The sequence below is a fragment of the Micromonospora sp. NPDC023956 genome (genome assembly GCF_040639195.1).
In the GTDB taxonomy this organism is placed as follows: Bacteria; Actinomycetota; Actinomycetes; order Mycobacteriales; family Micromonosporaceae; genus Micromonospora.
On the sequence record NZ_JBEZZN010000019.1, the window covers coordinates 1 to 115,343 of the forward strand.

The window sequence follows — 115,343 nt, forward strand, 5'->3', positions numbered from 1 at the left end:
GGCCGGAACGTGAATGAGGTACGAGCAGGTCAGATGCTCTGACGGGTGCCTGACCTGGAAGGCGAACCGGGTTCGAATCCCACACCCTCCGCCTCCCGGGCAGCGCCGACGTCCCCTGAACGGCGCGTGACAGCGCGACGTTCCCGGTTTCGTGAGTCGGCCCCGTTCCCGTTCCGCTGGTGACGCGGATCGCACTGGTCGGGTCGGGTCCGGGTCGGCGTGCCGGACGCTCCCTCGATCCTCGGCCGTCCGGATCTCCGCCGCCACCCGGGTGTGCCGGGGCGCGGCGGACCACCCGGGACGCTGGCGTGCCGAAGGCGCTGCATACCGGCGGTTCGGCCGTCCCATATAACGTTTCAATGAGCAACTTGCGCGCGTCGCATTGAAGTTAGAAATATGTTACGGCCGCCCCGTCGACGCGTGAAGCGCGCAGTTGATCCTTTCTGGATGATCTGTTCAGTGCAATATCAATAGCTCTGAGTCATTGACAAGCTTGACGATGCTGATGCAGTCTTGCTGCGGAAGAAATCGAAGCAGCGAGTTACGCGTTGTAGCGCCACGGGGGACGTCACAGCATGCGCGAAAGATCCGCGAACTGGTGGAGAGCTGGCCCGCCGGCTGCCGTTCCTCGGTGGCGACCGCCCTGCTCTCCTGTTGCTGCGGCTCGGTGTGCGCCGACTCGGCGCCACCTGTGGGCGAGGTAGCAGAACCCCGGCCGGAGCGGTCAAGGAATCGTCGTGAGCCCGTGCCCGGCGCGTCGCCGTGACGCCTGCCCCCGAGTATTTCCCTTTCCGTGCAACTCTGCTCGCAACAGGGAGAAGTGAATTGACCATCCTCTACAGGCAGAGGCGGAAATTCGTCCCGGAAACATCACTGGTCAGCTCCGCTGCTCTCGGGCGGGTGGGCGTCGGCGAGGCGCCCGGACACCATGGCGAGTTGCTCCAGGGAATGTTCCGGTCCGAGCGGGGCCGGCGATGTCGCGCGTTGGTCACCCTGGCCCATCCCGAGTACGGCACCCGGGCCTATTTCCGCCCCCGGAGCGGCGGCGGTGTCGCCACGACCGATCCGTTGCTGATCAAGGCGCGGCGCGCTGCGGAGCTGACCCTGCGGGAGTTGGCCGGCGATCACCCGGCACCGGCCGGCGGCGTGGTCGAGATCGTGAGCAACATCCCGCGCGGACTCGGCATGGGCTCCTCGACGAGTGACGTGACGGCCACGATCAGAGCGGTGGCCGACTGCCACGACGTCGTCCTGCCGCAGAGTACGGTCGCCCGGCTGGCGGTGCTGGCCGAGAAGGCCTCCGACTCCGTCATGTTCGACGACGCGGTGGTGCTGTTCGGGCACCGGGAGGGCACCGTCCTCGAGACGCTCGGCTCCGCCCTGCCGCCGCTGGTGGTGGTCGGCTGCGACACGGATCCGCGCAGCGGCGGGGTGGACACCCTCCAGCACGCGGTGGCCGAGTACCGCGATCAGGAGATCGACACCTTCGGCGTCCTGCGGGCGGCACTGCGCCGGGCCGTCGCGAGCGGCGACGCGGCGCTGCTGGGCCGGGTCAGCACGGCCAGCGCCCGGATCAACCAACGGTTCCTGCCGAAGCCGGCGCTGGAGGACCTGATCAACCTGTGCCACCGGCTCGGCGGGTGCGGCGTGCAGGTGGCGCACAGCGGCACCGTCGCCGGGCTGATGTTCGACGCAACCCGTCCCGGGACGACCGGAGCCGTGGAGCGGTGCGTGTCGGCGGTCGAGGGCCTGGGCCTCCCGGTGATCACCGTCCTGCGCACCGCGCTCGTTCCGGCCCGTGAGGAGGTCTGTCGGTGATGGCGATCCGCGCACCGTTCGACGAGATAACCGCCGCCGAGGAGATCCCGAAGCTGGTCCGGTTGACACCGAACCTCTACGCCGCCTCCTTCACGCTGATGAAGCTGATCCCGGCACGCCACATCCTGCGCAAGGCCGTGGGTACGGGTGAGATCGGCCCGGAGACGCTCATCGCCGAGACCACCTCGGGCACCTTCGGCCTGGCACTGGCCATGCAGGCGGCACGGCTCGGACGTCGTCTCGTCCTGGTGAGCGACCCCGCCATCGACGACCGCCTGTACCGACGGCTCACCGATCTCGGCGCGGTCGTGGAACGGGTCCGGGAGAAGGCGGCGGTGGGCGGCTACCAGGGAGCGCGGCTGGCCCGACTCGCGGAGATCCAGGCGGAGCACCCGGACAACTTCTGCCCCCGGCAGTACTCGAACCCCGAGAATCCACGTTCGTACGCGCTGGTGGCGGAGTTGCTGGCGGAGAGCCTGGGCCAGGTCGACTGTGTGGTCGGGCCGGTGGGGTCGGGCGGATCGATGTGCGGCACGGTGACGTCCCTCCGGTCGCTGCTGCCGCACTGCCGGGCGATCGGGGTGGACACCCCGTACAGCGTCCTGTTCGGCCAGCCGGACGGGCACCGGGGACTCCGGGGGCTCGGCAACAGCCTGATGCCGCAGAATCTCGACCACCGGGTCTTCGACAGCGTCCACTGGTGTTCGGAGTCCCTGGCCTACCAGGCGACGCGTCGCCTGCACCGGCAGTTCTCGATGTTCAAGGGGCCGACGAGCGGCGCGGCCTTCCACGTCGCCCACTGGTGGGCACGGGCCAACCCGGATTCCCGCACCGTGGTCATGCTCCCCGACGACGGTTACCGGTACCAGGACACCGTCTACGACGACGACTGGCTGCGCGACGACGGCCACCTGGACCGGGCGGCGCCGGAGGTGCCGGTGTTCCTGAGCGACCCACGGGTCCCGGACGGCGAGTGGTCGGCCTACGAGTGGGGCCGGCGGCCGTACGACGAGGTCGTCTCGTCGCTCGACGCACCGGCGGGTGCGCGATGAGCGGGACCGGCCGACTCGCCGGGCAGCTCGGCCGGCGCAGTCAGCGGGTGGTGTACGGCGAGCTGTCCGCCGCCCGGATCGAGGAGGAGCTGGACCTGATGGTCCGGGTGGACCGCGCCCACCTGGTGATGCTCGCCGAGCGGGGGATCGTCGCCGGTGAACTCGCCGCCACCCTGCTGCGGTGCGTCGACGAGCTGGCGGCCGACCGGTACCGGGCGCTGGTGGGGCGACCCGCGCCGCGCGGGCTGTACCTGATGTACGAGGGGTACCTGGTCGAGCGCCTCGGCCCGGACGTCGGCGGCGTGCTGCACACCGGACGCTCCCGCAACGACCTGAAGGCGACGATCACCAGCATGCGGCTGCGGGACCGGGTGCTGCGCCTCAGCGAGGAGGCGGTGCGGCTGGAGGGCGTCCTCCTCTCCCGGGCCCGCGCCTACCGCGACGTGGTCATGCCCGTGCACACCCACTTCCAGGCCGCGATGCCCATCACCTACGGCTACTACCTGCTCGGGGTGGCCGAGGCCGTCGGCCGGGACGTCACCGCCCTGCACACCGCCGCCGAACTGGACGTCTGCCCGCTCGGCGCGGGGGCGGTGGCCGGCACCGACCTGCCCATCGACACCACCCGGACCGCCCGGCTCCTCGGGTTCGACCGTGGACCGCGACACGCGCTGGACGTCGTGGCCAGCCGGGACGTCCTGCTGCGGATCCTCGCGGCGGCGGCCGGCCTCTCGGTGACCCTGAGCCGGCTGGCCACCGATCTCCAGCTCTGGAGCACCGAGGAGTTCGGCTTCGTGACGTTTCCGGACCGCCTTGTCGGAGGCAGTTCCGCGATGCCGCAGAAACGTAACGCCTTCCTTCTGGAACACGTCCGGGCCAAGGCCGGGGAATCGGTGGGAGCGTGGACGGCGGCGGCTGCGGTGATGAAGAGCGCGCCGTTCACGAATTCGATCGAGGTCGGTACGGAGGCGGTCGGGTGCGGCTGGCCCGGACTGGACGCGGTGGAGGACGCCGTCCTGCTCGGTCAGGTACTGGTCAGCGGTGCCCGACCGGTCGAGCACCGGATGCGGGCCCGGGTCGAGAACGGGTTCACCGTGGCGACGTGGCTCGCCAACCGGCTGGTCGGCAGCGGCGTGCCGTTCCGCTCCGCGCACCGCATGGTCGGCGAGGCGGTCCGCCGCGCGGTCGAGGCCGGCTCGACGGACCTGGCGAAATTCGGTCCGCCGGGCTGGCTGGACGACCTCGACCTGGTCGAACTGGACGCCGCAGAGGTCGTCGCCGGTCAGCGTTACGGTGGCGGGCCGGGCGAGTTCGCCACGGTGGCGGAACGGGCCGCCGTGCTCTGGGCGGCGCATCGCGGATGGCACCTGTCGTGGCTCGACCGGCTGACCGGTGCCGACCTGGCGCTCACGGCGGCGGTCGGCGAGTGGCTCGGCGAATCGCCCGACGCCGGGCGTCGAACAGTTCCGGAACACGGGACGGATTCACGAATCGAACAGTCGTGAACAGGTTGTAACCGCGTCTTTGACGGCCCGTCCTCACGGTTGTAGCATCCGAAACCTCTACTGTGGGTAGACGTGTTCTGCGGACCAGGGATGTTTGTCGGATCCGCGTCCGGAGGTCGGTAGATCGTCACGTCGGTGTCCAGCATGCCAACCGATCCACACACCTGCGGGGATTGATAGCAGTGACGAAACGCGATGCGTTCCACACGTCGGTGGCCGGGACCACCGCGATCGTCCGGGGCGGGAACGACCACACCTCCGGACGGTCGGCATGAGCGCCTCCCGGCCGTGGCTGGTCCTCGTGGAGAGCAACACCACCGGGACGGGCCGCCTCTTCGCCAGCACCGGCCGGGCGCTCGGCCTGACCCCGGTGCTGCTCGCCGCCGATCCGGCCCGGTATCCGTACGCGACGGCGGACGGCCTGGAGTGCGTGCCCGTCGACACCGGTGACACGCGGGCGTTGGAGGCGGCCTGCGCCGCGCTCGCCACCCGCGCCCCGGTCGGCGCGGTCCTCTCCAGCAGCGACTACTTCGTGCTGGCGGCCAGCCGGCTGGCGGCGCACCTGGGGTTGCCCGCGCCGGACCCGGACGCGGTGCGGACCTGCCGGGACAAGGGCGCCCAGCGGCGTGCCCTGGCCGACCGCCCCGGCGCGGTGCGCTTCGTCGAGTGCGTCGACGCAGACCGGGCCGGCGAGGCCGCCGGGCAGCTCGGCGGCGACGTCGTGGTGAAACCCTGCTTCGGTTCCGGGTCCGAGGGGGTCCGCGCCTGCCGGGGGCCGGAGGAGGCTACGGCGTGGGCGCGCGAACTCCTCGCGGTGCGGCACAACGAGCGTGGCCTGCCCGTCGAACCGCGGATCCTGGTCGAGGAGCGGATCACCGGTCCCGAGTACTCGGTGGAGATGCTGGACGGCACGGTCTACGGCATCACCGCCAAGCACCTGGGCGAGGAGCCCTTCTTCGTCGAGGTCGGGCACGACTTCCCGGCCCTGCTGGACCGCTCCGTCGCCAGCCGGATCGCGGCGACGGCACGCGACGCCGTCGAGGCCCTGGGGCTGCGGTCCGGTCCCGCGCACGTCGAGATCCGGCTGGCCGAACGGGGTCCGGTCGTCATGGAGGTCAACCCCCGGCTGGCCGGTGGGATGATCCCGCACCTGGTGCGCCTGGCCACCGGCCACGACATGATCGCCGCGACGATCATGCGGGCCGCGGGCCGGGCCGTGGTCGCGCCGGACCCCCGTCCCCACCACCACGCCGCCATCCGCTTCCTGACCCTGCCGGCCAGCGGCGAGGTGGCGAGCGTCGCCGGGCTGGACCGGGCCCGGACGGTCTCCGGCGTGGTGGACGTGGTCTGCACGGCCACGGTCGGAGAGCGACGGGAACGCCACCACTCGTTCCGCGACCGGATCGGCCACGTCCTCGCGGTGGGCGAGACGGCGGCGGACGCGGCCGCGGCGGCCGGCGCCGGGCACGCCGCGATCACCGTGTCGGTCGCCGAACCACGTGCGGTGTCGGCGACGCCGCCGGGTCGGTGACGACCCGGTCGACCGGACCAACCAGCAGTACGGAAACGGAGACCGACGTGCCTTCTCTGCGGGTCGCTGTCCTGCGCGCGGACGACCACCACCACCGGTACCTGGAGTCGCTGCTGCGGACCCGGTTCGACGTGGTCTTCGCCGCAGTCGAACCGGGCGCGGCGAAGGTCGCCCGGCTGTGGAGCCGCCGGCGGTACCGCGACTACGCCTACTTCCGCTACCACGACATCCGCCGCTCGTGGACCGGCAAGGACCGCTACCGGCGCGAGTACTTCCGGCACCACCCGCCCCTGTACGCCGACGCGGACAACGCCGTCGTGGTGAACTCGATCAACGCGGCGGAGGTGGCCGACGGTCTCGCCGCCGCGCGTCCCGACGTCACGGTGGTGATCGGCTGCTCGATCCTGGGCAAGGCCGTGCTGGCGGCGGCCGGTGACCGGATCGTCAACGTGCACGGCGGTCACCTGCCGGAGTACAAGGGCAACCACTGCGTCTTCTTCGCGCTCTACCACGACGAGCCGGAGAAGGCCGGGGTCACCATCCACCACGTCAACGCCGGCGTGGACACCGGCCCGCTGATCGACGTGGTGCGTCCGCCGGTGCACGGCGGCGAACTCGCGGAACACCTGTACTGCCGGGCCGAGAAGATCGCGTTGCACCGGCTGGTGGGCCTGTTGGAGCGGCTGGAGGCGGGGGAGGAACTGCCGACGAAGCCGCAGCCCCCGCACGGCACGACGTACCGCACCCGGGACCGTGGCCCCTCGCACGACCTACGGATGTGGGTACGCCAGTGGCGGGGTCGGCGTCCCCGTCCGGTCACCGGCAGCGGCCGATGACGCAGCAGACCCGGCTGGACGCCGACCTCCCCGCGCCGACCACCGCGACCGGGTCCGACCGGCGGCAGAGCGTGGGGGTGCTGGCGGGGGTGGGGGCCTACACCCTCTGGGGCCTGCTCACCCTCTACTGGCCGCTGCTGGAGCCGGCAGCGGCGGTGGAGATCCTGGCCCACCGGGTCGTCTGGTCGCTGGTGCTGGTCGCCCTCGTGCTCACCGTCCTGCGGGACTGGCGGTGGGTGCCCTCGCTGTGGCGGGACCGACGGCGGCTCGGCATGCTGATGGCCGCCGGCTGCTTCGTCGGCGCGAACTGGGGGCTGTACATCTGGGCGGTCAACAGCGACCACGTGATCGAGGCGTCGCTGGGCTACTACATCACGCCGTTGTTCAGCACCCTGCTCGGTCTGCTGCTGCGGGAGCGCCCGACGGGCGTCCAGTGGACGGCGATCGGCCTGGTCGGCGTGGGTGTGCTCTGGCTCGCGATCGACGCGGGACGGCCGCCGTGGGTCGCCCTCGGTCTGGCCGTCACCTTCGGCTTCTACGGCCTGTTGCGCAAGAAGGCAGCCATGCCGACCTGGCGCGGGCTCGCCGTGGAGACGGCGACCCTGGCGGTTCCGGCGGCGGTGTACCTCGCCGTGCTGGGCTCGGCCGGTCAGGGGCACTTCGGTGGCGACGCGGGGCACTCCCTGCTGCTGGCGAGCACCGGTCTGGTCACCGCGCTGCCGCTGGCGCTGTTCGGGTTCGCCGCGGTGCGCACGCCGCTCACCGTCATGGGCATGCTCCAGTTCCTGCTGCCGACGATCCAGTTCGTGATCGGGTACGTCACCCTCGACGAGCCGGTGACCCTCGGCGCGTTCGGCGCGTACTGCCTGGTCTGGATCGGGGTGGTGGTCTTCCTGACGGCGTACGCGACCGCCGGTCGGACGGCGCGGACCGGCCGACCGGATCCCTCCTGACGGGGTGTCCACCGCTCCCGGTTGGGGCCGTCGCCCGGTCGGTCGGGAAGGGCCGGTGCCGGGAGTTCGGGTGACCCGGTGGTTTTCCGTTTTGTCGGACCGCGCCCGGGTACGGCTTCGGGAGTCTACCCACCCGTGTTTCCTGGAGGACCCGCCCAGATGGACCCCCGCAAGCCTGTCGAGGCTGTCAAGCAGATCGCCGAGTCCGCCGCCGGGAAGGTGGCCGACGCCCTGAGCCCGGACGTCCCCGGGGCACCCGGCAGCGCGCCGCCGACCGTCGCCGAACCGACCACGCCCCATGACCCGCTGCCACCGAAACCGGAGCAGGGGACGCCGGACACCCGTACGCCGACCGGAGCGGCGACCGGGGTGTCCCCGACGGCCAGGGCGCAGCAGTGCCCCTACCTGACCACGGCCCAGGGGGCGCGGCTGCGCGACACCGACCACTCGCTGAAGGCCGGGCCGCGCGGTCCGGTCCTGCTCCAGGACCACCACCTGCGCGAGAAGATCACCCACTTCGACCACGAGCGCATCCCCGAGCGCGTCGTGCACGCGCGGGGCGCCGGGGCGCACGGGGTGTTCACCGGGTACGGCAGCGCCGAGGGCGTCACCCGGGCCGGCTTCCTCGCCAAGGGGAAGGAGACTCCGGTCTTCGTGCGGTTCTCCACCGTCCTGGGTTCGCGTGGATCAGCCGACACGGTTCGTGACACCCGTGGTTTCGCGACGAAGTTCTACACCGACGAGGGCACGTTCGACCTCGTCGCCAACAACATCCCGGTCTTCTTCATCCAGGACGCGATCAAGTTCCCCGATGTCATCCACGCCGGGAAGCCGCACCCCGACCGGGAGATCCCGCAGGCCCAGAGCGCGCACGACACCTTCTGGGACTTCGTCTCCCTGCACACCGAGGCGCAGCACCACACGATGTGGAACATGTCCGACCGGGGCATCCCACGTTCGTACCGGATGATGGAGGGCTTTGGCGTCCACACGTTCCGGTTGGTGAACGCGGCCGGGGAAACCGTGCTGGTCAAGTTCCACTGGAAGCCCAAGCTCGGCGTGCACTCCCTGACCTGGGAGGAGGCGCAGCTGCTCGGCGGCGTGGACCCGGACTTCCACCGCCGGGACCTCTACGACGCGATCGAGGCCGGTGCGTTCCCCGAGTGGGAGCTCGGCATCCAGGTCTTCCCCGACACCCCGGAGGAGACGTTCGCCGGCATCGACCTGCTGGACGCGACGAAGCTCGTGCCGGAGGAACTGGCCCCCGTGCAACCGGTCGGCCGGCTGGTGCTCGACCGGACGCCGACGAACTTCTTCGCCGAGACCGAACAGGTCGCCTTCCACCCCGGGCACCTGCCGCCGGGGATCGACGTCACCAACGACCCGCTGCTCCAGGGCCGGCTCTTCTCGTACGTCGACACGCAGCTCACCCGGCTGGGCGGGCCGAACTTCGCGCAGATCCCGGTCAACCGCCCGCACGCGCCGGTCAACGACATGCTGCGCGACGGCTTCCACCAGCAGGCCGTCCACGCGGGCGTGGCGCCCTACCGGCCGAACTCGCTCGACGGCGGCAACCCGTTCCCGGCCGGCCCCGACGACGGCGCGTTCGTCGACGTGCCGGTGACCGTCACGGAGGCACCCAAGGTCCGGGCGAACCCGGTCTCCTTCGACGACCACTTCAGCCAGGCCCGCCTGTTCTGGCGGAGCATGTCCGGGGTGGAGAAGGAGCACATCATCCGCGCCTACACCTTCGAGCTGGGCAAGTGCTACCACCAGGCGATCCGGGAACGCCAACTCCAGTGCCTGGCCAACATCGACCCGGTGCTCTGCGCGGAGGTCGCCACCGGCCTGGGCCTGTCCGCGCCGCAGCCGACCGTGCCGCTCGACGACGTCACGCCCAGCCCGGCGCTCTCCCAGGTCGGTCGGGAGTGGCCGGCCGACGGCCGGACGGTCGGGATCCTCGTCGACGCCACCGGCGACCTCGACGGTGTCGACCAGGTGCGTCGGGCGGTGTTCGACGCCGGCATGGTGCCGCTGATCATCGCCCCGCACGGCGGCACGGTGGGCGACCTGACCGTGCAGCGCACCTTCGCCACCGGTCGGTCGGTCGAGTTCGACGTCCTCCTGCTGGCCGGAGCGCCGACGCCGGCACCGGACGCGATCCCGGCGCGCGACGCCAAGGCCGGCGCGGCCGACTCGGTGACCGTGGACCCACGGGTGCTGCTCCTGGTCGACGAGTGCTGGCGGCACGCCAAGGCGATCGGCGCGTGGGGCGACGGGGTCGCCGTGCTGCGCGAGGCCCGGGTGAGCGGTACGCCCGGCGTGGTCACCGGCGACTCCGGCACCGAGGTCTTCGCCGCCGTGCAGCGGCTGATGGCCGCGCACCGGGTGTGGGACCGCTTCCCCGCCTCGGTGGCCTGAGCCGCCCGACGGGAGAGGCCGTGCCGCTGGGCAGGGCCTCTCCCGTGGCGCTCCGAGCGCTGCCGCCGGCTCACGGACCCGCGTCGAGGTCGGCCGCCGCGTCCGAGTCTGCCGGTGTTCGGGTGGAGGTCGGGGCGGGGTAAGAAGATGGGCGGAAACCGACTTCAGTGAGAGGGATCACCGATGACCCTGGAACGACCGATCGCCCCGGACCCGTACGAGCTGCTGCCGACCGTGGGGTCGTTCGCCCTGACCAGTGACGACGTGCACAACGGCGAGCCGATGGACGGGGCGTACGCGCACGGGAGCGTCGGCGGCGGGAACGTGTCGCCGCACCTGGCCTGGTCCGACTTCCCCGCCGGGACGAAGAGCTTCGTGGTCACCTGCTTCGACCCGGACGCCCCCACCGGCAGCGGTTTCTGGCACTGGGTGCTGGTCAACCTGCCGGCCTCGGTGACCGAGTTGCCCCGGGGCGCGGTCGAGGGCGACCTCGGCGGAGCGTTCAGCGTCCGCAACGACTACGGCCAGCACGGGTACGGCGGGGCCGCTCCGCCCGCCGGGGACCGCCCGCACCGGTACGTCTTCGCGGTGCACGCGCTGGACGTGGAGAACCTGGACGTCACGCCGGAGGCGACGCCCGCGTACGTCGGCTTCAACCTGGCCTTCCACACCCTGGCTCGGGCGGTGATGCGCCCGACGTACCAGGTCAGGGAGTAACCACGACGAGCGGAAGGGCCGCGGTCCCGGCGGACGGGCGCGGCCCTTCGTGGTGGGACCGGGTGGAAAGCGGTCGGGTGGAACCGCCGGTCAGCCGGGGACCCGGGCGACGGCGAAGACCGACTGGCCGAACGGCGGCCGGACGAGCTGCTCGGCGGCCTTGGTCACCGGCAGGACGGTGGTGTCGTACACCTTGACCATCGGGCCCTCCTTCGGCATCAGCCGGAAGACCTTGGTGGCCATGAAGTAGCCGATCAGGCCGAGCGCGTTGGCGTAGTGGATCCGCTCCACACGCAGGCCGGCTCCGGTCATCGCCGCCCCGAGGGTCCGCTTGGTGTAGCGGCGGACATGGCCGGTGGCGATGTCCGCCGGGCTCATCGCGAACTGGAACGCCGGCACGATGATGATCACCGCACCGCCCGGCCGGACCAGGTCCCGCATGCTGCGCAGGGCGTCGACGTCCTCCTCGATGTGTTCGAGGACGTTGTACGAGACGGCCGCGCTGTACTCGCCGCCGATCCCGTCGTGCGGCAGCAGCATCTGCCGGACCTCGATGGTCGGGTGGTCGACCAGGCGCTCCTTGAGCGCGATCAGCCGGTCCGGGTCCGCCTCGGTGGCGGTGAAGCGGGGCAGGTGCGGCGCCCACTCCAGTGCGTAGTCCCCGAGCCCGCTGCCGATCTCGATGGGGTTGTCGCCGAGATACGGGAGGGCGAGCTCGACGAACCATTGCCGGTGGTTGACGGCTGTGGCCAGGCCCTCCAGCACCTCGGACTGCACGCGCTGGTCCCCAGTGATTTCTGCCATGCGTCGATTCCTCACCATATGACTCGACCCGCACCCGGACCCGACAGAGTCAACCACCTGTGTCGTCGGTGGGGAAATCAGGTCACGGGGGGTGACCGGAATGGGGTTCGATCGGGGGTGCGAGATCTCTACCGGGCGAACCTGGCACATACTACGCCGGAACTCCGAAACGCACACCTTGCCGTCGGAGCCTGACTACTCTCTGAATTGTCATGACTACACCGGAGTCAGGGGTTGGTCGGGAGCGGGTCCTCGGTCCGGTGCCCTCCAGTGCGGTGCGACGGGATGATCCGGGTGGGCCGGACGCGGGCGTGCGCCTGGCCGGTCGATGGCTTCCGGACGTCGTCGCGGTGGTGAGCTTCGTACTCCTGGCCCTCTGGGTGACCGCGCGGTTCTGGACGAATCCCGACCACGAGAGCCTGGTCAATCCCACCGACCAGGCGCAGTTCGAGTGGATGATGGCGCACGGCGCGCGGGTGGTGACCGATTTCGCGTACCCGTTCGGTTCGGATCGGATGAACGTGCCGGAGGGCGTCAACCTCATGGCAAATACGTCCGTATTATCCGTTTCATTGCCAATGACGCCGGTCACCGTGCTGTTCGGGCCGCGCGCCGCCTTTCTTCTCTTTCTCACCAGCGCGATGATCGCCACCGGAACCGCCTGGTACCTCGTCATCTCCCGGGTGCTGACCCGGTCCCGGCTCGCGGCCTGGGTGGGGGCGACGTTCTGCGCCTTCTCCCCGGCGATGATCTCCCACGCCAACGCCCATCCCAACATCGTCGCCCAGTACGTGGTCCCGCTGATTGTCTGGCGGACGCTGGCGCTGCGCGAACCGGGCCGGTCGGTGCGCAACGGCCTGCTCCTCGGGCTCCTCGTCGTCTGGCAGGCGTTCCTCAACCTGGAGATCCTGCTGATGACCGCGGTGGGGCTCGGGGTGGTGGTCGCCGTGCTGGTCGTCCGCCGGCCCGACCTGCGGCGGCACGGCCGCCCCTTCCTCACCGGGCTCGGCGTCGCCGCCGCCCTCGCGCTCGTCGTGCTGGCGTACCCGCTCTACGTCCAGTTCTTCGGCCCCGGCGCGTACGAGGGCCTCTCCCGGCTGATCCGGGGCTACCGCAGCGACCTCGCCTCCTTCGTCGCCTGGCCCGGCGAGTCGCTGGCCGGGGACCCGCGCGACACCGAGCGGCTGGCCAAGAACCCGACCGAGGAGAACGCCTTCTTCGGCTGGCCGTTGGTGCTGCTCGTGCCCGCCCTCGTCTGGTGGCTGCGGGACCGCGCCGAGGTGCTCGGCCTCGCCGCAGCCGGGCTGCTGTTCGCCGTGCTCTCGCTGGGACGTGAGATCCGTTACAACGGCCGGGACACCGGCGTCCCCGCGCCCTGGGGGGCCCTGGAGAACCTGCCGATCCTGCACTCGGTGGTGCCGACCCGCTGGGCGCTGGCGCTGACCCCGGTCGTCGGCCTGCTCCTGGCGTACGGCGTCGAGCGCGCCGGGGAACTGGGTCGGCGTCATCCGGCGGCGCGCCGGCAGATCCGGTTCGGCGCGGTCACCGTGCTGGCGATGGCGCTGCTGCCCCTGCTGCCCACCCCGCTGCCGACCGCCCGCCTGGACCCGGTGCCCGAGTTCGTCACCTCCGGCGCGTGGCGACCGTACCTGGCCGGTGGGCGGAGCCTGGTCGCCCTGCCGCTGCCGGACACCGACGACGCCGATCCGCTGCGCTGGTCCGCGGTGACCGGCCTGGAGATGCCGATCGCCCGGGGCTACTTCCTGGGGCCGGACCGGCGGCCGGACGCGCCCGAGGGGCGGATCGCCCTGTTCGGGGCCACACCCCGGCCGACCAGCAGCTTCTTCGTCACCATCCGGCGCACCGGCGCGGTGCCGCCGATCACCCCGCAGGACCGGGTGGCCGCCGTCGACGACCTGCGGTACTGGCGGGCCGGGGCGGTGGTGCTCGCCCCGCACCGGTACGAGGAGGCGCTCCGGCGCGGGATGACCGAGCTGACCGGCGTCGAGCCGGTCCGTACCGGCGGGGTCTGGCTCTGGGACGTCCGCCCGCTGGTGGACTGACCGCCCCGGAGCCGGTCGGAGAGCCGGCGGAGCCGGCGCGACGGACGGGGGTCAGGGGCGGATGCAGCAGTCCTGGCAGTACTTCGGCTTCGGCAGGGTGAACGCCTGGCAGCAGGTGCGGCGCTGCACGGTGGGCTGACCGGACGGCGCCGGCACCAGGTCGACCAGGTCCCGGACGTCGAGCGTGCCGAGCAGGGTGTCGACCGCCTCCACCGCCGAGCCGGGCAGCGCGTCGGCGGCCCGCAGGACCCCGTGGGCGATGCCCGAGGCGACCGACCCGAGCAGCGTACGGGTGCCGATGCGGACCTCGGTCTGGATCGCCTGGATCAGCGGGGTGAAGTGGGCGTCGAGCAGCGACCCCCGGAGCAGGCCGAGCAGTTCGGTCTCGTCGGCGACCACCCGCACCTCGGGCGGGGGTGCCAGGGCCAGCGGGTCGGTCGGCAGCACCGCCACGGTCGTGGACCGGCGCAGCCCGAGCGTGACGAGGGAACGGGGGTCGTCGAAATGGACCAGCACGTCGGCCGGGTCGAGCAGCGGAACCCGCCGCGCGGACGCCCAGCCGAGCACCGCCGGCAACGCCGCCCAGTAGCTGTACGACTTCCAGGCCAGGGCGGCGCAGGCGTGCGGTCGGCCGCCCCACAAACGGGCGGCGGCCGCCAGGAAGTCAGGAAGGCGGTCGCCGTTCACCAGGGTGGTGGCCGGGGACCAGCCGTACTCGTCGGTGACCAGCAGGCCGGGGACGAGCCCGGGGAGGGCGTCGGTGCGGAACATGGCCCGCAGCGTCGCGGTGACCGGCGCGAGCGGCGCGGCGGCGACACGGGGCGGGATCACCGCTGTCACTGGCACCTCCCTCGTCGTGGCCAGCCATAGCTAAGGCTAACCTAACTTTCGCTCCGAGGGGAGGGTTGGGCGAAGTGATGCGGGTTCCGTCCGCCCATCGTGCTCGTACCCGGGTCCGCGGGTCGGAAACCCGACGGTGAGAAGGGCATACCGGACAGGCCAAAAGTGATCCGGGGAGCGTTGTCAAGGTCAGAGTCGGCAACGTGCCACTTCCGTGGAGAACCGCCGATCGAACGTGAAACTGATACTCCCGGCCATGAGGAAGCTGATGACGACCTCGCCCCTCGAACGGGCCGCCGAATCGTTCGCAGCCGAGCTCGGCCGGCACCGGATCGAGCGAGGGCTGTCCAAGAAACAGCTCGCCACCCTGATGGGGTTCGACCCGTCGTACGTCAGCCACGTCGAGAGTCGCCGGCACCGCCCCACCGAGGACTTCGCCCGCCGCGCCGAGGCGGTCCTGGAGGCCGGCGGCGCGATCTGGCAGCGCTTCCGGGAATACGACGACCTCCGGCACGCCCGCACCGCCCCACCGCACCGCGACCCGCCGGTCCCCGGCCAGTGGATGCCCCCCGGCACGGGCCTGATCGTCGAGCACGAGTTGGCCGGGCTCACCTACCGCGACGGCATCTACCACTGCGTCGTCCGGCGGGCCCTCTACAACGCCGGCACCGAGCCGGTCACCCGCTACCTGGCCCGGGTGGCCGTCGACCGCTACCCGAACGACCCCGGCCGCTCCAACCGGCACCACCGGGACCACCCCCTCACCTTCGCCGAACTACAACTGCGGGCGTACCGGGACGACCGGGGCGAACGGGAACCGATGCACTGGCGGGCCAAGCACGACCGGGACGCGTTCAAGGAGTTCTGGCTCCTCTTCGAGAACAGCGACGGGCGCTTTCCGCTCTACCCCGGTGACCGGGCCACCATCGAGTACGAGTACTGCGTCGGCCAGGAGAAGTGGGGGCGCTGGTTCCAGCGCGCCGTCCGGGTGCCGACCCGGGCACTCGACGTGCGGCTGGACCTGCCCGCCGTGCTGGAACCGCAGGTCTGGGGACTGGAAACCTCGCTGTCGGCGGAAGAGGGGCCGTTGCGCACCCCGGTGCAGCGCCACCAGGAGGAGGACCGGGCGATCTTCGAGTGGGCCACCGAGAACCCGCCGCTCAACGCTCGCTACCGGCTCCAGTGGCGGTTCCGCAACCCGCCGGCCACGTCCACCCCGTCCCGGTCCTCCGCCGACCCCGCACGTCCCCGGCCGAGTGACCGGATGCGGGGCGCCGGCATCGTCCAGCGCGGTGCCGACCTGCTCCGCCAACCCGTCCGCCAGTTCGACCTGCCCCGGGAGGGAGCGGTCGCCCGGGACGTGGTGGAACGGCTGCTCACCGCCCTCGCCGAACTCGACGAACTGCACCGGTTCAGCCGGGGCGTCGGGCTGGCCGCCCCCCAACTCGGGCTCAGCTGCGCCGCGGCCGTGGTCCGCCCGCCGGACCGCACCGCCGACCCGGTCGTGCTGCTCAACCCCCGGGTGGTCGACTGCTCCCCGGACACCGACGAGCAGTACGAGGGCTGCCTCTCCTTCTTCGACCACCGAGGTCTCGTCCCCCGGTCGCTGCGGCTCGACGTGGAACACGGCCGCGTCGACGGCACCCGCCTGATCACGTCCTTCGAGTTCGGCATGGCCCGGCTGGTCGCACACGAGATCGACCACCTGGAGGGTCGGCTCTACGTCGACCGGATGGCACCGGGCGTACCGCTGGTGCCGGTGGAGGAGTACCGCGAGAGCAGTCACGCCTGGCGCTACTGACCCAGCCGACGCACGGGGGGCGCCGGGTCGCGTGCCCCAGGGGGCGGGGGCACGCGACCCGGCTTGGGGGGAGGAATGCCTAGAGGTTGCCGAAGGTGTCGTACCGGACGTGCTGCGCCGGCACCTGGTCGGCGGCGAGCGCCCGCAGGGTGGACCGGACCATCCCGGCCGACCCGGAGACGAAGCAGTCGTGCGCCGTCCACGGGCCGTAACGGGTCACCACGTCGGAGATGTCGCCCCGCTCGCCGTCGAAGCCCGGGTCCGCGCTGCACGCCGGAGTCACCGACAACCACGGATGGGCGGCCACCAGCTTCTGGAGAACGGCCAGGGCGTACAGGTCCTCGGCGTGCCGGGCGCCGTAGAAGACGTGCACCCAGCGGGTCCGGTTGTACGTGGTCAACTCCTCGACCAGCGCCTTGACCGGAGCCAACCCGACCCCGCCGGCCACGCAGAGGATGTCCCGCTCCGAGGCGCGGTCGAGGACCATGCCGCCCATCGGTGCGGCGATCCGCAGCAGGTCACCCGGCTTGACCCGGCGGACCAGGGCGCCGGAGAGCCAGCCCGCGCCCGGTGTCCGGACGTGGAACTCCAGGATGTTGTCGTCGTTCGGGGCGTTCGCAACGGAGTACGTCCGCCACACCCGGGGGTGGTACCGGGGCGCCTCGATGCTGACGTACTGACCGGCCCGGTACGGCAGCGGATGTTGCAGGGCCCGGACGGTCAGCACGGCCGTGTCCGGGCCGTACCGCTGGTGGGTCAGCACCTCGGCGTGCCAGAACGGCGGGTTGTCGTCGGCCGCCGCGCCGGCCTGCATCTTCTCCGCGATCGCCGCGTACGCGTCCCGCCACGCCTGGTCGTACTCCAGGTTCCAGCCGTCCCCACCGGCGGTGCGCAGGGCGTCCAGCAGGGCGATCCCCATGGTGGCGTAGTTGTCGGCGGTGACGTGGTACTTCCGGTGGTCCCGGCCGAGGGCGCGGAGGTACTCGTCGAAGCTCTCCGGGTCGTCGACCGCCTGGGTGGCGGCGACGATCGCGTCGAGGATGCGGTCGCCCTGGCCGCGCATCTGCACCGGGAAGAGCTTCCGCAGGTCGGGGTCGAGGAGGAACAGGCGGGCGTAGAAGTAGTCGCTCAGGCGCTCCCGGTCCCCTTCGACCAGAGCCCAGCTCTCCTTCAGCAGCCGCGCGAAGTTCTCCATCGGCGCTCTCCTCGGCAGGACGGTGGATCGGGCAGGACCCAGCATGACCACGGAGCGTCGATGGTGGTCGCACAGAATGTGCGATCGATTCGCGCTGGTCGGCGCGGCCTGCGGTGCCGTCCGCAACGGCGATCGGGCACAGTGGTGCGGTGACCGTTGAGCTCACCCGACCGGCGTCGCACCGGGTCCTCGGCACCGAGACGCTGCTGGTACTCGGGCTGTCGCTCGGGCAGTCCGCGATCTACGCCGTGGTCTCCCTCACCGCCAAGCTGACCGCCGAGGGGGGACTCTCCCGGCAGACCGCCGCACTGAACACCTCGGTGTCACCCCGGCCCTGGCTGGACCTGACGTACCAGGTGCTCGGCATCGTCTTCGCGCTGGTGCCGGTGCTGCTCGCCGTACACCTGGTCAACCGGGACCCGGGCGACGCCGGCCGGACCCTCGGCCTGGACGCCCGGCAGCCCGGCCGGGACCTGGCCCGGGGCGCCGGCCTGGCCGCGCTGATCGGCCTGCCGGGCCTGGCCCTGTTCTGGGTCGCCGCGCAGCTCGGACTCAACGCCACCGTCGTGCCGGCCGCGCTGCCCGAGCTGTGGTGGACGGTGCCGGTGCTGATCCTCGCCGCCGTGCAGAACGCCGTGCTGGAGGAGGTGATCGCGGTCGGCTACCTGACGACCCGACTGCGGCAGCTCCAGTGGCGGGTCGGCGCGGTGATCGCCACCAGTGCGCTGCTGCGCGGCTCCTACCACCTCTACCAGGGCTTCGGCGCGTTCGTCGGCAACGCGGTGATGGGGGTCGTCTTCAGCCTCTTCTACCTGCGGACCCGGCGGGTCATGCCGCTGGTCGTCGCGCACACCCTGCTCGACATCGTGGCGTTCGTCGGCTACTCCCTACTGCCCAGGGAGTGGTTCGACTGGCTCTGAGGTTGGTGGAACCCCGGCTGCCGCCGGTAGACCGTGATCGCGCGGGCGGCCAGCCGCTCCACGGCGGCCGAGTTCCCGGCGGCGGTGGCGAGGATCGCCGCACCGGGCAGCAGCCGCGATGCCAAGCGCAGCGCCAACCAGCCGCCGGCCTGCGCGGCGAGCGGGGCGGCCAGCCGCCAGGCCGCCTCGGCCACCCGGCCCCACGGTGGCTCGCCCTCCCCGGTTGCCGCGCGGGCGGCGGCCAGAGCGGTCCGGGCGCTCTCCGCGTCCGGGTGCACCCGGGTCAGCACCAACAGCTCGACCGCCCGCTCCGGATCGACCGGATCGCGGCCGTGCGCCGCCGCCAGGTGCAGCACCAGGCCGGACTGGGTCCAGAGCACCGCCGCCAGCTCGGCCAGGGGAGCGAAGAGCCCGGCCACCGCGACGGTCGCCCCACCCCAACCGGCCGCCCGGACGAACCGCCGGGTGGCGAGCCGGGCCAGGCCGGCGGATTCGACCTTCGGGTACGCCTCGCGTAGCCCGGCCGCCCAGGCAGCGGCCTGCGGTCCGATCCGCTCCACCGCCGCCAGCGCCAGCAACTCCGGCGCGAAGGCCGGATGCGCCAGAATCCGCTCGAGATCGACGGTACGCCCGGCCGGCGGCGTGCCCGACCTCCCGGAAGCCGTTGTCGCCGGCTCTACCGTGGCGACCGGCTCTATCGCGGTTGCTGACTCTACTGCGGCTGCTGGCGCTACCGCGGTCATCGGCTCTGCCGCGGTTGCTGGCTCCACCGCGGTTGCTGGCGCTACCTCGGTCATCGGCTCTGCCGCGGTCGCTGGCTCTGGTCGGTGCGGCGTAACCGGTGCCGTCTCCTCGGCGGCACCCGCCTTCCTGGTGTCCCGCCGGGGGCGGGTGGTCTGCTTGGCGGGCGTCTTCCGGGCCGTGGCCTTCTTCGGGGCGGCGCTTCGCGGCGCAGCCCTCCCGGCGCTTCTGTCGTCTCCTGCTTCCGCCGGGGCCCCGACCGCCGTCGTGTGTTCCGGATCACCTTCGGCCGGTTGGTCCTCCGGTGCCGCTCCCGCGCGCCGGGCGGTCCGGACGGCCTGTCGTGGAGCTCGCCGAGGCGGTGCGGCCGGCTCCGACCCCTCGGCTGGACCGCCGCCGGTGTCCGGAGGCTGGAACAGCACCGTCGGAGCCGCCGCCTTTCGCCGTGAACGCCCCCGAGGCGGATCCGCCGGCTGTTCCGTGTCCGGGGCGCGTTCGGCCGAGGGGCTGGGCGGTGGAGTGAAGGTCGGCTGGGGAGAACGGCCGCGACGTGTTGCTGCACGTGGCTCGCGGCGAGGTGGGTCGCTCGGCGGCTGCTCCTGCATATCGATGGAGCGTAGTCCCGATGGCAGCGGTCCGCAGGGCAAAAACGCTGGTCACGGTGGAGGGTTCGGAGGCCGGCCCGGCGGAAGGTGGAAGTCGCTTTGCTCCCTGCGGGGGCGGGGCTGTATTCTCGGTCGGCGGTGGTCTGATGGCCACCGGGGAGACTTCGCCTAGTCTGGTCTATGGCGCCGCACTGCTAATGCGGTTGGGGTCTTAAAGCCCCTCCCGGGTTCGAATCCCGGAGTCTCCGCGCAAGGCCGGGTGTGTAGACTGGCCGAGCACCAGCGCCCGTAGCTCAACGGATAGAGCATCTGACTACGGATCAGAAGGTTAGGGGTTCGAGTCCCTTCGGGCGCGCAAGATCACAAGGGGTCTGACCTGCGGAAACGCGGGTCAGGCCTCTTGTGTTTTCTGGCTGCTGTGGACAGTGGGTGTCACATGGGTGCGATGTGGGTGCCGCCGCCTTTGGTGTGCTTTCTTCGCGTCTCGATGCTCTGAACTGCTGGTTCAGGGCTGCGGCTGGAGCGGTCGGAGCGGGGGCACCTGTTTTCGGCCGGCGGGTGGGGCGGTTCTTCCATGCCTTGATCTTGATCTTCTTGCGGGTGTGGCGGGCGGCGGTGAGGACGAGGTGTGCGGTGGCGTCGGCGCATTGTCTCTGTACCTGGGGCAGGACGGTGGTGTAGGTGTCGGCGGTGATGACGATGCTGGAGTGCCCGAGCAGGTCTTGCAGGGTCTTCAGGTCCGCGCCGGCCTGGTGGGCCAGGGACGCGGCGCCGTGCCGCAGGTCGTGCAGCCGCACCGGAGGTAGTTCGGCGCGTTGGACGAGTTTGCGGAATCGGGTGGTGGCGTAGTTCGGGTTGATCGGCTGGCCGTCGGGGCGGGTGAACACGTACCCGGAGTCCGTCCAGGGCTGGCCAGCCTCAATCGCTTGCTCGCGTTGGTCGAGCTGTCGGCGCCGGTGATCTCGATGTGCCGGGCAGGGTTGCACTCGATGATGCCTTCGCGGACGGCGAGGTTGAGTGCTGCCCGCAGGGTGGTGCGTAGGTGCAGCATCGCCGAGGCGGACTGCGGCCGGCCTTTGCGGTTGGTGGCGGCGGCGATCTGGGCGAAGACAGTCCGGAGGAACTGGGCGTCGAGGTCGGCCAGGCGGTAGCGGCCGAGGTGGGGGATGAGGACGTTGTCGACGTCGCGGGTGTAGTGGAACCGGGTGGTGGGCCGGATCTTCGTGCGGGTGTCCAGCCAGTGCCGTAGCCACCGCTCGACCGTCCAGCCGGCGGCGGTGCGGTCCGCCGCGGTGCCGGCCAGCCACTCGTCGCGGGCGCGGCGGGCGGCGGCCTGCGACGGGTAACCACCCCGGCGGACCCGTTCCCGGCGGCCGAGCAGGTTCGTCGCGGAGCAGTGGAAGTACCAGCTGCCATGCCCCCGCTCGGCCAACCGGGGACACGACTGCTCAAGTCGCCGTCGGCTGGCGCCCCGGCACCCGCACCGCTTGAAGATCACCCCTGCGCTGCTCATCGTCTCGCTCCCATCGTCACCACCTGAACCGTTATCAGGGTGACGGTTCAGGCGGTGAGAACACGGTCACCAGGCCGGGAGCAGGTAACGGGGAGCGGTGGACGTGAGGGCAGTGACCGTAACCGGGGTGTTGTGCCGCGGTCAGGCGGTGGTTGTCGGTCGGGCTGGATCTGGGCTCTCGTTGGCGGGCGGCGCTGTCTCGGCCAACTGGGCGTGGCAGACGGACAGCAGTTGCCGCAGTCGGGTCAGCCGGGTGATGTGCTCGTCGACGACCTCCAACCGGCGGCGGAACATCTCACTCGCCTGTGGCAGCCGGATGCGGTCGGGCACGGTGTGTTCGGGCAGAGTGTCGCCGTCGAGCAGATGAAGGTGGTCGCTGAGCGTGGCGATGTCGTCGACGGTCAGGCCGAGCGACAGCAATTCACGGATGATTTTCACCCGGGCCACGTCGGCAGTGCTGTAGGTCCGCTGCCCGGTGCGGGTGCGTACCGGTGGTGGCAGCAGTCCTCGCTGTTCGTAGAAGCGCAACGCCCGCGGTGTGGTTCCCGCTGTCGCCGCGGCGTCACCGATACGCATCGTGCCTCCCGGCTGTCAGAGCTCTACGAGGACGGCGCCGACATGCCGTCCCTCGACGACCTCCTGGAACGCGTGGGCGGCCCGGTCGATTCCATGGATGCGGGTATGCGGAAACCGGATGCTGCCGGTGGGTAGCCAGGCGCCAAACCGCTGCGTCCATTCGGCGAGCGCGTCGGGATGGTCGGCGGCGTTGAACCCGCGCATGCTGATTCGCTTGAGCACGATGGGCACGAGGTCCAGTTCCAGCGTCGCGGTCGTGCCGGCGCCCTTGGCGGCGAGTTGCGCCGACAGCGCGCCGATCAGAACGATGCGGGCGTGGGGCCGGGCGGCTTGCACCGCCGCCTGGAGTTGTTCGCCGCCGACGGTGTCGAGCGCCACGTCGATGCCGTCCGGAGCGGCGGTGGCGAGCTGCTCGGTGATCCGTTCCGCTCCGCGTACGACGACCGCGTCGTAGCCGAGTTCGGTGGTCAAGAACCGGGCCTTCGCCGGTGAGCCGGTGGTGCCGATGACTCTGGCCGCGCCGAGACGACGGGCGATCTGGCCGGCGAGGGAACCGACGGCGCCGGCGGCGCCGGTGATCAGTACCGTGTCGCCGGTACGGACGGCGACGGTGCGGGTCAGCGCCGCGTAAGCGGTCCAGCCCTGCGACAGGTGAGCCAGCGGATCCGGTAGCGAGTCTCCGAGCCGACGGCACCGGTCGACCGGGAGGACCGCGTACTCGCGCCAGCCGAGGTCGTGCCCGACCAACTCGCCCGGACGCAGGCCGCTGGAGTAGGGGGCGGCGACGACCTCGCCGATCGCGGCGCCGGGCAGCGGATCGCCGGGTCGCGGGCCGGGCAGTCCCGCCGCGGCCGCGCCGATGAGGGTCCGGAGCAGGGCCGCGGTGACCAGGAAGGCACGGTTGCGGACCAGGACCTCGCCGGACGCGCGGGGTGGCACCGGGACCTCGACGACGGTGAAGTCTTCCGGGCGAGGCAGACCGTCCGGAGTCGTGAGCAACTGAACCTGACGATGGACGGAAGGCAGTGGTTGCACGTGACGCTCCTTGTTCGGGTCGGTGGAGCGCGACCGTAAACCCTGACCCATGCGTCAGATGCAAGACTCGACGTGGCTGCTGGCAGTCGTAGGGCGCGGGCATCTGGCTGGGGTTCGTACCGTTCGCCGCGTTCGCCCCGTTCGAAGCGGGCGCCTGCTCGGACCAGGGCGACGAGGTGTGGGGCGTTGACCGCTCGCCACCGCTGGAGTCGCGGCCGGGTCAACTCCATGCTGCCCGAAGAGGGCGCGGGCACTATCGTGCTGGCGTGCGCATCCGTTTCGACGTCCCGGTCGATCCTGACTATCCGGGCCGGGTGGCCGCCGCGCTCAGCAGGGCCCGGCTGCGCAGGTTCGGCCAGGTCGGTGCGGCGCTGGCCGCGGTCGGGGCCGCCGGGATCGCCGCCTCGCGGGGACTCGGGTGGGGCGAGCAGCTGACGCCGCTGTGGATACCGATACTCGCGGGTGGCGTGCTGGCCGTGCTGTACGCGCCGTGGGCCCGGTGGCGGGCCCGACGGCGCTCCGGCCGCTACGCGGTCGACGGTTCCTACGACATCACCGACGACAACATCATGATGCGCAGCGGCGCGGAGTCCGGCGGCATCGCCTGGGACGGCGTCGACCAGGTGCGCGACACCCCCGAGTTCTGGATCGTCTACGTCCGCCGGACGCCGGCGACCGTGATCCCCCGTGCCCTGATGTCCGCCGAGGACGCCGAGACGCTGCGCGCCTTCATGGCCGGACGCGGGCTGCTCCAGCCCCGGTGACCGCGCCTGCCGCCGACGTACGTCACGCCGACAGGACCGACGGCATCGACGGCGCCGGTCGAGTGGATGCGCCTTCAGCACGAGAATGCCCGTCTTCCAGGATCCGGGCGGCAGGATCGGCGCGCCAGATCATGATCGGAACCCAGCCGGACACGGCAACCGCGCACCGGGACAGGGCCGGACACGAGGGATGCTCGTCGCGCGAGCAACCACCGAGGGTAGGTCGGACACCGAGCAATCGGCCGGCCCGGAACCCGAAGGCCCTGCGTGCGCGGACGAGATTTCCGGCACCCACAGGAGACTGGTACAGCAGGCTGTACTTTCTGGGCCGCAGTGCGTCGGAGTCGACCTTGCGTCGCTATCGTCTCTGCCGGGAGGTACGGGATGCTGCGCAGGGACGCCGCTGGCGCTTCGGCCACTGCGGGACAGCAGGGCCCGCAGCTTTGGCGCGCGGCGCGGCGGTACCTGCGTCGCCGCGTACGGATGTCTGTCGACGCCATCGAACACCTCGTCGGCGGCCTCGGCACGTCGATCCTGGCCCTGGCAGTCGTTCTGCTGCTGCTCCTGGTGGCGCTCGCCTGCGTGGTCGGCATCGGCCTGGTGATGGTCCCGTCGACGGCGAAGGCGGTGCGGTTGGCCGCCGGACGGGAACGGATCCGACTGTCGCGATGGGGGTGTGACCTGCCCCTGCCACCGGCGGTCCCCGCTGGCCTGCGTGGCGTCCTGCACGACCCGTGGGTGCGGCGCGAGGTCGCGTTCGTGGCCACGCACGGCACCGTCGGGTTCGGGTTGGGTGTGGTCGGGCTGTCGCTGCCGATGTCCGCGGTGCAGAACCTGCTGTTCCCGTTGTACTACTGGGCGCTGCCACCGGAGGCGGGCGGCCCGGGTTTCATCAACTGGCGGATCGACGGGTTCCCCGACGCACTGATGGTGGGGTTGATCGGGGTCGGCTGGCTCGCCGCGACCGTGGCGCTCGGCCCGAGGTTGGCCCGGCTACAGGCGCTGCCGGGGCGGCGCTTGCTGGCACCCCCGCGCGACGTCGACACGTCGTTGCGGATCGCCGAGCTGACCGCGACCCGCGCGGCAGCGCTGGACGCGCACGCCGTCGAGCTGCGGCGCATCGAGCGGTCCCTGCACGACGGGGCGCAGAACCGACTGGTCGCGGTCACGGTACTGCTGGGTGCCGCGCGGCGGGCGATGCTCCGGGATCCGGCGCGGGCGGTGGAGATCCTGGACCGCGCGCACGACTCGGCCGAACTGGCCCTCGCGGAGCTGCGCAGCGTCGTACGCGGGATTCTGCCCCCGGTGCTCGACGACCGTGGGCTCGCCGCCGCGCTCGACGGCCTGGCCGCCGGGTGCGGGGTACCGTGCGCGGTGGAGGTCGATGTCCCGGGCCGGTGCGCCGCGTCGGTCGAGGCGACGGCGTACTTCGTGGTCGCGGAGGCGCTGACCAACGTCGCCCGGCACAGCTGTGCCGCCTCGGTGGCGGTCACCGTGCGGAGCAGCGGCGACCGGCTGCACGTGTCGATCGTCGACGACGGCTGGGGCGGTGCCGACGAGAGCCACGGCTCGGGGATCGGCGGCATCCGGCGGCGGGTGCAGGCCCACGACGGCCGGTTCACTCTGACCAGCCCACCCGGTGGGCCGACGGCACTACTCGTGGAGCTGCCGTGCGGATCGTGATCGCCGAGGACGACGCCCTGCTGCGGGAAGGTCTGGCGCTGCTGCTGCGGGCCGAGGCGCTCGACGTGGTCGCCACCACCGACTCACCGACCACCTTCCTGGCCGCCGTGGACGAGTTCCGACCGGACGTCGCGATCGTCGACGTCCGGATGCCGCCCACCCACACCGACGAGGGCATCGTGGCCGCCGTCGAGGCCCGGCGTCGTCGACCCGAGCTCGCGGTGCTGGTCCTGTCGGCGTACGTCGAGCAGGCGTTCGCCACCGACCTGCTCGCCGGCGGCGCGGTCCGGCTCGGCTACCTGCTGAAGGAGCGGGTCGGCAGGGTGGAGGAGTTCCTCACCGCGCTGCACCGGGTCGCTGACGGCGGTACGGCGATCGACCCGGAGGTGGTCGGCCAGTTGTTCGCCCGCAGCCGTCCCGACAGCACTCTGAGCCGGCTCAGCGGCCGGGAACGCGACGTGCTTGCCCTGATGGCCGAAGGGCTCGGCAACGGGGCGATCGCGCAGCGGCTGTTCGTCACCGACGGGGCCGTGCACAAGCACATCCGCAGCATCTTCGCCAAGCTCGGTCTCGCCCCGGACGACCGCGCCGACCGGCGGGTGACGGCGGTGCTGCGCTACCTCGAGGACGCTCAGCGCCGCGCTTAGCGATGCCGGCGCCGCGCGATTGGTACAGCCTGCTGTACCCCGGTTGGCCAGTACGCTAGATCGTCCGACAGCCCGTCTGACCATAGCGTTCTCCATGTAATCGTCCTCTGACGACATGGAGAGTGTCCAGATGTCCGTCCGCGTTGGACAGGTCGCCGACACGGCGGTCCGCGTAGTACAACTCGCCCGTACCTATGGTTCCGGACCGCAGGCGGTCACCGCGCTCGCCAGCGTCGACGCGGATTTTCGCCGCGGCACGTTCACGGCGGTCATGGGACCGTCCGGCTCCGGCAAGAGCACCCTGCTACAGACCGCAGCCGGCCTGGACCGGCCCTCCTCCGGGCAGGTGTGGATCGGTGACCAGGAGCTGTCGCGGTTGTCGGAGACGAAGCTGACCAAGCTGCGGCGCAGCCGGATCGGCTTCGTCTTCCAGGCGTTCAACCTGATCGGGGCGCTGACCGTCGAGGAGAACATCCGCCTGCCGCTGCGGCTGTCCGGGGTAAGCCCGGACGCCGCCTGGCTGCGCCAGGTGGTGGAACGGGTCGGACTCGGCGACCGGTTGCACCACCGCCCGGCCGAGTTGTCCGGCGGGCAGCAGCAGCGGGTGGCGATCGCCCGGGCGCTGGCGATGCGTCCCGAGGTGATCTTCTGTGACGAGCCGACCGGCGCGCTGGACACCCAGACCGCCGCTGACGTGCTGGCCCTGCTGCGGGCGGTGGTCGACGACTCGCAGCAGACGGTGATCATGGTGACCCACGATCCGGTGGCGGCCTCGTACGCCGACCGGGTGATGGTCCTGGCCGACGGCCGGATCGTGCGGGACATGCCCCAGCCGGGTGCGGAGCAGATCGCCGAGCAGTTGGCGTGGCTCGGCCGCCGCCAGCTCGTCACCCAGGAGAGCTGAGTCATGCTGATGCTCGCCCTGCGAATGCTGCGCCACCGCATCGGCAGCGCGGTCGCCACCCTTGTCGCTCTCACCTGCGGCGTCACGATCCTCATGTCGATGGGCCTGCTGGTCGAGTCCGGGCTGCGGTTCACGCCCGAACCGCAGCGGTACGCCGCCGCTGACATCCTGGTCGCGGATCGCGACATGACCGTCGAGACCACCGAGTTCGGCCAGACCACCACGGTCACCGTGGATCTGCCCACCGGCGGCACCGTGCCGGTCGCGCTCGCCGAACGCGTCCGGCAGCTGCCCGACGTGGCGGTCGTCGCCGCCGACCGCTCGATCCAGGCGGTCGTACCGGTCCAGGACACGGCGCAGGAGGCGGTCGCGCACGGTTGGAGCAGTGCCGCGCTCACCCCGTACCAGATCGTCGACGGCGACCAGCCGGACACCACCGACGAGGTCGCCATCGACGTCCGGCTCGCCACGGCGGCCGGCGCCCAGCTGCGGCCGGGCGACCAGATCCCGGTCCTCGCCGCCGGCACGGTGCGGGAGTACCGGGTCAGCGGCATCGTGGAACGCGCCACCGACGGCGACGGTCCGTCCGCGCTGTTCTTCACCGACGACCACGCCGCCGCGCTCAGCCCTGACCCGGACCGGGCCGGACTGATCGGGATCGTCCTGGCCCGTGGCGCGGATTCCGCCGCCGTGACGGCCGAGGTCGGCCGGCTCGCCGCCGAATCCGGCGCGACGGTCCACACCGGCGCAAAACGCGGAAAGCTGGAGCATTCCGAGGCGCTCGCGGCGGCCGACATGCTGATCCAGCTCGGTGCCGTCTTCGGCGGCTACGTCGCGGGGCTCGTCCTGTTCGTCGTCGCCGGAACGGTCGGCCTGGCGGTCCGCCACCGCCGCCGCGACCTGGCCCTGTTGCGCGCCGTCGCGGCGACCCCGGGACAGGTTCGGCTGATGATCGTCGCCGAGGTCGCGCAGCTGAGCATCGTCTCGGTGGTGCTCGGCATCCCGGCCGGCCTGTGGGCGACCGACTGGGTGCACGGACAGCTCGTGATTCGGGGGTTCATCCCCCACGGCTTCCCGCTCGACGGCGGGGCGCTCTCCGCGGTGGCGGTCAGCGCGGCGACGGTGCTGGCGGCGGTGTCAGCGGCGCTGATCGCGGCCCGCCGTACGGTGCGGATCCGGCCGACCGAGGCGCTCGGCGAGGCCGCCGTGGAGCCGGCCCGCAGCAGCCGCGTCCGGCTCGTCGCCGGTCTGGTCGCGCTCGGCGGCGGGGTCGGAATCGGGGTCGGGTTGGCCATGTTCCCCGCCGTCGTCCGGGGCCAGGCCGCACTCGGCGTGGCGACCGGCATGCTGTTCGTCTTCGTGCTCGCCGCCGCACTACTCGCGCCGTGGATCAACCGATACGCCGCACGGGCACTCGGTCCGGTGCTGCGTGCCGTGTGGGGCGACAGTGGCTACCTGGCGGCGGCCAACCTGCGGGCGAACGCACAGGGCATGGCGACCGTACTGACCGCGTTGGTGCTGTCGGTCGGCTTCGGCGGCTCGATCTGGTTCCTGCAGGACAACCTGCAGCAGGAGACCGTTGCTCAGACCCGCGACGGGATGCTGGCCCAACACGCCCTGGTGTCGGCGGTCGGGCTGCCGGCGACCGCCGTGGCGGACGCCCGTGAGGTGCCCGGCGTCGTCGCCGCCACCGGGATCCGGCGTACCTCGGTGATCGTGCCGATGATGGGTGCCGCCGAACCCGTCGACGCTCAGGCGATCGACCCTGACGGGGCCGACCAGACCCTGGACCTGTCGGTCACCCAAGGTAGCCTCGCCGATCTGCGTGGTGAAACCGTGGCATTGTCGACCATGCAGGCATCGTCACAGGGGGTAGATCTCGGCGACCAGGTCGAGATGTGGCTCGGCGACGGCACACCGGTGTCGTTGCGGCTGGTCGCCATCTACGACCGGGGGCTCGCCTTCGGAAACGTGACCCTCAACCGGGAGACGGCCGACGGCCACACCCCGACCGATCTCGACGACCAGGTGCTGATCCGCACCGAGCCGGGCAACGGTGAGACCCCCGCCGGCCTCGCCGGCCTGGTCGAGCGGTACCCGGGAAGTGGCCTGACCGAAACCAGGGTCATCGACGCCCAACTCGCCACCGACCTGGCGCTCAGCGCCTGGCTGAACAAGCTGCTCATCGGAATCATGGTCGGATACGCCGCCCTCGCCGCCGCCAACACCATGATCATGGCGGCGCTGGCCCGGGGTCGCGAACTGGCCCTGCTTCGCCTGGTCGGCGTGACGACCCGACAGGTCAAGCGGATGGTGCACGCCGAACAGGTCGGTTTGCTCGGCACGTCGCTGCTCATCGGTGGCGCCATCGCCGCTGTCACCCTGGTCTCGGTGGTCCGGATGCTGACCGGACAGCTGGTTCCCTACGTCCCGCCGCTCGGCTGGGTCTCGATCATCGGCGGTACCACGCTGCTCGCGCTGGTCACCACCGTCGCGCCCATCAGCGCACTCCTGCGGACGCCGCCGGTCGACAGCATCGGCATCAAGGAGTGACCGCCAGTCAGTTCACCGCGAGTGCCGACGAAGCGTCGTCGGCTCCGTGGATCGGCGCACAGGACGCCCGATCCGAACACTCACCAGGAGGCTCCGTGTCACCGCAGCACACCGACGGGTCCGGCCCGGACAAGGGCACCGCCACCCCCACCGCCATCGGTACCGCCACCGCGGCGCCGCGCAAGCGGTTCGGTGCCGGTCGCCGCCGCGCCGCCGCGCTGGCCCTCGTCGCGCTGGTCGGCTCCGCCGGCATCGGTATCCAGTACGCCGACGCCGCGCAGGCCCACCGACCGACTAAGGACACCGTCCAGGCCAGCTTGGACGCGCTGGTCAAGGCCGGCGTCGCCCCCGGGGCACTGGCCTCGGTACGGGACAGCAAGGGTCGCGTCACCAACTACACCGCCGGGGTCAACGACCTGCGGACCAGGGCGAAGGTGCCCACCGACGGCTACATCCGGATCGCGAGCAACACGAAGATGTACACCGCCGTCGCCGTCCTGCAGCTCGTCGACGAGGGCAAGGTCGCCCTCGACGAGCCGATCGAGACATACCTGCCGGGGCTGGTCCGTGGCGAGGGCTTCGACGGACACACCATCACGGTCCGGCACCTGCTGGGCATGACCAGCGGCCTACCCGCCTACGACCAGCCGCACGTCTCCGAATGGAGCAAGAAGTACTACGAGCCGCGCGACCTACTCGACTCGGCGTTCTCTCACAAGGCGGACGCCCCGGCCCCCGGTGAGCAGGTGCAGTACCGCAACACCAACTACATCGTGGCCGGTCTGCTGGTGCAGAAGGTCACCGGCCGCCCGCTGGCCGAGGTGATCACCAACAAGATTCTCAAGCCCGCCGGGCTGCACGAGACGTACTGGCCCGGCGTCGGCGACAAGACCATCCGCCAGCCACACGCCAAGGGCTACCTGCCCGACGCCGAAACTCTGAAGTGGGTCGACACCACCCAGGTGGACCCCTCCATCGCCTGGGCCGCCGGCCAGATGATCGCCACGCCGAGTGACGTGAACAAGTTCCTGCTGGCGCTGCAGAACGGGAAGCTGATCACGCTGGCGAGCCTGGCCGAGATGCGCGACAGCAAGATCTTCCGCCCCGGTGGCGAGGCCCTTCCGGACCTGGTGTGGCACTACGGTCTCGGCACCACCGGATTCGACCTCTCCTGCGGCGGTCGCGCCTGGGGGCACGGCGGCGACATCGACGGGTACTCCAGCCGTACCGCCATCACCGCCGACGGGCGCGCCGTGACCATCGCGGTGACCGCCGACTCGAGCCCGGTCCCCGACGGCGTGTTCCAGGTCCTGGACGCGTTCGACGCCGCACTGTGCGCCGGCAGGTAGCCGTCGCCGGTCAACTGACCCGATCTCTTCGCCGGAACAGCCACTGACGGGGCGACCCGCCGCCCGTGCCGGAACGCCTGGCGCACCCGCACGGGCGGCGGCCCGGCCGCCATCCGTACCCAGTCAAGGAGCAACCTGTGTCCACTCACCTCACTCGACCCCGCCGGCCCGTCCGGTCGCGTCGCCGAGTCGTCGCCATGGCGACGACCGCGGTGATCGCGGCGGGCGGTCTCACGGCCGCCGGCCCGGTCGGCGCCGCCTGGGCCGAGGCCCGCCCCGACGCTATCGGGCAACGCATCGAGAAGCTCGTCGGCACCGACCGGCACCCGGGGGCGCTGGCCGCCGTCCGGGACCATCGCGGCCGGACCCACCACTACACGGCCGGGGTCGGCGACCTGCGCACCGGCGCGAAGGTGCCGAAGAACGGCCAAGTACGCATCGGCAGCGCCAGCAAGATGTTCGCCTCCGTCGTCGTACTGCAGCTCGTCGGCGAAGGCACAGTGGATCTCGACGAATCGGTCGAGACGTACCTGCCGGGCCTCGTGCGCAGCCCGGGTGTGGACGCGGAAGCGATCACGGTCCGCCAACTGCTGCAGCACACCAGCGGCCTGCCCGACTACACCGATGCGATGTTCCAGGGCGTGCGAGACATCCCGCCGTACCAGCACATCTACTTCGAACCCCGGAACCTGCTCGACATGGCCAATGCCAGGGAAGGCAGGCCGGCCGGCGACTGGGCCTACAGCAACACCAACTATCTGCTGGCCGGCCTGATCGCCCAACGGGTCACCGGCCGGCCGTTCAACGAGCTGGTCACCACCCGGGTCATCGAGCGGATCGGCCTGCGCGACACCTACGCGCCCGGGGTCGGTGAGGAAGGTATCCGCGGCCGGCATCCCCAGGGTTACCAGCTCGATGAAGCCACCGGCGAACTGCTCGACTTCACCCGAATGGACCCGAGCTGGGGTTGGGCCGCCGGCCAACTGGTCTCCACCCCGGCCGATCTCAACACGTTCCTGCGGGCCCTTCTGGCTGGCAAGCTGCTCAAACCTGCGCAGCTGGCCGAGATGCGGACCACCGTCGCCGTGCATCCGCAATCGGGCGTGCGGTACGGGCTCGGTCTCTTCCGTACCCCGTTGAGTTGTAACGGGGTGGCGTGGGGCCACGGCGGTGACATCCCCGGCTACTCGACCGTCAACGGCGCCACCGACGACGGTCGCGCCGCGACCCTGGTGGTCACCTCGCTCAACGGGTCGGTCGTGGACGGCACTGTCGCCGCCGACCGGGCTGCCCTCGTCGACGCCGCACTCTGCGCGAAGTGACCGGCGCGGCAGGAGTACGCCCCTGAGAGGACGTCTGATTCACGCATTTTGTGTGTGATGGGGTTTTAGGGGATCTCGCCAGGTAGGGGCACCGGGGCGACGACGGGCACCGGTAGCTGCCGCGCAACTGGTGGCAGATGTTGATTGGCACTGGCTCATTGCCCAGCTGTTGCGCGACGGTACCCGTGTAGCAGCTGTCTGTCGCCGCTACGGCCAGATCGATGTCCACGTGCCGCAGGTGTCTTCTGGATAGGTGCGGTCCGGATTGCGTTCGGCTACACAGACTCGGAACTCGGCGGTGGCGTCAGGGGCAAGGGGGACGGTGACGCGTTTGGGAGGGTTCTTCGTCACGGCGCTGCCGTTCGGGCTTCGAGTGGCGTGGGATCTGCTGTTGAAGTACGGAGGCCATTCTTTGCCGTCGACCCGGACGACGAGGACTGCGGATTCGCCGTCGGGCCTGTCGTCGTACAGCAGGAACTCGAGCCGGTCCGGGCAGAACGTCGCGTGGGCACGGTTCTCGTTTCTCGATGTTGCGGTGATCGTCTGCGTCGGGCAGGGTGCGTTCTCCGCGGGCGGAGTGGCATCGGCTCGTCCGGGGGACGGAACCCTCATCGGCTTCTCCGGCGGCTGCTCACCGTCGGGCGCCAGAGCCACTCCGGCGGCGACGGTGACGATGACGACGGCTGCCAGCGACACCACGTGCCAGGTACGCAGGGCCACGCGCCTCCGTTGCGGGACGCCGACAGGTTCTTGGTTGTCGATGTCGCTGGTTGGGGGCCCGGGGATGTATGTGTCTTGCTGGTCGGGCGCAGGCGCTTTGGGCGGTACCGCAGGTTGTGGCGTCCGGTTGACCTGCCGCGCGGCCTTGAGCGCGGCCTCGAGTTGATCGGCCCGATCCTTGCCCACGAGCACGAAGCACATCTCGGTGAAGTCTTCGTTCTTGCGAGGCAGGCCTTTGTGGTCGAGCCAGCCACGAATCGTCGAAGGCGAAAGGCTGTAGTTGCGCTTTGTCTGTAGTTGGAGACTGATCTCTTCTGCCGACAGGCATCCAGCGTCCCTCCACGCCGAGTCCAAAGCCGCCCAGAAACTACGGATCGCATCCGGGTCATGATCCTGAATCGCCACCTCTCCATTGTGGGCGAGGCGCTGACCTCGTGAATGCCAGGGGGACGTCTCGACGGGTGCGCGAGTCGCGCGACTCGCCGCGACTCGCTGGATCGTGGCAGGTCACGCGGCGAACGCTGGTACGGCATGGAAGGCGGACAGCGCTTCCGACGTCACTGTCACGAAAGGCGGATCATGTATCGAGAGCGACAGCCGGCCGCTGCCGGCACTGTCCTGGCACGCATCCAGCGAGGGCTGCGCAATCGGGCGCAGCAACCGAGGGTGACGGAGCGAATGACCGTGAGGGGCCGCCTGGCGGCTGGTGTGCTGACCGGTGCCCTGGCCGGCTCGCTGACCCTGGCGGTACCCGCCTCGGCCGCCCCGGTCGACACGACGGGCACGGTGGTCCGAGTGGTCGACGGCGACACCGTCATCGCGAGAATCAAGGGGAAGAAGCACCCTGTCCGCATCCGCATCACCGGCCTGAACGCGATGGAACTGACCGACTACCGGCCGGGCCACCGGGACGGCGAATGCCACGCGCGGCAGGCCGCCCGGCGCATGGAGGAACTTGTCCTGAACAAGCGAGTCAAGATCACGGCACGGAACTCGGGCAGCGAAAGCGGCAAACGCCATCGGCTGCGCCGCAGCCTCGAGGTAAAGAAGGAGGGCAAGTGGATCGACCCGGCGGCCGAGCTGATGAAGGAAGGGCTTGCCCTGTGGCTGCCGAACAAGGTCGAGTACCTGCCCAACGCCACCTACCCGGTCCTGGCGGCGCGGGCGGCCAGAGAGGGTCGTGGACTCTGGGACACCGATTCCTGTGGTGCCGGTCCCAGCCAGAACGCCGTTCTGCGGGTCACCGTGAAGTGGCGGGGCGACGAGAGCGTATCGATCGACAACCTGGGCGCGAAGCCGGTCAGCCTCGCGAAATGGTGGCTGCGCGACAGCTCGTACCTCGGCGACCGCGCACGTGGGTACGAGTTCCCGTCCTCGGCGGTCGTTCCTGCCGGCGGCACCATCGTGCTGCATGTTGGTAAGGGTAAGAACGGCGATGACCACTATTACTGGAAGCCGAAGAAGCGGAAGAAAGATGACCGGGTCCTCGACAAGAAGAATGACCGGATCTTCGACAACGTGACGGGTGCGCCCGAGCACATGGCCGACGGCGCGTATCTCTTCGACCCGGACGGTGACCTGCGCGCGGCGCACCAGTACGCCCCGCACGCGCCCATCCAATTCCCCTGACCGATTCCGACCCCGTCCGGCTGGCATGATGACCGAAGGCCGGTCTCCCCGGAGGGGGACCGGCCTTCGGCCTGACCGCCCGGCCAACGTGACAGCGCGGCACCCCACCCGGAGACCGTCACTCCCACCGGCAAGCCGCAGAAACCTCCCGCCTATCCCTTCTCTCGCTTGGTACTCCCGGCGCTGGCTGAGGTCGACCCGGAACAGCCGCGCTTCGTGGCTGCCCCTGAGCCGGGCTTGGTCGGGCTGCTCGGGGTTGCTCCGTGGGTGCTCGGACGTCGGGGAACCAGCCGGGGCGGGCTGGACTGGGCCGGATTTCCTACTCAGTTTTTATGCGGAACTCGCAGGGAAGTCGATAGCTCAAAACGTGGACCTGCTACAACGCGTTCGGGTTTGGTCGTATGTGGCTGGACTGGGCCGGATGAATTCCTTTATGTATTAAGGAATCTCACTACGGATCAGAAGGTTAGGGGTTCGAGTCCCTTCGGGCGCGCAAGATCACAAGTGGCCCGACCCGCGAAATCGCGGGTCGGGCCACTTCGTTTGTGGGACGACGGCCGTTCCCGCTGCTGCGTAGCCTCAGCAGTGGCCGCCGGTCGCGGATGCGCCCGTGGATGCCGCCGGAGGCGTTCGAGGCCTGCCGCAGGTGGCGGATAGCCGCCGGGCGGGCCGCCTGCGATCGGTGCGTTACCGCCGCCGGGTGGCGGCGGCCCGCTGACGTGCCGATTCGTACAGCACGACAGTCGCGGCGGTCGCCGCGTTCAGGGAGCTGGCGGACCCGAACATGGGGATCCGGACGAGCTGGTCGCATGCCTCGCGCCAGCCGGAGCTGAGGCCGGCGGTCTCGTTGCCGATCAACGTCAGGGTGGGTTGGGTGAAGTCGTACTCGGCTGCGTCGAGGATGCCGCGCTCATCGGTTCCCATGATGCTCATGCCGATGCCATCGGCGCGGACGTCCGCGACCCAGGATAGAACGGCCTGGTGGGAGGGCACCCGGACCACGGGCAAGGCGAACAGCGAACCGGTGCTCGCCCGGACCGCCTTCGGGTCGTACACGTCGGCGGCGTGGCCGGTGACGATGACGCCGCCGGCGCCGAAGGCGTCCGCCGACCGAACGAGGGTCCCGATATTGCCGGGGCTAGTGGGCCGATCGAACACGACGGTGAGCATGGTCGGACCGACCGGGATACGGCGCAGGTTGTCCTCCGGCAGCACGACCACGGCCAGCAGCTCTGGAACCGTGTCTGCCTTACCTCCCAGTTCGTGCATCAGTTCACGCGAGACGGCGAACTTCTCGGCCCGGACTGTGTCCAGGGCCTCGCGTGCCCAGCCGGACAGCTGAGCGCTGGTGTCGTAGAGCAGTTCCCGGATCTGCCAGCCGTGTTTGACGGCCATGGTGATCGGGCGCACGCCCTGCACGAGGAACTCGCCGCGTCGCTGCCGCTTGGTCCGATTGCCGAGGAGAGCTTTCCACTGCTGGAACCGCGCGTTGCGGCCACTCACCTTCAGAACCACTGCCAGCCCCGCCTCCGTCGCACGTAGGTAGCCCGCCCATGCTTTGCCTGCCACACTTCACCGGCCTCGGGCACTGTGGTGAGTGCCGGCCGGGATCCGCCACCGGATCCTGGCCCCGGACACGCCTTCCGGCCCGCATCGGCGAGCGTCCCGCCTTGGACCTCACCCTGGCTCCCGACGTTTCCGACAAGCTTCGGCCAGGCCCTCAGAAACGGACGGCGCACGTCGCCCCAGCGCTGCGGTCGGGTCCGTCCCCGTCCGGGCCGGAGACGTCCTGTCCGAGACCCCGACGGATCGCGATCTCTACGGGTGAGTATGCGCCGTCGGCCCGCTCCAGTTCGTACGGTGCGGCTGGCATCAGCGGCGGTTGGGCCATGAAGCGAGGCCGCGCTCCGTGATGAGGTTGCGCCGCGTGCACCAGGAAGGGGTGGCACAGGAAGACGTCGCCCGGAGATCCGGTAGCGAGGGCGAGCGGCCGGTGCTCGGACGCCGCCACCAGGTCGGGCGCAAGGGTCAGCCCGCTCGCTCCGTCCTCCCCGTACTTCTCCAGGACCTTCGGCACGTCGAGGTGCGAGCCGACCCGGATCCGGGTCGGGGCGTCCTTCTCACCGACCTCACTGAACAGGAACAGCATCAGCAGTGCCCGGTCCCGGGAGCGCACATTGGTGAAGTACCAGCTCTCGCCCTCCGGCAGATAGCTGCCCTCGATGTGCCAGCCCGCGTCGTCCGGCTCCTCGGCATGCGGGAAGCGCAGCGGGAACGTGCCCAGCGAGTAGCGCGGCTCCCAGCGTCCCGCGCCGACGAGCAGGTCGTACGCGTGATGCAGGAACGGGGAGTTGGGAGCGGCGGCGAACGGCGCCTGCGCCATGCCGGGCACCCAGTGCACGGGCTGCCTCCACGTCGCTGGATCGTCCGGGTCGCAGCCCGTCTCCCGCCACAGCAGCCGCGCGCAGTCCGCTGCCACGCGTGGCGCGACGGCACCCTCCAGCTTCACGAAGCCGTCGCAAAGAAAGCGGGACACCACGGTCGTGTCATCCATGTCCCCCATCGTGCGGCGGCGCCGGTCTCGATCACCCGGCAATTTCCGCGCCGCTTCTGTCGGGTACCCACGGGTGCGCTGCAACAAGGTTGACCTCGGACGGAGGCTCGATGATTTCGGCACTCCGTCTGACCGTCGAAGGGAGCGAACACGTGGACACCCGCATCGTCGACCATCCCGCGTTCCGGCTCGTGGGGCACGCGGCCCGTGTCCGGCTGGTCCATCAAGGCATCAACCCGCACATCCAACGGCACATCACCGCGCTGCCGATGGAGGAGCACCTGCGCTTGAAGGCTCTCGGCAACACTGAGCCGAGCGGCCTGCTCGCGGTCAGCGACGACCTTGACCCCGACTACGCCGAAGGCAGCGAGCTGACCTACCTTCACGGCGTCGCCGTATCCGCGGGTACGCCGGTCCCCGGCGGCCTCGACATCATCGAGGTTCCGGCCGGCAGATGGGTGGTCATCCGGACCATGGGCCCGCATCCGCAGACCCTGCAGGAGGCCTGGGCCACGGCCGCAGCCGTGTGGTTCCCGTCGAACCCGTGGCGTCTGCGGCCGGGCCCGGAGATCGTCGCGATGCTTGAGCCTCCAAACGACTTCAGCACCGCCACCTGTGAACTCTGGCTGCCCGTCGAACCAGCGTAACGATCTGGCGAACGTCCAGACAGCATGAGGGGTCCGGCCGGCGGCCCGTAGCTCGCTGTCCGCCTCGCGGTCGATTGGCGAGAAATACGCCGTTCCGGTACTTCCTCGCCGCCGTCATCCCAGCTGGCGCAGCAGTACGGACGATCTATCGAACTCGCCACCGGCCGTCCCTGGCTACCCGCTGCCCGTAGCCGCTACCTGATCAGCCACCTCCGATCCGTACGAAAGGGAACTGCGTGAAGCACGTTGCGGCGCCAGCCACCTCACCGGACCTGCGGCGGATGCTTCTCGCCTACACGGTCAGCACCGTCGGCACGCTGTTCGGCAGCGGCGTCGTCCTGTGGATCGCCATCACGGAGGTCGGTGTCAGCGGTGGCGAACTGGGGCTGTTGAGCGGCTTGGCGACGCTTGCGACGGGTGCCACCGCCCTGGTGGTCGCACCGAGGATCGACACCTGGCACAAACGGCCGGTGATGATCTCGCTGGATCTGCTGGCGGGCGCTGCCCTACTCAGCCTCAGCCTCGCCACCTGGGCAGGGACGGTCACCGTGTGGCACCTGGCGGCGGTGGCCGCTACCGAGATGTCGGTGGCGATCCTCTTCGCCGCCGCAGGTACGTCGATGCTCAAACACATCGGCCGCGATCGTCTGGATTGGGCTCTCGGGCGGCAGGAGTCGGTGTTCTGGGCGGCCCAGCTGATCGGTCCGCCCGCCGGGGGCGTGGTGACCTCGGCCATCGGCCCGTCCCTGACCCTCGCTTGCAACAGCGCGTCGTTCCTGGTGTCTGCCATGCTGCTGGCCGGGATGTCCGGGCCAGGTCCCGCTGCCGGACGAACGGCGACCGGCCTTCGGATCGGCACGGGCCTCCGAACCATCTGGCGGGTGCCTCCCCTCCGTGCCCTCTACGTCAATGCCGTGCTCTTCGGGTCCGCCCTCATGGCCACGAACCCGATCCTGGCGCTCTTCATCGTGCGTGACCTGGGCCTGTCCGCGTGGGAGTACGGGCTGGTCCTCGGCGCCCCATGCCTCGGCGGAATGCTCGCGGGCTCGCTGTCGTACCGGTTGATCCGGCGGTGGGGAAGGGACCTGGTCCTTCTCGGCACCGGACTGGTCCGGGTCGTCTGGCTGCTCCCCCTCGCCGCCATACCGGCGGGGCCTGCGGCGCTTGCGGCGATCCTGACGTTGCAGTTCGGCCTGCTCTTCACCACAGGATTGTTCAACCCGACCTTCGCGTCCACACGGATGACGGTCACCCCGACGGACCGGCTCAGCTCGGTCGTCGGCAGCTGGGCGGCCACCACGCGACTGGTTCACCCGATCGCCATCGGGACGATCGGTCTTCTGGCTGAGGCTCTGGGTGCACGCACCGCACTCGCGATCGGCGCCGCACTGGGGGCGTTGAGTGTCCTTCCACTGCTGAGTCGGTCATTCCGCGATCGATCAGGCCAGGACGGCAACGGGGATCGCGCCACCACAGGCGACGACGTGGAGATCGTTCCCGCGCCCAGTGGTGACCCGACGAGCCGCGACAGCCTCGTCGTCAACGCTGAGCGGCCGGGCGGCGTCCGGATCAACTGACCGTAGCCAGACCCATTGGCCAACCAGCGCGCCCGACGTGCCGGGCAGAGGGACAGGGCGGGCCTCGATGGAATCGGATCTCGACGGCCCGGGTCTAGGTATCGGCTTCGTTATCCGGATCTGGAAACGCGAACATCGCCTTTGGTGGGCGCACTGCTTTGTGGTGCACTGCGCGGAGTTGTTTCTGGGCCGGAAGCTGCCGGCGGGCCGGAAGGGCGCGGGGCCCGGCGCTGGCCGGGCCCCATTACTCCAGAATTCGATCAAGCAGAGCCCTGGCGCCAGGTGCTGCAGGATTGGTCTGCTCCGCTTGCGCCGTTACGCAGGCAGACTCGCAGTTCGACGGTCGTGTTCTCGGCGATCGAAAGGTTCGTGTAGGCGCACTGCCCGTTGGCGCCGTCACTGTCGTGGACTGACGTCGTGGCAATGCCTACGCGGAGGTAGGCGACCGCGCGCAGACCGTCTGATTCAAGGTCGCAGGCTCGCAGGACCTCGCCGTCGTGCTCGAAGATCCCTTGACCGCCGGGCGAGCTGTCACTGGTGTAAGCACTGGCGTTCACGCCGTAAGTGCCGATCGGGCTGTCGGAGGGCGCAGCGAAAGACGGTTGTGCCCACGTCGCGAGGCTGAACGCCGCGACTGCGCTGAGTGTCGCCGCACGCCTACTGATCATTTTACCGTTGATCACCCGAGTCGCCTTTCGTCATCCGACAGATGCATTGACCGACAGAGATCAAAAAGGCCCTGTCCACAAGAGACACTAATTGATTTCCTCGGCTGGGGATACCCTCGGAGCGAATCGATGACGTCACCAGGAACAGTGGTGATCTCCAGGCAGCAGCCGAGCGCCGTGCTCCAGCGTGAAGGGAAAAGAGGAAAGGCGGCATCCTCGCCAGGGGGCCGGTACGCCGCCGGCCGGGAGCGGGGTGTCAGCCGGGTGCCGACGCGCCGAGCGCGGAGTCGGGCCCGGCCTGATCTTCCTGCGGGCCGCAGCGGGAGGTCCGCGATCTGCTGCATGACCTGCACGGGCGGGTGGGTGGGTCGTCGACCGGGAAGACCCCGGAAAGTGGCCAGCGGTGTCTACGGACCGGGCGGGCCACAGCGTTTGATAGAGCGTGACGTTCGAGGAGTATGCGTTTGCCCGTAGTCAGGCGCTGATGCGGCTCGCCCGTTTGCTCAGCGGTGACGAGCATCGGGCCGAGGACCTCGTTCAGGACGTTCTCGCCAGGGCGCATGCCCGCTGGAGACGCATCTCCCGGATGGAACAACCCGACCTGTACGTCCGGCGGATGCTCGTGAACGCGAACCACTCCTGGCGGAGGCGGCTGAGCAGTCATGAGACGTCCGTCGCCGCCGTGGCAGAGGGTCCGGCGCTGAACGACGAAGCGGCCGAGGTGGCTGAGCGTGATGCGTTGTGGCGTCTCGTCTGCACCCTGCCGCCGCGGCAACGAGCGGTGATCGTCCTGCGCTACTACGAAGACCTGGACGACACGACGATTGCCGAGATCCTGAACTGTACGACCGGGACGGTACGCACACACGCGAAGCGGGCTCTCGCTGCGCTACGCGAGCGGCAGGACCGACCCGCCGCCACACCCTTGGGAGCGTTCTGATGTCCGTCGACCTCGATGAGCGGCTAGCCGCGATGCTCAAGGCCCGTGCCGGAGCCGACATCGACCCGGCGCCGATCGTGGCTTACGCGCGCAGCCGCGGGCGGCGCCTCCGGCGATGGCGCCGGGGGCTGACAGCGGTGGGCACGGCAGCGGCCGGTGCGGTGCTGGCCGGGATGGCCCTGGTGCTGCCGACCGGTCCGGGGCCGGACCAGACGCCGCGTCCGGCATCGGCGCTCCTGCTGCCGGCGTCGCCGAACCAGCCCGGGGCTGCCGAACGGCCTGCGCTTGTCGGCAGGGATCCGACCGTCGTGCATTTCACGGCCGAGAGTCTGGTACCCGGTGCCGAGAACGCTACCTGGAGTGCGGGCCGTGGCACCGAGAGCGTCGAGTTCCGGGGGGCAGAGATCCAGCTACGGTTCGTACTGGCGCGGGCCGCGGCCACGCTGGACGGCGTCCGGCAGACCCTGTCGTCGTCGGGCCGGCCGGAGCCGCCGACCGACGTGCGTGTCAACGGTCGCCCGGGAACTGCCTGGGTCGATCCGGCGCCCTCCGGTGGGCGGGGCCTCTGGTTCGTGCGTTGGCAACCGGTCGACGGTCTCTGGGCTCGGCTCGACATCTACGCGGCGAGCCGTGACGAGGCGACCGGTGCGGCAGGCCGCATCCGGTTCGACAAGGCCCAGCGCTGTGCGGTGCCCTTCCGCCTGCAGTCGCTGCCCGCTGGCGCACGAGTGCTGGAGTGTTCGGTCAGTCTCAGCCGCGACGGGTCCGGCGCTTTTGCCGAAGGCTCGCTCGTCGCAGGTGACGAGTCCGGTCGCTGGCTCACCGTCCGGGCGCAGCGCGGGCCGACCGGTACCGGGGCGGGGACCGGCGATCTCGTCGCCGGGCCCTACCGGGTACGCCGGCAGGGCAGCACGGTGTTGCAGATGTCGGTCGGCCCATGCCGGGTCGAGGTGTTCCTCAAGGGCTGGGGAGACGGCAATACGGAGGCGGACGGCCTGATGGTGCTGGGCGGGTACGAGCCGGCCGGTGACATCGACGACGTCGACACCTGGGGAAGCCCATGAGCGAATCGCTGCCGTGCGGTTCATGCCAGCGGAGACAGGCGGTGCGTGCCGGGAACAGCCGTCAAGGTCGACCGGTGTCGGGGGCTGCACCGGTCGAATCGTGAAATCGCTCTCGACCTGCTTCGGTTCGGCGTTCCTGCGCCGCAGCCGCAGCAAATCCGTCAGCTCTAAGGTGGTGGGTCGGTCGTCATCGGCCATTCCAGGAAAGCCCCAACGCATTGACGAAGGAGGATCACTGCTAAAGCATGTCATCCATGACACTTGACTTGTGGAGCCTTCGGGTGCGCCGTACGCTGGCGTGCGTGCTGACCGGCGCCGCCCTGCTCGCGGTGGGGGCGACGCCAGCGGCGGCGACCACCAGCCGCGTCTCCGCCGCGACGGCGACCCTGGCCGGCCACCCGGTGTGGGCGCACTTCAGCAATCCGACGACCGGCCGCGACTACACCATTCTCACCGAACTGGAGCGGCTGATCAACGCTGCTCCCGCCGGGTCCACCATCCGGGGCGCGATGCACTCCATCAGCGTGGACTCCGTCGCCGACGCCCTGCTGCGCGCCCAGAACCGGGGCGTCACCGTAATGGTGGTCGTCGACGGCAAGAACGAAAGCTCGACGGACCCGGCCGTCGCGACGATCAAGCAACTGCGCCATTACCAGTTCTGCCAGAACAGTAGCGGCGGCCGAGGCTGCATCAGCACCAGCGCCGACGGCGACATGCACACCAAGCTGTTCACCTTCACCCGTACCACCGACCCGAACGGCGTCGCCCACGACAACGTCGTCTGGTTCGGGTCCAGCAACCTCACCTACGCCACCGGCCCGGACGCGTTCAACAACACGATCACCGTCTACGGCGATGCGACGCTCGCCAGCGGACTCACCACCAACTTCTCCGACATGTGGAACCGCCGGCACTACAGCGGCAACGACTACTACGACTCCGCCTCGGGCCGGGGCTACTACCAGGCCGCCGCGGCTGACGTGTACGCCTCACCGGAAGGAACCGGGCAGACCGACACCATCGTCACCCGCCTCAACGACCTGACTCCCGACGCCGACTGCCGGCTGCGGGTGGGCATGGCCGCGGTGACCACCGGACGGCCGCAACTGGTCAGCCTCGTCACCCGGTTCCGCGCCGCCGGGTGCAAGGTCTGGATGGTGATCGGTACGAACGCCGACGGCAGCATCGCGATGAGTCGATCCGTGTACGACACCCTGCTCGACGCCGGTGTCTCCCTCCGCAGCCGGGACAAGGTCCACGACAAGTTCTTCCTGGCCCACGGCAGGTACGGCAGTGCCTACCAGTACCGCGTCTACACCGGCTCGCAGAACTGGACGCAGGACGCGCTCAACGAGAACGATGAGATCTTCGTCAAGATGGCGCCGGAGAGCGGTGCCACCCGCCCGCTCTACGACGCCTACTACACGCACTTCAACAACGCCTACAACTCCGGGGTGACCTGCACGAAGGCCAACTTCCCGTGCCGATCCTGAACGGCGCGGCAGCGCGGTGGGGCGGTGACCACCGCTGGAAGCCACCAGTACGCCCCCCGCGCGACCTTCCAGTTCCCGTAACCGATCCCGGCTCCGCCCGGCTGGCATGACCGACGGTCGGAATCCGTCCTACGTACGCTGACCGCCGCGGGCTTCGGCCGCAACGTCGCCGCCGGCGGCGTGTTGGGTCTGCTCGTCGTCCACGCGGACCGGGCTCCCGGTCTGAGCCCGCAGGACCAGCGCCCGGGGTTGGCCGCAGAAACCTACCGGAGGCGGTGCCGGCAGTGGTCGGGCCGACGAACCTGCCGCTGTGGGCTGTGGGCTGTGGCTTTGGCTGCGGCTGCCCTGCCACGTCAGGGCTGCGGGAGAACGCACACCCGATCGGGACTCTCGGGTGCGAGTCCAGCATTCCACCGTAGCCGGGAGGTTGCCAGGAGTTGCGCAGCTCCGTCGGTGCCCGCCTCGGCCTCCACTCGGAGCTCCGCGATGTTTCCCTGTCTGGCTAGTGCCTCTAGGTAATAGCTGGTGGCAAGGTGGTCGCCTTGGTCGACGAACTCCCGCATCTCGGTGACCCGGTCCCGTGCCGCCAGCAGCCCCAGCAACGAGAAACGGTACAAGCCGCCGCTTCCCACCTGGGCGCGACGGAGTAGCTCGTCCAGGTCTTCACGGGCGGCGAGCTCTGCGGCTACGTGTCGCTCCGCCGGGTACGAACCCTCATCGGCGAGCGCCACTAGCTCGTTGAAGCGGCCTTCGCGCTGGAGCAACTCGGCGAGGTGGAAGCCGCGGTTGTCGTCCTCCTCCTCCTGGGCGAACCGGACGGTGAGCACTTCGATCGCGTCCTCGACGCGGCCGGCACGTTCGAACGAATCCGCTAGGGCGGTGTAGGCCGCAAGATCGCCTGCCGCTCCGAGCGACCGTAGCTCGTCGTCGCGGCCGGCCTTGATCAGCAGATCGTGGAGGAGGCGCAGGGCATTCGACTCGTCGTCCTGGGCGGCGAGCGGACCGATCACCTCGATCGCCTCGTCGACCCGGTCGGCCTTCGCCAGGAGTTGAGCCAGTTCGCACGCCCGATCGGGATGACCGCGCAGCACCTCGATCGCCTGCTCGAGCGAGCCGGCGCGCTCGTACATCTGCGCCAGCCGGACAGCCTCCGCGCGTCCGCCCGCGTCCGCCCGCATGCGGACCTCCTCGACCCGGCCCTGTTCGATCATCAGCTCGGCCCAGTCGTACGGGGCCGTGCGACAGCCGGCGTCGGCGCGGACCCGCAGCGCATCGGCGTCGCCCTGCTCGAACAGCGCCTCGACCAACCTGTGCGACAGCTTGAATTCGAGCAGCGCGTCGTCGCGGTAGCGATCGGCGAGATCAGCCAGATCGCCCGAGGCGGCGTTGTCGAGGAGCCAGTCGGCGAGTTGCCAGGCCGACCAGCGGTCACCGGCGCGGGCGCGGGCCTTCAGCTCCTCGATTCGGCCGTTCTCCAGGAGCAGCCGTGCGAAGGTCTCCGCTGCGGCGAGCGGACTGGAGTCGGCAAGTACCCGGATGGCGTTCAAGCCCTCGTCGAGCCGGCCGGCCTCCAGCCGGATCCGCCCCGTCTCCCAGGCCAGGTAACCGAGATGCGGGTACCGCTGGAACAGCGCCCACAGCTCGTCGTCGGCGCCCTGTTCGCTCAAGTGGTCGGCGAGCTGGTGAACCGCGTCGACGTGCTCGACGGCGCGTGCGCGCAGCACCTCGATGGCGTCGTCCCGGCGCCCGACGCCGGTCATCGTCTCGACGTAGTCCCGGGCGTACCGCCAGGAGCCCTCGGCCGGCGGAGCCAGGAGGGCAGCCGCCTCGTCGAACCGGCCGGCCGCGCGCAGCGCGCTGGCCAGCCACCGCGTGCCGAGGTCGGGGTTCGCCGCCGCCAGCATCCCGGTAACAGTGATTTCCTCGTCAACGCGTCCCTGCTCGCGGAGCAGGCCGGCGAGTCCCATGATGCCCGCTTCGTCGCCGTCGGCGGTCAGCCGCCGATAGAACCGCTCGGCGCGGTCGGGCTGCATCCGTTCGGCACTTGCCTTGGCGAGTCGGCGCAGGTCGGGGCGGTCGTGCAAGTGTTCGAGCAGAGCCTCCCAGCATGCGTCGGGCACGGGTGCGGTGCGTCGGGTAAGTCGCGCGTGCTTCAGCAGGTAGTCGGCGACCACGTAACCGGCGACCACGCCCAGCCTCCGGCCGGCAGCAGGAATCGGGGTCAGGGCCGTGGCCGCGCCCTGTACGGGGGTCAACGCGTACGCCAGCGCAGTGTCGAGCCAGTCGGCCGGTGCGAGCGCCTGCTGTGCCGGCGTCAGGTAGCCGATCACGGCGGCAGCGAAGAACGTGTAGCTCAACGCCGACCACGCGCCCACCCGCCGGGCATCGACGGCTGCGGTTATCACTGCCTTGGCATAGGGGTCGGGGGCCTGGAGCCACCGACGGACGAGCGCGGGTCCGGCTGCCAGTACCTGTATCGGGCCGACGTCCGTGATCGAAAGGGCGGCACGCAGCCGGCGGTCGGAATCGGCGAGGGCCGTGGCGGTCTGCCGCTCTCCGTCGGTGAGCGTTTCGGCCACGTCTATCACGGTGGCGAGCTTCAGAACCTGATGAACGTCCGTATCGGACGACGCGTGGACTGACCGTTGGAGGTAGAACTCCGGCCAGATGGTGCCGATCACGATGGCTCCAGAGGCGTGTAACGCTCGCATCGAGCCATCGGTGATACTCGGTTCACCCAGGTACCGCTGTAGCTCGTCGAGCCACACGACCGTCCGGGCGGGCGGCGACTGTGCCAGTTTCTGCACGGCGTCGGTGTCCAGCGGGTGCACTAGCCGCCAGTCCGGTACGCACGCCCGGATCGCCTCGTACGCCGACCGGGTCTTGCCGACCGACGACGAGCCGACGAGCAGCAGGAAGGAACCGGCGGTGACGGCCGCCCGCAGCCGGTCGTCAAAGACCCGCCGTACATACGTGGGCAGGTCATCGAGGACGACGCCGTTCATGCCGGCCGTGATGGCGGCGTGGACGCCGAGACGCCGCGGATCGGCGTCGCGGACCCGCATCGCGCCGGAGGGTGCTGTGGGATCGGCGGTCGTCACGCGCTGCCAAGCCTCCAGCCACGGCCCGCTCTGATCCCGCTGGACACCGCACACGAGAAGGAAGGCCAGCAACGTCTCGCGCCGAGGGATGGTCTTGGCGGCAAGAACGTCGCTGACGGTACTGCGCGCGAGCTGCGCAACTCCACTGTTGTCGCGGGAGGCCCTCACCATGGCCTCGTAGGAATGGCCACAGGCCTGCCGCAGCGCGTTCAGGGCATCGGCCAGCTCCTTGCGGGTGTGTACGGCAGCGGGATCGAACGCCCCTGCCACCGCCGACATTCTCCGCACCGAGCCCCCTACCCGTCGCCGCGCTTCTCCGGCGACTCGGTGCCAAGGGTAGAACCCATCGCACCCGGCATGGCACGCCGATGGTGTCCGGCCTCGTCCGGGAACCTCCGACACCGTCGCCGGAGACCCGTGCCGAGTCGTGTCATGGAAACCGCCATCAGGAGGCACGTGCAGTAGGGGGAACTCATGCAGCAGGACTGGCAGTCGATCATCGCCATGGTCGGCGGGGTCGCTCAGTTGGCGAGCGCGGCCTGCGCGGTCGTTTCTCGGATCGCCACCTGGCGAAAGCCGTCCCGGGTCGGACCGCCGCACCCCGAGGTGTCGTCGCGTTCTCGGGCCAGCGGACGCGTCGAGCCGTGACGGGGCTGTGGTCATACCGCTCGGCCGGCAGTCGTCTCTCGCATGGGCCGGAGAAGGTCCGTGGAGCGACGCCTCGGGACCGAGAACCGCCCGGGGCTCTTGTGTGAAATCTAGATCCTTGTCTGTTATGAGGGCTAAAGTCCTTTTAGGGACCGGAGGGGAAGCTGAGCGGGGAGTGATGTCGTTTCTGCGGTGGGTGCGGCCGAGGGCTCTGGTGCTGGTGATCGCCCTGTCCGCTGGCGGACTGGTGATCCTGTCCGGTCCGGCGGCGGCGATCGGGTCGACCCTGTTCGATCAGCCTTTCCACGACAGCACGCCGAGTGGTGTCGGAGCGGTGTCGGTGCCGGGTACTCCCACCGGCGCCGCCAGTAACGCCGCCTGCCTGAGCGCGGCGGGCAACACCACGACCGGCCCCCTGTTGAGTTGCACCACCTCGGTCGATCCGCCAGGGGCGGGCAAGTTGCGGCTGACCAACACCACGGCCAGCCGGCAGGGTGGGGTGTTCGGCGCGGTGAGCGTGCCGACGGCGCAGGGCCTGCACGTCACCTTCAACACCTACCAGTACGGCGGGGGCAGCCCGGGGGCCGACGGCCTGGCGTTCGCCCTGGCCGCGGTCGACCCGGCCAACCCGCTTTCCCCGTCGGTCATCGGCCAACCCGGTGGCTCGCTGGGTTACTCGGCCGCGTTCAACGGTGCCTCGGTCGGCCTCTCCAACGGATACCTGGGGATCGGCCTGGACGTCTACGGCAACTTCAGCAACAGCCTCTACCAGGGCACCGGCTGCACGAACCCGCCGTACATCTCGACCAACAACACGCGGGTGCCCGGCCAGGTCGTGATCCGCGGTCCCGGCCGCAACGGGGTCGGCTACTGCGCGATCAACAGCACCGCCACCACCACCTCGTCACCGGCCATCCCGCTGCGGGCCAGCACCCGCGCGGCCTCCGTGGTGCCGGTCGAGGTGGTCGCCAACACCACCGCCTCGTCGTACACCTCCACCACCGGGCTCACTGTCCCGGCCGGCCAGTACGCGGTCCGGTTCACTCCGGTGGGCGGGGCGGCGCGGACCCTGACGGGGGCGCTCCCGGTCGTCTCGCCGAGCCTGTACCCGTCGCCGACCTGGCTGAACGCCAGCGGCTTCCCGCGCCAACTCGCCTTCGGCTGGGTGGGCTCGACCGGTTCGGTCACCGACTTCCACGAGGTCGACAACGCCCGAGCGATAACCTTCAACCAGGTGCCGGACCTCAACGTGGGCCAGACCAGTTCGGTCAGCGCCACTCCGCAGCCCGGTGATCCGGTCACCTACACCGTCACCGCCGGGGTGGATGCCGGCATCACCGAGACGGCGCCGATCTCGGTCACCCAGACCGTGCCGGCCGGCGTCGTACCACGCGGCGCCTTCGGCTCCGGCTGGGTCTGCGGCGCGCCGGTCGGCCGGACCATAACCTGCACCAACAGCAACGGCCCCTTCCCCGGCGGCAGTTCCCTGCCACCGGTCACCGTCGTCGCGACCGTGACCGGCACCGGGGTGACGCCGACGCTGATCCAGACAGCCACGGTGGCCACCTCGTCGTCCACCGACGCGAACCCCGGCTTCTCGTCGTCCAGCAGCCCAGTCGCCCCGCTGCCCGCGCCCAGCGACGTCACGGTCACTCCGGCGCTGAGCTCGATCGCCGGTGGCATCGCGGTCACCGTCGGCGGTGGCAACCTCACCGGCGCGACCGCGATCACCATCGGTACGGCCGCCGAGCAGGCGGCCGGCACCGCGGTGCTGCTACTGCCGTGCGTGTCGGGGCCGGCGACCGGTTGCTTCACGGTCAACACCGACGGCACCCTCGCCATCTCGTCGATGCCCGCCCGGTCGACCCCGGCGACGGTGGACGTCACGGTCGTCACCCGGGGCGCTGCCGGCTCGGCGAGCTACGTGTACGCCTCGACACCGGGCACGCCGGCCGCTCCGACCGCGGTCGCGGGGATCACCAGCGCCACCGTCTCCTGGGTCGCGCCGACGAGCAACGGAAGCCCGATCACCGGGTACGTGGTCACCCCGATCCGGGACGGGGTGACCCAACCCGCGCTCTCCTTCGACGCCTCCACGACCAGCCGGACGCTGACCGGACTGACCGTCGGCGCGTCGTACACCTTCCGGGTGGCGGCGGTGAACGCGTTCGGCACCGGCGTGGCGAGCCCGGCCTCCGCGGCGGTGATCCCCTACACGGTGCCGGCCGCACCGACGATCACCTCGGCCAGTGCCGGCACGACCTCCGCCAGGCTGACCTGGACGATCCCGTCCAACGGCGGCTCGGCGATCACCGGCTACCGGGTGACCACCTACCTCGGGGGCGTCGCGCAGGGGAGCCGGACCTTCCCCGCCACGCCCACCACGGCGACGATCACCGGGCTGACCGGCGGCACCACCTACACGTTCCGGGTCGCGGCGATCAACGCCGCCGGGGCGGGACCCGAGTCGGCGCCCTCCAGCCCGGTGACGGTCAACGACCCGCCGACCCTGACCTTCCCGCCTCCGCCGGCCGGCAAGGTCGGTGTCCCCTACCACCAGCAACTGACCGTGAACGGGGGCACCGCGCCGTTCACCTGGTCGGTCAGCGCCGGCACGCTGCCCGCGGGCCTGACCCTCGACCCGGTCACCGGGCTGCTCTCCGGCACCCCGACCACGGCGGGCACCTTCCCGTTCACCGTCCAGGTCACCGACTCGTCCGCCGGGCAGGCCAGCCAACCGGTCACCTTGGTGATCGACCCGCTCGGTGGCCTGACGATCAGCGTGCCGCCGGTCGCCTCGCTCGGCACGGTGGACTCGGGTACGCCGGCCGTGTCGGGACAACTCGGCGTGGTGACGGTGACCGACGACCGCGGACCGTCTTCCGGGAACTGGGTCGCCATCGTCTCCATCACGAACTTCACCACGGGCTCCGGGTCCGCGGGCGAGACCATCCCGAACAGCGCCGTCACCTACGCCTCCGGCCCGCCCCTGCGGACGACCGGGACCGGCACGTTCATTCCGCAGCCGGGTGCGACGCTGGACATGCCACGCACCGCGGCCGGGTGGTCCGGTGAGCCCAGCGCGAACCTGGCGTCCTGGAATCCGACCCTGCTGCTCACCCTCCCGCCGACCCTGGTCGTCGGCGAGTACACGGCCACCGTGACGCACTCGGTCATCTGAGGTCGATCCCCCGGCGGCGCCGGCCGAGCACGGCGAGCGCGGCACCGGCGAGGATCAGTGGAGCGGCCGGGGCAACCAGCGGACCAGGTCCCCGAGCGCTTCCGGCGACCGGCAGCACCGGCAGCGGACCGGTCGACGCGGACGGGCCGGGTATCGGGCTGCCGGTCGGCGGTGCCGGCACGACCTCGAACGTGATACCGGTCGACCCCGGCGGCGGCGTGGCGTAGCAGCCCGCCACGACCGGTTGGTACGCGATGACGCGCTCCCTCCCAGACGGGAAACCGGTGCAACGGGGACCAGGAAGTAGGTCCGACACCTGGATCAGGTACGTGACTGTGCCCGGCCGCTCTCGGGAAGCGGCCGGGCACCGGGCAGGATCCGGATCTGCCGGGACCGGCGTCAGATCAGCCGGCTACCCCTGCCGAACCGCGCCCGCTGCCTCCGGGCGAGGTACCAGACGACGAGCGCGAGGAGCACCAGCAGCGCCACCCCGGCGCCGAGCGAGTAGACCAGCCACCCCGGCGAATCAGACTCCATCGTCATGTTCGCCACGATCGGCAGGGTTATCCGACCCTTGGCGGTCCGTTCCACGGTTCCGCTGGCCAGGGCGAGATTCACGTCCCAGACCCCGGCCGGGAGGCTCTGGTTCACCTCGACGCGGACCTGACCGCTCTGGCCCGGCAGGATGGTCACGCCGTTGGTGACCTTGAACGGCCCGGCCAGGACCGCTTCCTTGGCCAGGGTGAGGCTTCCCGTCATGTCCAGCGCCCGCTCGCCGGTGTTGGTGACCTGCGCGGTGACCACCGGGAACTCGCCGGTGCCAGGCTCCGCCGCGACGCCCTCGATCCGGAAGTCCGTCGGCGGCTCACCGCCCGGACCGACGTCGAGGTACAGCCGGACGCCGACCCGGTGGACCTGGATGACGTTCCCGCCTTGCTTGGTCGGGCTGGTGACCTGCGCCCAGATCGCGCCGTACCGCTCGCCCCTGGAGGCGGGTGCCGGGACAGCGATCTCGATCCCGACGGGCTTCCGGTCGCCCGGGGCCAGTTCGAGGGTCGCGGTCTCCAGGCTCACCCAACCACTGAGCTCATTGCCCGTACGACCGTCGGGAACGGTGAACGCGTTCCCCTCGATCGACGCGGCCCCGGCGTACAGCTCGATCTTCTGCGGGTCCGCCGTGGTGTTGCGGACCTCGAGACGCCGGTGGATCGTCGTGCCCGGATTCACGTGGTCCACGATGTAGACCCGGGCCCGGGGATCGTCGACCCGCTTGGCGGGGATGTCCAGCAGGCGGATGTCGATCCCGGTGGGGTCCTCCTCGGTCGTGGGCCGCTGCTCCCGAACGGCAACGGCTGGTGCTGCCGGCGCCCCGAGCGCCACGAGGGCGACCGAGACCAGCAGCACCAGCCGGCCGAGCGGGCTAGAACACCGAATGGGTCACCGTCCCGGTGTAGACACCCTCGACCGTGCCGTCCGGAATGTTCACCAACAGGGTGGGGTTCCAGGTGGCGAAGTTGTTGCCGGACCCACCCGTGTGGCTGAACGCCGTACGGGGCACGTTGATGACCACCTGCTCAGCCGCGGTCGGCTGTCCCGGTGTGAAGACGCCGCCACCGGCGGTGGCCGTGGCGGGACCGGACCAGTACCGGACGTTGATGTTCGGGATCGTCTCCCCGGAACTGCCGCCACCGGTGGTGAAGTCGGTGGAGACGACGGTCGCGGTCCAGTTCGGGGTGAGCGAGCCCCGCTGGTCCAGCACGGTGACCGGTCCCAGTTGGCCGGAGACCGTGGAGCCCTCGACACCGTGCCCGAGGTTCGCCCTGGCGGGAACCGTGATCGAGAGCCCGCCGGCGGCGTCCACGGTGAGGGTCACGATGGTGTCCTCCGCGGCGGCCGGCGCCGCGAGCATGGCAGTAGCGGCGGCACCGGCCAACACGGCACCCAAGAGTTTTCTTCGCATTCAAGCCCCCTCATCACGAAAATCCTATTCGTCCCGATTTGGAGGCTAGCAAAGTCGATCAGACCGGGTACGACGATTAGCCGGGGCTCTTCGCAGAGCCCCGGCCGGTGTTCGCGAAGTGAGGACCGTTTGACCCGACGGAGGGGTGGACGGCTGACCCGACGTGCCGCACGGGCCAGCGCCACCCCCCCCGGGTCAGCGGGGCGGGCGGGTCTTCGGCAGGTCGAACTGGTCGGCCGCCCGGCAGTCGCTCGGGCCGCCGACCGCGTCGGGACCGGCCCGGTCGAGGGCCTGCCGGGCGCGGAGCCGGCCCAGGTTCCAGGCGTACCAGGGGTCCGGCTCGTCGAGATCCTCGGCGATCCAACTCAACGTGCAGCGGCGTACCGGGTCGGGCAGGCCGGCCAGGGCGGGGGTCGCGTCGGCCGACAGCGCCCGCAGGTACCAGGCGTCGATCTTGCCGGTCTCCCGGTACCGGTCGATGTTGCGGCCGGCGGCGTACCCCTCGGGGTTGAGCACCGCCAGGCCGAGCAGCATCGCCACGGCGAGCGCCACCGTTCCGCGCGGGATCCAGCCGCCCCGCAGTCGCAGTCCGGCGATGAGGATCATCAGGAACACGCTGCCGAGCAGCAGCTCGAACGCCATCACGAACAGGCGCTCGCCGGTGAAGCTGTAGACCTTCTGGTACGTGTACATCCGGGACAGTGCCGAGATCACGATCACGACGCTGAGGGCGCTCAGCACGCCGAGCAGGACACGCAGCACGATCCGCTCGGCCTTGCTCTCCCGTCGCGCCCAGCGACCCACGCCGCCGAGCAGCGCCAACGTCAGCAGGGTGACCATGACGAGCTGCCAGAAGCCGCTGCGGGCGTACTCGGCGTAGTTCAGGCCCGCCGTACGCAGTACGTGCCGCTCGCCGCCGAACAGCACGGTGAACTGCACCGCCACGAAACCGCCGAACAGCAGCGTGAGCGCGCTGATGGCCGGCGCCCACTCCACCATGCCGAGGCTGCGGCGGGTCGGCCGGTCCACCGCGGACAGGTCCGGTGGCGCGGAGAGGGTCCACACGGCGGCCACCACGCAGAGCGCGCCCACCGTGGCGAGGAAGATCCAGCGGAGCACCGTACCCATGTCGACCTCGGGCACGATCGCGCCGAGCAGCACCGAGAACGCGCTGTCGGCGGAGGCGAGCAGGGTGCCGAAGACGACCAGGGCGGCGATGGTGGCCGTGGCCGAGCCGACCACGCGACGGAGCAGCCCGGGGTCGGCAGCGGGCCGGAAGTGGGCGCGTACCCAGGGCAGCCCCCGGAACGCCGCCGTCGGCGCGGCCACCAGGCTGAACAGGATCGACCGGATGCGTCGGCCCCCGACCACGCCGAGCGCCGCGCAGCCCAGCGCGACCAGGACGCAGAACGTCACCAGCCACCAGGCGTTACGGAACGCCGGCACCGCCAGCAGCGCCAGCGCCGCCCCCGCCCAGCCGGCCCGAACCCAGCGTTCGGTGCGCGGCAGCTCCGCCACCGCGCGCCGGACCGCGAACACCACCGCTGCGGTCAGTGCCAACCAGCCGAGGAACCACCCGATTCCGGTACGGCTGAGCGGCACGAAGAACGCCAGCCCGAGTGCCCCGACGAGGACCGCGGCGGGTACCGCTCGGCCGCCGGCCGGCTTCGGTCCGGGCCAGTACCGCTGGAGGAACGACGGTCCGGGCGGCGTCGGCCGGTAGAAACCACCGGCCGTCCCCGGGTACGGCGGAGCGCCGGGCAGGCCGCCGACAGCGGGGTGTACCGAGGGGCCGACGGGCGGTGTGGTGCCGGCGGCGGGTGTCGCGGCGGGCCGGGGAGGGTCGCCGGGGCCGGACGCGACGGTCGCCGGGGTGCCCGTGGCCGGCTCGGCGCCGGCGGGCGCGACGACCGGTGCCGGCGGTGGGGCACTCTCGGCCGGCGTGGCGGCCCGACCGCTCGCTGCGGACTCCGGCAGCCCGCCGCCCGTGGTCGCCCCTGCGGCTGGCGAGGGCGCGGTGGGCACCGTCGTGGCAGCCGCGCCGGAACCGGCCACCGGCAGCAGGGGGATGAACACGGCGTACCCGCGGGTGCCGGGCGGAAGCTCGACCGGGATCGCCCACGCGGGCTGGCCCTCCGGCCACGCGATAACGCCGGGGGCTCCCTCGCCCGCCGGCATGGCCAGCAGGTACGGCGGCAGGACGCGGTTGCCGGAGTCCTCGGGGGACGGTCGGGGTGCCGGTGGCTGCGTCACGACACTCTCCTTGGTGGGGTGGGCACACTGTACGGCTGACCCGCCCCGCCGTCGGGGGCGCCCACCGCGTCGACGGCCCGAGCGTCGTCCGCCGGACCGCGGTCGGCCGGACCGACGGCGGGTACGACGCGCAGCATGCCCCCGGACGGCGACCTCGACGTGCCGGCGCTGGGCGACCAGTTGGTACTGACGATCACCAGCCGGGGCCGGAGTCACCGGTGGGACCACGTGCGGCTCCGCCACGGCCAACCCGCTCCTCGCCTCGTTTGAGCCGACCGGGGCTGTGGGTACGCTCCCACGAACTGATCATCCGACCGAGGGAGACTCCTCGTGATCATGGCCTTGCTGCTCGACCTCGCCAACATCGTCGGTGGCTTCCTGCTCGCCGTCGCGCTGCTGCGGCTCCTGCCGCGCGTCGGTGACGACCTGCGCGGCCTCGCCGCCCGGGTCGCCCCGTTCGCCTGGGTGGTCGGCCTCGTGGCGCTCGTGACCGGCGGCTACTACCTCATCGTCCATCTGGTGTCCGGGCCCCGGCTGTTTCACTTCGAGGTGGTGGGCATCGGCGTCGGTCTCGCCCTGCTGTGGGACCGGCTGACCGGCCGACCGGCACGTGCCGGCCAGTCGGACGGGGCGACCGGGATCCGCCTGCTGCTCGCGGTCTTCGGCGTCATCGCGATCGTCGTCGGCGTCCAGGGGCTCTTCACCCCCGATGGCTGACCGGGCGGCGTGGCGCCGACCACCCGGCCGGGGTGAACCCTGTCCGGGAACACCCTCGGCCGGGTAGCCGGTGCGACCGGCCGGTCGCCGTCGGGCCACCGGGAGAGCGGCGCGCCGCTAGAAGCTACTGACCAGCTTGACGAACGCGTCGTCGATCTTTGCCGGGTCGCGGGCGTCGAACGCCTTGCCGGCGGACGCCTTGGCGATCCGGTCCAGCGTCCCGAAATCGGACTTCTCGTCGAAGGCGATGCAGAAGATCTTGATCGGTCGGTTCGGGTCCAACGCGACATCTCGGAGCAGCCGGTCGAGATTGTTGTCCCTGTTGTACTCGTTCTGGCCGTCCGTCAGTACGACCACCGCGTTGATCCGGGACTCGTCGTAGTTGTCGAGCATGTGCCGGTGTGCCGCCCGTACGGTGGCGTACAGCGCGGTGCCGCCCTCGACGTGTAAACCGTTGAGTTCCTTGGTGAGCGTCTTCTGGTCGAACGCCGACAGCCGGACCTCCTCGCTGTACGGCGCCTTCGGCCGTTGTCCCGTCTCGGACGAGAACGACCAGAGCGCGACCTGGTCCTCGGAGTTCAGGAGGCCGAAACCCTTGGCGGCGGCCCTGGTCGCCACCTGGAACCTGGTCTGGTCGCCGATCTTCGCGTTCATCGAACCGGACGTGTCGACGGCCACGAGGATGTTGGCCTTCTTGCGCAGCGTGCCCCAGCCGGTGCGGATCGCCTTCACCACGGTGGGATCCGGCGGCTCGAAGTAGGCGAGATCCTGGGCGTCGCGCCCGCCGACGGAGGCGATCAGTGATTCGGACGCGTGCCGTTGGTGGTCGCGGAACCCGAGTCGGCTGAAGCTCTGCTGCTGCGGCGGCTCCCGGAGGAAGGCCAGGAAGTCGGCAGCCGCGTCCCGTTGCTCAGGGCTGGCCGACGGGAGCACCACGTACGGGTGGTCGAGGTTGAACGTGCCCTCCTTCGGATACACCGCGACCAGCGGAACCCTCGGCTTCTCGCCCCGGTTGGGGCTCAGCTCCCCCTCGTTGTACTGGTAGACCAACTCCTCCTGCGTGACGACCGCGCTCATGTCCGTCGGGGCCGCCGTGCCGGTGCCGGACAGGTCCGCCTCGGCGCGGTTCTCCAGCAGGTCCACGATGTCGTCGCTGTAGTGGGACACGTTGGCCTCGATGCGGCGAACGAACTGGGTCACCGCCGGGTTGGCGAGGTCGCTCTCGGTCAGGTCGCTGGCGCGGTTGATGGCCGCGTAGTACGTCGCGATCGTGGCCGCCAGCCCGGAGGTGGACTGGTGCGGGTTGACCTTGCCGAAGGTGAACCGCCCCCACTCGGGCCGACCGAAGGCGGCCCAGCCCGTGCGCCCGGACGAGCCCAGGATCTCGCCCCAGCCGAGTGGACCCTGCTGTCGGATCAGCTCACCCTTCGGTTTCGGCATGGCGATGACCAGCGGGCTGTTCGCGATCGACGGGTACTGGCCGGGGGTCTGCGGCGGGCGCCCGGCGGCCTCGTCCAGCAACGTCAACTGCCCGGTCCACAGGCTCGACGTCGGCAACCACACCTGCGGCTGCGGCAGGCCGGGCTGCTTGACCGCCCATCCGCCGGCCAGCGCGTCCGTCGCCGCACCGGAGGCGAGGCCGTGCACGGTCACCACGGCGCACCGGTCGCCGACCCGCCGATCGCTCTTGTTGTAGCGGTCGGCCAGCTCGCCGAGCAGCACGTCCTTCTCGATCGACGAGCTGACCTCCAGCGGTGTGCACCCGACGTCCGCCGCCGGCCGGACGATCAGGTAGGCCGCCGCGATGACCGCGCAGCCGGCCACGATGGCCGCGGTGTACGGCAACCACGGCCGGGCGGTCGATCGGTCTGCAACCACCATGTGGTCCCTCCAGGGTGTCCGCTGACGGCGTCGACGACAGCCACCAGCCCGGTCGAGCTGCGGTGCGGACTGACCGGGTCGTGTTCATGGGTCAGGACCACCATGACGAAGAGTCGCACAGAAGGGGACACCCTGTCGCCCGGCGGGGATCTCCTTCGCGGGAACCGGGACCCGGTCCGGGGTGCTGGTGCAGGTCGTCCGACGCCGGACACTGACTATGATCGATCGGCTGAGCGGCTCCGGCGGTTCCGTCGCCCACCGGGACAGGCTCCGCCGGCCGATTCGGTCGGGACCGGTCGGTCCGTACGCCCCACCCACCCGCACCCCGCACCACTGCTCGACAGCGAAACAGCCACGGTCACGGACGCGTGCGCCGGTCTCAGAGGGAGTTCGTATGAAGCAAGAGGACGGTTCCGGCTGCTGCGGGAGCGGCAGCGAACCCGTACCAGGCATGAACCGGCGCGCCGTGCTGCGCGCCGCGGCGTTGGGCGCCGGCGCGATGACCGTGGGTGGGGTGCTGGTTCCCGGCATCGCGCACGCCGCACCGGCGCTCTACAACCCGTTCGGCGCCTACCCGGTCACCGACACCTGGGAGGGTCACCTCCGCCGTGGCTCGCTCGGCGGCATCGACTACGGCATGGGGGTGGGCACGCCGCTGCCGGCGTGCGGTGCCGGCACCATCCAGAACATCCCCTACAACGGCACCGGTGGGCACACCGTCACGATCCACCACGGTGAGGGCTACCGCAGCCAGTACATGCACCTGTCGCAGTTCCTGCTCGCCGACGGTGCCAGCGTCGGCGCGGGCACCGTCGTGGGCCGCTCCGGCGGTGCTGCCGGCGCGCCCGGGTCGGGCAGCTCGACCGGGCCGCACCTGCACTGGCACATGATCGACCCGTCGGGCACCAGGATCAGCCCGTTGGTCTACATCGCGCAGAATCCGGGACAGCAGTCGCGTCAGGTGTTCGAGGCACCCAGCTTCAACGGCTGGCAGGCCCTGCCGGTCTCCGGTAGCGCGGGTCCGGTCACCGGCTCGGCGGTGGCGGCGATCGCGGCCGGCACCACGAAGATCGTGTACACCCTGGACGGCGGCCGGATCTTCGAGGCGGCGAGCAACGCGGGCTGGCGCAACCTGTGGACCGGGGTCGCCGGCGCGCAGGGCACCGCCCTGGCCGCGTTGACGTGGCAGGGGGTGAAGCTGATCTACAGCGTGGTCGGCGGTGCCGTGCACGAGGCGAGCAGCGGCAACGGCTGGCGCAACCTCAGCACCGGCATCACCGGCGTGAGTTCCTCCTCGATCTCGGCGATCGAGATCGGCGGGATCAAGTACATCTACAGCATCGTCGGCGGCTACGTGCACGAGGCGAGCAGCGCGAACGGCTGGCGCAACCTCAGCACCGGCATTCCGGGCTCGGCGGTGGCGGCGATCGCGGCCGGCACCACGAAGATCGTGTACACCCTGAACGGCGGCCGGATCTTCGAGGCGGCGAGCAACGCGGGCTGGCGCAACCTGTGGACCGGGGTCGCCGGCGCGCAGGGCACCGCCCTGGCCGCGCTGCACGTCAACGGGACGAAGCTGGTCTACAGCGTCACCGGTGGCTACGTGCACGAGACGGCCAGCAGCACCGGCTGGCGCAATCTGAACAGCGGGGTCCGAGGCTCCACGGCGGCCGTACTGGCCGTCGGGAACAACAAGTACATCTACGCCGCCTGAACCGCCAGCGGGGACCTGCCGCCCGGGAGGTCCCCGCTGGCGGGCGCCCCTGCCCGGCGCGCCCGCCGCCCCGCAAGACATCTATTTATTTAAATATGGCCATGCATTAAAGTGACGCCGTGCCAGCCCGCACGGGTAAGGGACGGCCCACGGCGGCTTCCCGGCACCCTACTTCCGTGGAGAGGTGCTCATGATCGGCAACTCCTCAGCGCGTCGCCGCACCCTGCTGGCCGCCGCCGCTGGTCTCGCTGTGGCGCCCTGGATGGCCGGAACCGCGCAGGCGGCGGCCCCGAAGGTCTACCTCGACCCCGGACACGGGGGAACCGATCCCGGCGCGGTCGGAAACGGGCTGGCCGAGGAGTCCCTCACCCTCAGCATCGCGCTCCAGACCCGCAACATCCTGCAGGCCAACTGGAACGTCGACGTGCGGATGTCCCGTACCACCGACACCACCCGCAGTCTCGCCTCCCGCACCAGCGACGCCAACGCGTGGGGAGCCGCGGTCTTCGTCAGCATCCACATCAACTCCGGCGGCGGTACGGGCTTCGAGAGTTACCGGTACCCGGGGACCACCGGCAACACCGCCGCGCTGCACAACGCGATCCACTCCCGGGTGCTCGCCGGCATGCGCTCCGTCGCCTCGGTCACCGACCGTGGCCTGAAGACCGCGAACTTCCACGTGCTGCGCGAGACCGCCATGCCCGCCGTGCTGACCGAGAACCTGTTCATCGACACCGTGGGCAACGCGAACCTGCTCAAGCGGGCCGACTTCATCACGGCCACCGCGCGCGGGCACGCCAACGGCATCGCCAGCTACCTCGGCCTCTAGCCGGCGGAGGACCGCCGGTGCCCGGACACGGGCACCGGCTCGCAGAGGTCGACATCGGCAGGGGGCGGACTCCCGACGCGGGTCCGCCACCCCGGCCCGGCCTCGCTCTCCGGGGCCGCACCGCCCGGCCACGACCGGGCGGCCGTCGGATCACCGATTGCTGACCGTCATGAGGTCGGCGAGACCGGCGATGGTCAGGACGGGAGCGAGCAGTGGGCCGGTGAGCAGGTGGATCCGCTCGACGTGCGGGAACAGGACGGCGAGACCGGCGCTGTCGAGGTACTCCAGTGCGGTGAGGTCGACCACGAGCGGTCCGGAGGTCGTCGCCACGGCCTCGGCAAGGGCGGCGGCGAAGTCGTCGGCATTGCTCATGTCGACCTCACCCGCTGCGGCCAGGACCGGGGTGCCGTCCGGTCGACGGCTGGTGGCCAGGGTCAGTGTCGTGCTCATCGAATCCTCGCCTGCATGTTGATGATGGTGCCGGCGGTACCGGGGGTGACGGTGATGCTGTCCATCAGGGTGCGCATGAGGATCAGCCCACGCCCCCGGTGTGAGTTGGCGCTCGGCTGGGGCGCCTTCCAGTGGCCGCTGTCGGTGACGCTCAGGTGCAGGCCGTCCGCGGTGGCGATGGCGCGTAGCCGGATGAGCCCGCCGGGGTTGTCGCGGTGGCCGTGCTCGATGGCGTTGGCACAGGCCTCGCCGGCGGCCACGAGGACGTTGTAGGCGTTCATGGGGTCCAGGCCGCAGCGGTCGAGCCAGGTGCGCAGTGCGCTGCGCACCGGAGCGAGGCCGGCGGGTTCGGCGACGAAGTCCAGTTCCAGCGGTCCGGGGTGCCGGTAGAGCAGCAGCGCGACGTCGTCGTCGTACCCGCCGGCCGGAGTCAGCTGGTTCATGACGTCCGTGGCGAGTGTCTCGATGGGGTCGGCGCGTCCGTTCTGAATGACGGTCACGGCGCGGTCGATGCCGGTGGTCAGGGGCTGACGGCGGCGCTCGACCAGGCCGTCGGTGTACAGCATCAGGGTGGCCCGCGCCGGGACGGTGACTTCGGCTTCGGGTCGCTCTGTCCGGCCCCGGGCTCCGAGGGGACGGGAGCGGCCCTGATCGAGCAGCCGGGTGGTGCCGTCGGGATCGGCGACGATGGCCGGCGGGTGACCGGCGCTACCGTAGCGTAACCGTCCGCTCGCCGGATCGAGGACGCCGCAGAAGACGGTGGCGCACATGGCTCCCGGCAGCTGGGCGGCGAAGCGGTCGAGCGCGGTGAGGGTGCGGGCCGGGCTGGAGTCCTGCAACAGCAACGCACGACAGGCGCTGCGCAGCTGGCCCATGACGGTGGCGGCCTGGAGACCGTGGCCGACGCAGTCCCCGACGACGATGCCGATCTGTCCGTCGGCGAGTTCGACGGTGTCGTACCAGTCACCGCCGACCTTGAGCGGACGGGTGGCGGGTGAGTACCGTACGGCGAAGCCGCTGGGCAGCTGAGCGGGACCGAGGATGGCGCGTTGCAGCGCGAGGGCGGTCTCCCGTTGCTGGTCGATCTGGTGGACGCGGTGCAGCCCCTGGCTGAGGTGACCGGCCAGCAGGGCCAGCAGGGTGCGGTCCTGGTCGGTCACGGGACGCTTCTCACCGAGTTCGATCCACAGGGCCATGGTGCCGTGCGGATGCTCGACGGCGATTCCGGCGCCGTCGGTCTGGTCGGCGACGGTGGTGAGCAGTGGCCTGTCGCGCAGCGCGGTGAGACTGCCCCGACGCTCGTCGGTCAGGGTGTCCCAGCGCAGGCGCGGATCGGTCGCGGTCACCGCCGGGGTGTGCGAGCCGTCGAAGACGGCCGCGAGGACGCACGTCGCCTTCCACAGTCCCCGCAGCTCGTCGAGGACGCCGTGCAGGGCGTCGGTCAGGTTGTCCGCCTGCGACAGGCGGACGCTCAGGGCCGCCAGCGCGCTTTCCCGCTGCACCGCGTAGTGCTCCGCGGTGACGTCGCGGAAGGTGCCGACGATGACCCAACGGCCGGTGTCGGGGTCCTCGACCTGGCTGAAGGCGGCAGCGACCCACAGGCGATGACCATCACGGTGGGTAACCGGGATGGTGTACGAGCCGCGGGTCTGCCCGACGAGCATGGCGAAGGCGTCGGCGACCTGCTGGTACGCCTCCGGCTCGGTTTCCTGGCTCGGCCACCAGGGGTGGACCGGCGCGTAGGGCAGGTCCTCGGGACCGAAACCGAGGATGTCGGTGAAGGTGGTGTTGATCTCGATGACGGCGCCCTTGTCGTCGCAGACGAAGAAGGCCTCCTGCAACGAGTCGACCAGCGCGGTCCGCCACCGTGCGTGGTGGTTGCGCAGTCGGGCCAGTTCCACGTTCGCCCGCACCCGCGCGAGTAGTTCGGCGGCGGAGAAGGGCTTGACCAGATAGTCGTCCGCCCCGGCCTCCAGCCCCTCGATGGAGGACTCCTGCCCGGCCCGCGCCGACAGCAGGAGGACGGGCGTACCCGCGGTGCGGGAGTCGGCGCGCAGGGCGGCGACCAGCTGCAACCCGTCCAGCCGGGGCATCATCACGTCGCTGACCACGAGGTCGGGGCTGGAGACCCGGGCCGCTTCCAGCGCGGCCAGGCCGTCGTTGACCGCTTCGACCCGGTGGCCGGCGGAACGCAGCAGGCGGGTGAGGTAGTTCCGCATGTCCGCGTTGTCGTCGGCGACCAGCACCCGGGCCGACGTGCCCCGGACGTCCCGCTCCGCCCCGCCGGGCACCTCCCCGGCGGTCAGCGCCGGCTCGGGTTCCGCAGCCGGGTCCGGGTCCTCGGGCAGCCAGCGCAGCGCTTCGTGGACGAAGGGGGCGGCGGTGGCCGAGACAGCGCCGGAGTCGTCTCTGCTCGTCAGGGCCTCCGGCGGCAGGTGGGCGCTGCCGAAGGGAAGCCGGATGGTGAAGGTCGTGCCCCCGCCGACGACACTGTCGGCGGTGATGCCGCCACCGTGCAGCACCACGAGTTCCTTGACCAGGGCCAGTCCGATGCCGCTGCCCTCGTTCGACCGGGACCGGGCGTTCTCGATCCGGTGGAACCGTTCGAACAGCCGCGGCATCTCCGCCACGGGCACGCCGATGCCGGTGTCCGCGACGGTCACGACAGCGTGGGCGTCCGCGACGCGCAGCGTCACCCGGATCGTCCCGTCGAAGGTGAACTTCAGCGCGTTGCTGAGCAGGTTCAGGACGATCTTTTCCCACATGGTCCGGTCGATGTACACCGGCTCGGGTAGTGGCGGGCAGTCCACCTCGAAGGTGAGGCCCGCCCGCTCGACCGCGGAGCGGAAGACGCTGGCGAGGTCGACGGTGGTCGCGGCGAGGTCCACCGGCTCGTACTGCGCCTGCATCCGTCCTGCTTCGAGGCGGGAGAAGTCCAGCAGCGTGTTGACCAGCTTGCCGAGCCGGAGTCCGTTGCGGTGGATGACCTGCAACTCCTCGCGCACCCGTTCGTCGGTGCCGTCGAGCCGGGTCCGCAGCTCCTCCAGGGGGCCCATGATCAGCGTGAGCGGGGTGCGGAACTCGTGACTGATGTTGGAGAAGAAGGCCGTCTTCGCCCGGTCCAGCTCGGCGAGTTCCTCCGCCCGCCGCTGTTGCGACTGGTAACTGCGCGCGCTCGCGATTCCGGTCGCGACGTGTCCCGCAGCCAGTTCGACGAACCCCCGGTAACCGTCGTCGAACGGTCGGTACCGGTTCAGGGCGGCGACGACGAAGCCGTACGGTGCACCGCCCTGCTGAAGGAGGGGCACCAGAAATGCCTGACCGGGCGGTTCCGGCCAGGCTCCCGTCGGCAGTCCGGCGAGCGGGGCGCCGTCGAGGGGCACCAGGGCCGACTCGCCGCGAGCCAGTGCCGCCACCGGCCACACCGTCGCCGCCCCGTCCACCGGGATGGTGCCGGGGACGGCGGGATGACCGGCGGTGATGCCCGCAGCTGCGGCCAGCTGCGCGCTGCCGTCGTCGTGGAACAGGTACGTCGCCGTGAAGGGGAGGTCGTGCAGATTGCGGCCGAGTTGCCGGCTGGCGAAGGCGAGCATCTCCTCCTCGGTGCGCACCACGCTGGGATCGGATCCGAGATCCCGCAGCGTCGCCATCCGTCGCTCGCCGACGACGCGCTCGGTGTCCTCGCTGACGACGCAGAGCATGCCGACCAGGGCGCCCTCGTCGTCCCGCAGCGGGCTGTAGGAGAAGGTGTGGTAGCTCTCCTCCCGGTAACCGGACCGCTCCAGGAACAGCAGTAACGCCTCGTCCCAGGTCGCCTCTCCGGTCGTCAGCACCCGGTCGATCCGGGGGCCGATGTCCTGCCAGATCTCCGCCCACACCTCGTGCGCCGGACGGCCGAGCGCCCACGGGTACTTCCTGCCGAGGGTGTCGCGCCGGTACGCGCCGTTGCAGAAGAACGTGAGTTCCGGCCCCCACGCCAACCACATCGGGAAGCGCGACGACAGCAGGATGCTCACCGCCGTCCGCAGGCTCTGCGGCCAGCCGGCAGGTGCTCCCAGAGGCGTCGACGCCCAGTCCACCTTCGCGAGGTCACGGCCGATCTCACCGTCACCGGCGAACACGTCGGCACCAGCCTGCGGCCCCTGCTCAGCCTTGCTCATTGCTGCGACAACTCCCTCGAACCGGACGTCTCACCACGATCGTCGCCCTGCACGGCGAAGGATCGAACTGTCCTCGGAAGCCGTGACCTCCCGCGGCATCGTAGAGCAGGTCCGGACCGCCGGCCCGCCACGGCGCCGCGCCCATCGACCCGGGCTACCAGCTGTGCGGGGTGTGGTCCCCCGACCATGACGTTACGTCCGACCTCAGGTGAGCGCCGAGTTGTTCGAGGGCGTCCCGGCGCGGCCGGTCTCGCCGAGCTTGGTCCACGGCCCCACCGGGGCCCCCACGACGATGCCGCCGGGCTTGTTGTTCACGTGCATGACGTCCGCGCGGGCGAGGATCTGACCGGTCGTGCTGTCCCGTGCCTCGAGCCCGATGCGGTAACCACCGTCGGCGAGGTTACCGGTGGCGCACCCGGGACGGACGGTGACCACCGTGACAGCGACCGGGTGGCCGGATGCGGTGGTGGTGCCGAAGGGGGAGACGACGGCCGCGCCCGGATTGCGGTAGATGTCGACTGACCAGTCGTTGAGGTAGCCCCAGTTGCCGAAGACGACGTGGTGTGAGGCAGGCCCGGAAAGTCCGAAGCGGTCCCAGGTCGATGAGCCCTGGATCGGCGGATAGACGCTGACGGTGTCCCCGTCGGGGTGTGCGTTGGCCGCGGTGGCCGGCACGACGGCGGCACCGACCGCGAGCACGATGGATGCGGCCGTCCGAGCGGGCCTGCTGAACATCGTTCCTCCGGGAGGGTCCTGGTGTGCGGGGCGGGGCCCGGTGGGGTCCCCTGGTCGCACTCCGCGACCGGGGGACCCTTCCTCGTGCCCGGCGCTGCCGGGTCACCGGCCACCGGGCCGCCGCGCTACACCCGCGTGACGCGGATGGCGTCGGCGATCACGTAGCCGGTGTTGCCGGACCAGCGGCTGACGCCCACCTTGTTGGCGTCGCCCGCGGTCAGCGTGAAGGTGCCCAACGAGCGCCAACCGCCACCGTTGCCTGTCTGGTTCACGTGAACCGTCTGGTTGCCGCTGCTGGTCACCACGATGTACGGCGTGGTGGTGTTGTAGCCGGCGACGCCCGGGTACCAGGCCTCCACCCGGTAGGTGGCGGTGGCCGGGATGTTGACCTTGTACCAGGCGGTGTCGCTGGCCGCGACCGGGGAGGCGTACCGGTAGTCGGCGCCGTAACGCTGTGCCGAGTACGTCGAGGTGCCCCAGTTGGCACTCGCGGTGAACCGGCCGGCGGTGGTGTTGTCCACGATCGTCGACCACGAGGTCGGCGGGGGCGTGGTGGTGCCGGTCACGAGCTGCATGTAGTAGGTCCAGTTCCAGTTCGGACCCGGATCCGTGTGGGTGGCGCCCGGTACCTGGTTGTGGCCGATGATGTTGTTGCGGGTCTTCGGGATGCCGTACTTGTCGCACAGGTGCCGGGTCAGCGCGGCCGACGACCGGTACATCGTGTCGGTGTACCAGGAGGCGTTGTCGACGTAGCCCTCGTGCTCCAGGCCGATCGACTGGGTGTTGTAGGTCCAGTTGCCGGCATGCCAGGCGACGTCCTTGTCCCGCACCATCTGGGTCACCGCGCCGTCGGCGGACCGGAGCATGTAGTGCGCGCTGGTGCCGGCGGCGGGGTTCTGGAACCAGCTGATCGAGCCGGCGTAGCTGCCCTGCATGGTGTGGATGACGATGTAGTTGATCGGGTACGCCGACTCGCGGCTGGAGACCGTGTAGTTCGACGAGTGCGCCGGCACCCAGGCCGCCGGGCCGTAGTCGGTGCTCTGGATGCCCAGGTCGGCGCTGCCCAGCGGGGCCACCTCGGCGTAGTCGCCCCGCTGGGGCGCGACCGGACGGCCGTCCACGGTGACCTGGCCCGTGGCGGTGGTCGCGCTGAAGCCGCTGGCGAGCAGGTCGTACACGGCGTCGGCGTACAGCCGGGCGGTGGCCCGGTCCGGGGAGCCGCCGTAGCGGGCGACCAGGCCGTACCACTGGTTGACGTCGTCGCGCTGCGCGGCGGTGAGCCCGGCCTGGTCGGCGTAGGAGCGGAGCACCGCCGCCGCGCCGGCGACGTTCGCCGCGTCCCGGGTCCGCAGTTCGGTGCGGTCCAGGCGGGTACGGCGCGCGGCCTCGTCGAGGGTACGTACCTTCGGGTTGCTGGTCAGGTGCATCACGCCGTATCCGCCGGAGGCGCTGGGCTCGCCGTCGTGACCGTCCAGCCGGGTCTCCGCGTAGCCGAGTGCGGCGAGCAGGTCGCGCGGCACGTCGGAGCGGGCTGCGGCCCGGTCGAAGGCGGCGGCGAGCGTCTCCGCGCCCTGTTGCGGTGCGGCCTGCGCCGCCTGACCGGTCAGGCCGATCGTCAGGATCATCGCGCTGCCGAGCAGTTGGCCCACCCGGCGCGAGGATTTGCGAACAGTCACCCGTCACTCCTCTTGAGGACAAGGGGCGACGGTGATCCTGCCGCCCAGGTCGCCGAACCATATAGCGTGACATCTGTCTATGTCGAGGTCCTTCGGCGGAGTGTGTCGACGCTGAAGGATTCCTTCACTGGGCAGGTGTCGGGAGAGCGCCGGGGATCCCCGGGGCGACCGTCACGCCGCGCTGCCGTCCCGTGACGGAACACCCCTGCCGTCAGGTCGTCGGCCAGTCGGACCGTCCCCTTCGGACGGGCCATCGGGATGCCGTCCGGCGGCAAAAGAGCAGGCAGGGGCGGCCGTCGACAGCTTCGTTTGATCTAATTCTGTCGCTGGATAACCGTCGCCGCTACGGGTCCCTCAGGATCGCGGATCAAGGAGAGCTGACCATGGTCGTCTCACAGCGTGTCGCCATCGTCACCGGCGGCTCCCAGGGCATCGGTCGCCAGATCGTGCAGCGGTTGGCGGCGGACGGCTACGCGGTGGTGCTGACCTTCGCCACCAGCCGGGTCGGGGCGGAGCAGGCCGTGGCGGAGGTCGCCGCCGCCGGCGGGGAGGCGGTCGCGGTGCAGGCGGACGTCGCCGACGAACTCGCGGTGGCCGGCCTCTTCGACACCGCCGAGCGGACCTACGGCGGGGTCGACGTGGTGGTGAACTCGGCCGGGATCGTGGTCCATGCTCCGGTCAGCGAGTTGGACCTCGCGGATCTGGACCGGGTGCACCGGACCAATGTTCGCGGCACCTTCGTGGTCGACCAGCAGGCGGCCCGCCGGGTCCGGTCCGGGGGCGCGATCATCAACATCTCCAGCACGACGCCCCGGCTGTCCCTGCCCGGCTACGCCGCCTATGCCGCGAGCAAGGCCGCGGTGGACGCGATCACCCTGATCCTGGCCCGGGAACTGGGGGAACGGGACATCACCGTGAACGCGGTGGCACCCGGAGCCACCGCCACCGCGCTCTTCCTCGAGGGTAAGGACGAGCAGGTGATCGCCCGGATGGCGGCCATGTCGCCGATGAACCGGCTCGGCAACCCCACCGACACCGCGGAACTGGTGGCGTTTCTCGCCAGCCCGGCGGCCCGCTGGATCAACGGGCAGGTGCTGTACGTCAACGGAGGCGCTGCCTGACCCGCCGGACCCCGGCGAAACGGTTCTCGACCACCGTTGTGGCGGCTGCCCGGTCGGCTGATTGCCGTCCGTCGGTCGTGGTGTTCCATGATTCGCGGTAACCGCGAAATTCGATCAGTACCGGAACCGGCGTCGCGCATTCAAGATCTGAATTCCGGGGCTGTCCGCTTGCTAGACTGCGTTGCTCCGACAGGAGCGGATTGGTCAACGGCGCGGGAGGTCTGCGACTATGCCGGAAATTCGACGGTACCGAACCAGGGTGTCCGACAGTGCGTTGTGGGCCGGATTCCCGCTGCGCGACGGTGACGTGGTGATCAGCACGCCACCGAAATGCGGCACGAGTTGGATGCAGATGCTCTGTGCGCTGCTGATCCTCGATTCGCCCGATCTCCCTCGTCCGCTGACCGAGCTCTCCCCGTGGCTCGATGCCGTGAGCCACGATCTCGCCACCACCGTCGCGACGCTGGAGAACCAGCAGCACCGACGCTTCATCAAGACCCACACCCCGCTCGACGGTCTCCCCTTCGACGAGCGGGTGACCTATCTCTGCCAGGGCCGGGATCCACGCGATGTCGCGATGTCCTTCGACGCCGCCAGCGCCAACATCAATCCAGCGATCCGGCTGGCCGAGGCCGCCCGAGCCGGCGTCGACCCCCGGCAGGTGCCTCCGCCGCCGGCGGACCCGCTCGAGCGGTTCTGGCAGTGGGCGGACGGGGAGTTCGTCAACGACCCGACCAGCCCGGGTGTGACCCTGGTCAACCTGGTCCACCACGTGCGGACGTTCTGGGACCGGCGGGACGAGCCGGGGGTGGTGCTGTTCCACTACAACGATCTCCTGACCGACCTGCCCGGCCAGCTGCGACGCCTGGCCACCGTGCTGGCGATCGACCTCAGCGACCGGCGGATCGAGGAACTCGCCGCCGCGGCCACGTTCGAGCGGATGCGGGAGCGTGCCGACGAGTTGGCACCCGGGGTCAGCGCCAACCTCTGGCGCAGCAACCGCGAGTTCTTCCACTCCGGCACCAGCGGCCAGTGGCGCTCGCTGCTCAGCCCGTCCGACGTCCGTCGCTACGAGGAGCGGCTGGCGGAGCTGGCACCCCCCGCGCTGGCCGAATGGCTCCGGTCCGGCTGGCTGGGCTCCGGAATGGCCATGGGGGAGCACGGCACCCGGGTCGACGATCGCGCACGCCAGCCGGCCGAGTCGATTGTCGAGCACCGAAATCCCACGCGACGCTGATCGTCTTCCGATGCACCGGGCCGGGCGGCCGTACTGGCGCGGTTTGCCTCGGTGGTGGCGTGTGTGGTGATTTCGCCGGCCTCGTTTGATCTCCGATTTACTCACCGTTTCTGGGCCTGGGAATCCCGTTGTCCGGGCATTTTCTTCAGCCGGCGGAATATGCAAGGTGGTGCCGAAGAAGGCTCCCACCGGGCGTGCCGCCGTGGCATACTCCCTGTCATTAGCTTTCCGGTGCGGCCGGATGCGCCGGAGCGGGATCCTGCTCCACGGGAGTGAAGCATGACATCGACCGCAAATCCCGATCCGATAACCGACGACGTGCCGTTCCTCGATCTCGCCGACCCGCACTTCGACTTCAATTCCCCCCAGGTGGCGTCGGCCCAGGCGAGAAGCTGGTATGCGGAGAGCCCGGTGGGCCCCGTCGTCCTGCGGTACGCCGAGGGGCAGGAACTCCTGCGTGACCCGAGACTCGGTCACGGCGGCACCCGTCTCATCGAGATGCAGGGCATCACCGAGGGGCCGGTCTACGACTGGTACGTCTCGATGATCGTCACCTTCGACGGGGAGGAGCACCGCCGGCTGCGCAGTCTGGTCACGAAGGCCTTCACCGTACGCATGATCAACAACCTCCGTCCCTTCATCCGGGCGAAGGCGGAGAGCCTGACCGACCACCTCGAATCGGTGGAGGTGTGCGAATTCGTCGACGACTTCGGCAACCCGCTGCCCCTCGCGGCGATGTGCCAGCTCCTCGGCGTACCGGGCGAGGACTACGACACGTTCAAGAACTGGACGATGGACCTCGGCCTGGTCCTGAGCTTCGCGCACGGTGGTGACACCCAGGCCCGGGTCGAGGCCGCCGTCGTCGGCCTGTACGAGTACGTCGGTGCCCTGATGGACCGGAAGTCGGTCGAGCCGGGCGACGACCTCATCTCCGCGCTGCTGGCCGCCCAGCGGGACGAGGGACGGGTGAGCAGGGAGGAGGTCCTCAACCTCATCGTGACCCTGATGTTCGCCGCGCACGACGCGACCCGTCACCAGCTCGCGAACGCCGTGGTGGCCTTCTCCCAGCACCCCGACCAGTGGCGCCTGCTGGGTCAGCGTCCCGAGCTGGAGGCGCAGGCGGTGGAGGAGGTGATGCGCTGGTCCCCGTCGGCGCGGACCGTCCTCCGGTGGGCCGAGGAGGACTTCGACTACCACGGCCTGCACGTCGCGAAGGGCGCGACCGTCATCGTCATGACGCCCGCGACCCACCGGGACCCACGGGCGTACCGGAACCCCGGCTCCTTCGACATCACGGTCGCCCGGCAGACCCCTCCACTCCAGTTCGGCGGGGGCCCGCACACCTGTCTGGGCGCCGCGTTGGCCCGCGCCGAACTCGGCGAGGCACTGCTCGTGCTCGCCAGGCGCCTGGGGCCGCCGTCGATCGTCGGTGACGTCACCTGGCGTCCGCCCATCGGGATCTACGGTCCCGAGGCGCTTCCGCTGCGTTTCGGCTGACCCGGCAGCGCAGGTTCCACCGTCGTCCCTGCGGCGGCGCGGCCCGCGGCCCGGCCCGGACGCGGGCCGTCGCGGGACCGTGGTGCCCGAGGCGATCCACCGAGCGCTGGTGATTCGCCACTCACCACGATCGGAGCATATCCCCGGCCAACCGGCGAACGGCACAGACTCATGGGAGGCGTGTGTGGACCGACCGAATTGGGCGCCCGAGGGCGTCGATCTCAACCAACCGAGCATCGCCCGCGTGTACGACTACTTCCTCGGCGGCAGCCACAACGTCGCGGCCGACCGTCACCTCGGCCAATTCATGATCACTACCGAGCCGCAGTTCCCGCAGCTGGTGAAGGCGAACCGGGAGTTCCTGGTCCGGGCCGTCCGGCTCCTGGTGGCGCAGGGGATCCGTCAGTTCGTCGACATCGGCTCGGGCATCCCCACCTTCAACAACACCCACGAGGTCGCCCAAGGTGCGGCACCCGACGCCCGGGTGGTCTACGTGGACGTCGACCCGGTGGCCGTCGCGCACAGCCGCGAACTCCTGGCCGGCAACGACCGGGTGGCCGTCATCCAGGCCGACGTCCGCGAGCCGGACAAGATCCTCGGTGATCCCGCCCTGCGTGACCTGATCGACCTGACCGAGCCGGTCGGTGTGCTGTTGCTGGGGTTGCTGCACTACATCCCGGACAGCGCCGGGCCCGCCGAGATCGTCGGGCGGCTGCGGGACGCCACGGCACCGGGCAGTTTCCTGGTGCTCTCGCACAGTTCCTGGTCGACCGCCATCCCGGACATGGCCGAGATGCAGGACAAGTACAACACCGAGGTGGGTGCGGAACTGACCCCCAGGTCACGCGACGAGATCGTCGCCCTCTTCGACGGGTACGAGCTGGTCGAGCCGGGAGTCGTGGAGTATCCGGACTGGCGCCCGCACGACGGCGCGGTCGCCATCGCGCCGGGCGGCATCCTGACCTTCTACGTCGCCGTCGGCCGCAGGTCCGCCCCGGCCGGCTGACGACTCGCGGGTCGATCCGACCTGCGGGAACCCTCCGGGTGGAGTTCGTCGCCCCGCTGACCCAGAGCGGCGGACTCCACCCGGCCGACCTCATCCGTCGGCGGTACGTCCCCCGACGGTGACGCCTCGACGGTGCCCTGCACCCGGTCGCTGCGTCACCGGTCACGCGATGTCACGATGATCGGTCCGACGGACCCGCCCGGGGCGCCGGACGGCTACGCCGGCGTCGTCGACCCGTCGCGGGCGGCCCACGCCCGGCCGAGTCCGGAGATCTCCGCGATCAGCTCCGGATCACCGGTCTCGCCCTGGTCGACCAGCCACGCGGCCGTCGCCACCAGCTCCTTCTCGCCCGCACGTTCCTGGTACCCCGGGGCCAACCGCTCCAGCAGGCCCAGGTCGTAGACCTGGTCCCAGAGCGAGGTCTCCTGGAGCCACTCGTCGTCGTCGAGCTGTTCGACGAGCCACTGCGCCGGGGCGGACACCGTCCGCATCGACAGGCCGAGTCCGGCGTGGACGCTCCGGTACAGCTCCCGCCAACGGATCGGGTGCCGGGACGCGACCAGCACCAACTCCTGCTCAGCGGACGGGTTGGCCAGGAGGGCGGCGAAGGCGCGTCCGGCGTCCTCGGCGTGCAGCAGGTTCCAGTACCGCTCGCCCTCGTCGGCCAGGACCGCCGGTTCACCGGCGACCGCCTGCCCGAGCCAGTAGGTGTCCTCGGCGAGCTGCCCGTCGAGCGGACTGCCCGGCCGGTACACCGGGCCGAGCCGGACCAGGAGCGCGCGGGAGTCCCCCGCCGTCCAGCTGGCCCGGACCGCCTGTTCCAGGCCGAGCTTGTCGCGCCCGTAGTCGGACACCGGGGCGGGCGTCACCCGCTCGTGCACCGGCGTCGGCAGCGGGCCGCCGGCGGCGTTGACGGAGGAGACGACCAGCAGCCGGTCCACCTCCCGGCAGGCGGCCACGGTGACCCGGCCGTCCTCCGCGTCGCCGCAGGTCAGATCCACCACCGCGTCCGGGCGTACGGTCGACACCAGCTCCGCCAGCGCCCCGTCGAGGTGCCGGTCGACCCGGGTGACCGATACGCCGTCGGGCAGTTCGGCGACGGTCTCGCCCCGGTGGGCGACCACCACCTCGTGTCCGGCGTCGACCAGCCCACGGACCACCCCCGGTCCGACCGTGCCGGTACCCCCGACGACCAATGTCCTCACCAGTCACTCCCCTTCCGGATCCGCCCGGTCACCCGTTGGTCGGGCCGACCGCCGGGCGATCCGCGCTCATTGGATCGCGAAGGCATGCGCGGACGTCAAGTAGTCGATCGGCTCGTCGGTGAAGGTCGCACTCGTCCGGTACGGCGACGACTCGACCCACTGCTGCACCGCTGTCGGCAGGACGATCGGCGGTGTCTCGAACCAGTCGCAGTAGTGGGTCATGGCCACCATCGGGCGGGGCGCGGAGGAGTGGTTCACCGTGCCCCGGTGCCACAGCCGGGCGTCCCGGATGACCGCCGAGCCGGCCGGGATGTCGAAGCGTTGGGGCGGTCGGACCGCACGGCGCTCCTCGAGCGCCCACGTCTCGACCCGACCCGAGTCGTCGTACCAGCCCTTCGGGTTGAGCTGATGGGTGCCGAGCCAGTACTCGGTGGTGCCGTTGTGCTCGGTGAAGTCGATCAGCGGAACGTCGACCTCCAACGCGTACGGCGGGTGCTCGGTCGGGCCGGGCCAGAGGTGCCCCTCGTCGAGGTGCACCGGCTGCTCCCCACTGCCGGGGAGGTTGATGTTGCCGCTGTAGACCGCGTTCTTGGCGTCCGGGCCGAGCAGGTCGGTGGTCACCCCGTACACCGACTCGTTGAGCATGACCTCGGGGAAGAGCAGCTCGGGTACGGGCGGTGGGTCCTGCTGGACGTGGCCGGCCACGAAGTTGGTGGGCAGTGGACGATCGCGACGGGCGAGGTCGGCCAGCATCGCGTCGCGGAGTCGCGCCACCAGTTCCGCCGGCACGATCCCGGTCAGGATCACCGCTCCCTCGACCCGCAGCAGATGCCGCGCGTGGTCGAGTTGGCCCTCGGTCAGCTGCCGCGCACCGGCCGCCGAGCGGGACGGTTCGACGAAGATCGAGTGGTGCCCTGATGACATGGATTCTCCCCACATGTCGCGCGGCTCCGGCGAGCCGCCGTTGGCGTTGGCGTCGGTGACTGTCGTGGTTGCCGGTAGCGTCCGCCGGGCCTCAGCCGCGCGGCGCGATCGACCGGGGTCGGAGAGGAACACGGCCGTCGAGGCCGGCTGCACCGCTTGGCGCGATGGTGCGCTCCGTCCCGGTACGGTAGTCGAAGCAGTCGATCCGGCAATAGGTGACCTGCGTTCGTATGCACAGCTCAGCGCTAGGATCCGGGCATGACTGCTCAGCTCAGCGACCAGATCCTGGCCGTCTTCCGGGTCGTGCTGAAGAACCCCTCGATGTCCGCGCAGGACGACTTCTTCGAGAGCGGCGGGGACTCGACCGCTGCCGTCGACGCGGCGGCGATGATCAACCAGCAGACCGGGGTGGCGGTACCAATCGCCCAGATGTTCATCTATCCGACGGCCGAGGAACTCGCCGAGGCGCTCGCCTCGCTGTCGGCCTGACGTCGGACGCGCGCGTCCGCCCCGGCACCCGTCGGGGTCGGACGGGGGGCGCGCGCGTGCGGGCGTACCGAATGTGACCGTCCGTAGTGGTTGGCTGTGCGTCGTGCACACGATGCCGTCACTCGATCGGCACCGAAGGTGGTCGTCGGTTGCGGTTCGGGGAGCGGAAATTGCTGGACGACGTTGTGGTGACCTTCAGTATCAGACGCGCGCCGGCTACGATTCGTGGCGGAACCCCAAGCGGTCGAGCGAGTGGACTGGTCACCGACAGTGTCCAACGCTCGCGCGATGTGTCAGCCGGCCGTCGCTGTCCGGACGGTCGTGGGTGGAGGTGTCGTGACTTCTGAGATCGACGCGTCGGTGGGCCAGCGTGAACTGTGGTCCGCGTACCAACGTGACGGCGGGGAGGTGCTCGACTCGTCGATCCGCTTCCGGATCCGCGGCGCCCTGGACCTCGACGCGTTGGGCGGTGCGGTCGAGGACCTGGTCGCCCGCCACGAGATCCTCCGGACCACCTTCGAGTTCCGCGACGGCACGCTCCGGCAGCGCCTCCACGGGCCGGCGCCGCTCCCGTACGACCTGCTCGACCTCACCGAACTCGACCTCTCCGAGGAGGCCCGGCGGGACCGGTCGGCCGGCCGCAAGGCGGCCGACATCGACCCGGCGAGCTGGCCGCCGGTATGGCTGACGGTGCAACGGTTCGGGGCCACCGACCACCAGATCTGTCTCAACCTGCACGCGCTGCTGGCCGACGACTGGTCGTGCGAGATCATCGCCCGGGACCTGAAGGCGCTCTACCGTCGCCGGATGGGCGAACGGGTCGAACTGCCGGCGGTCCCGTGGCAGTTCTCCGACTGGACGTCCTGGTCCGGCCAGTGGTCGACCGGGGACGGCCTTCGACGCATGCGCGACTACTGGTCGACGCACCTGGACGGGGCGCGCCTGCCGGCCCTGCCCGACCCGGGCAGGGCACCGACCTCCCCCTGGCCCGAGCGCGTCGCCGTCACCCGGAACCTCTCCGGAGAAATCGCCGGTCAGTTGCGCGGGCTCGCCCGGCGGCACCGCACTACGCTCTTCCCGCTCCTGCTCAGCGCGTTCACCGCCGAGCTGCACCGGCTCAGTGGCCAGGACGACCTCACCATCTTCTCGCTGTTCGCCAACCGCGGTCGCCCCGAGGTCAACGAGACCGTCGGGCCGTTCGCCCACCTGGTGCCGCTGCGCTGCCGGGTCCCCGACTCCCGGAACGCGGCGGAGTTCCTCCGTGGCACCCACCGGACGTTCGTCGGCGCCTTCGCCCACCAGGAGCTGTACCTGCACCAGTACCCGGCCGACGTGCGCGCGCAGTTGGGGGTCACCGGCGACGGGTTCCGGCGGATGATGGTCTTCCAGCTGATGAACCGGCTGCACGGCGACAACGACGTGGCCGGGCTGGATTTCGAGGACGACGCGGACACCCTCGACACGCCCTTCCCGTTCGAACTGTCCGTGCACGCCAGCGAGGACGAGCTGTCGGTGGTGCTGCTCTGCTGGCCCAGCGAGTACGAACAGTCCTGGGCGGAACGGTTCGTGGACGACTACGTCCGGGTGCTCACGGCGATCGCCGCAGCCGACGCCGACCTGGACGCGGGTCTGTTCCGGTCGCGGTGACGGCGGCGTCTCCGGTCACGGAGCCGGCCGACCCCGCAGCCCGGCCGGCGTCGGGTCAGGCGAAGTCGTCGTGACCGTGCCGGTGGGCCCGGCGGACCTGGAGCGTCACCACCAGCAGGGCCACCGCCGCCCACCCCGCACCCACCCCGCACTCCAGTGCCGCGTGGCCGAGCCAGGGTTCACCGGCCAGCGCCGCGTGCACCGCCTGTAGACCGTGCCGGACCGGCAGCACGGCACCGACCACGTCGGCCACCGCGAGCCGCCCCGGTGGCACCAGGACCCCGCCGGCGAACAGGATCAGGTACGACACCAGGTTGCCGATCAGCACGTCGGCCCGGCGGCCGACCGCGAAGGCCGCCGCGGCCAGCCCGGCCGCCGTCACGGTCGCCGACATCAGGACGTACAGCGGCAGGAGCGGGACGAGCCGCAGGGCCAGCCCGCCCATTCCGGTGAGCGCGCCGACCACCAGCAGCGCCGCCGCGCTGAAGACGACGCCGAGCAGAACGTACGGCAGGGCCCGCAGGAAGAAGATGACGAACGGGTGCATCCGCCCGCTGCGGACCCGGTAGAAGGTCCCGTTCCACTTGTCGTTGCCGGGGATCTCCCCGACCGCGATGACCCCGGCGAGCGGCAGGATGACCGCGAGCGACCCGACGAACGCGTACTCCCGCAGCTCGGGGCCGCCGATCACCCCGCCGAGCAGCGTGATGAAGAGGGCCTGGAGCACGGCCCGGGGGATGAGGACGGTGAAGACGATGTGCGGCGGGTTCTCGGCGTGGAACTCCCGCACGCCGAAGCGTACGGTTTCGGCCGACCGGCCCAGCTGATCAGCGACGGTCAAGGAGTGCCTCCCGCTTGGCGCGGCGGATGATCTGCCGGAGCGCGTACCAGCCGAGCGCGAAGTAGCCGACGGTCAGCGCCACCACCATGGCCAGCGGGCCGGCGGCGAGGCGACCGGCCGCGGCGGCGGTGAGGAACTCGGTCGCCCAGCGCAGGCTGATCACCGTGGAGATCCATCGGACCCCCTCGGGCAGCAGGTCGATGGGGATCATGAAGCCACCGAGGATGTAGATCGGGTACATCAGCGCGCTCGACCAGTGGTTGCCGTGCCGGGTCAGCAGGAACAGGCAGGACAGCAGCATCCCCAGCCCGGTGCCGGAGACCGCGACCAGCAGCAGGCCGAGCAGCAGCAGGTCCGGCCGCTCCGCCCGCAGCGGCGCGCCCAGCAGCAGGACGGTGACGATCGTCGTCACCACGATCATCGGCAGCGTGTAGAGGCTGGCACCCAGACACTTGCCGAGCAGGATCACCTGCGGCGACCGGGTGCTGGTCATGTTGGCGCGCAGGGTGCCGGCGTGCACCTCGAACTGGAGGATCCCCCCGGCGGTCCAGATCGTCGCGCCCCAGAACGCCATCATCACCACGCCGACGGTGAAGCGGGTGGTGGCCTCCGGGGTGAGCCGGTCACTCGCGCCGACGGTGACCGCGAGCAGGACGACCGGCTGCACGATCCCCAGCAGCACGGCGAACGGGCTGCCCCGCATCAGGCGGGTCTGCAACCGGAGCGAGGCGAACAGCACCCAGAGCCCCTCCCGCTCCGGCCTGCGTCGCGTCCCGACGAAGCCGGTCCGGTCGTCCGACCCGGGGGTTTCCGGCCGGACCGGGGCGGCGGCCCGGCTCACCGCCGCCCGCCGAGGTCCAGCGTCGCGTACACGTCCTCCAGCCGAACCGGCGCCACGTCGACGTCCAGCACGTCGGCGTCGCTCAGCACCCTGCTGAGGTGGGCGAACGAGGTCGGCCCCCAGTCCTGCACCCGAAGCCGCGCGGACCACACGTCGTCGTCCTCGACGATCCCGTCGACCAGTACGCCGACCCCGCCGTCGGTCAGTTCGGGCGGTACCTTCCCCCGGGCCCGTACGGTCACCACCGCCCGGTATCCGGCGGCCCGGGCGAACTCGCCGGTCGTCATGTTCGCGCTGATGGTGCCGTCGGCCAGGACCAGCACCCGGTCCGCCAGCCGTTCCACGTCCAGCAGGTAGTGGCTGGTCAACAGGACGGAGACCCCGTCGTCGCGGAGTCGGCCGATGGCGGTCCGCAGCCGCTCCGCCTCGATCGGGTCGAGTCCGATGGTCGGTTCGTCCAGGAGCAGGATGCGCGGCTGGTGCACGGTGCCGATGGCGATGTGCAGCCGTTGCCGCATGCCCTTGGAGTAGGTCTCCACCGGGCGGTCGGCGGCAGCGGTCAGCCCCACCTCGTCGAGCGCCGCCGCGATCCGCTCGGTGATCTGCCGTCGCCGTACGCCGTTGAGCATGGCGAAGAACCGGATGTTCTCCCGACCGGTGAGCCGGTCGTAGAGCCCCGTCTCCCCGCCGAAGATCACGCCGATCCGCTCGCGCACCTGGCGGGGGTGGCGGACCACGTCGTGGCCGAGGACCCGCGCCGAACCGCCGGTCGGGAGCAGCAGCGCGCTCAGGATCTTGGTCAGCGTGGTCTTCCCCGCGCCGTTCGATCCGAGCAGCCCGATGATCTCCCCCTCGTGCAGCGCGAACGTGACGTCCCGCAACGCGCTCACGGTCTCCTTGCGGACCGTGAACGTACGGGAGAGCCCCGACACCTCCACCACCGGACGGGCCACGACATTCTCCTCTACTCGCGTCGGTCGGCCCGGTCCACCGCGACCAGCCGGAGCTCGGCGGTGTACCGCTGGCCGTCGGCGTCGGTGAGCCAACACTCGTCCGGGGCCGGCAGCATCTCGCTGATGGTCAGGCGGTGACCGGGGCCGTCGGCGTTCAGCCGGCGCACCGCCGCGCAGAGCAGCTCCACCAGGGCGGGGCTGTCGGCGTCGACGTGGAACGGTTTGCGCTCCAGGGGCGACTTGACGAAGACCCGGGCGGGCAGGTCGCGGCGCCGCCACCAGCGGCGGACGTCGACGTACCGGTCCCGCGGGTCGCGCACGGCGGCGAACGTCAGCTCGTCGGCGGCGATCCGCCACTGTTCCCGCACCACGACCAGCCGGCCGAAGCTGATCCGGGGCAGGTGCTCGCCACGGAAGAAGGCCACCCGGGCCATCAGCGCGGTCTTCAGCGGTTGCGCGAAGACCTCCATCAGGTCGAACCGCTCACCGCTGGCGAGCTGGATCTCCCAGCCGCCGCCGGGCTGCTCGACGACGGTCAGGTCGGCGCCGTCGAGGGGTCGTCCCCGGGTCGGGAACGGCACCCGACTGGTCAGCGCCACCACGTGGTCCTGCGGACGGACCAGCGCCCGTTGGGTCCGGGGCACGAGGTTCGCCCCGGCCTCCATCGGTGCCATGACCAGCAGCCGTGGCCGGGGGAAGTCCCGGTCGACTTCGCGCAGCAGGTCGTCGGGGTCCGGATGCAGCCGGGCGAAGCAGGCGTAGTCCAGTGAGTTGACGCCCAGGTGCAGCTCGCCGAGGACCGGCGTGAACTCGCCCCGGTCGACGGCGTCCGGACCGGACGCGGCGATCATGAAGTCGGGGCTGGCGTACCGGCCCTCGCTCCAGCCGCTCGCCGGAGCGGCGAAGACCCGTTCGACCTCCGGGCGCACCGTGTCGGGATCGACGTCGAACCGGCGTGCGTCGTCCGGCCACGCGAGGACCTCCCGCCAGCGCCGCCGCGCCTCGGCGGAGACCTCCTCGACCAGCTCCTCCAGGGCGGTGCCGAGCAGCGGCATGCACTCCAGCCAGAGCGAGGCGAGATCGACCGGACGCCCGCCGCCGCGTTGCCGGACCCGCTCGTACGGTTCGCGTACCCGTTCCAGCAGGGCGGTCCGTACCTGCCAGGTCAGCCACCTGCCCGCCTGGAGCAGCAGGTCGACCGGGCGGAGCGCGGCGAGCAGGTCGGTGCCGACGGTGAGTCGCAGGTCCCGCCGGCAGTCCTGCACGACCAGCGTCCGGCCGCCGTACGTCTGACCGGCCCGACGGACCGGTGCCGCGCCGGTCAGCGTGGTGAAGGTGGTCGCGGCGCGGTCGAGCGCGACCCGGAGCGAGTCCGCGTCCGTCCCGTCGCGGTCGATCTCCCGGCGGGCCCGGTCGAGGCGGGCCACCGCGTCCGCCGCCGGCTCCCGCACCGCCGGGTCGTCGACCGTGGCGACCAGGGCGCGGAGCTGGTCGAGCGAGTCCAGGTCGCCACTGGTGTCCACGTCCCACAGCAGCCAGCGCCGGCGGCGCAGCCCGTCCAGGACCGGGACCAGGTCCTCGGCCGGACACCCCAGTTCCGCGCCGGCCAGGGCGACCACCGCGTGCGCCGGACGTCGTCCGTCGCAGTGGGCGAGCAGGGTCCGAACCACCGGGTCGACCGGTTCCGGCCGTCGGCCCGGCAGTGCCGCCTGCGTACCGTCCCACCACAGGACGGGTGCCCGCCGAGGGGCCAGCCAGGGTGCCAACCGCCGGTCCCGGTTCAGCTCGCGGGCGAGCAGGTCGACCGCCCAGGGCTCCACGTCGGTCCACTGCCGGTCGGTCAGGGCCGGGCCGGGTCGGAACCGGACGGCGGTCGGATCGTCGTCGGACAGCCGCCCCCAGACGGCCGGTCCGAAGAAGCCGATCGAGTCGTTCTTGACGCAGTACCGCTGCCAGTAGCTGGTCACCAGCCGTTCCCGGGACCGCCGCTTGGCGGCGGTCCGGTCGTCGTCGAGCGGTTGGGCCAGCAGCGGGGTGAACGCGGTGTCCAGCACTGCCGGGTTCTGCCAGGTGACCGCCTGTCGGAAGCGGTCGGTCGTGGCGATCTCCCGGATGGCGACCCGCTCGCGTCGGGCGGCCGCCGTCCACGCGGCGTCGAGCCCGCCGTCGGCCGGGTCCGTCCCGTCGGCCGGGTCCGCTCTCCGGGCCGGGTTCGTCCCGTCGGCGGGTGGTGCGTCACCGTTCGCCGCGTCGACGGCGGCGGCCAGGGCGGGCTGCGTCAGCCGTGCCACACCGGAAACCGGGAACCCGGCACCGCGGACGACGAGGTGCGTCCACCACACCCGACGCCCGTCCGCGACCGGCGGGCGGTCGGGCTCAGCCGACTCCGGCCGGTCGCCGGTCACGACACCGCTCCGGGCGGTGCCGGATCGGTGCCGGTCAGGTCGACCATGGCGATGCGCAGTTCGGAGGTGTAGCGGTTGCCGTCGGCGTCGACCAGCCAGAGCTGGTCCGGGGTGGGCAGCATCTCGGTGATGGTGACCAGCGCCTTGCCCTGCGGCTCGGCGGTCCGCAGTCGACGCAGCGACCGGGCCAGCATCCGTACCGAGGTGGGGCTGTCGAAGTCCACGTGGAAGGGCTTGTCCTCGCCGGGCACCTTGACGAAGACCCGTTGGGGCAGGGTGGTGGACCGCCACCACCGGCGGGCCCCGAGGAAGAGGCCCGCCTCGTCCTTGACGGTGGCGAAGGCAAGGTCGTGCGGGTCGAAGCGCCAGGTCTCCCGGGCGATCACCATCCGGTCGACGGTGATCCGGGGGGTGTGCGCCCGTTCGGGAAGGATCCGGAACCGGTCCAGCACGACGTCGGTGAGGATCTCGGAGAAGAGGTCCAGTACGTCGAAGCGCGTACCGCCGTCGGGCAGCACCGCGACCACCCGGTCCGGTTCCACCTCGACGGTCAGGTCGACCGCCGGGAGGGTGCGCGGCCGGGCCGCGTCCACCGTGTGGTGGGCGAGCACCACGACGTAGTCCTCCTCGCGGGTCAACGCCGAGTGGGTGCGGACCGAGAGCCGGCCCACGTTCTCCTTCGGCAGTGCCGGCAGCAACCGGGGCGAGGGGAAGTCCGCCGAGACGCAGTCGAAGAGCTGTTCGGCCGCCGGGTGCTGGGTGACGAAACAGTGGTGGCGGCAGGAGTTGAGGCTCAGGTGCACCTCGCCCAGGACCAGGGTGAACTCACCCCGGTTGATCGAGGCCAGGTCCGGCGCCGCGATCATGACGTCCGGGCTGCAGTAGCGGGCCGCGCCCCAGCCGGACCGGGGGGCGTCGAACACCTGGGCGACCCGGTCGGCCAGCTCCGCCTCGGTGTACGTGACCGTGGTCTGCTCCGGGGAGTGCTCCAGCAGGGTGTCCCACCGGCGCTGGAACTCCGCCTGCACCTCGTCGGCGATCCGGGCCGACTCCTGGTGGAGCCGGGCCATGCACTCGAACCAGAAGGTGCTGAGGTCCAGCGGTCCGCCACCGTTGCGGTCGATGATGGTCGACGCGATGTCGCGCAGGACCCCGGTGACCCCCCGCCCGACCTGGTAGGTCAGCCAGCGTGCACTGGCCAGCAGCGTCTCGATGGGCCGCAGCGCGGCGTACACCTCGGCACCGAGCACCAGCTCGACGTCACGCCGGGCGTCGTGGTACACGAGCGTCCGGCCCGCGTAGGCCTTGCCCTCGTGCCGGGTGGCGGCGGCACCGGTCTCCTCGACGAACACCCGGTCCAGCTCGCGCATCGCCGTGACCAGGCGGTCCGGTGCCGCGTCGACCATCGCCGTCCGGATGGCCTCGCGGGCGGTGAGCATCCGGGCCAGCCGTTCGGACTGGGTCCGGGCCAGTTCGGGATCGCCGACCTGCCGCAGTGCGCGGTCCAGGTAGCGCTCCGGCCACGGGGTGAGCGGCAGCTCCAGCTTCCAGCTCGCCAACCTCCTGCGACACAACCGGTGCAGGGCGTCGAACACCTCGGCGTCGTCGGGCCCGGCCGGCAACTCGGCGCGTACCGCGGCGGCCACCCCGGCGGCCGGGGTCACCCCGTCGCAGCTCCGGAGGATCGCCGCCTCCAGTTCGGTCAGCGGAATCGGCGGCCGGTTGGGCAGGCTGGCCCGGTCGCCGTCGAGCCGGACGTACGGCATCCGGCGCGGGGCCAGCCAGGTCGACATACCCGGCTCGGCGACGATCACCGTCGCCAGCCGGTCCATCGCCCAGGACTCGAAGAACACCTCGAAGTGGCTGATCAGGCCGGGACCGGCGGTCAGCGTGCTGGCCGGCCGGTGGGGATCCAGCCGGCTCCAGCCCACCGGACCGAAGAACCCGATGGTGTCGTTCTTCAGGCAGTAGCGCTGCCAGTAGCCGGCGATCAGTTCCTCGTGCTGACGGTGGTTGCTGTGCCGCCGGTCGACGCCGAGTTCGCGACGGAGCAGCGGTTCGACCGCCGTCGCCAGGGCGCGGTGGTTCTGCCAACCGAGGGCGAGGCGGAACCGGTCGCCCCGGGCGACCTCCTGGAGGGCGGTCCCGACACGGAGGATCTCGCGTTCGAACACCGCGCGGTAGTCCTGCTCCTGACTCCCGCCGGCCGGTGCGTCGAGCGCGGCGTCGGCCGCCCGGCCGATGGCCGGGGAGGAGAGCGCGGTCAGGCCGGCGGCGGGGAAACCGGGAGCGCGCAGGATCACCTGGTCCCAGGCGGCCCACCGGCCGGCCGGTAGCGGCACCCGGCGGCCCGGCTCGACCGGTCGCCGCGACGCGGCGGAGGACCCGGGGATCATCGGACGTCTGCCAACAGATCGTGTCTCATCGGGACAGCCCTTTCAGCGCGATCCATATGGCCACAGGGCGGTGCGTGGCGACCGGCGGCGTGCGCGATCTTACCTGTCCGGGCCGATCCGCCAAGAGACGAAACTGCGCGTGAGGAATCGACCACTCTTGCCGGCAGGGCGTCTCCCACCAGGGAGAATCACCTTCCTCGAGGCGTTGGTCACTGAGTGTTTGCTCAGTGTCAGGGGGTGGTTCGGCATCGGCTCACGGAGCCGTGCTCCACGGTGGGGTGGCGGATTCCACCGGGCACCCCGTCCGAGTGGGCGCGGGCCCCGGTCACTCCGTGACGGCCCGGGCGAGCCGCTCCTCGACGAGGGCCGCCGCGCGCCGTTGGGCCTCGTTGAGCACGTCGTTGGTGTACTCCTCGACGAGGGGGGCGGCGTCTCCGAGGTCGAGCGTCGGGTGCTCCGCCAGGAACGCGCGGACGGCGGGCGCGACCGTGGCGACCAGGTCGTCGGCGAGCTGCTCGATGTCGTCGTCGCTGCTGTCCGGCGTGAGCGCGTGGAACCGGGCGTTGAGGGCCATCGACGCGTCGAGCAGAGCGGGATCGGTGAGCCGCTGGTAGAAACCGGTGATGGTCGACATTCCGGACTCTCCGGCGAGGTGCCCGAGCAGGATCAACTGCTCCCGGTCGAACCGCGCGAGAGCCGGCGGCAGCCCTGCCGCCGCGAAGATCACCGGGTACCGGGCGAGTTCCTGCGGCAGGTCGGGTGCGCCACGGTCGCGCCGCAGCCGGGCGACGACGGCGCGGCGCGCGGTGAGCCGTTCGATCTCGGCGGCCAGTTCCCGGTCGAGCTGGTCGAGGAGCGGGGCGGCGTCCGCCGGGTCGTCCAGCACGTCGGGGAGAGCCGTGAGCGGTACGCCGAGAGCGGCCAGCCGCTTGATCCGCAGTACCCGGATGAGGTGGTGGACGTCGTACTCGCGGTAGCCGTTCGAGGAGCGGCGCGGCTCGTCCAGGATGCCGATCTGGTGGTAGTGGCGCAGCGTCCGTACGGTGACGCCGGCCAGGGTCGCCAGTTCCCTACTGCGCACGCCCCACCACCTCCTCCGCTGACGTGTCCGCCGGTTCCAGGTTATGGAGCGACCGCGCCCGCAGGGTGAGGACGGCTGCCACCGTCCAGACGGCGGTCACCGCGAACGCCGCGACGCCGACTCCGGCGTGCTCGGCGAGCAGCGCGGTGAGGAGGATGCCGGCGGGGGGCGCGGCGGTCATGGCGGCGTTCTGCGTGGCCAGGATCCGGCCGCGCAGGTGGTCCGGGATCCGTTCGATCATCAGTACCCCGAGCAGGCTGTTGGCCAGTCCACTGAACGCGCCGATCAGGAACGCGCCGAACAGCACGACCCGGGGCGAGTGGAGGCCGGCGACGAGGGCGAAGCCCACCGTGGTCCCGGCCAGGCCGACCAGGAACCACGCCCGACGGGAGCCGCGCGGACCGACGGCGGCGTACCCGCCGGCGCCGAGGAGCATCCCGAGGGCGAGCGCGGTGATCACGAAGCCGAGCAGTTCGGGACGCCCGACGTGGATGAGGTAGACCGGCAGGACGAGCCCCTGCATGGCGCCGAGCACGAACAGCGATACGACGCCGAGCACCGTCACGGCCAGCAGGAACCGGTCGCCGAGCAGCGCCCGCCAGCCAGCGGCCAGCTGGCCCCGTACCGATCCGGTCGGGGTTCGGGGTGGTGCCCCGTCGGCGGCGACGATCCGGCCGACCCGGTGGGGGATGAGCAGCGTGATCGCCGCTGCGGCCACCGACGTGCCGGCGGTGATCCAGAGCACCGTGGCGCCCTCGAAGAACACCATGAGCGTGCCCGCCGCGGCGGGTCCCAGGAGCAGCGCGACGGCGCCGAGCGACTCACGGAGGCCGGTGAGCCGTTCCGGCGGAACTCCACCGTGCCGGACCACCGCCGGCAGCAGGGCCTCCCGCGCGGTCAGGCCGGGTACGTCCCCGAGCGAGCCGATCATGCCGAACAGCACGAACCAGCCCAGACTCAACCCGGAGACGGCGTCCACCACGGGCAGGGCCGCGACGGACGCGGCGGAGACGAGGTCGGTGACGACCGAGGAGGTCCGGCGGTTGATCCGGTCGATGACGACGCCCATGACCAGCCCGGCGACCACCGCGGGGACCACCGTCGCCGCCGCCACCGCGCCCGCGCCGAGTGGACTGCCGGTGGCCTGCAACACGATCAGCGGAAGCGCCACCCCGGCGATCGAGTTGCCGAGCAGGCTCAGTAGGTGGGAGGCCAGGTAGGCGAGGGGGACGAGACGCATTCCCCGAGCGAAAACCATGACGTCGCGGCGGGGTCAAGCCGCCGGTCCGGTCGCCGGTACCCGACCGGCGGGCAGCCCGGGGACGGTGGCCGGCACCCCCGGTCCGGCCATCGGGGCGGGCCGGATCCCCGGGTGGGTGCCGACGACCAGGGATACTCCCGTCCGCACGCGATCGTCCTGTGTGCCGGCGGGGCGGCCACCCCGCCGAGGAGCCTGGACAGGGGAACCGAGCCGAGCGCGGTGGCCCGTTCCGCGGCGATCCGGAGGGCCAGTGGCTGGCCGTGGCAGCGTCGGACCAGCGCGTGCGCGGCGTCGGACTCCGCGTCGACCCGGGCGCCGATCAGCTCGCGCAGCAGCTCGATCGCCGCGCCGGTGTCCAGCGGACCCAGCTCCAGCCGCCGCGCGCCGTGCCGGACGACCAGTGGGGTCAGACTCTCCCGGCTGGTCACCAGGACGAGGCAGCCGGGCGACCCGGGGAGCAGGGGGCGCACCTGCTCGGCCGAGTGCGCGTTGTCCAGCAGGACCAGCATGCGCCGGCCGGACATCCGGGTCCGGTAGCGGGCGGCCAGGGCGGCCGGTGGACCGGGTGGGTCGTCGGTGTCGCCGAGGGCGTTGAGGAAGGCCGTGAGCACCTCGGCCGGGGACGGGGGCCGTCCCGCCTCCTCGCCGCGCAGGTCGGCGTAGAGCTGCCCGTCCGGGAAGTGGCCGGCCACCCGGTGCGCCCAGTGCACGGCCAACGCGCTCTTGCCGACCCCGGCCGCTCCGGTGAGCGCCACCGTCATCAGCGCCGCCCGGGTCGCCCCCTCGGCGAGCAGGTCGTCCAGTGCGCGGCACACCGTGGCGCGGCCGGTGAAGGGAAGCACGTCCGGCGGCAGTTCCCGGGGTACGGGCTGCTGCGTTACCGGCACCCACGGCCGGGCGGGCGGTGCCGGCTCCATCGACCCGGTGTCCTTGCGGACCTGGCAGTGGTGCGCCGTGCGCCACAGGGCGGCGAAGCCGTCCACGTTCCCGCCGAGTACCCGCACGATCTCGCCCACCACCTCCCAGCGGGCGAGGCGGGGACGCACGAAGGCGGCGTGGATGGAGGTGGGGTTGATCCCGGTGGGGCGCCGCTCGGTGCGGGTGAGCCGTTGCAGCCGGCGCATGCTGGGTTGACCGGCCGCGAGGTGCAGGGCGTGCAACTGGTCGTAGAAGTCGGCCAGGGGACCTGTTGGTACGAGCGGACGGTTGAGCCGGCCCATGAGCGCCTCTCCCCACACGAACGACGCGGTTTCCGGGAAACCGATACCGATGTATATCACTCACCGACATCATTTCGTGATCTGAGGTCATGTCAGCGACAGAATGTCAGCGACAGGATTAACGGTTCGAGGTACTTCCGATCACGCGAGGTGGATGGCCATGCTGTGCCGGGCGCTTCGACAGGCGCCAATTCCTATCGAGGGGAGATCGAATGTACCGTCCGGACATCCGACGGGTGGGCGCGCTCGCCGCCGCCGCCGCGCTCGCTGCGGGAATGGTCCTGTTCGGCACGGCCGGGGTGCAGGCCGCCCCGGCCCCTGGCGGCACCGCCGACACCTCGGTCAGCACGGTGCCGGCGACCACCTCGGCGGCTGCCGCCCGCAGCGGGCTGACGACGGCCGAGCAGGCGGGCAACTACTGGACCGCCGAGCGGATGCGTACCGCGATCTCGGCGGACGTGCTGGCCGGGGCCGGGACCACGAGTGGCCGTCGGCTCGGTGCCACGGGCGCGCCGCGATCCACCTCGCCCGCCGCGCCCACCGTGCCGAACACGGCCGGTGTCGCCGGTGCCGCCGCTGGTGACCCCTCCACCAACGTCGCGGCCTCCGCCACCGTCGGCAAGGTCTTCTTCTACAACCCGGTGGACGGGAAGAACTACGTCTGCTCGGCCGGCACCGTCAACAGCGGCTCCAAGCTGCTGGTGATGAGCGCCGGGCACTGCGTGCACGGCGGCCGGGGCGGCCAGTGGATGCAGAACTGGATCTTCGTCCCGCTCTACAACTACGGCTCCGAGCCGTACGGCCGGTGGTCGGCGAAGTACCTGACGACCTTCAACGCCTGGGTCAACGACAGCAACTGGGACCGGGACGTCGCCTACGTCACGGTCTGGCCGAACGGCTCCAACCAGCGCGTGGTCGACGTGGTCGGCGGCAACGGCCTCTCCGTCAACTACAGCTACGAGCAGCCCGTCACCATCCTGGCCTACCCGGCGGCCGCGCCGTTCGACGGCGGGTGGCAGCAGTACTGCCAGGGCACCACCTACCGGCCGGGTGTCTGGCCCTTCCAGGAGAACAAGATCGCGCTCGGCTGCGGCTTCACCGGCGGTTCCAGCGGCTCGGTCTGGCTGCGGCAGTACAACGACGCCTACGGCTACGTCAACGGCATCATGAGCACCCTGGACAGCGCCGGGGTCAACCGGAGTTCGTACTTCGACACCGCGGTGATGGACGTCTTCAACTCGGTCGCGAACCGCACCTGATTCGTCCGACGGCGACCGGGCCGGCCCTGACCGTGATGCACTGGATCCGGTCGGGGCCGGCGCGCGTCCCACGGTGGTGGCCGTTGGTTCCGGTCGGACACCGGGACGTCGGTGACCCGCACCCGGTGGCGGGCGGCGGGTCGTGGAGAGGAGCCGAGATGACACGTGGCTGGGTTGCCGCGGCGGGAGCGGCGGTCGCCGTCGTCCTGGTCGCCGTCGTGGTGGCCGGGGTGGTCGCCGCCCGCCGGTCCGGGCCGGGGGAACAGCCCGGGTCCACCGGGGGAGCGGTCGGCGACACCGGTACGACCAGCACCCGCCTGCCGTCGCCGGACGACTCCTACTGGAGCCCGGAGCGGATGCGCGACGCCGAGCCGGCGCCGATGCCGTCCCGGTGAGGATCTCGGGCAGGTCGGGAGGTCGGTGCCCGGAGCCGGTGCGCCCCGGCCCCGCGCGTCCCTGACGGACGGGGCCGGAGCGCGCGCCGGATCAGGCCGCGCGGAGCGCGTTGCGGCGCATCCAGCCGATCCCGTCGCTGGCGCAGCTGCACGACACGGAGACGTACCACTCCAGCTCGCTGGTGTTGTAGTGCTCCATGCAGTAGCCGCCGCCGACCCGGTCGCCGGAGTTCTTGACCTTCAGCGCCGGGTCCTGCCGGGTGGGCAGCTCGTACACGCCCGCCGACGGCCAGGTGACCACCCACTCGCAGGTCGCGGCGACGATCGGCGAGCCGCCCGGCTGCCCGCTGACCGAGTCGCCCGGCGCGGCGGTGGCCGGCGTGGCGACGGCCAGCAGCCCGGCGAGTGCCGAGGCGAACCCGATTGCGGCGAGGTGCTTGCGCATCTGTCGTCCTTCCGTCGTCGATGACATCTGCTCCAGTCAATACCAAAGACGGGAGTCGCGAAACACGAAAATGTCATGACTTTGGGTCTGGTCGAGTTCGGACCGGGTGGTGTCCCGTCGGTCAGGCCGTACCGACGAACTGGCTCACGTGGTAGGCGGTGCTGCGACCGTCGGGGGTCCGGGTCCACTTGGACACCATCAGGTGCAGGTCGTTGGCCTTGCGACTGGACCACGGGTGGATGAAGCCGCCGTACAGCGCGGGTTCCTGCCAGCTGGTGACCTGGATCTTCTCCGCCGTCCAGACCCGGTCCGGGCCGGTGGCGGTCCGGGTGACGATGCAGCCCGTCGCGCAGTTGAGGTACGACATCACCCACGTCCCGTCGGCCAGTCGGCGCACCGAGGGCTCACCGAACCGGCCGGTGAGGATCGGCGTGCAGGGCCGACCCCAACCCCAGTTCGTGCCGTTCCAGCCCCACCCCTCGTACGACTCGGGGTAGAAGAGCCGGTCCCAGCGGACCCGGCGGAGCATCATCGGGCCGTCCTGCCGTCCGGAGCGTACCGAGAAGACGTAGACCCAGTCGCCGTCGCGCTGCATGGTCCACATCTGGAACGGGTCCTTGTTGTCCGGGCTGTTCCACCACTTCAGCGGCGTACGGACGAAGTCGTTGCCGTTGTCGGAGTAGGCCAGTCCGGCGTAGCGCGTCTTCCAGTGCGCCCCGCCCCAGTTCTCGATGCTCATGTACGAGATGAGCTGCCGGCCGGTCTCCGGGAAGCTGATGCCGTCGTTGGGGATGACGGTCACCTCCCAGAGCCCGTCGATGCCGATGCCGTTGTGGCCGTTGTGCATCAGCTCCGGTGCCCGACCGTTGCCGGCCACCCGCGCGGCGCTGTCGAAGACCACCCCGCCCGGCGCTCCCGGGTGGACGTTGGAGCGCAGCATCACCGGCGAACGCCAGTCGTTCGGCAGCGGTGGCCCCTCCGGCCACGGGGTGTCGAAGGTGTCGCCGAAGAGGTAGCCGATCGATCCGTTCTCCAGCACGTACGGAATGCCCAGGTCGGTGCCGGCCACCCGCCAGCGGCTGTTGGTGTCGAGGTCCGCGCCGGTCAGCCGCTTCTTCCAGGTGGCGGCCTGGGCCGTCCCGGGCAGCGTCAGGGCGGAACCGGCGATCCCGGCGGCGCCGACCACGGCGATCCGGCCGAGCAGTGATCGGCGCCTCATTCCCATGACTCGTCCTCTCCGAACGCCCACCGTCTCGTCGGCCGGCGGTCCTCCGGTTCCGGAGCGGGCTCCCGCCGGCCGGGTGCCGGTGGGGACGCCGACTGCGGACGAGTGTCGAGCCAGACTGTGACAAATGTCAATGGAAAAGATCGATCCTCTTCACGAAGTCCGCCCCGCCGGCGCCGGTCGACGCCGCCGGCCGAAGCGGGTTCACCTGGGGCGGACCGGACCATGTGGGAGCGCCACATAGTCATGCACATCGATGTCTGGTAGGAATCCTACAAGCCGGCTTGTCATCTCGCAGAATTCCACCCCTCGCGAACGGGAGAGCCATGTCCCCCACCCGACCCGGTCCGCGTCGTCGCCTGCTCACCCTGCTGGTCGCCACCGTCGCCGCCGTGACCACCGCCCTCGGTCTGGCCAGCCCGGCCTTCGCCATCAGCCACTCCAGCGCCACGTCCCAGCTGAGGGCGGCCGGGGTCTCCTGGACCTCCAGCGGCGGATGCAGCGACCGGAACAACCCCACCTGCACCTCCTTCGAGGGCATCCGCCAGGCCACCATCGACGGGATCATCACGTTCAAGCGGGCCAGCGGCTGCGCCGTCACCATCACCGCCGGCACCGAGACCGGCCACGCCGGCGGCACCTACAGCCACTGGAACGGCTACAAGGTCGACATCGGACTGACCACCTGCGCCCAGAACTACATCTCGGCGCACTACACCTACGTCGGGTACATCTCCGGCTTCGGCTACCAGTACCGGGCCCCCTCCGGCAACCTCTACACCAAGGAAGGGAGCCACTGGGACATCCTCTTCTACAGCTGCGGCTGCTGACCCGCCGTGCACCGGCCGGCACCGTCACCGGTGCCGGCCGGTCGTGGTGCGTGTCCCGGTCCCGACCACCCGTCCGGCCCGCCGCGACGGCCGGGACCGGTGCGGGGCGCGTCGGTCACCCCGCGCCGAAGCAGACGAAGGCGGCGGCGGTGGCGTGCGCCGCCCCCGCTCCCACACCGTCGCCGCCCGCGAACGCCCGCTGCGCCCCGGCCAGCGCCACCGCCGGTCCGGCCCCGCCGCGCATCCGTCGGTGCAGGTCCAGCATCAGCGCGGTGGTGAGATCGGCGGGCACCGGCAGAACGGTCGCCACCAGGCTGCGGGTGCCGAGCGCCAGCAGCACCGCGGTGAAGCCCATCACCTCGTCGCCCGGCCGGACGGCGGCCCGACCGGAGTCGCACGCCGAGAGCACCACACAGCCGGGCGGGCTGGTCAGCCGCTCCAACTCGTAGGCGGTCAGCGGACCGTCGGCCAGTTCGAGCGTCGAGAACAGCGGATTGTCCGCCCGGAACCGGCCGTGTGCGGCGATGTGCGCCAGCCCTGTCCCGTTCAGCGCGTCGGTCACCGCGTCGGCGGTGGCGACCGCTCCGGTGAACGGGCGGGCACCGGGCAACACCGTGCCGAGCTGGCGTACCTCGTCCTCGGCCGCCGGCAGCCGGGGCCCGGCCACCAGTACCGGCGGCCCGACCGGCCCCACCCGGCCGGCGGCCCGCAACCAGGCCGTCGCGGAGGGCGCCACGGTCACCGCCCGGCCCGCGCAGGTCGGCAACCCCGCCCACGGTACGGCGTGCAGCGCGCCGATCGGCACGATCACCAGAGGACGGTCGCCGAGCCGACGGCGTACCGGGTCGAAGAGCTGCCGGTCCAGCGTGGCGGCGGTGTGCGCCACCCCGGCCCGAGCGTCCGCGCCGTCGCCGGTGGTGACCAGCCGCCGCAACCCGAAGCGGTGCAGCCGGGCCACCCGCACCGCCTCGGCGAGCGGCCCCAGGTCGTGCAGGGTCGCCCGGCCGTCCCGGACCAGGACCGCGCGCAGCCGGTCCCCGTGCGCGACCAGCTCCAGCAGGACGGCGTCCCCGAGCGCCGGGGCGAGCGCCGGTACGCCGGGCGGCCGGAGCACCTCACCCCCGCCGTCCACACCCCGGGCCAGTTCCCGGATGCGCTGCTCCAACCGGGCCTGGCTGCGCCGCAACGCCTGCACCGGATGGCCGGTGAGCAGGGCGTCCTCCAGCGCGGTGCTGACCATCCGCAGCTCGGTCAGGGCGGTGGCCAGGTCCGGGTCTCCGGGCGGGGAGACCGGTCGCATCCGCAGCGCGTTGGCCCGCCACCGTTCCGCCCAGGCCAGCACCCGGGTCGCGGCGCCCTGCCGGACGGCGATGTCCAGCCCCTCGGCGGCCAGCTCCTGCCCGTACGCCCCGCTGTGCGCGCGCAGTTCCGTCGCGCCGAGCGACGCGCGGTGCCCGTCCAGCACCGCCAGTCCCCGGCGCAGCGCGCGGGCCGCCCCGGACTCGTCGCCGTCCAGCCGGTGCCGCAGGGCCAGCGCGTACCACCCCTGCGCCCGGCGGGACGCGGTGCCCCGGCGTCGGGAGTCCGCGGCCGTCGCCAGCAACCCGGCCGCCCGACCGGTGCGCCCCAGCGCGGTGGCGAGCCGGGCGGCCTCGATCCGGGTGGTCAGGGCCGGTCCGGGCCAGCCGGTCGCGTCGAGCTGGTCGGCGGTGCGCACCATCGCGGCGAGCAGGGCCGGGGACCGGTTGCCCTGGGCGTACCCGGCCCGCAGCTCGACGTGCCGGGCAAAGGTGGCCCAGGTGCGGCGACCCTGCCGCCGGAACCGGCTGCGGGCCGCCGCCGCGGCCTCGGTGGCGGTCGACAGGTCCCCGGCGAGCAGCGCCGCCCGGGCGCGGGCGAGCAGCGCCTCGGCCAGGTCCGACACCATCCCCTGTCGGCGCAGTTCGGTCACGGCGGTGGCGGCCACGTCGACCGCCTCGTCGATCAGCGGTACGGACAGCAGCAGTTCGAACCGGTCCAGCAGCAGCGCCGGGCGCGGCACCGCGAGCCGCCGGTACTCGGCGTCGACGGTCGCGAAGCAGCGCAGCGCGCCGGCCACGTCGCCGCGCTGCCCGGTGGCAATGCCGCTGTTCCAGCGGGCGTCGGCGGCGGCCAGGTCCAGTCCGAGGCGGCTGAACGCGGCGGCGGCGCGGTGCAGGTCGTCGTCGCGACCCCGCCCGGAGCCCCGGTGGGCGTTGAGCAGACCCCGGTTGTTGCGGGCCCGCGCCTCCAGCAGCAGGTCGCCCTCGCGTTGGGCGATCTCCACGGCCACGTCGTAGTCCCGCACCGCCTCGTCGAACCGGCCCCGGTAGTGCAGCACGACGCCCCGCTGCATCCGGGCCCGTCCGGCGTCGGCCCCGGTGAGCAGGGGAAGGGCGAGCGTCACCGCCCGCAGGGCGGCGGTGGTCCGTCCGGCGTTGGCCAGCACGTAACCGAGGCTCATCCGGGCCAGGGCGCGGAGCCGGGGGTCGTCGGTGGCCCGCACCGCGCGGCGCAGATGGCGCAGCGCGCCGGGCAGGTCGTTGAGTTCCCGCAGGGCGAGGCCGATGGCGCGGTCGGCGGTGGAGCGCTCACCGGCGTCCGCCGGGCCGGCGAGCACCCGCCGGGCGGTCGCGATCGCCTCGTGCGGGTAGCGCTGGACCGCGTCCAGGGCGGCCTGTGCCGCGCCGGCACCGGAAACGGTGCGGTCGGCCATGCGGAGAAGAATCCCCGAACGACGCGCTCCGGTCAATGACGGAGGACCGGACCGACGGTGATCAACAATTGACACAGGGCAATACTCTGGGATAATTGTGCTGCTCGGAGAGCACTTCCGTGGGCCACCCCGCCCGTCCCCGGCCACGCAACTGCCACCCGCCTGGAGGTCCGGTGTCGCCCGACCACCGCATCGTGCCGTGTCCGCCCGGTCGGGTCTCCCGCCGACGGTTGGTCGGATGGACCGCGCTGGCCGCTGCGGCGGTGCCGCTCGGTGTGTTCGCCCGGCCGGGTCCGGGCCGGGCAGCGGACAACCTCGACCAGGCCTACCAGCGGGCGTTCCTGGCGGCCGTGGCGGCCGACCCGGCCGTCCGCCAGCACACCACCGCCGGTCGTGAGTTCCTCTACCGTCCCCGGCAGCTGCTGGTCGCCCCGCAGGACCTCGCCCGTGTGCTGGGCCGGCTACGCGGCTGGGGCCACCAGGTGACCGAGGTGACCGGGTTCGGCGGGGTGCGTCGGCTGCTGTTCCAGCAGGAGACCGACATCCCCGGCGTGGTGACGAAGCTGCGTGATCCCCGACAGTGGCCCGGACAGCCGGTCCCGCTGGTGCAGCCGCACCACGTGCTGGTCGGCTTCGGCAACATCATGGGCAATCCCGGCGGGCCGCCCCGGGTCGCCGCCGCCCTGCCGGCTCCCGACCCGAACCGGCTCGGCGAGGGCGCCGGCGTGACCGTGGGGGTCTGCGACACGGGCATCTGGCGGCGGGCCGGCACCGTCCACCCGCAGTGGCTCGGCGGCAGCTACCTCCCGGAGACCGACGACGAGGACCCGCTCTACCTCAGCGGCTCCCAGCTCGCCCTCCAGGGCGGCCACGGCACCTTCGTCGCCGGAGTGGCCCGGCAGGCCGCCCCGGGCGTCCGGCTCGACCCGGAGGCCGCGCTCGCCCCGACCGGCATCGGCGACGAGGAGAGCCTGGTCGCCGCGATCCGCCGGCTCGGTCCGGAGGTGGCGATCGTCAACCTGTCCCTGGGCTACTTCACCCAGGACGACCAGCCACCCCTGCCGGTGGCGAACACCCTCGCCGGCCTGCCCGGCACGGTGGCGGTGGTCGCCGCCGCGGGCAACGCCGGCACCAGCCGGAAGTCCTGGCCCGCCGCGTTCGACACCGTGGTGGCCGTGGCGGCGGCGAGCGCGGGCCCGACCGGCCCGGTGCCGGCCGACTACAGCGGTCGCGGCACCTGGGTGAACGCCTCCGCCCGGGGCGACCGGACCAGCACCTTCGTGGACGGCGAACTGAACCTGCCCGGCCAGCCGGCCCTGACGTTCCACGGTTTCGCCTCCTGGACCGGCACCTCCTTCGCCACCGCCCACGTCTCCGGACGGGTCGCCGCCCTGATGACGGTCACCGGGCTGGACGCGGCAGGCGCCGCGGCACTGCTCGTCGCCGGCCCGATCTGGCAGCCCGGCTACGGCGTGCTGGTCGGATGAGCACGTCCGAGGAGACCGGGCGAGCCCCGACGACGGGACGCGGCACCCCCGCCCTGGTCTCCGCAGCCGGCGCCGGGGACGAGTCGGCCTGGGCGGAGCTGGTCCACCGGTACACGCCCCTGGTGGCGACGGTGATCCGTAGTCACGGGCTGGACCGCACCGACTCCGCCGACGTCAACCAGACCGTCTGGCTGCGCCTGGTGGAACAGCTGGGCCGGCTGCGTGACTCGCACGCGTTGCCGGCCTGGCTGGTCACCACCACCCGGCGGGAGTGCCACCGGCTGCTGCGGCTCGGCCGGCGCACCCAGCCCTTCGACCCGTACGACGATTCGATCGACGGGCACGTCGGGGTCTTCCTGCTGGTCGATCCGGTCACCCCGGACGAGGATCTGTTGCGGGCCGAGCGCCGGCAGGCGTTGCGGGACGCGTTCGCGCAGCTCCCGTCGCGCTGTCGGGAGCTGCTCGCGCTGCTGGCCGGAGATCCGCCGGCCAGTTACCGGGAGGTCGGGGAGCGGCTCGGCATGCCGGTGGGCAGCGTCGGCCCGACGCAGGCCCGTTGTCTGGCGAGGCTGCGCGATTGCCCGGCACTCGCCCCGTACGTCCGACTGTCCCCCGGTGGGGCGGAGGGGACCGGAGGTGAACGCGATGGGGCAGTGGCCGCCCGCAAGTGACGACGCGCTGCTGGTCGAGTTGGGTGCCGCCCTGCGCGACCCGGGGCCGGTCTCCGAGGAGTTCCTGGACGCCGCGCTGGCGGCCTTCAGCTGGCGCACGGTCGACGCCGAACTGGCGCTGGCCGAGCTGACCTTCGACTCGGCGTGCGACCGGGAGCCGGCCGGCCAGACCCGGTCCGCCGGAGCGGAGCGCACGCTCACCTTCCGCAGCGGCCGGGTCGTCGTCGAGCTGGAGGTGACCGGTACCGGCATCGTCGGCCAGCTCTCCCCGGCCCGCCCCGGCCGGGTCAGCGCCCGGACCGCGACCGGTCAGTACGAGGACGCCCCGGTGGACGCGGTCGGCTTCTTCTCGATGGGGGTGCCACCGTCCGGTCCGGTGCAGTTCCGGGCCAGCACCACCGAGTACGCCGTCCGGACCGCCTGGGTCAGCCTGCGCTGACGGTGGCGCCCGCCTTCCCCGCTCCACCGGGACCGACGCGCTCCGGAAGCCCGGTCAGCCTGCGCTGACCGGGCTTCCGGGCTCGTCCTTGTCACCGGCTGACGTGGGCCTGTCTCCCGTCATGTGGCGCGCCGGACGTGGATTCGGGCCGCTGCCGTCCGGGTGGACGCCGGGCACGCCGGAGCGGAGGTCGCGGGTCCCGGCCGCGACCTCCGCTCCGCCCCCTCGTCAGCGAATCGCCTGCGTCCGCTGACCCACCGTGATGTCGTACCGGACCCCGCCCAGGTCGGCGTTCTCCGCTCCGGAGTTGTCCGGGCCGAACTGGGTCACGTTCACCGCGATCGGCTCCCGGACCGCGGTGGTGGCGCTGAAGCTGAGCGACAGGGCGAGCCGCTCGCCGGGGTTCAACGTCAGGTTGTCCAGGCTGGCCTGCGCCGGCTCGACGATCTCGATCTGGTTGCGGCCCAGGTCGCGGACGCCCTTGCCCACCTTGCCGCCCTGCACCCAGCGCTGGTACAGCGTCGACCCGAGGTCGGCCACCAGTCGGCCGCCGGCAGCGCGCAGGGGCGCGCCCTCCTCGCTGAAGACCACACTGTTGCGGGTCACCCGCTTCACCGTGTTACCGATGTTGAACGGCCGCACCTGGGCCAGCCCGCCGGCGGTCAGCGCCACCGAGTCGACGTTGCGCCAGGCGATGTTGTTGTTGTACCTGGTGTTGATGTTGATGTCCGGACCCTCCACCAGGATCGGGTCGTTGAAGGAGACCCAGCGGGCCACCAGGCAGAAGTGACCGGGACCGGGCACGTTGTCCCACGGGATGATGGCGGTCGTCACACCCGGGGCGGCGACCGGTACGGTCCGCCAGCCGATCTGCGTCCAGTGGTCCGGCCAGATGGCTCCACCGCCCGGATTCGTGCGCCAGACCTCGAGGTAGCCCTCCTCCAGCACGGGGCTGCCGTACGGGCCGGGGTTCCGCAGCTTCACGAAGATGTAGTTCCGCTGCCCGACGCGTGGGTTCTGGCTCACGCTGCACTCGACGGCGGTCGGGCAGACCTTGATGTCCGGGCTCGCCCAGATCGGGTTGAGCGAGTGCGGCTGGAGCCCGGTGTCGTCCGCATGGTCCTTCATCCAGACGTCGACGGGTGTCGCCTGGGTGCCCGCGTCGCCGGAACGGTCGAGCGGTGCCGCCGTGGCCGAGGTGACCGAGAGCAGCAACGTCGTCGCCGCTGCGGTGAGCAGGGTGAGTACGGAACGGCGGACGCGTGGCGTCAGACGTGTGGTCACGGGTTTCCTCCCGGTGGTGGGTCCCGGGGCCGGCGGGGGGCCGGTCCGGGTGGACACCCTTACCGAGAGGGATCGACGAAGAAAAATACCTGTCGGGGTCGGTCGTGTTGTCAGATGGTGAAAGTTCGGTACGGGGACCGCCTCGGCCGAAGGGCTGCGGGGCTCTCCTGGAGTTCCTGGACGGGACGCGACAGCAGGCAGAACTCGTTGCCCTCCGGATCGGCGAGCACGACCCAGCTCGCGTCGGGGGACTGCCCCACGTCGGCGGGTCGTGCTCCGAGGGCGAGCAGCCGGTCAAGCTCCTCGGCCGTGGACACGCCGTCGGCACGCAGGTCGAAATGCAACCGGTTCTTGACCACCTTCCCCTCCGGCACCGCCACCACGTCGATCATCGGCCAGGAGCGGTCGGCGGCGGCGATGGTGGTCACCTCGGCATCCTGATCGACCACCTGCCAGCCCAGAACCGCGCACCAGAAGTCGACGACCAGTTGTGGTCGGGTGGCGTCGATGGCGATGACGGCAAGACGACTCGGCATGCCGCCATCTTCTCCCATCCGCGGCGATGCACCGGCCCGGCGCGGCGCTGGCGGAACCAGGGCGCCGCGACTTGACGTACCCGATGTTATCGCTCACAGTCGATGGTTGAGGGTGACGACGCTGTGGCTACCGGGCAACCCTGCTTCGTCGAGTTGATGGGATCAGGCGCATGTCGGGGCGTGCGGTGGCTGTGTTAGCGCTAACACCACTGCCGCACGCCTCCCTGACCGCCTGTCGCGGCGCGCCCGTTCCCGGGTGGACCATTCGGCTCTTGGTCATCGAAGGAGGATCATGTCTACCAGTGGTAGTTCTCCAGCGACAGCGCCACCGACGCGGCGGCGCGGGTGGCTGTTGCGGTTCGTCGCCGCCGGCGTGACGGCGGTGGTGGTCGGTGGTGCCGCCGCAGCGGTGGTGTCGACGCCCGCCGTCGCCGCGACAGTCGACCCGAGCGCGTGGTACGTACTGGTCAACCGCAACAGCGGTAAGGCTCTGGACGTGTACAACCTCGCGACGACCGACGGTGCGCGGATCACGCAGTGGACACGGAACAACGGCAACCAGCAGCAGTGGCAGTTCGTCGACTCCGGTGGCGGCTACTACCGGATCAAGTCGCGGCACTCCGGCAAGGTGCTGGACGTCTACAACTTCTCCACGGCGAACGGCGCGGCGATCAACCAGTGGACCGACCACAACGGCACCAACCAGCAGTTCCGGTTGGCCGACTCCGACGGCGGGCACGTGCGGTTTGTCAACCGCAACAGCAACAGGGCCCTCGAGGTGCAGGGCGGCTCGACCGCCGACGGCGCGAACGTCGTGCAGTACGACGACTGGAACGGCACGAACCAGCAGTGGCAGCTGGTCCGCGTCGACGGCGGGGGCGACCCCACGACGCCGCCGCCCGGTACGTGTGCGCTGCCGTCGACGTACCGCTGGACCTCGACGGGCTCGCTGGCGAACCCGAAGTCGGGATGGGTGTCGTTGAAGGACTTCACCTACGCCCCGTACAACGGCCGGCACCTGGTCTACGCGACGACGCACGACACCGGGACGCGGTGGGGCTCGATGAACTTCGGTCTCTTCTCGAACTGGTCGGAGATGGCGTCGGCCAGCCAGAACACGATGTCCTTCGCCACCGTGGCGCCGTCGTTGTTCTACTTCGCCCCGCGCAACGTCTGGGTGCTGGCCTACCAGTGGGGTGGGACGGCCTTCTCCTACCGGACCTCGACCGACCCCACCAACGTCAACAGCTGGTCGGCGCAGCAGACCCTGTTCACCGGGAGCATCTCCGGCTCCGGTACCGGTCCGATCGACCAGGCGCTGATCGGGGACGGCACGAACATGTACCTCTTCTTCGCCGGTGACAACGGGAAGATCTACCGGGCCAGCATGCCGATCGGGAACTTCCCGGGCAACTTCGGCTCGAACTACACCACCATCATGAGCGACACCACGAACAACCTGTTCGAGGCGGTCCAGGTCTACAAGCTCCAGGGCCAGACCCGGTATCTCATGATCGTCGAGGCGATCGGCGCGCAGGGCCGGTACTTCCGCTCCTTCACCGCCACCAGCCTGGACGGGTCGTGGACGCCGCAGGCGGCGACCGAGAGCAACCCCTTCGCCGGTAAGGCGAACAGCGGGGCCACCTGGACCAACGACATCAGCCACGGCGAGTTGATCCGGAGCAACGCCGACCAGACCATGACCGTCGACCCCTGCAACCTGCAACTGCTCTACCAGGGCCGGTCCCCCAACTCCGGCGGCGACTACGGCCTGCTGCCCTACCGGCCGGGTCTGCTGACCCTCCAGCGCTGAACCGTGTTCCGGACGTCGGAAGCGGGTGATCCGGCACGGGCGTGTCGGTGAGCGTCGGATGACGAGGTCCCCGGTAGCGGGTTCGTGCACCAGAACGAACCCGAACACCGGGGACCTCGTGGCCACTCTGGCCGCGACGACTGACCGACGTCGGCCTGCGACGTCTACCGGCAGCGCCAGACGGTCGAGTGCGCGGGATCGACCGGGGGCGTCGTCACGGTGCGCCGCCGCGCCCCGCGAGGCTCCGTACCGCGTCGGTGCCCCGGCTGGGCTCCGGCAGAGGGCTAGTCGTCGCCGCCGCTCTCGGCCACCGGCTGACCGTCGACGCAGCGTACGGTCAGTTCGTGCTCGCCGGAGGGCCCGACGAAGCTGACCTCGACGTCGTCGTCCGGGCCCCGGTCGGCGTCGCCGACCCGGTAGTTCTGCGCCGGCGCCCAGGAAACCAGCCGAACCCCGTCCGGGCCGCACTCGGCGACGGCGGTGCCGCCGGTGATCGCGAAGGCCCGCCGGACGGCCGTCGGGGCGGCGGTGGGTGGTAGGTCCGCGGTGGCGGACGGACCGGTCGACGGCGGCGGTCCGGAGCTGGACGGCGAGGCCGAGGGGGCGGGCCCGGGGGTGGTCGGCTCCGGTGCGGCCAGCGCCCGCGCCACCTCCTCCTGGCTGCGCACGCCGCCCGGGGTGCCGGTGATGCTCTCTCCGACCAGGCGGATCGCGGCCACCCCGACCAGGGTGACCAGCACGGCGGTGACCAACCAGCCGGCGACGGCGAGCAGCGGACGACGCATGTCCCGACTATCCCCGATCGCCGGTTGGGGCGAACACCGGACGACGATAAGGGAGGGTTAACGACCGGGCCGCTGCCGGTGCGGGGGGTTAGCCTGCCAGGTGTGCCCCGCCTGCTGCTCATCGAGGACGATCTGACCATCCGGACCCCGCTGGTCCGGGCACTGCGGGACCGGGGGCACGCCGTGGCGGCGGCCTCGACCGCGCTCGACGGGCTGCGGGACGCCCTCGACAACCGGCCGGATCTGGTCGTGCTCGACCTCGGCCTGCCCGATCTCGACGGTCGGGAACTCCTGCGGATGCTGCGCGCGGTCAGCCCGGTACCGGTGATCGTGGCCACCGCGCGGGACGACGAGACGGAGATCGTCCGGGTCCTCGACGCGGGCGCGGACGACTACGTGGTGAAGCCGTTCACCGCCGCCCAGCTCGACGCGCGGGTCCGGGCGGTGCTGCGGCGCGGCGCCTCGGTGGCCGGGGCGGACGATCCGACGCTGGTCGTGGGCGGGTTGCGGGTCGACCCGCGTTCCCGGCAGGTGATCCTGGACGGCGAGCCGGTCGAGCTGACCCCGCGCGAGTTCGACCTGCTGCACCACCTGGCCGCGCGCCCCGGCGAGGTGGTGACCAAGCGCGAGCTCTTGACCGAGGTCTGGCAGATCCCCTACGGCGGCGCGGACAAGACGGTCGACGTGCACCTGTCGTGGCTGCGCCGGAAGTTGGGGGAGAGCGCCCAGCAGCCCCGCTACCTGCACACCGTCCGAGGGGTGGGGGTCCGGCTGGCGGCTCCGGAGGAGGCGGCCGGGTGAGGACCCGCCTGGCCCTGCTGGCGGCCGCGGTCAGCGTGCTCACCCTGGTCGCCTTCCTGGTGCCGCTCGCGCTGCTGGTCCGTACCGTGGCCGAGGACCGGGCCACGGTGCGGGCGACCGCCGACGCGCAGAGTCTGGTGCCGGTGGTGGGCACCGCCGATCCGGCGACCATCCGGCTCACCGTCGAGCAGCTCGCCATCGAGTCCGACCGGCCGGTCAGCGTCTTCCTGCCCGACGGCACGGTGCTCGGAACCCCGGCACCCCGTACCGCGGCGGTGGAGCTGGCGGCGCGCGGCCAGAGCCTGACCGCGGAGTCGGCGGACGGACGCGAGGTGGTGATCGCGGTGCAGGGCCGGTCCGACGGCACCGGCGTGATCCGGACCGTGGTGCCGAGCGCGGAGCTGACCGCCGGGGTGGGCCGCGCCTGGCTGGTGCTGGCCCTGCTCGGCGTACTGCTGGTGGTGATCGGGCTGCTGGTGGCCGACCGGCTGGCCCGCACCCTGGTCCGGCCGATCAGCGATCTCTCCGCGGTGTCGCACCGGCTCGCCAACGCCGAGTTGGACGCCCGGGTGACCCCCGCCGGCCCCACCGAACTGCGCGAGGTGGCCGGCGCCCTCAACCACCTGGCGGGCCGGATCCAGGAGCTGCTGTCCCAGGAACGCGAGCAGGTGGCCGACCTGTCGCACCGGCTGCGTACCCCGCTGACCGCGTTGCGGCTGGAGGCCGAGTCGCTGGGCGACCCGCAGGACGCCGCCCGGATCACCGGCGCCGTGGACGGGTTGGAACGGGCGGTGACCGGCCTGATCCGCCAGGCCCGCAGACAACGGCCGGTGGCCGGCTCCACGGGGTGCGACGCGGCGGCCGTGGTCGCCGACCGGGTCGAGTTCTGGTCGGTGCTGGCCGAGGACACCGGGCGGTCGGTGCACCGCGAGTTGGCGTCCGGACCGTTACCCGTCGCGGTGTCCGCCGAGGACCTGGCGGCGGCGGTCGACGCGCTGCTCGGCAACGTGTTCGCGCACACCCCGGACGGCACCCCGTTCACCGTGCGGCTCACCGGTACGCGCGCCACGGCCGTCGGGTCGCGGGGAGCCGGGTCGCGGGCAGAGGTGCTGCTCAGTGTGGCCGACGAGGGGCCGGGTATGCCGCCGGACACGGTCCGGCGGGGTGCCAGTACGGCCGGGTCGACCGGCCTGGGACTGGACATCGCCCGTCGGGCGGCGGAGTCCGGCGGCGGACGGCTGGAGCTGCGGACCGGCCGCGCCGGCGGCACCGAGGTGGTGCTCCGGCTCGCCCCACCACCCGCTACCCCGACCAGCTCCTGAACACCCCGGTCGGGTCGGCCGGCGCAGGTCTTAACCCGGTCTTAGCATCGATACAGCGCGCCGCTATCCCGTTTCCACCCATCCTCGTAGACAGAACCCGAGGAAAGGTGCGCCGAGATGAAGCGCAAGTCCCTGATCATGGCGTCCGTCAGCGGCGCGGCCGTACTGGCGGTTACCGGAGCGGCGATCGGCACCGCCGCCGCTGCCGAGGAGCGGGTCGGTCGCACCACCCTGACCGCCGCGACCACCGCCCCGACCGCGCCGGCCACCCCGACCGCGCCGGCCACCCCGACCGCGCCGGCCACCCCGACCGCGCCGGCCACCCCGGGGAGCGGGACGGTCACCCCCACGGCCCCGTCGGCGACCAGCGTTCCCGGCTCGCCGTCCGGCACCACGCCCCCGGCGACCGGCGACGCGGTGGACCGGGCACGTGCCGAGGAGATCGCCCTGGCCAAGGCCGGCGGCGGCCGGGTCGTCGAGGTGGAGGCCGAGGAGGAGCGCGGCCGCAAGGTGTGGAGCGTGGAGATCGTCAACGGCTCGACCGAGCACGAGGTCGACGTGGACCGGGCCGACGGCAGCGTGGTCAAGGCCGAGCAGGAGCCGGTGGACGACGATGACGACGACCGCGACGACGACGATGACGACGATGACGATGACGATGACGACGACCGGGACGACGACTGACCCGGCCCGTCCGGCGACGGGACCGACGGTGACGCCCCGTCTGCCGGGTTCCCGCTGCTGACCGCACGAGCGGCACCGGCCCCGCCTCCCGTCGAGGGAGGCGGGGCCGGTGCGCGTCCACGGTCTTTCGGGGCCCTACCGGCCCGGTGCCGCAGGTCCGGGTGCGTGTGCATCCGGGGTGGGCGTGGGGCCAGGTGTGTGCGGGCCCGGTTGGGTCAGCCCGCCAGGAGCCGGTTGGTGGCGTCGAGCAGGGCGTCCGGGTCCTCCTCGTAGCGGTCGTGGTACGGCCAGTCGATCTCGGTGAGCCCCACCGGACCGGGCGCGACCACCAGCCAGCCCCGCTTCCACTCGCCCCCGCTCTCCGTCGCCCGCCGCTGCGAGGTGAAGATCTGTACCCGCAGCCCGTTCTCGGTCAGCCCGAGCCAGTCGGCGAGCCGCTCCCGGAAGGGGTCGCCGGGGTAGTCGTTCATGGCGAGGTTGACCTCGACCACGCCACCGGACTCCAACTTCCGGGGCACGTTGCGGAAGAACGCCTCCAGGATCGGCTCACCGGCCTCGAGCAGGTCGACGAACTCCTTCCCCTCCTCGTTCGTCGGCGAGTTGAAGACGATCCGGGAGAACCGTCCCTCGGCCGGCTCGAACATGTCACCCTCGCGGAAGGTGACGTTCGTCAGGCCGTTGAGGGCGGCGTTGAGGCGGGACAGTGCCACCGCACGCGGGTTGACGTCCACTCCGAGGACCGACTCGTAGCGGTCGGCGAGCACCAGCGAGAGCACCCCGGATCCGCACCCCATGTCCAGGGCGCGCGCGCCGCCGCGCCGGAGCATCAGCCGGATCAGCAGGTCCGCCTCCCAGAGCGGGTCGACGTACCAGCGGTGCTGCACCTCCTCCTCGACGTCCGGGTCGCTGAGCACCACCACGCCGTGCATCTGGTGGCCGCGCAGCGGTGAGGAGAAGGACGTCCCGTCGTCGACGGCCATGCCGCTGTCCAGCAGCGCCCGCCGGCCGTCCGCGCCGACCTCCCGGGTCAGCTCGTCCGGGTCGACCGGGGTGCCGGCGAGCAGGTCGGCGAGGGGGGTCGACTCGGCTCGGCCGACCACCTTCCGGGCGGCGTCGCCGAGCTGCCGGAGTGCCGCCGCGTCGACGCGTTCCGGCTGGATGGTCGAGCCTCCAACGATCATGCGCTACTCCCGAGAGTCGGTTCCGGGCCGGGGATCAGGACGGACGCCGGCCAGAAGACCTCCTGGCGCAACGGTCCCTCCCAGGCCATGAAGTGGGGGTGGTCCACGGCGAGACCGGCCAGTTGCGAGGCGTGACAGCGAAGCATAGCGATCTTCAACCGCATCGTGGAGTCGTCCAGACGGGTGATCCGCGGGCTGGCCACGTCCACGAGGTGGGCCAGCGCAGCGAGTTGCGGCTCCCACTGGTCGGCGGGGGGTCGCGTCCGGTCGGGGACGTCCCAGCCGGAGCCGAAGGCGTACGGGCAGTCGGCGTAGAAGGACAGCCGGCAGCCGGTCCCGGCGGCTGCGGTCAACACGGCGTCGCGGGTGCCGACGTGGTCCGGATGGTCGCCGATCCCGACCGGGGCCCAGACCCGCACGTCGGGGTGGAACAGGGGGGCCAGCGCCGCCACCACCGCCCCGGACGGGAAGTCGGCCCGGTACGGCGCGTCCGGTACGGGAAGGTGCGTCACCCGGTGGCCGGCGAGGGCGGCGGCGGCCCGGTCCTCGGCGGCGCGGCCCACGGCGGCGGCGGGGCCCGACTCGAAACCGCACAGGCGGTCCCACTCGTCGTCACCGTCGGTCGGCGTCCCGCCGCACACGGTGACCAGGAGTACGGAGTGTCCCGCGCGCAGTACCGACGCGACGGAAAGTGCGCCGTCGTCGAAATGTGGCGAAACGACGATGTCCGTTATCGCGGAGTGGTTCTGGTCGGGCATTCGACGCCCTTTCGAGCGATTGTCGCGGAAGCAGGGCGGGATCTGTCTCGGATAATTGCGGTGAATGGCTTCACCGGGAGATATCGGGCTGCCCCCACGACGTTCGATCCTAAGTATGCGCCGATAGGGTGTCAAGTATTCAATTGGTGACATTGTGTAGTCGGAATGGCGCGCGCTCGACTGGTTCGCCGATTCCCGGCCCGTACGGTCCGGCTCCGATTGCCGGCCGTGGCGTTCGGCTGCCGAAAACTGACCGGCCGTCCCGGATCGCCTCCGGGGTCGCGCCGGACCTCGGCGCCGGGTGGCTCCTATAGAGTTGGCGGCGACGACACGGGGGGCGACGGGTGGCAGAGGTGGACGCAACGCGACGGTCGGGCGCTGCCGACGGCGGCACCCTCTACCTGGTGCCCACCCCGATCGGCAACCCCGGCGACATCACCCTGCGGGCGATCGAGGTCCTCGGCCGGGTCGGCGTCGTCGCCTCGGAGGACACCCGGCACACCCGCCGCCTGCTCCAGTCCCTGGAGATCGACACCCGCCTGCTGAGCTACCACGACCACAACGAGGAGTCGCGCAGCCAGCATCTGCTCGGGCTGCTCCGGGAGGGCACGGACGTCGCACTCGTCTCCGACGCGGGCACGCCGCTGGTCAACGACCCCGGCTACCGGCTCGTGGCGGCGGCGGTCGAGGCCGACGTGCCGGTTCGCCCCCTGCCCGGCGCGACCGCCTCGGTGACCGCGTTGATCGGCTCCGGGCTGCCCAACCACCAGTTCCACTACGTCGGGTTCCTGCCCCGGCGGGAAGCGGCCCGTCGGACGGCCCTGACCGCGCTCCGGTCGACCGTGGCCACCCTGGTCTTCTTCGAGGCGCCGCACCGGATCGTCGCGATGCTCGAGGACGTCCGCGCGGTGCTCGGGGACCGGCCGGCGGCGGTGGCCCGCAACCTCACCAAGGGCGACGAGGAGTTCCTCCGTGGCCCCCTCTCCGAACTGGTCGCCACCCTCGGCGCGGAGCCGGTGGTCCGGGGGCAGTTCACCGTGGTCGTCGCCGGTGCCCCCGGTGAGCCCGCGGACGAGGACGAGGCCTTGGCCCACCGTCTCACCGAGACGCTGGTGCGCCACGGTGCCGAACCCCACCTCGTGCGGGACGTGGTCCGGGAGGTGACCGGGCTGCCCCGGAACTGGGTGTACGAGCAGGTACGCCTGGCCGTGCAGCGGTCGGGGGCGGGTGCGGCGGGCGACGGCGGCTCCGGGGCCCGGGGCGACGGATAGTCCGACCTGAGGGCGTTGCGGTAACGTATCGATCGCGTCCGGTCACCCTGGGTCAAGGTATTGACGGTGCAATGCCGGAGGGATCGGGAATACGCGAAGTGTCGGACGCGTCCGCATACCTGACCGGGCAGATCGCCAATTCCGGGCGGAGTCGGTCGCCGAGAGTCGCTCATGTGGACGGTCTCCGATCCCGCTGTTAAAGTCGGAGGCCGGTGTTGCCTCGGATGTTAGGTGGCGATGCGATAGACCGGCAGCGATGCGACCGGCCAGCGGCGGGCGAGCTGGCTGTTGACGTGCACGCGGCCGGGGTCGGCCACGCCACTCGCACCTATCGCACCAAGGACGTGCGTAGATCCGCGACTGGTGGTTCAGGCCTCCGTGAATGCACCCGATCTGGGGCTGATCAGCGGCAACCCGCTTGACAGTTTAACTAGCATTGACTTAATCGAATGGCGGCGATTCCCGTCGCGTTCGGTGGTCGACTGCTTGGCATTTGTCCAATACCTCAAGAGTCGAGGAAAGGTCATGAAGAATCTCCGATTAGCTTCCCTGGTCGAACGCATGTCGCGCGGGAGCGCGCCGACCGCGCTCGACCCGACGGAGCGGTCCCGGGCGCCGCGTGGCACGAAGACCGAGATCGACTGGACCGGGATCCACAACCCGGACTTCGTCGCACTCGGGCTGGGCGGGACCAGCATGATGGCGATGCTGTGGTCGGTGGCCAACGGTCGTAGCTGCGTCGGCGTCGAACTACGCGGTGACCCCTCGCTCGGTGTGCACTGGAACATCCGTGAGGACTTCTGGCACCACCTCGGTCTGATCGACCAGCTCATGCTCGAGCGGTACGGCGAGGAGGGCATCCCCCGCAAGGGCGACGGCCGGCTCTTCAAGCTCCGCGAGACCTTCTACAGCGCGGTGACCGAGCCGGGCGACGTGTACGCCGACGAGATCATCGCGGGTGTCGAGGAGTCGCACGTCTCGGGTCTGATCCACCACACCGAGTTCATCGACGACCGGTGGGCGGACGGTGCGCCGAAGCGGGTGCTCACCATCCTGCAGCCCGCGAAGCCGCCGGCCGAGCACGACCCCGAGAAGGTCGGCCGGGACATGGTCACGGTCCTCGACGGCCCGTCCACGTTCCAGGCCGGTGCCTCCGAGGTGCTGATCATGCTGCGCCGGTACCTCGAACTGATCGAGGAGATGGACCTCGCTGCCGGCAAGACGCCGCGGGTCCGGCTCTTCCTGTCGCACCGCGTCGCCGTCGGCGACGAGGGTGACGGCGACGGCTTCCTCAAGTGGATGCGGCAGGAGGACGGCTTCGTCAGCCTCCCCGACGGCCGCAAGCGCCTGATCATCGAGGAGGTCCAGGAACTCGACTACCGGGGCCGGTACCGCCGGATCCGCAAGCCGGGCACCTCGCTGATCGACCTGGGCGTTCCCGAGCTGTTCATGATCGCGCAGGGCTTCGACAGCAGCGACGCGGACCGCCTCGGCTTCCGGCAGGAGGACGTCGCGGTCGACCACCACGACGGCCGTGGGGCGATCGTGGCCCAGGCCGACTACCTCGCCGGCTACCTCGAGCTGCACGTCGGCGCCCGGCTGCGCCGCCGGATCGCCTCGGAGTTCGACCGCGAGGGGAACGAGTACTGGGTCCGGCAGATCGCGGTGGGCCACGAGGACGACCCCGAGGTGGGGTGGATCCTGGTCCAGGTGCCGGACTTCAAGACCTTCGACCCGATCCTGGCCGGGCTGGTCCCGCCGGGCACGCCGAAGCGGGCCAAGGAGTACCTCAACGCGTACCAGCAGCTGCTGCGCGAGTTCTACCTGGAGCAGGTCTCGCTGATCACCGAGATCCCCGTCTCCGACCTGGAGAAGGTCCAGGCGCCGTACGGGCCGAAGCTGTTCAGCCTGATCGAGCGGATCGGCGCGGACGCGCTGGTCGCCGCGAACGGCGTGGTGGCCGGGGACTCCTTCGGCAACGGCCACTTCATGACCAGCGGCGGTGCGATCACCGGCATGGTGGGCCACAGCTCCCGGGTGCTCCGGTACTGGCAGGCCCGCGACGCGGGGGTCAGCCAGCCGCAGGCGGTCCGCGAGCTGGCCGACCAGATCAAGGTGGACACCCTCGGCTGGCTCCAGGTCAGTGCGCAGGAGTTCAGCCAGGCCGTGCCGATCAACTTCGGTGAGGAGCGGATCCGGGAGATCGAGAAGCAGACCGGACGCACGTCCGGCGAGCGGGCGAACACGATCGACGCGACCCGGCGGCACCGGCACTCGCTCGTCCCGCTCGACCCGTCCGACTGGCGGCGGCTCTCGGTGCGCAGCGGCCGGCTGCACAGCAGCGAACTGCCGCCGCTCATGACGACCCACCCGGCGGAGCGGCAGATGATGTCGGCTTCCGGCGAGGCGGGCGCGTCGATGGGTGACGACATGCGGGAAACCGTCGCTGTCGGGGCCGGTTCGGCATCGTGACCAAGCTCAGCCAACCCCGGGGTGACTCCTACGGCGGCGGCGGAGAGACGGTCGTCCTGCGCGACACCGCGCAGCCGTTGCGGAGCCTGCGGGAGCGTCAGCTCGCGCTGGTCGTGCTCTGCGTGGGCGTCCTGATCTCCGTCGTCGACGGTTCCGCCGTCTACGTCGCCCTACCGTCCATCCAGGAAGGCCTGGGGTTCTCCCAGGCCGACCTGGCCTGGGTGGTGAACGCCTACCTCATCCCGTTCGGCGGGCTCCTGCTCTTCGCCGGCCGGCTCGGGGATCTGATCGGCACCAAGCGGGTCTTCCTCAGCGGGCTCGGCCTGTTCACGGCCGCCTCGATCGTCTGCGGCCTGGCGACCGACCAGGCGGTGCTGGTCGTGGCCCGGTTCGTGCAGGGTGTGGGTGGAGCGTTCACCACCGCGGTCGTGCTCAGCATGATCGTGACCATGTTCCCGAAGCCTCGGGAGCAGGCCCGTGCCCTCGGCTTCTACGCCTTCGTGGCGGCTTCGGGAGCCGCGCTCGGCCAGCTCGCCGGCGCGGCGCTGACCGCGTCGCTCAGCTGGCACTGGATCTTCTTCGTGAACGTCCCGATCGGGCTGGTCACCATCGTGGCGGCCGTCCGGCTGCTGGACAACGTCCGGGACGCCTCGGCCGGCGAGGGCATCGACTGGATCGGCGCGCTGGCCCTGGTGGGCTCGCTCATGCTGACCGTCTACGCCATCGTGCAGGCCGACGCCGGCGGGGCCCGGACGGCACTGCTCGGCGGCCTGGCGCTGCTGCTGATGGCCGGCTTCGTCCTCTGGCAGCGGCGGGCCCGTAACCCGCTGGTGCCGACCGAGGTGCTCCGTGCCCGGAACGTCGCCTGGTCGAACGTGGTCCTGGCGCTGATGGTCGCCGGCCCGACCGCGATGTTCTTCCTCTGCGCGCTCTACCTGCAGAACGTCCTCGGGTTCACGGTGATGCAGCTGGGCTTCGCGTTCGTGCCGGCGGCCGTCGCCATCGGGGTCGGCTCGCTGAAGATCGCTCCCCGGCTGGCCCGGAAGCAGGACGCCAAGACGCTGCTCCTGCCCGCGATGGGGCTGATGGCGCTCGGCCTGCTGCTGCTCGCCCGGATCCCGGCCGACGGCAACTACTGGGTCGACGTGCTGCCGGCCGTCCTGCTGATCGGGACCGGCTCCGGTCTGGCGACGCCCCCGGTGCTGCGGATCGCCCTGGCCGAGGCCACCCTCAAGGACAGCGGTACCCGGTCCGGCCTGCTCAACACCACCCAGCAGCTCGGCTCGGCGATCGGCCTGGCCGTGCTGGCCCCGGTGGCGGCCAACGTCACCGAGTCCGCCCTCTCCCGGGGCGAGACGTCGGCGGTCGCCCTGACCGACGGCTTCCAGATGGCGTTCCTGGTCGGTTTCGGCACCATGGTGGCCGCCATGCTGCTCGCCATCTTCGCGGTGGAGAGCGAGGTGCCCAAGACCGCGCCCGACTCGCTGGACGAGACGTCCTCGAGGTCGCCGAACCGGCAGGTCGACCCGACCGGCGCGACCGATCCGGACTTCCTCGCGGTGGGTCTCGGCGGCACCAACATGATGGCGATGCTCTGGTCGATCGCCATGGGCCGGCGGTCGGTCGGCGTCGAGTTGCGGGGTGACCCGTACCTGACGCTGATGCAGTGGAAGGTCAGTGCCGACATCTACCACCATCTGGCGGTCATCGACCGGCTGATGGTGGAGCGGTACGGCGAGGAGGGCATTCCCCGTCGGATCGACGGCAAGCCGTTCATCCTGCACGAGGTCTTCTACCGGACCGACGCGGAGGACGGCGCGGCGGCCCGGACCGACGAGATCCTCTACGGGTGGGCCGACTCCTGTGTCGGTGGGCACGTCGAGAAGGCGGAGTTCGTCGACGACCGGTGGATGGACGGCAGTCCGCACCGTTCGGTCACCGTGACGCACCCGCCGGCCCCGTCCACCGAGCACGGCGCGGAGACCGTCGGCCGCAGCATGGAGGACGTCTTCGCCGACGACCCCGCCTTCCAGGTCAACGCGGAGGATCTGCTGATCATGCTCCGCCGGTACCTGGAGGAGATCGAGCGGATGGACCTCGACGCCGGTCGGGAGCCGCGGTGCCGGCTCTTCACGTACCACCGGGTGGCCGAGCCGAGCCGACCGACCGGCTGGCAGCGCCGGCTGCGTCGGGAAGCGTCGCAGGAGTACGGTCTCGTCCGGAGCCCGGACGGCCGGCTCCAGGTCAAGATCGAGGCGATCCGGGAGCTGGACGAGAAGGGCACCTACCGGCGGATCCGGGCCCGGGGCACCGAACTGATCGACCTGGGCACGCCCGGACTGATCATGGTGGCCGAGGGGGTGGAGAGCACCGACGCCAAGCGGCTCGGGTTCACCCAGGAACGCGTGACGATCGACCATCAGGACGGTCGTGGTCCGATCCTGGCGCAGGCCGACTACATCGTCGGACTGATCGCCGTCAACGTGGCGGCGAACTCCCGCCAGCGCATCGCCTCCGCCTTCGACAAGCAGGGCAACGAGTACTGGGTCCGGCAGATGACGCTCGGGCACGACGGGTTCAGCGAGACCGGCTGGACGATTCTGGAGGTTCCGGACTACCGGACCTTCGACCCGATCCAGGCCGGCATGGTGCCGGCGGGCACCCGTCGGGACTCCGTCGAGTACTTCGGCGCGCACCGGTACCTGATCCGGGACTACTTCCTCGACCAGGTGTCGCTGCTCACCGAGATCCCGCGTCGGGAACTCGTCCGTACCCTCAGCCTCGCCACCCCGAAGCTGGTCAGCAACGTGGAACGGATCGGGCGCGACGCGCTGGTGGCGGCGAACTGCGTGGTCGCCGGTGACTCCTTCGGCAACGGCAGTTTCCTGCTCAGCCGGGGCTCGACGACCGGCATGATCGGGCACGCCGCCCGGGTGTACCGGTACTGGCAGGCCCGGGACGAGGGGGTCGACCACGGGACGGCCGTCCGCCAGCTCGCGGACAGCATCCGGGAGGACACCGCCGCCTGGCTGCGCGCCAGCGAGCCGGACTTCGCCCAACCGGGGCACGCCAAGGCGAGCAGCGATCCGCAGACCGGGGAGCAGCTCAACCCGGTGGCCCGGGAGAAGATCCTGGAGGAGACCCGGCAGCACCGTCGGTCGATCGTGAAGACCAGCAACCGGTTGGACGACTTCGGTCGGCTGAACGTCTTCCCGGGCCGTCTGCAGATCGTCGGCCTGCATCCGCTGCATCCGCTGCCGCCCGAGCTGCGGACGGAGCAGATGACGGACGCGCAGATGATGGCGAAGCCGTCGGCCCCGATGACGGGTCAGGACGCCCCGATGACGACGGCCGCGGGGGAGACCCCGATGGCCGAGCAGGGGGACCGGGTCAGCTGATCCCGGAGGGGACACGCACCGGAGAGGGGCCGGACCACCGCGGTGGTCCGGCCCCTTCGTCGTACGGGGACGCGCGGGGCGGTCGGGCCGCCGCCGGACGGGTCAGCTCTCGCCCCGGTAGACGCAGCCGGAGGTGCACGTCTCCCGTACCGACACCGCCGACAACGGCAGACGGTCGGCCAGCCGGTCCCAGATCCAGCGGGCGAGCACCTCGCTGGTCGGGTTCTCCAGCCCCGGCACCTCGTTCAGGTAGTGGTGGTCGAGTCGATCCCGCACCGGCTCGAACGCCTGCTTGAGGTCGCCGAAGTCCATCACCCAGCCGGCCTGCGGGTCGACGTCGCCGCTGACGTGCACGGCCACCCGGTACGAGTGACCGTGCAGGCGGGCGCACTTGTGCCCCTCGGGCACGTTCGGCAGCCGGTGTGCGGCCTCGAAGGTGAATTCCCGGAAGATCTCCATCAGGCGATTCCAATGTACTTGTGGGTCTGTAGGCTCAGCCGCCACTGCGGGTGCTCCAGGCAGTACCGGACCGCGGCCTCGGTGTTGGCGACCCGGTCCGGGCCGTCCATCGGCTGAAGCATGAAGTGGGCGAAGTCGAGGTGCTCGAAGCGGGCCGGCTCCGCTCCCGGCTGGGGGTAGACCAGCTTGAGATCGTCGCCCCGGGTGAGCACCACCTCCGCGCCGGCCTTGGGGCTGACGCAGGTCCAGTCGATGCCCGCCGGTGCCGGTCGGGTGCCGTTGGTCTCCACCGCGACCTCGAAGCCCGCCTCGTGCAGGGCGGTCACGGCCGCCTCGTCGAGTTGCAACAGCGGCTCGCCGCCGGTGCACACCACGTACGGGCGGCTGCGCGGGTGGGCCCGGCCCTGCCAGGCGGCGGCGACGGCGGCGGCCAGTTCGGCGGCGGTGGCGAACCGACCGCCACCGGGGCCGTCGGTGCCGACGAAGTCGGTGTCACAGAACCGGCAGACCGCCCGGTACCGCTCCTCCTCCCGCCCGGTCCAGAGGTTGCAACTGGTGAAGCGGCAGAAGACCGCCGGCCGGCCGGCATGGGTGCCCTCGCCCTGGAGGGTGTAGAAGATCTCCTTGATGCGGTACACGCCGCCTCACCCGGTGGCGGACAGGGCGGGGTCGGTCAGCCCGAGTTCGGCGAAACCGCGTCCCCGCAGCAGGCAGGAGTCGCAGCTGCCGCAGGCCCGGCCGTCGACCGGGTCGTAGCAGCTGTGCGTCCAGGCGTAGTCGACGCCCAGCTCCAGACCCCGACGGATGGTCTCCGCCTTGGTGAGCTGGATCAGCGGGGTGTGGATGCGCAGTCGCTGGCGTCCCTCGACCCCCGCCTTCGTGGCGAGGTTGGCCATCGTCTCGTAGGCGGCGACGTACTCCGGACGGCAGTCCGGGTAGCCGCTGTAGTCCAGGGCGCTGACCCCGATGAAGATGTCCGAGGCGTCCAGGGTCTCCGCCCAGGCCAGGGCGAACGACAGGAAGATCGTGTTGCGGGCCGGCACATAGGTGACCGGGATCTCGTCGCCGAGGTCGTCGGCGGAGGCGTGGTGCGGTACGGCGAGCGTGTCGTCGGTCAACGCCGAGCCGCCGAAGACCCGCAGGTCGATGTCGGCGACCACGTGCCGGGTCGCGCCGAGTGCCTTCGCCACCCGGGCGGCGGCCTCCAGCTCGACGGTGTGCCGCTGGCCGTAGCGGAAGCTGAGCGCGTGTGCCTCGTACCCCTCGTGCACCGCCATGGCGAGCACCGTGGCGGAGTCGAGCCCACCACTGAGCAGCACCACGGCCCTGCGCTTCTGCGTCGGCACGCGCCGCCACCACCCTTCACCCTCGTCCACGGGCACGGTCGTACCCGGCGGTAAGCCTACTCAGCGTTCAGGCCTGGACCCGGCTCAGGGCGTGGTCCCTGCGGCCAGCGACACACCGGCGACGGAGCGTCCCGTCGCCGGTGTGTCGTGGGGGTCACTCAGGACGTGCCGGACGACACCTCACGCTCGGCGGCGGGGGCGGTGCCGGGGGCGTCGCCCGGCACCGGCGTGCGCGGGGCGGTGGCGCCCGCCGGAGCGGCGACCGGCGGGATGGTGAACAGGTTCCCGGGGACCCGGGGCAGCCCCTTGGGCAGCAGCGGCACCGCCATGGCCGTGGTGATGAGGGCCATCAGCACCATCATGGTGAACATCTCGCTGTCCAGGACGCCCAGGGAGAGCCCGATGTTGAGGATCACCAGCTCGGTCAGGCCCCGGGTGTTCATGAGCAGCCCGACCGAGTAGGACTCCTGCCAGTTCATGCCGGACAACTTGGCGGCGATGCCGGCGGCGACGAGCTTGCCGACGCAGGCGGCGGCCATGATGATCGCCAGCTCGCCCAGCCCGGTCCAACCGAGGGCGCCGATGTTGACGTTGAGCCCGGTGACGATGAAGAAGATCGGCAGCAGCAGCCGGGTGGTGCTCTCCAGCGGGACGTGCAGGCTCTCGGCGAGCAGCGCCCGCGGCTCCCGGGGCATCACCAGACCGAAGGCGAAGGCCCCGAAGACCGCGTGGACCCCGATCCACGACGTCGCGTAGGCGGAGAGGAACGCCCCGGCGGCGATCAGCGGGACGAGGAAGGGTGAGGCCGTACCGCCCCGGGTGAGCAGGGCGACGAGCCGGCGCAGCAGGGGCCGGACCGCGAAGACCATCAGCGCCACG

General features: G+C 71.2%; 89 protein-coding genes and 2 tRNA genes (1 of these 91 running past the window's edge). 49 read left to right on the top strand and 42 right to left on the bottom strand.

The window, feature by feature from the left end:
* Positions 1-936: 936 nt before the first annotated feature.
* The 8 genes from AB0F58_RS26560 (at position 937) to AB0F58_RS26595 (ending at position 10,833) form a co-directional block, all read left to right on the top strand.
* On the top strand, positions 937-1,818 hold the full coding sequence (locus AB0F58_RS26560; protein ID WP_357148363.1) for a hypothetical protein: 882 nt from the start codon (positions 937-939) through the stop codon (positions 1,816-1,818).
* Positions 1,818-2,870: a pyridoxal-phosphate dependent enzyme gene (locus AB0F58_RS26565; RefSeq protein ID WP_357148366.1), complete on the top strand. Its 1,053-nt coding sequence runs from the start codon at positions 1,818-1,820 to the stop codon at positions 2,868-2,870. The genes AB0F58_RS26560 and AB0F58_RS26565 overlap by 1 nt, the downstream gene beginning before the upstream one ends.
* Positions 2,867-4,375: an argininosuccinate lyase gene (gene argH / locus AB0F58_RS26570; protein WP_357148369.1), complete on the top strand. Its 1,509-nt coding sequence runs from the start codon at positions 2,867-2,869 to the stop codon at positions 4,373-4,375. Before AB0F58_RS26565 ends, argH begins: the two co-directional genes overlap by 4 nt.
* Positions 4,376-4,646: 271 nt before the next feature.
* Complete coding sequence (locus AB0F58_RS26575) at positions 4,647-5,906, top strand: ATP-grasp domain-containing protein (protein WP_357148372.1); 1,260 nt, start codon at positions 4,647-4,649, stop codon at positions 5,904-5,906.
* 47 nt (positions 5,907-5,953) lie between these two features.
* Entirely contained in the window at positions 5,954-6,742 is a 789-nt protein-coding gene (locus AB0F58_RS26580; RefSeq protein WP_357148375.1) for a formyl transferase, read from the top strand.
* Entirely contained in the window at positions 6,739-7,695 is a 957-nt protein-coding gene (gene rarD, locus AB0F58_RS26585) for an EamA family transporter RarD (protein WP_357148378.1), read from the top strand. The genes AB0F58_RS26580 and rarD overlap by 4 nt, the downstream gene beginning before the upstream one ends.
* A 159-nt stretch (positions 7,696-7,854) precedes the next feature.
* Positions 7,855-10,116 (top strand): catalase, encoded by a 2,262-nt coding sequence (locus AB0F58_RS26590; protein WP_357148381.1) that lies wholly within the window; start codon positions 7,855-7,857, stop codon positions 10,114-10,116.
* Positions 10,117-10,299: 183 nt separating this feature from the next.
* A complete protein-coding gene (locus AB0F58_RS26595) occupies positions 10,300-10,833 on the top strand; it encodes a YbhB/YbcL family Raf kinase inhibitor-like protein (RefSeq protein ID WP_357148384.1) in 534 nt (177 codons plus the stop codon).
* Between the two features lie 90 nt (positions 10,834-10,923).
* Here the strand turns inward: AB0F58_RS26595 and AB0F58_RS26600 are convergent, their stop codons facing one another.
* Complete coding sequence (locus tag AB0F58_RS26600) at positions 10,924-11,637, bottom strand: class I SAM-dependent methyltransferase (RefSeq protein WP_357148386.1); 714 nt, start codon at positions 11,635-11,637, stop codon at positions 10,924-10,926.
* 212 nt (positions 11,638-11,849) lie between these two features.
* On the opposite strand from AB0F58_RS26600, the gene AB0F58_RS26605 reads away from it, so the two are divergent.
* Positions 11,850-13,700, top strand: a complete 1,851-nt coding sequence (locus AB0F58_RS26605) for a hypothetical protein (protein WP_357148389.1) — start codon at positions 11,850-11,852, stop codon at positions 13,698-13,700.
* A 51-nt stretch (positions 13,701-13,751) separates the two neighbouring features.
* Here AB0F58_RS26605 and AB0F58_RS26610 read toward each other — a convergent pair whose 3' ends face one another.
* Positions 13,752-14,528 carry a hypothetical protein gene (locus AB0F58_RS26610; RefSeq protein ID WP_357148625.1) on the bottom strand — a complete coding sequence of 259 codons (777 nt, stop codon included), beginning with the start codon at positions 14,526-14,528 and terminating at the stop codon, positions 13,752-13,754.
* 280 nt (positions 14,529-14,808) lie between these two features.
* Here AB0F58_RS26610 and AB0F58_RS26615 point away from each other — a divergent pair, with 280 nt between their 5' ends.
* Positions 14,809-16,341, top strand: coding sequence for a peptide deformylase (locus AB0F58_RS26615; RefSeq protein WP_357148627.1), 1,533 nt, complete (start codon positions 14,809-14,811; stop codon positions 16,339-16,341).
* A gap of 79 nt (positions 16,342-16,420) precedes the next feature.
* Here the strand turns inward: AB0F58_RS26615 and AB0F58_RS26620 are convergent, their stop codons facing one another.
* A complete protein-coding gene (locus tag AB0F58_RS26620; RefSeq protein WP_357148392.1) occupies positions 16,421-17,536 on the bottom strand; it encodes a globin domain-containing protein in 1,116 nt (371 codons plus the stop codon).
* Positions 17,537-17,685: 149 nt separating this feature from the next.
* Between AB0F58_RS26620 and AB0F58_RS26625 the strand changes: the two genes are divergently transcribed.
* A complete protein-coding gene (locus tag AB0F58_RS26625) occupies positions 17,686-18,456 on the top strand; it encodes a CPBP family glutamic-type intramembrane protease (RefSeq protein ID WP_357148395.1) in 771 nt (256 codons plus the stop codon).
* On the opposite strand, the gene AB0F58_RS26630 is transcribed toward AB0F58_RS26625, so the two are convergent.
* Positions 18,417-19,034, bottom strand: a complete 618-nt coding sequence (locus AB0F58_RS26630; protein WP_357148398.1) for a hypothetical protein — start codon at positions 19,032-19,034, stop codon at positions 18,417-18,419. The genes AB0F58_RS26625 and AB0F58_RS26630 overlap by 40 nt on opposite strands.
* Positions 19,035-19,959: 925 nt before the next feature.
* On the opposite strand from AB0F58_RS26630, the gene AB0F58_RS26635 reads away from it, so the two are divergent.
* Together AB0F58_RS26635 and AB0F58_RS26640 are read left to right on the top strand one after the other, a co-directional pair.
* Positions 19,960-20,050, top strand: a tRNA-Ser gene (locus AB0F58_RS26635).
* 34 nt (positions 20,051-20,084) lie between these two features.
* Positions 20,085-20,157, top strand: a tRNA-Arg gene (locus AB0F58_RS26640).
* On the opposite strand, the gene AB0F58_RS26645 is transcribed toward AB0F58_RS26640, so the two are convergent.
* The 3 genes from AB0F58_RS26645 to AB0F58_RS26655 all read right to left on the bottom strand — a co-directional run bounded on the left by AB0F58_RS26645 (position 20,123) and on the right by AB0F58_RS26655 (position 22,890).
* Positions 20,123-21,244 carry a tyrosine-type recombinase/integrase gene (locus tag AB0F58_RS26645; RefSeq protein WP_357148401.1) on the bottom strand — a complete coding sequence of 374 codons (1,122 nt, stop codon included), beginning with the start codon at positions 21,242-21,244 and terminating at the stop codon, positions 20,123-20,125. The two genes, AB0F58_RS26640 and AB0F58_RS26645, sit on opposite strands and share 35 nt — an antisense overlap.
* A gap of 212 nt (positions 21,245-21,456) precedes the next feature.
* Entirely contained in the window at positions 21,457-21,891 is a 435-nt protein-coding gene (locus tag AB0F58_RS26650) for a MerR family transcriptional regulator (RefSeq protein ID WP_357148404.1), read from the bottom strand.
* Between the two features lie 15 nt (positions 21,892-21,906).
* A complete protein-coding gene (locus AB0F58_RS26655) occupies positions 21,907-22,890 on the bottom strand; it encodes an NADP-dependent oxidoreductase (RefSeq protein WP_357148406.1) in 984 nt (327 codons plus the stop codon).
* A 302-nt stretch (positions 22,891-23,192) separates the two neighbouring features.
* Between AB0F58_RS26655 and AB0F58_RS26660 the strand changes: the two genes are divergently transcribed.
* The 7 genes from AB0F58_RS26660 to AB0F58_RS26690 all read left to right on the top strand — a co-directional run bounded on the left by AB0F58_RS26660 (position 23,193) and on the right by AB0F58_RS26690 (position 32,148).
* Positions 23,193-23,690, top strand: a complete 498-nt coding sequence (locus tag AB0F58_RS26660) for a YcxB family protein (RefSeq protein ID WP_357148409.1) — start codon at positions 23,193-23,195, stop codon at positions 23,688-23,690.
* Between the two features lie 483 nt (positions 23,691-24,173).
* Entirely contained in the window at positions 24,174-25,373 is a 1,200-nt protein-coding gene (locus tag AB0F58_RS26665) for a sensor domain-containing protein (RefSeq protein WP_357148412.1), read from the top strand.
* On the top strand, positions 25,361-26,020 hold the full coding sequence (locus tag AB0F58_RS26670) for a response regulator transcription factor (protein ID WP_357148414.1): 660 nt from the start codon (positions 25,361-25,363) through the stop codon (positions 26,018-26,020). Before AB0F58_RS26665 ends, AB0F58_RS26670 begins: the two co-directional genes overlap by 13 nt.
* 130 nt (positions 26,021-26,150) lie before the next feature.
* Positions 26,151-26,924 (top strand): ABC transporter ATP-binding protein, encoded by a 774-nt coding sequence (locus tag AB0F58_RS26675; RefSeq protein ID WP_357148417.1) that lies wholly within the window; start codon positions 26,151-26,153, stop codon positions 26,922-26,924.
* Positions 26,925-26,927: 3 nt separating this feature from the next.
* Positions 26,928-29,477, top strand: coding sequence for an FtsX-like permease family protein (locus tag AB0F58_RS26680; protein ID WP_357148420.1), 2,550 nt, complete (start codon positions 26,928-26,930; stop codon positions 29,475-29,477).
* A 95-nt stretch (positions 29,478-29,572) separates the two neighbouring features.
* Positions 29,573-30,826: a serine hydrolase domain-containing protein gene (locus AB0F58_RS26685; protein WP_357148424.1), complete on the top strand. Its 1,254-nt coding sequence runs from the start codon at positions 29,573-29,575 to the stop codon at positions 30,824-30,826.
* Positions 30,827-31,023: 197 nt separating this feature from the next.
* On the top strand, positions 31,024-32,148 hold the full coding sequence (locus AB0F58_RS26690) for a serine hydrolase domain-containing protein (protein ID WP_357148426.1): 1,125 nt from the start codon (positions 31,024-31,026) through the stop codon (positions 32,146-32,148).
* 207 nt (positions 32,149-32,355) lie between these two features.
* Here AB0F58_RS26690 and AB0F58_RS26695 read toward each other — a convergent pair whose 3' ends face one another.
* Positions 32,356-33,273, bottom strand: coding sequence for a hypothetical protein (locus AB0F58_RS26695; RefSeq protein ID WP_357148429.1), 918 nt, complete (start codon positions 33,271-33,273; stop codon positions 32,356-32,358).
* Positions 33,274-33,546: 273 nt separating this feature from the next.
* Between AB0F58_RS26695 and AB0F58_RS26700 the strand changes: the two genes are divergently transcribed.
* The gene (locus tag AB0F58_RS26700) at positions 33,547-34,497 is read left to right on the top strand and encodes a lamin tail domain-containing protein (protein WP_357148431.1); all 951 of its coding nucleotides are present in this window, start codon (positions 33,547-33,549) and stop codon (positions 34,495-34,497) included.
* Between the two features lie 687 nt (positions 34,498-35,184).
* Here AB0F58_RS26700 and AB0F58_RS26705 read toward each other — a convergent pair.
* Both AB0F58_RS26705 and AB0F58_RS26710 read right to left on the bottom strand, forming a co-directional pair.
* Entirely contained in the window at positions 35,185-36,018 is an 834-nt protein-coding gene (locus AB0F58_RS26705) for a TrmH family RNA methyltransferase (RefSeq protein WP_357148630.1), read from the bottom strand.
* A gap of 199 nt (positions 36,019-36,217) precedes the next feature.
* Positions 36,218-37,051, bottom strand: coding sequence for a phytanoyl-CoA dioxygenase family protein (locus AB0F58_RS26710; protein ID WP_357148434.1), 834 nt, complete (start codon positions 37,049-37,051; stop codon positions 36,218-36,220).
* A 152-nt stretch (positions 37,052-37,203) separates the two neighbouring features.
* Here AB0F58_RS26710 and AB0F58_RS26715 point away from each other — a divergent pair, with 152 nt between their 5' ends.
* Positions 37,204-37,698: a GyrI-like domain-containing protein gene (locus AB0F58_RS26715; protein WP_357148437.1), complete on the top strand. Its 495-nt coding sequence runs from the start codon at positions 37,204-37,206 to the stop codon at positions 37,696-37,698.
* A gap of 236 nt (positions 37,699-37,934) precedes the next feature.
* Positions 37,935-39,275 (top strand): MFS transporter, encoded by a 1,341-nt coding sequence (locus AB0F58_RS26720; RefSeq protein WP_357148440.1) that lies wholly within the window; start codon positions 37,935-37,937, stop codon positions 39,273-39,275.
* Between the two features lie 260 nt (positions 39,276-39,535).
* Here AB0F58_RS26720 and AB0F58_RS26725 read toward each other — a convergent pair whose 3' ends face one another.
* Positions 39,536-39,958: a hypothetical protein gene (locus tag AB0F58_RS26725; protein ID WP_357148443.1), complete on the bottom strand. Its 423-nt coding sequence runs from the start codon at positions 39,956-39,958 to the stop codon at positions 39,536-39,538.
* Positions 39,959-40,385: 427 nt separating this feature from the next.
* Between AB0F58_RS26725 and AB0F58_RS26730 the strand changes: the two genes are divergently transcribed.
* The 3 genes from AB0F58_RS26730 to AB0F58_RS26740 all read left to right on the top strand — a co-directional run bounded on the left by AB0F58_RS26730 (position 40,386) and on the right by AB0F58_RS26740 (position 43,440).
* Complete coding sequence (locus AB0F58_RS26730; protein ID WP_357148446.1) at positions 40,386-40,883, top strand: SigE family RNA polymerase sigma factor; 498 nt, start codon at positions 40,386-40,388, stop codon at positions 40,881-40,883.
* The gene (locus tag AB0F58_RS26735) at positions 40,883-41,947 is read left to right on the top strand and encodes a hypothetical protein (RefSeq protein WP_357148449.1); all 1,065 of its coding nucleotides are present in this window, start codon (positions 40,883-40,885) and stop codon (positions 41,945-41,947) included. Before AB0F58_RS26730 ends, AB0F58_RS26735 begins: the two co-directional genes overlap by 1 nt.
* Before the next feature lie 254 nt (positions 41,948-42,201).
* Positions 42,202-43,440 carry a phospholipase D-like domain-containing protein gene (locus AB0F58_RS26740; protein ID WP_357148451.1) on the top strand — a complete coding sequence of 413 codons (1,239 nt, stop codon included), beginning with the start codon at positions 42,202-42,204 and terminating at the stop codon, positions 43,438-43,440.
* Between the two features lie 353 nt (positions 43,441-43,793).
* Here AB0F58_RS26740 and AB0F58_RS26745 read toward each other — a convergent pair whose 3' ends face one another.
* Positions 43,794-46,811: a hypothetical protein gene (locus AB0F58_RS26745; RefSeq protein WP_357148453.1), complete on the bottom strand. Its 3,018-nt coding sequence runs from the start codon at positions 46,809-46,811 to the stop codon at positions 43,794-43,796.
* A 556-nt stretch (positions 46,812-47,367) separates the two neighbouring features.
* Between AB0F58_RS26745 and AB0F58_RS26750 the strand changes: the two genes are divergently transcribed.
* Entirely contained in the window at positions 47,368-50,370 is a 3,003-nt protein-coding gene (locus AB0F58_RS26750; protein ID WP_357148456.1) for a fibronectin type III domain-containing protein, read from the top strand.
* A gap of 399 nt (positions 50,371-50,769) precedes the next feature.
* Here the strand turns inward: AB0F58_RS26750 and AB0F58_RS26755 are convergent, their stop codons facing one another.
* From AB0F58_RS26755 to AB0F58_RS26765, 3 genes are all read right to left on the bottom strand, one after another.
* Complete coding sequence (locus AB0F58_RS26755) at positions 50,770-51,774, bottom strand: hypothetical protein (protein ID WP_357148459.1); 1,005 nt, start codon at positions 51,772-51,774, stop codon at positions 50,770-50,772.
* Positions 51,775-51,790: 16 nt separating this feature from the next.
* On the bottom strand, positions 51,791-52,279 hold the full coding sequence (locus AB0F58_RS26760) for a hypothetical protein (RefSeq protein ID WP_357148462.1): 489 nt from the start codon (positions 52,277-52,279) through the stop codon (positions 51,791-51,793).
* Positions 52,280-52,525: 246 nt separating this feature from the next.
* Positions 52,526-54,583: a DUF4153 domain-containing protein gene (locus AB0F58_RS26765; RefSeq protein WP_357148465.1), complete on the bottom strand. Its 2,058-nt coding sequence runs from the start codon at positions 54,581-54,583 to the stop codon at positions 52,526-52,528.
* Between the two features lie 336 nt (positions 54,584-54,919).
* Between AB0F58_RS26765 and AB0F58_RS26770 the strand changes: the two genes are divergently transcribed.
* Positions 54,920-55,300 (top strand): hypothetical protein, encoded by a 381-nt coding sequence (locus tag AB0F58_RS26770; protein ID WP_357148633.1) that lies wholly within the window; start codon positions 54,920-54,922, stop codon positions 55,298-55,300.
* A 117-nt stretch (positions 55,301-55,417) separates the two neighbouring features.
* Here the strand turns inward: AB0F58_RS26770 and AB0F58_RS26775 are convergent, their stop codons facing one another.
* Positions 55,418-57,181 (bottom strand): extracellular solute-binding protein, encoded by a 1,764-nt coding sequence (locus AB0F58_RS26775; protein WP_357148468.1) that lies wholly within the window; start codon positions 57,179-57,181, stop codon positions 55,418-55,420.
* A gap of 394 nt (positions 57,182-57,575) precedes the next feature.
* On the opposite strand from AB0F58_RS26775, the gene AB0F58_RS26780 reads away from it, so the two are divergent.
* A complete protein-coding gene (locus AB0F58_RS26780; protein ID WP_357148471.1) occupies positions 57,576-58,895 on the top strand; it encodes a M23 family metallopeptidase in 1,320 nt (439 codons plus the stop codon).
* Positions 58,896-59,085: 190 nt separating this feature from the next.
* Complete coding sequence (locus tag AB0F58_RS26785) at positions 59,086-59,724, top strand: N-acetylmuramoyl-L-alanine amidase (RefSeq protein WP_357148473.1); 639 nt, start codon at positions 59,086-59,088, stop codon at positions 59,722-59,724.
* Between the two features lie 150 nt (positions 59,725-59,874).
* Here the strand turns inward: AB0F58_RS26785 and AB0F58_RS26790 are convergent, their stop codons facing one another.
* The 4 genes from AB0F58_RS26790 to AB0F58_RS26805 form a co-directional block, all read right to left on the bottom strand.
* On the bottom strand, positions 59,875-60,174 hold the full coding sequence (locus AB0F58_RS26790; RefSeq protein ID WP_357148476.1) for an STAS domain-containing protein: 300 nt from the start codon (positions 60,172-60,174) through the stop codon (positions 59,875-59,877).
* Positions 60,171-64,334: a SpoIIE family protein phosphatase gene (locus AB0F58_RS26795; protein ID WP_357148479.1), complete on the bottom strand. Its 4,164-nt coding sequence runs from the start codon at positions 64,332-64,334 to the stop codon at positions 60,171-60,173. The genes AB0F58_RS26790 and AB0F58_RS26795 overlap by 4 nt, the downstream gene beginning before the upstream one ends.
* A gap of 204 nt (positions 64,335-64,538) precedes the next feature.
* A complete protein-coding gene (locus AB0F58_RS26800) occupies positions 64,539-65,069 on the bottom strand; it encodes a hypothetical protein (protein ID WP_357148482.1) in 531 nt (176 codons plus the stop codon).
* Positions 65,070-65,194: 125 nt separating this feature from the next.
* Positions 65,195-66,745, bottom strand: a complete 1,551-nt coding sequence (locus AB0F58_RS26805; protein WP_357148485.1) for an N-acetylmuramoyl-L-alanine amidase — start codon at positions 66,743-66,745, stop codon at positions 65,195-65,197.
* A 383-nt stretch (positions 66,746-67,128) separates the two neighbouring features.
* Between AB0F58_RS26805 and AB0F58_RS26810 the strand changes: the two genes are divergently transcribed.
* The 4 genes from AB0F58_RS26810 (at position 67,129) to AB0F58_RS26825 (ending at position 71,606) form a co-directional block, all read left to right on the top strand.
* Complete coding sequence (locus tag AB0F58_RS26810; RefSeq protein ID WP_357148488.1) at positions 67,129-67,866, top strand: SDR family oxidoreductase; 738 nt, start codon at positions 67,129-67,131, stop codon at positions 67,864-67,866.
* 259 nt (positions 67,867-68,125) lie between these two features.
* The gene (locus AB0F58_RS26815) at positions 68,126-69,103 is read left to right on the top strand and encodes a sulfotransferase domain-containing protein (RefSeq protein WP_357148491.1); all 978 of its coding nucleotides are present in this window, start codon (positions 68,126-68,128) and stop codon (positions 69,101-69,103) included.
* A 279-nt stretch (positions 69,104-69,382) separates the two neighbouring features.
* Complete coding sequence (locus AB0F58_RS26820) at positions 69,383-70,600, top strand: cytochrome P450 (protein ID WP_357148494.1); 1,218 nt, start codon at positions 69,383-69,385, stop codon at positions 70,598-70,600.
* Positions 70,601-70,784: 184 nt separating this feature from the next.
* Positions 70,785-71,606, top strand: coding sequence for an SAM-dependent methyltransferase (locus AB0F58_RS26825; protein ID WP_357148497.1), 822 nt, complete (start codon positions 70,785-70,787; stop codon positions 71,604-71,606).
* A 215-nt stretch (positions 71,607-71,821) separates the two neighbouring features.
* On the opposite strand, the gene AB0F58_RS26830 is transcribed toward AB0F58_RS26825, so the two are convergent.
* Positions 71,822-72,811 (bottom strand): NAD-dependent epimerase/dehydratase family protein, encoded by a 990-nt coding sequence (locus tag AB0F58_RS26830; protein WP_357148500.1) that lies wholly within the window; start codon positions 72,809-72,811, stop codon positions 71,822-71,824.
* 66 nt (positions 72,812-72,877) lie between these two features.
* Complete coding sequence (locus AB0F58_RS26835; protein WP_357148503.1) at positions 72,878-73,735, bottom strand: phytanoyl-CoA dioxygenase family protein; 858 nt, start codon at positions 73,733-73,735, stop codon at positions 72,878-72,880.
* Positions 73,736-73,993: 258 nt separating this feature from the next.
* Between AB0F58_RS26835 and AB0F58_RS26840 the strand changes: the two genes are divergently transcribed.
* Positions 73,994-74,224 (top strand): phosphopantetheine-binding protein, encoded by a 231-nt coding sequence (locus AB0F58_RS26840; protein WP_357148506.1) that lies wholly within the window; start codon positions 73,994-73,996, stop codon positions 74,222-74,224.
* Between the two features lie 336 nt (positions 74,225-74,560).
* Positions 74,561-75,871 (top strand): condensation domain-containing protein, encoded by a 1,311-nt coding sequence (locus AB0F58_RS26845; RefSeq protein WP_357148509.1) that lies wholly within the window; start codon positions 74,561-74,563, stop codon positions 75,869-75,871.
* A 55-nt stretch (positions 75,872-75,926) separates the two neighbouring features.
* Here the strand turns inward: AB0F58_RS26845 and AB0F58_RS26850 are convergent, their stop codons facing one another.
* The 8 genes from AB0F58_RS26850 to AB0F58_RS26885 form a co-directional block, all read right to left on the bottom strand.
* Positions 75,927-76,712, bottom strand: coding sequence for an ABC transporter permease (locus AB0F58_RS26850; protein ID WP_357148512.1), 786 nt, complete (start codon positions 76,710-76,712; stop codon positions 75,927-75,929).
* Positions 76,699-77,553, bottom strand: a complete 855-nt coding sequence (locus tag AB0F58_RS26855; RefSeq protein ID WP_357148515.1) for an ABC transporter permease — start codon at positions 77,551-77,553, stop codon at positions 76,699-76,701. The genes AB0F58_RS26850 and AB0F58_RS26855 overlap by 14 nt, the downstream gene beginning before the upstream one ends.
* Complete coding sequence (locus AB0F58_RS26860) at positions 77,550-78,506, bottom strand: ABC transporter ATP-binding protein (RefSeq protein ID WP_357148518.1); 957 nt, start codon at positions 78,504-78,506, stop codon at positions 77,550-77,552. The genes AB0F58_RS26855 and AB0F58_RS26860 overlap by 4 nt, the downstream gene beginning before the upstream one ends.
* Positions 78,507-78,517: 11 nt before the next feature.
* Entirely contained in the window at positions 78,518-80,797 is a 2,280-nt protein-coding gene (locus tag AB0F58_RS26865) for a lantibiotic dehydratase (protein ID WP_357148521.1), read from the bottom strand.
* A gap of 110 nt (positions 80,798-80,907) precedes the next feature.
* Positions 80,908-83,307: a lantibiotic dehydratase gene (locus AB0F58_RS26870; RefSeq protein WP_357148524.1), complete on the bottom strand. Its 2,400-nt coding sequence runs from the start codon at positions 83,305-83,307 to the stop codon at positions 80,908-80,910.
* 325 nt (positions 83,308-83,632) lie between these two features.
* Positions 83,633-84,388 (bottom strand): MerR family transcriptional regulator, encoded by a 756-nt coding sequence (locus tag AB0F58_RS26875; protein WP_357148527.1) that lies wholly within the window; start codon positions 84,386-84,388, stop codon positions 83,633-83,635.
* Positions 84,378-85,628 carry an MFS transporter gene (locus AB0F58_RS26880; protein ID WP_357148530.1) on the bottom strand — a complete coding sequence of 417 codons (1,251 nt, stop codon included), beginning with the start codon at positions 85,626-85,628 and terminating at the stop codon, positions 84,378-84,380. The genes AB0F58_RS26875 and AB0F58_RS26880 overlap by 11 nt, the downstream gene beginning before the upstream one ends.
* Positions 85,586-86,929, bottom strand: coding sequence for an NB-ARC domain-containing protein (locus tag AB0F58_RS26885; protein ID WP_357148533.1), 1,344 nt, complete (start codon positions 86,927-86,929; stop codon positions 85,586-85,588). The genes AB0F58_RS26880 and AB0F58_RS26885 overlap by 43 nt, the downstream gene beginning before the upstream one ends.
* A gap of 152 nt (positions 86,930-87,081) precedes the next feature.
* Between AB0F58_RS26885 and AB0F58_RS26890 the strand changes: the two genes are divergently transcribed.
* Together AB0F58_RS26890 and AB0F58_RS26895 are read left to right on the top strand one after the other, a co-directional pair.
* Positions 87,082-88,128, top strand: a complete 1,047-nt coding sequence (locus AB0F58_RS26890) for a hypothetical protein (RefSeq protein WP_357148536.1) — start codon at positions 87,082-87,084, stop codon at positions 88,126-88,128.
* Positions 88,129-88,286: 158 nt separating this feature from the next.
* Positions 88,287-88,523: a hypothetical protein gene (locus tag AB0F58_RS26895; RefSeq protein ID WP_357148538.1), complete on the top strand. Its 237-nt coding sequence runs from the start codon at positions 88,287-88,289 to the stop codon at positions 88,521-88,523.
* A gap of 91 nt (positions 88,524-88,614) precedes the next feature.
* Here AB0F58_RS26895 and AB0F58_RS26900 read toward each other — a convergent pair whose 3' ends face one another.
* Both AB0F58_RS26900 and AB0F58_RS26905 read right to left on the bottom strand, forming a co-directional pair.
* On the bottom strand, positions 88,615-88,968 hold the full coding sequence (locus AB0F58_RS26900; RefSeq protein WP_357148541.1) for a hypothetical protein: 354 nt from the start codon (positions 88,966-88,968) through the stop codon (positions 88,615-88,617).
* A 121-nt stretch (positions 88,969-89,089) separates the two neighbouring features.
* The gene (locus tag AB0F58_RS26905) at positions 89,090-90,193 is read right to left on the bottom strand and encodes a DUF4185 domain-containing protein (protein ID WP_357148544.1); all 1,104 of its coding nucleotides are present in this window, start codon (positions 90,191-90,193) and stop codon (positions 89,090-89,092) included.
* A 326-nt stretch (positions 90,194-90,519) separates the two neighbouring features.
* Between AB0F58_RS26905 and AB0F58_RS26910 the strand changes: the two genes are divergently transcribed.
* Complete coding sequence (locus AB0F58_RS26910) at positions 90,520-91,023, top strand: hypothetical protein (RefSeq protein WP_357148547.1); 504 nt, start codon at positions 90,520-90,522, stop codon at positions 91,021-91,023.
* A gap of 115 nt (positions 91,024-91,138) precedes the next feature.
* On the opposite strand, the gene AB0F58_RS26915 is transcribed toward AB0F58_RS26910, so the two are convergent.
* A complete protein-coding gene (locus tag AB0F58_RS26915; protein ID WP_357148550.1) occupies positions 91,139-93,757 on the bottom strand; it encodes a CHAT domain-containing tetratricopeptide repeat protein in 2,619 nt (872 codons plus the stop codon).
* 173 nt (positions 93,758-93,930) lie between these two features.
* Here AB0F58_RS26915 and AB0F58_RS26920 point away from each other — a divergent pair, with 173 nt between their 5' ends.
* Genes AB0F58_RS26920 through AB0F58_RS26930 form a run of 3 tightly spaced genes read left to right on the top strand, consistent with a single transcriptional unit; the run spans position 93,931 to position 96,354 of the window.
* Positions 93,931-95,244: a S8/S53 family peptidase gene (locus tag AB0F58_RS26920; RefSeq protein ID WP_357148553.1), complete on the top strand. Its 1,314-nt coding sequence runs from the start codon at positions 93,931-93,933 to the stop codon at positions 95,242-95,244.
* Positions 95,241-95,915: a sigma-70 family RNA polymerase sigma factor gene (locus AB0F58_RS26925; protein WP_357148556.1), complete on the top strand. Its 675-nt coding sequence runs from the start codon at positions 95,241-95,243 to the stop codon at positions 95,913-95,915. Before AB0F58_RS26920 ends, AB0F58_RS26925 begins: the two co-directional genes overlap by 4 nt.
* Positions 95,890-96,354, top strand: a complete 465-nt coding sequence (locus AB0F58_RS26930) for a hypothetical protein (protein ID WP_357148559.1) — start codon at positions 95,890-95,892, stop codon at positions 96,352-96,354. The genes AB0F58_RS26925 and AB0F58_RS26930 overlap by 26 nt, the downstream gene beginning before the upstream one ends.
* 228 nt (positions 96,355-96,582) lie before the next feature.
* Here AB0F58_RS26930 and AB0F58_RS26935 read toward each other — a convergent pair whose 3' ends face one another.
* Together AB0F58_RS26935 and AB0F58_RS26940 are read right to left on the bottom strand one after the other, a co-directional pair.
* Positions 96,583-97,638 (bottom strand): hypothetical protein, encoded by a 1,056-nt coding sequence (locus AB0F58_RS26935; RefSeq protein WP_357148562.1) that lies wholly within the window; start codon positions 97,636-97,638, stop codon positions 96,583-96,585.
* A gap of 110 nt (positions 97,639-97,748) precedes the next feature.
* Positions 97,749-98,174 (bottom strand): VOC family protein, encoded by a 426-nt coding sequence (locus AB0F58_RS26940; RefSeq protein WP_357148565.1) that lies wholly within the window; start codon positions 98,172-98,174, stop codon positions 97,749-97,751.
* 292 nt (positions 98,175-98,466) lie between these two features.
* Between AB0F58_RS26940 and AB0F58_RS26945 the strand changes: the two genes are divergently transcribed.
* Positions 98,467-99,987 carry a non-reducing end alpha-L-arabinofuranosidase family hydrolase gene (locus AB0F58_RS26945; RefSeq protein WP_357148567.1) on the top strand — a complete coding sequence of 507 codons (1,521 nt, stop codon included), beginning with the start codon at positions 98,467-98,469 and terminating at the stop codon, positions 99,985-99,987.
* A 284-nt stretch (positions 99,988-100,271) separates the two neighbouring features.
* Here AB0F58_RS26945 and AB0F58_RS26950 read toward each other — a convergent pair whose 3' ends face one another.
* On the bottom strand, positions 100,272-100,772 hold the full coding sequence (locus AB0F58_RS26950; protein WP_357148570.1) for a septum formation initiator: 501 nt from the start codon (positions 100,770-100,772) through the stop codon (positions 100,272-100,274).
* A 102-nt stretch (positions 100,773-100,874) separates the two neighbouring features.
* On the opposite strand from AB0F58_RS26950, the gene AB0F58_RS26955 reads away from it, so the two are divergent.
* The 3 genes from AB0F58_RS26955 (at position 100,875) to AB0F58_RS26965 (ending at position 103,579) form a co-directional block, all read left to right on the top strand.
* On the top strand, positions 100,875-101,573 hold the full coding sequence (locus AB0F58_RS26955) for a response regulator transcription factor (RefSeq protein ID WP_357148573.1): 699 nt from the start codon (positions 100,875-100,877) through the stop codon (positions 101,571-101,573).
* Positions 101,570-102,895 carry a HAMP domain-containing sensor histidine kinase gene (locus tag AB0F58_RS26960; RefSeq protein ID WP_357148575.1) on the top strand — a complete coding sequence of 442 codons (1,326 nt, stop codon included), beginning with the start codon at positions 101,570-101,572 and terminating at the stop codon, positions 102,893-102,895. Before AB0F58_RS26955 ends, AB0F58_RS26960 begins: the two co-directional genes overlap by 4 nt.
* A gap of 117 nt (positions 102,896-103,012) precedes the next feature.
* The gene (locus tag AB0F58_RS26965) at positions 103,013-103,579 is read left to right on the top strand and encodes a PepSY domain-containing protein (protein WP_357148578.1); all 567 of its coding nucleotides are present in this window, start codon (positions 103,013-103,015) and stop codon (positions 103,577-103,579) included.
* Between the two features lie 215 nt (positions 103,580-103,794).
* Here AB0F58_RS26965 and AB0F58_RS26970 read toward each other — a convergent pair whose 3' ends face one another.
* Both AB0F58_RS26970 and AB0F58_RS26975 read right to left on the bottom strand, forming a co-directional pair.
* Entirely contained in the window at positions 103,795-104,760 is a 966-nt protein-coding gene (locus AB0F58_RS26970; RefSeq protein ID WP_357148581.1) for a methyltransferase, read from the bottom strand.
* A complete protein-coding gene (locus AB0F58_RS26975; RefSeq protein ID WP_357148584.1) occupies positions 104,757-105,518 on the bottom strand; it encodes a PIG-L family deacetylase in 762 nt (253 codons plus the stop codon). The genes AB0F58_RS26970 and AB0F58_RS26975 overlap by 4 nt, the downstream gene beginning before the upstream one ends.
* A 353-nt stretch (positions 105,519-105,871) precedes the next feature.
* On the opposite strand from AB0F58_RS26975, the gene rsmI reads away from it, so the two are divergent.
* From rsmI to AB0F58_RS26990, 3 genes are all read left to right on the top strand, one after another.
* A complete protein-coding gene (gene rsmI, locus AB0F58_RS26980; RefSeq protein WP_357148587.1) occupies positions 105,872-106,789 on the top strand; it encodes a 16S rRNA (cytidine(1402)-2'-O)-methyltransferase in 918 nt (305 codons plus the stop codon).
* A 525-nt stretch (positions 106,790-107,314) separates the two neighbouring features.
* Entirely contained in the window at positions 107,315-109,261 is a 1,947-nt protein-coding gene (locus AB0F58_RS26985; protein ID WP_357148590.1) for a hypothetical protein, read from the top strand.
* On the top strand, positions 109,258-112,659 hold the full coding sequence (locus AB0F58_RS26990) for an MFS transporter (RefSeq protein WP_357148593.1): 3,402 nt from the start codon (positions 109,258-109,260) through the stop codon (positions 112,657-112,659). The genes AB0F58_RS26985 and AB0F58_RS26990 overlap by 4 nt, the downstream gene beginning before the upstream one ends.
* Before the next feature lie 102 nt (positions 112,660-112,761).
* Here AB0F58_RS26990 and queD read toward each other — a convergent pair whose 3' ends face one another.
* The 4 genes from queD to AB0F58_RS27010 all read right to left on the bottom strand — a co-directional run.
* A complete protein-coding gene (queD, locus tag AB0F58_RS26995; RefSeq protein WP_357148596.1) occupies positions 112,762-113,118 on the bottom strand; it encodes a 6-carboxytetrahydropterin synthase QueD in 357 nt (118 codons plus the stop codon).
* Positions 113,118-113,756, bottom strand: coding sequence for a 7-carboxy-7-deazaguanine synthase (gene queE, locus AB0F58_RS27000; RefSeq protein ID WP_357148599.1), 639 nt, complete (start codon positions 113,754-113,756; stop codon positions 113,118-113,120). The genes queD and queE overlap by 1 nt, the downstream gene beginning before the upstream one ends.
* A gap of 6 nt (positions 113,757-113,762) precedes the next feature.
* Positions 113,763-114,464 carry a 7-cyano-7-deazaguanine synthase QueC gene (gene queC / locus AB0F58_RS27005; RefSeq protein ID WP_357148602.1) on the bottom strand — a complete coding sequence of 234 codons (702 nt, stop codon included), beginning with the start codon at positions 114,462-114,464 and terminating at the stop codon, positions 113,763-113,765.
* Positions 114,465-114,622: 158 nt separating this feature from the next.
* Positions 114,623-115,343, bottom strand: the 3' portion of a protein-coding gene (locus AB0F58_RS27010; RefSeq protein ID WP_357148604.1) for a cation:proton antiporter. The gene runs 659 nt beyond the window's last position; only the last 721 of its 1,380 coding nucleotides appear in the window; its start codon lies off the right edge, out of view; the stop codon is at positions 114,623-114,625.

Coding starts and splice junctions, on each gene's coding strand:
- AB0F58_RS26575 (WP_357148372.1), top strand. CDS start 4,647: ATGAGCGCCTCCCGGCCGTGGCTGGTCCTCGTGGAGAGCAACACCACC.
- AB0F58_RS26760 (WP_357148462.1), bottom strand. CDS start 52,279: ATGCTCGCGGCGCCGGCCGCCGCGGAGGACACCATCGTGACCCTCACC.
- AB0F58_RS26900 (WP_357148541.1), bottom strand. CDS start 88,968: ATGCGCAAGCACCTCGCCGCAATCGGGTTCGCCTCGGCACTCGCCGGG.
- AB0F58_RS26680 (WP_357148420.1), top strand. CDS start 26,928: ATGCTGATGCTCGCCCTGCGAATGCTGCGCCACCGCATCGGCAGCGCG.
- AB0F58_RS26775 (WP_357148468.1), bottom strand. CDS start 57,181: ATGGTGGTTGCAGACCGATCGACCGCCCGGCCGTGGTTGCCGTACACC.
- AB0F58_RS26925 (WP_357148556.1), top strand. CDS start 95,241: ATGAGCACGTCCGAGGAGACCGGGCGAGCCCCGACGACGGGACGCGGC.
- AB0F58_RS26940 (WP_357148565.1), bottom strand. CDS start 98,174: ATGCCGAGTCGTCTTGCCGTCATCGCCATCGACGCCACCCGACCACAA.
- AB0F58_RS26615 (WP_357148627.1), top strand. CDS start 14,809: ATGACGACCTCGCCCCTCGAACGGGCCGCCGAATCGTTCGCAGCCGAG.
- AB0F58_RS26650 (WP_357148404.1), bottom strand. CDS start 21,891: ATGCGTATCGGTGACGCCGCGGCGACAGCGGGAACCACACCGCGGGCG.
- AB0F58_RS26895 (WP_357148538.1), top strand. CDS start 88,287: ATGACACGTGGCTGGGTTGCCGCGGCGGGAGCGGCGGTCGCCGTCGTC.
- AB0F58_RS26735 (WP_357148449.1), top strand. CDS start 40,883: ATGTCCGTCGACCTCGATGAGCGGCTAGCCGCGATGCTCAAGGCCCGT.
- AB0F58_RS26840 (WP_357148506.1), top strand. CDS start 73,994: ATGACTGCTCAGCTCAGCGACCAGATCCTGGCCGTCTTCCGGGTCGTG.
- AB0F58_RS26675 (WP_357148417.1), top strand. CDS start 26,151: ATGTCCGTCCGCGTTGGACAGGTCGCCGACACGGCGGTCCGCGTAGTA.
- AB0F58_RS26620 (WP_357148392.1), bottom strand. CDS start 17,536: ATGGAGAACTTCGCGCGGCTGCTGAAGGAGAGCTGGGCTCTGGTCGAA.
- AB0F58_RS26975 (WP_357148584.1), bottom strand. CDS start 105,518: ATGCCCGACCAGAACCACTCCGCGATAACGGACATCGTCGTTTCGCCA.
- AB0F58_RS26665 (WP_357148412.1), top strand. CDS start 24,174: ATGTCTGTCGACGCCATCGAACACCTCGTCGGCGGCCTCGGCACGTCG.
- argH (WP_357148369.1), top strand. CDS start 2,867: ATGAGCGGGACCGGCCGACTCGCCGGGCAGCTCGGCCGGCGCAGTCAG.
- AB0F58_RS26835 (WP_357148503.1), bottom strand. CDS start 73,735: ATGTCATCAGGGCACCACTCGATCTTCGTCGAACCGTCCCGCTCGGCG.
- AB0F58_RS26780 (WP_357148471.1), top strand. CDS start 57,576: ATGAAGCAAGAGGACGGTTCCGGCTGCTGCGGGAGCGGCAGCGAACCC.
- AB0F58_RS26950 (WP_357148570.1), bottom strand. CDS start 100,772: ATGCGTCGTCCGCTGCTCGCCGTCGCCGGCTGGTTGGTCACCGCCGTG.
- AB0F58_RS26600 (WP_357148386.1), bottom strand. CDS start 11,637: ATGGCAGAAATCACTGGGGACCAGCGCGTGCAGTCCGAGGTGCTGGAG.
- AB0F58_RS26710 (WP_357148434.1), bottom strand. CDS start 37,051: ATGGATGACACGACCGTGGTGTCCCGCTTTCTTTGCGACGGCTTCGTG.
- AB0F58_RS26880 (WP_357148530.1), bottom strand. CDS start 85,628: ATGCGTCTCGTCCCCCTCGCCTACCTGGCCTCCCACCTACTGAGCCTG.
- AB0F58_RS26930 (WP_357148559.1), top strand. CDS start 95,890: ATGGGGCAGTGGCCGCCCGCAAGTGACGACGCGCTGCTGGTCGAGTTG.
- AB0F58_RS26795 (WP_357148479.1), bottom strand. CDS start 64,334: ATGAGCAAGGCTGAGCAGGGGCCGCAGGCTGGTGCCGACGTGTTCGCC.
- AB0F58_RS26750 (WP_357148456.1), top strand. CDS start 47,368: ATGTCGTTTCTGCGGTGGGTGCGGCCGAGGGCTCTGGTGCTGGTGATC.
- AB0F58_RS26965 (WP_357148578.1), top strand. CDS start 103,013: ATGAAGCGCAAGTCCCTGATCATGGCGTCCGTCAGCGGCGCGGCCGTA.
- AB0F58_RS26820 (WP_357148494.1), top strand. CDS start 69,383: ATGACATCGACCGCAAATCCCGATCCGATAACCGACGACGTGCCGTTC.
- AB0F58_RS26605 (WP_357148389.1), top strand. CDS start 11,850: ATGACTACACCGGAGTCAGGGGTTGGTCGGGAGCGGGTCCTCGGTCCG.
- AB0F58_RS26790 (WP_357148476.1), bottom strand. CDS start 60,174: ATGAGCACGACACTGACCCTGGCCACCAGCCGTCGACCGGACGGCACC.
- AB0F58_RS26810 (WP_357148488.1), top strand. CDS start 67,129: ATGGTCGTCTCACAGCGTGTCGCCATCGTCACCGGCGGCTCCCAGGGC.
- AB0F58_RS26910 (WP_357148547.1), top strand. CDS start 90,520: ATGTCCCCCACCCGACCCGGTCCGCGTCGTCGCCTGCTCACCCTGCTG.
- AB0F58_RS26690 (WP_357148426.1), top strand. CDS start 31,024: ATGGCGACGACCGCGGTGATCGCGGCGGGCGGTCTCACGGCCGCCGGC.
- AB0F58_RS26800 (WP_357148482.1), bottom strand. CDS start 65,069: ATGTTCAGCAGGCCCGCTCGGACGGCCGCATCCATCGTGCTCGCGGTC.
- AB0F58_RS26970 (WP_357148581.1), bottom strand. CDS start 104,760: ATGATCGTTGGAGGCTCGACCATCCAGCCGGAACGCGTCGACGCGGCG.
- queD (WP_357148596.1), bottom strand. CDS start 113,118: ATGGAGATCTTCCGGGAATTCACCTTCGAGGCCGCACACCGGCTGCCG.
- AB0F58_RS26595 (WP_357148384.1), top strand. CDS start 10,300: ATGACCCTGGAACGACCGATCGCCCCGGACCCGTACGAGCTGCTGCCG.
- AB0F58_RS26700 (WP_357148431.1), top strand. CDS start 33,547: ATGACCGTGAGGGGCCGCCTGGCGGCTGGTGTGCTGACCGGTGCCCTG.
- AB0F58_RS26890 (WP_357148536.1), top strand. CDS start 87,082: ATGTACCGTCCGGACATCCGACGGGTGGGCGCGCTCGCCGCCGCCGCC.
- AB0F58_RS26785 (WP_357148473.1), top strand. CDS start 59,086: ATGATCGGCAACTCCTCAGCGCGTCGCCGCACCCTGCTGGCCGCCGCC.
- AB0F58_RS26565 (WP_357148366.1), top strand. CDS start 1,818: ATGGCGATCCGCGCACCGTTCGACGAGATAACCGCCGCCGAGGAGATC.
- AB0F58_RS26870 (WP_357148524.1), bottom strand. CDS start 83,307: ATGATCCCCGGGTCCTCCGCCGCGTCGCGGCGACCGGTCGAGCCGGGC.
- AB0F58_RS26945 (WP_357148567.1), top strand. CDS start 98,467: ATGTCTACCAGTGGTAGTTCTCCAGCGACAGCGCCACCGACGCGGCGG.
- AB0F58_RS26985 (WP_357148590.1), top strand. CDS start 107,315: ATGAAGAATCTCCGATTAGCTTCCCTGGTCGAACGCATGTCGCGCGGG.
- AB0F58_RS26590 (WP_357148381.1), top strand. CDS start 7,855: ATGGACCCCCGCAAGCCTGTCGAGGCTGTCAAGCAGATCGCCGAGTCC.
- AB0F58_RS26740 (WP_357148451.1), top strand. CDS start 42,202: ATGACACTTGACTTGTGGAGCCTTCGGGTGCGCCGTACGCTGGCGTGC.
- AB0F58_RS26915 (WP_357148550.1), bottom strand. CDS start 93,757: ATGGCCGACCGCACCGTTTCCGGTGCCGGCGCGGCACAGGCCGCCCTG.
- rarD (WP_357148378.1), top strand. CDS start 6,739: ATGACGCAGCAGACCCGGCTGGACGCCGACCTCCCCGCGCCGACCACC.
- AB0F58_RS26770 (WP_357148633.1), top strand. CDS start 54,920: ATGGCCTTGCTGCTCGACCTCGCCAACATCGTCGGTGGCTTCCTGCTC.
- AB0F58_RS26905 (WP_357148544.1), bottom strand. CDS start 90,193: ATGGGAATGAGGCGCCGATCACTGCTCGGCCGGATCGCCGTGGTCGGC.